Annotated in this window: 107 protein-coding genes, 1 tRNA gene, 1 pseudogene and 1 riboswitch (2 of these 110 cut by a window edge); of the genes and pseudogenes, 45 read left to right on the forward strand and 64 right to left on the reverse strand. The window is 73.9% G+C overall.

Features of this window, described 5'->3' with window-relative positions:
* The 9 genes from ACZ2G1_RS07790 to ACZ2G1_RS07830 all read right to left on the reverse strand — a co-directional run.
* Nucleotides 1-831 carry the start of an ABC transporter ATP-binding protein gene (locus tag ACZ2G1_RS07790; RefSeq protein ID WP_470377659.1) on the reverse strand. The gene continues 1002 nt to the left of window position 1, outside the view, so 831 of the gene's 1833 nt are visible here — the first part of the coding sequence; the start codon lies at nucleotides 829-831; its stop codon lies beyond the left edge, outside the window.
* A complete protein-coding gene (locus tag ACZ2G1_RS07795; RefSeq protein ID WP_035928249.1) occupies nucleotides 828-1448 on the reverse strand; it encodes an ECF transporter S component in 621 nt (206 codons plus the stop codon). The genes ACZ2G1_RS07790 and ACZ2G1_RS07795 overlap by 4 nt, the downstream gene beginning before the upstream one ends.
* Nucleotides 1449-1538: 90 nt before the next feature.
* A riboswitch (TPP riboswitch) is annotated at nucleotides 1539-1658 on the reverse strand.
* Between the two features lie 137 nt (nucleotides 1659-1795).
* Nucleotides 1796-2074, reverse strand: coding sequence for a DUF4235 domain-containing protein (locus ACZ2G1_RS07800; RefSeq protein WP_017832614.1), 279 nt, complete (start codon nucleotides 2072-2074; stop codon nucleotides 1796-1798).
* A 60-nt stretch (nucleotides 2075-2134) separates the two neighbouring features.
* Entirely contained in the window at nucleotides 2135-2593 is a 459-nt protein-coding gene (gene mnhG, locus ACZ2G1_RS07805; RefSeq protein WP_109221894.1) for a monovalent cation/H(+) antiporter subunit G, read from the reverse strand.
* A gap of 5 nt (nucleotides 2594-2598) precedes the next feature.
* The gene (locus tag ACZ2G1_RS07810; RefSeq protein WP_172604427.1) at nucleotides 2599-2868 is read right to left on the reverse strand and encodes an MrpF/PhaF family protein; all 270 of its coding nucleotides are present in this window, start codon (nucleotides 2866-2868) and stop codon (nucleotides 2599-2601) included.
* Entirely contained in the window at nucleotides 2868-3575 is a 708-nt protein-coding gene (locus tag ACZ2G1_RS07815; protein WP_035928246.1) for a Na+/H+ antiporter subunit E, read from the reverse strand. Before ACZ2G1_RS07815 ends, ACZ2G1_RS07810 begins: the two co-directional genes overlap by 1 nt.
* A complete protein-coding gene (locus ACZ2G1_RS07820; RefSeq protein WP_109268220.1) occupies nucleotides 3572-5212 on the reverse strand; it encodes a Na+/H+ antiporter subunit D in 1641 nt (546 codons plus the stop codon). The genes ACZ2G1_RS07815 and ACZ2G1_RS07820 overlap by 4 nt, the downstream gene beginning before the upstream one ends.
* Nucleotides 5209-5703, reverse strand: coding sequence for a Na(+)/H(+) antiporter subunit C (locus ACZ2G1_RS07825; protein ID WP_017832622.1), 495 nt, complete (start codon nucleotides 5701-5703; stop codon nucleotides 5209-5211). Before ACZ2G1_RS07825 ends, ACZ2G1_RS07820 begins: the two co-directional genes overlap by 4 nt.
* Complete coding sequence (locus ACZ2G1_RS07830) at nucleotides 5700-8810, reverse strand: Na+/H+ antiporter subunit A (protein ID WP_470377660.1); 3111 nt, start codon at nucleotides 8808-8810, stop codon at nucleotides 5700-5702. Before ACZ2G1_RS07830 ends, ACZ2G1_RS07825 begins: the two co-directional genes overlap by 4 nt.
* Nucleotides 8811-9075: 265 nt before the next feature.
* Between ACZ2G1_RS07830 and ACZ2G1_RS07835 the strand changes: the two genes are divergently transcribed.
* Nucleotides 9076-10419 carry an MFS transporter gene (locus ACZ2G1_RS07835; protein ID WP_470377661.1) on the forward strand — a complete coding sequence of 448 codons (1344 nt, stop codon included), beginning with the start codon at nucleotides 9076-9078 and terminating at the stop codon, nucleotides 10417-10419.
* A 79-nt stretch (nucleotides 10420-10498) separates the two neighbouring features.
* Here the strand turns inward: ACZ2G1_RS07835 and dcd are convergent, their stop codons facing one another.
* On the reverse strand, nucleotides 10499-11074 hold the full coding sequence (dcd, locus tag ACZ2G1_RS07840; protein ID WP_017832625.1) for a dCTP deaminase: 576 nt from the start codon (nucleotides 11072-11074) through the stop codon (nucleotides 10499-10501).
* 133 nt (nucleotides 11075-11207) lie between these two features.
* Here dcd and ACZ2G1_RS07845 point away from each other — a divergent pair.
* From ACZ2G1_RS07845 to ACZ2G1_RS07875, 7 genes are all read left to right on the forward strand, one after another.
* Nucleotides 11208-11278, forward strand: a tRNA-Gly gene (locus ACZ2G1_RS07845).
* Nucleotides 11279-11442: 164 nt separating this feature from the next.
* The gene (gene panD / locus ACZ2G1_RS07850) at nucleotides 11443-11889 is read left to right on the forward strand and encodes an aspartate 1-decarboxylase (protein ID WP_017832626.1); all 447 of its coding nucleotides are present in this window, start codon (nucleotides 11443-11445) and stop codon (nucleotides 11887-11889) included.
* A 92-nt stretch (nucleotides 11890-11981) separates the two neighbouring features.
* Nucleotides 11982-12908 (forward strand): AEC family transporter, encoded by a 927-nt coding sequence (locus tag ACZ2G1_RS07855; RefSeq protein ID WP_109221685.1) that lies wholly within the window; start codon nucleotides 11982-11984, stop codon nucleotides 12906-12908.
* A gap of 283 nt (nucleotides 12909-13191) precedes the next feature.
* On the forward strand, nucleotides 13192-14514 hold the full coding sequence (locus ACZ2G1_RS07860; protein WP_470377662.1) for an extracellular solute-binding protein: 1323 nt from the start codon (nucleotides 13192-13194) through the stop codon (nucleotides 14512-14514).
* Nucleotides 14511-15503 carry a carbohydrate ABC transporter permease gene (locus ACZ2G1_RS07865; protein WP_095650365.1) on the forward strand — a complete coding sequence of 331 codons (993 nt, stop codon included), beginning with the start codon at nucleotides 14511-14513 and terminating at the stop codon, nucleotides 15501-15503. Before ACZ2G1_RS07860 ends, ACZ2G1_RS07865 begins: the two co-directional genes overlap by 4 nt.
* A gap of 3 nt (nucleotides 15504-15506) precedes the next feature.
* Nucleotides 15507-16340: a carbohydrate ABC transporter permease gene (locus ACZ2G1_RS07870; protein ID WP_095650364.1), complete on the forward strand. Its 834-nt coding sequence runs from the start codon at nucleotides 15507-15509 to the stop codon at nucleotides 16338-16340.
* 51 nt (nucleotides 16341-16391) lie between these two features.
* On the forward strand, nucleotides 16392-17651 hold the full coding sequence (locus tag ACZ2G1_RS07875; RefSeq protein WP_017832631.1) for an ABC transporter ATP-binding protein: 1260 nt from the start codon (nucleotides 16392-16394) through the stop codon (nucleotides 17649-17651).
* A gap of 130 nt (nucleotides 17652-17781) precedes the next feature.
* Here ACZ2G1_RS07875 and ACZ2G1_RS07880 read toward each other — a convergent pair whose 3' ends face one another.
* Complete coding sequence (locus tag ACZ2G1_RS07880; protein WP_470377663.1) at nucleotides 17782-18432, reverse strand: hypothetical protein; 651 nt, start codon at nucleotides 18430-18432, stop codon at nucleotides 17782-17784.
* A gap of 147 nt (nucleotides 18433-18579) precedes the next feature.
* On the opposite strand from ACZ2G1_RS07880, the gene ACZ2G1_RS07885 reads away from it, so the two are divergent.
* Nucleotides 18580-19563 (forward strand): hypothetical protein, encoded by a 984-nt coding sequence (locus ACZ2G1_RS07885; protein WP_470377664.1) that lies wholly within the window; start codon nucleotides 18580-18582, stop codon nucleotides 19561-19563.
* A 6-nt stretch (nucleotides 19564-19569) separates the two neighbouring features.
* On the opposite strand, the gene ACZ2G1_RS07890 is transcribed toward ACZ2G1_RS07885, so the two are convergent.
* The 14 genes from ACZ2G1_RS07890 to ACZ2G1_RS07955 form a co-directional block, all read right to left on the reverse strand.
* A complete protein-coding gene (locus ACZ2G1_RS07890) occupies nucleotides 19570-21462 on the reverse strand; it encodes an NHL domain-containing thioredoxin family protein (RefSeq protein WP_095650362.1) in 1893 nt (630 codons plus the stop codon).
* 77 nt (nucleotides 21463-21539) lie between these two features.
* Nucleotides 21540-23696 carry a bifunctional copper resistance protein CopD/cytochrome c oxidase assembly protein gene (locus tag ACZ2G1_RS07895; RefSeq protein WP_470377665.1) on the reverse strand — a complete coding sequence of 719 codons (2157 nt, stop codon included), beginning with the start codon at nucleotides 23694-23696 and terminating at the stop codon, nucleotides 21540-21542.
* Nucleotides 23697-23803: 107 nt separating this feature from the next.
* Complete coding sequence (locus ACZ2G1_RS07900; RefSeq protein WP_284563342.1) at nucleotides 23804-25072, reverse strand: Dyp-type peroxidase; 1269 nt, start codon at nucleotides 25070-25072, stop codon at nucleotides 23804-23806.
* Nucleotides 25065-25550 (reverse strand): copper chaperone PCu(A)C, encoded by a 486-nt coding sequence (locus ACZ2G1_RS07905; RefSeq protein ID WP_470377666.1) that lies wholly within the window; start codon nucleotides 25548-25550, stop codon nucleotides 25065-25067. Before ACZ2G1_RS07905 ends, ACZ2G1_RS07900 begins: the two co-directional genes overlap by 8 nt.
* Nucleotides 25551-25965: 415 nt before the next feature.
* The gene (locus ACZ2G1_RS07910) at nucleotides 25966-26526 is read right to left on the reverse strand and encodes a copper resistance CopC family protein (RefSeq protein WP_095650358.1); all 561 of its coding nucleotides are present in this window, start codon (nucleotides 26524-26526) and stop codon (nucleotides 25966-25968) included.
* 127 nt (nucleotides 26527-26653) lie between these two features.
* Nucleotides 26654-27328: a hypothetical protein gene (locus ACZ2G1_RS07915; RefSeq protein WP_176337398.1), complete on the reverse strand. Its 675-nt coding sequence runs from the start codon at nucleotides 27326-27328 to the stop codon at nucleotides 26654-26656.
* A gap of 227 nt (nucleotides 27329-27555) precedes the next feature.
* Nucleotides 27556-27840: an HU family DNA-binding protein gene (locus ACZ2G1_RS07920; RefSeq protein WP_031282576.1), complete on the reverse strand. Its 285-nt coding sequence runs from the start codon at nucleotides 27838-27840 to the stop codon at nucleotides 27556-27558.
* A 73-nt stretch (nucleotides 27841-27913) separates the two neighbouring features.
* On the reverse strand, nucleotides 27914-28219 hold the full coding sequence (rpsN, locus tag ACZ2G1_RS07925) for a 30S ribosomal protein S14 (protein WP_017832641.1): 306 nt from the start codon (nucleotides 28217-28219) through the stop codon (nucleotides 27914-27916).
* 4 nt (nucleotides 28220-28223) lie between these two features.
* The gene (gene rpmG / locus ACZ2G1_RS07930; protein ID WP_017832642.1) at nucleotides 28224-28391 is read right to left on the reverse strand and encodes a 50S ribosomal protein L33; all 168 of its coding nucleotides are present in this window, start codon (nucleotides 28389-28391) and stop codon (nucleotides 28224-28226) included.
* A 1-nt stretch (nucleotide 28392) separates the two neighbouring features.
* Nucleotides 28393-28629 (reverse strand): 50S ribosomal protein L28, encoded by a 237-nt coding sequence (gene rpmB, locus ACZ2G1_RS07935; protein WP_017832643.1) that lies wholly within the window; start codon nucleotides 28627-28629, stop codon nucleotides 28393-28395.
* Nucleotides 28630-28954: 325 nt separating this feature from the next.
* Nucleotides 28955-29824 carry an SGNH/GDSL hydrolase family protein gene (locus ACZ2G1_RS07940; protein ID WP_052133007.1) on the reverse strand — a complete coding sequence of 290 codons (870 nt, stop codon included), beginning with the start codon at nucleotides 29822-29824 and terminating at the stop codon, nucleotides 28955-28957.
* 58 nt (nucleotides 29825-29882) lie between these two features.
* Nucleotides 29883-32093 (reverse strand): 4-alpha-glucanotransferase, encoded by a 2211-nt coding sequence (gene malQ, locus ACZ2G1_RS07945; RefSeq protein WP_470377667.1) that lies wholly within the window; start codon nucleotides 32091-32093, stop codon nucleotides 29883-29885.
* Between the two features lie 58 nt (nucleotides 32094-32151).
* Nucleotides 32152-33198: an NAD(P)-dependent alcohol dehydrogenase gene (locus ACZ2G1_RS07950; RefSeq protein ID WP_017832646.1), complete on the reverse strand. Its 1047-nt coding sequence runs from the start codon at nucleotides 33196-33198 to the stop codon at nucleotides 32152-32154.
* 97 nt (nucleotides 33199-33295) lie between these two features.
* Nucleotides 33296-34288, reverse strand: coding sequence for an LLM class flavin-dependent oxidoreductase (locus tag ACZ2G1_RS07955; protein ID WP_095650355.1), 993 nt, complete (start codon nucleotides 34286-34288; stop codon nucleotides 33296-33298).
* A 147-nt stretch (nucleotides 34289-34435) separates the two neighbouring features.
* On the opposite strand from ACZ2G1_RS07955, the gene ACZ2G1_RS07960 reads away from it, so the two are divergent.
* Entirely contained in the window at nucleotides 34436-35152 is a 717-nt protein-coding gene (locus ACZ2G1_RS07960) for an HAD family hydrolase (protein ID WP_017832648.1), read from the forward strand.
* Between the two features lie 18 nt (nucleotides 35153-35170).
* Here ACZ2G1_RS07960 and ACZ2G1_RS07965 read toward each other — a convergent pair whose 3' ends face one another.
* A complete protein-coding gene (locus ACZ2G1_RS07965) occupies nucleotides 35171-36016 on the reverse strand; it encodes an HpcH/HpaI aldolase/citrate lyase family protein (RefSeq protein ID WP_017832649.1) in 846 nt (281 codons plus the stop codon).
* Nucleotides 36017-36138: 122 nt separating this feature from the next.
* Nucleotides 36139-37215: a glutathione S-transferase family protein gene (locus tag ACZ2G1_RS07970; RefSeq protein WP_017832650.1), complete on the reverse strand. Its 1077-nt coding sequence runs from the start codon at nucleotides 37213-37215 to the stop codon at nucleotides 36139-36141.
* Nucleotides 37216-37409: 194 nt separating this feature from the next.
* Here ACZ2G1_RS07970 and ACZ2G1_RS07975 point away from each other — a divergent pair, with 194 nt between their 5' ends.
* Nucleotides 37410-38105, forward strand: a complete 696-nt coding sequence (locus tag ACZ2G1_RS07975; RefSeq protein WP_470377668.1) for a hypothetical protein — start codon at nucleotides 37410-37412, stop codon at nucleotides 38103-38105.
* A gap of 59 nt (nucleotides 38106-38164) precedes the next feature.
* Nucleotides 38165-38647, forward strand: coding sequence for a MarR family winged helix-turn-helix transcriptional regulator (locus ACZ2G1_RS07980; RefSeq protein ID WP_017832652.1), 483 nt, complete (start codon nucleotides 38165-38167; stop codon nucleotides 38645-38647).
* Between the two features lie 400 nt (nucleotides 38648-39047).
* Here ACZ2G1_RS07980 and catA read toward each other — a convergent pair whose 3' ends face one another.
* The gene (gene catA / locus ACZ2G1_RS07985; protein ID WP_035928370.1) at nucleotides 39048-39932 is read right to left on the reverse strand and encodes a catechol 1,2-dioxygenase; all 885 of its coding nucleotides are present in this window, start codon (nucleotides 39930-39932) and stop codon (nucleotides 39048-39050) included.
* A gap of 380 nt (nucleotides 39933-40312) precedes the next feature.
* On the opposite strand from catA, the gene benA reads away from it, so the two are divergent.
* The 5 genes from benA (at nucleotide 40313) to ACZ2G1_RS08010 (ending at nucleotide 47690) form a co-directional block, all read left to right on the forward strand.
* Nucleotides 40313-41695, forward strand: coding sequence for a benzoate 1,2-dioxygenase large subunit (gene benA, locus ACZ2G1_RS07990; RefSeq protein WP_017832654.1), 1383 nt, complete (start codon nucleotides 40313-40315; stop codon nucleotides 41693-41695).
* 38 nt (nucleotides 41696-41733) lie between these two features.
* Nucleotides 41734-42270: a benzoate 1,2-dioxygenase small subunit gene (gene benB, locus ACZ2G1_RS07995; protein WP_017832655.1), complete on the forward strand. Its 537-nt coding sequence runs from the start codon at nucleotides 41734-41736 to the stop codon at nucleotides 42268-42270.
* A gap of 124 nt (nucleotides 42271-42394) precedes the next feature.
* Entirely contained in the window at nucleotides 42395-43969 is a 1575-nt protein-coding gene (gene benC, locus ACZ2G1_RS08000) for a benzoate 1,2-dioxygenase electron transfer component BenC (RefSeq protein WP_035928208.1), read from the forward strand.
* Nucleotides 43969-44796, forward strand: a complete 828-nt coding sequence (locus ACZ2G1_RS08005) for a 1,6-dihydroxycyclohexa-2,4-diene-1-carboxylate dehydrogenase (protein WP_470377669.1) — start codon at nucleotides 43969-43971, stop codon at nucleotides 44794-44796. The genes benC and ACZ2G1_RS08005 overlap by 1 nt, the downstream gene beginning before the upstream one ends.
* Before the next feature lie 62 nt (nucleotides 44797-44858).
* Nucleotides 44859-47690: a helix-turn-helix transcriptional regulator gene (locus ACZ2G1_RS08010; RefSeq protein WP_470377670.1), complete on the forward strand. Its 2832-nt coding sequence runs from the start codon at nucleotides 44859-44861 to the stop codon at nucleotides 47688-47690.
* An 89-nt stretch (nucleotides 47691-47779) separates the two neighbouring features.
* Here ACZ2G1_RS08010 and catC read toward each other — a convergent pair whose 3' ends face one another.
* From catC to ACZ2G1_RS08025, 3 genes are all read right to left on the reverse strand, one after another.
* Nucleotides 47780-48058: a muconolactone Delta-isomerase gene (gene catC, locus ACZ2G1_RS08015; RefSeq protein WP_017832659.1), complete on the reverse strand. Its 279-nt coding sequence runs from the start codon at nucleotides 48056-48058 to the stop codon at nucleotides 47780-47782.
* A 78-nt stretch (nucleotides 48059-48136) separates the two neighbouring features.
* Entirely contained in the window at nucleotides 48137-49240 is a 1104-nt protein-coding gene (locus ACZ2G1_RS08020; RefSeq protein ID WP_035928199.1) for a mandelate racemase/muconate lactonizing enzyme family protein, read from the reverse strand.
* Complete coding sequence (locus ACZ2G1_RS08025) at nucleotides 49237-50172, reverse strand: LysR substrate-binding domain-containing protein (protein WP_470377671.1); 936 nt, start codon at nucleotides 50170-50172, stop codon at nucleotides 49237-49239. Before ACZ2G1_RS08025 ends, ACZ2G1_RS08020 begins: the two co-directional genes overlap by 4 nt.
* A 186-nt stretch (nucleotides 50173-50358) precedes the next feature.
* Here ACZ2G1_RS08025 and ACZ2G1_RS08030 point away from each other — a divergent pair, with 186 nt between their 5' ends.
* On the forward strand, nucleotides 50359-50973 hold the full coding sequence (locus ACZ2G1_RS08030) for a flavin reductase family protein (RefSeq protein ID WP_017832662.1): 615 nt from the start codon (nucleotides 50359-50361) through the stop codon (nucleotides 50971-50973).
* A gap of 10 nt (nucleotides 50974-50983) precedes the next feature.
* Here ACZ2G1_RS08030 and ACZ2G1_RS08035 read toward each other — a convergent pair whose 3' ends face one another.
* On the reverse strand, nucleotides 50984-52690 hold the full coding sequence (locus tag ACZ2G1_RS08035; RefSeq protein WP_470377672.1) for a long-chain-fatty-acid--CoA ligase: 1707 nt from the start codon (nucleotides 52688-52690) through the stop codon (nucleotides 50984-50986).
* Between the two features lie 113 nt (nucleotides 52691-52803).
* Between ACZ2G1_RS08035 and ACZ2G1_RS08040 the strand changes: the two genes are divergently transcribed.
* The 5 genes from ACZ2G1_RS08040 (at nucleotide 52804) to ACZ2G1_RS08060 (ending at nucleotide 57814) form a co-directional block, all read left to right on the forward strand.
* On the forward strand, nucleotides 52804-53772 hold the full coding sequence (locus ACZ2G1_RS08040) for a hypothetical protein (RefSeq protein WP_109221701.1): 969 nt from the start codon (nucleotides 52804-52806) through the stop codon (nucleotides 53770-53772).
* Between the two features lie 136 nt (nucleotides 53773-53908).
* Nucleotides 53909-54625: a LuxR C-terminal-related transcriptional regulator gene (locus ACZ2G1_RS08045; protein WP_017832665.1), complete on the forward strand. Its 717-nt coding sequence runs from the start codon at nucleotides 53909-53911 to the stop codon at nucleotides 54623-54625.
* 33 nt (nucleotides 54626-54658) lie between these two features.
* Nucleotides 54659-55954: a sensor histidine kinase gene (locus ACZ2G1_RS08050; RefSeq protein ID WP_017832666.1), complete on the forward strand. Its 1296-nt coding sequence runs from the start codon at nucleotides 54659-54661 to the stop codon at nucleotides 55952-55954.
* Nucleotides 55951-56964: a hypothetical protein gene (locus tag ACZ2G1_RS08055; protein ID WP_017832667.1), complete on the forward strand. Its 1014-nt coding sequence runs from the start codon at nucleotides 55951-55953 to the stop codon at nucleotides 56962-56964. Before ACZ2G1_RS08050 ends, ACZ2G1_RS08055 begins: the two co-directional genes overlap by 4 nt.
* A 130-nt stretch (nucleotides 56965-57094) precedes the next feature.
* Nucleotides 57095-57814 (forward strand): DNA-3-methyladenine glycosylase I, encoded by a 720-nt coding sequence (locus ACZ2G1_RS08060; protein WP_470377673.1) that lies wholly within the window; start codon nucleotides 57095-57097, stop codon nucleotides 57812-57814.
* Here the strand turns inward: ACZ2G1_RS08060 and ACZ2G1_RS08065 are convergent.
* The 5 genes from ACZ2G1_RS08065 to ACZ2G1_RS08085 all read right to left on the reverse strand — a co-directional run bounded on the left by ACZ2G1_RS08065 (nucleotide 57780) and on the right by ACZ2G1_RS08085 (nucleotide 64517).
* On the reverse strand, nucleotides 57780-59009 hold the full coding sequence (locus ACZ2G1_RS08065; RefSeq protein WP_272026152.1) for an aminotransferase class I/II-fold pyridoxal phosphate-dependent enzyme: 1230 nt from the start codon (nucleotides 59007-59009) through the stop codon (nucleotides 57780-57782). The two genes, ACZ2G1_RS08060 and ACZ2G1_RS08065, sit on opposite strands and share 35 nt — an antisense overlap.
* Nucleotides 59010-59478: 469 nt before the next feature.
* Nucleotides 59479-60927, reverse strand: a complete 1449-nt coding sequence (locus ACZ2G1_RS08070; protein WP_470377674.1) for a dihydrolipoamide acetyltransferase family protein — start codon at nucleotides 60925-60927, stop codon at nucleotides 59479-59481.
* An 82-nt stretch (nucleotides 60928-61009) separates the two neighbouring features.
* Entirely contained in the window at nucleotides 61010-61993 is a 984-nt protein-coding gene (locus tag ACZ2G1_RS08075) for an alpha-ketoacid dehydrogenase subunit beta (RefSeq protein WP_035928182.1), read from the reverse strand.
* Nucleotides 61990-63297 carry a thiamine pyrophosphate-dependent enzyme gene (locus ACZ2G1_RS08080; RefSeq protein WP_081994485.1) on the reverse strand — a complete coding sequence of 436 codons (1308 nt, stop codon included), beginning with the start codon at nucleotides 63295-63297 and terminating at the stop codon, nucleotides 61990-61992. Before ACZ2G1_RS08080 ends, ACZ2G1_RS08075 begins: the two co-directional genes overlap by 4 nt.
* A 56-nt stretch (nucleotides 63298-63353) precedes the next feature.
* On the reverse strand, nucleotides 63354-64517 hold the full coding sequence (locus ACZ2G1_RS08085; protein ID WP_470377675.1) for a histidinol-phosphate transaminase: 1164 nt from the start codon (nucleotides 64515-64517) through the stop codon (nucleotides 63354-63356).
* Nucleotides 64518-64684: 167 nt separating this feature from the next.
* On the opposite strand from ACZ2G1_RS08085, the gene purB reads away from it, so the two are divergent.
* A complete protein-coding gene (gene purB / locus ACZ2G1_RS08090) occupies nucleotides 64685-66112 on the forward strand; it encodes an adenylosuccinate lyase (protein ID WP_035928180.1) in 1428 nt (475 codons plus the stop codon).
* A 132-nt stretch (nucleotides 66113-66244) separates the two neighbouring features.
* On the opposite strand, the gene ACZ2G1_RS08095 is transcribed toward purB, so the two are convergent.
* Entirely contained in the window at nucleotides 66245-66508 is a 264-nt protein-coding gene (locus tag ACZ2G1_RS08095; protein ID WP_017833496.1) for a hypothetical protein, read from the reverse strand.
* Between the two features lie 324 nt (nucleotides 66509-66832).
* Here ACZ2G1_RS08095 and ACZ2G1_RS08100 point away from each other — a divergent pair, with 324 nt between their 5' ends.
* On the forward strand, nucleotides 66833-67540 hold the full coding sequence (locus ACZ2G1_RS08100; RefSeq protein ID WP_035928176.1) for an AfsR/SARP family transcriptional regulator: 708 nt from the start codon (nucleotides 66833-66835) through the stop codon (nucleotides 67538-67540).
* A gap of 127 nt (nucleotides 67541-67667) precedes the next feature.
* Here the strand turns inward: ACZ2G1_RS08100 and ACZ2G1_RS08105 are convergent, their stop codons facing one another.
* The 9 genes and pseudogenes from ACZ2G1_RS08105 to ACZ2G1_RS08145 all read right to left on the reverse strand — a co-directional run bounded on the left by ACZ2G1_RS08105 (nucleotide 67668) and on the right by ACZ2G1_RS08145 (nucleotide 80243).
* A complete protein-coding gene (locus ACZ2G1_RS08105; RefSeq protein ID WP_229588272.1) occupies nucleotides 67668-71735 on the reverse strand; it encodes a Pls/PosA family non-ribosomal peptide synthetase in 4068 nt (1355 codons plus the stop codon).
* A gap of 469 nt (nucleotides 71736-72204) precedes the next feature.
* Complete coding sequence (locus tag ACZ2G1_RS08110; RefSeq protein ID WP_470377676.1) at nucleotides 72205-73524, reverse strand: FAD-dependent oxidoreductase; 1320 nt, start codon at nucleotides 73522-73524, stop codon at nucleotides 72205-72207.
* 64 nt (nucleotides 73525-73588) lie between these two features.
* Nucleotides 73589-73849, reverse strand: a pseudogene (locus ACZ2G1_RS08115) (CoA-disulfide reductase); the annotation flags it as partial.
* Between the two features lie 58 nt (nucleotides 73850-73907).
* A complete protein-coding gene (locus ACZ2G1_RS08120) occupies nucleotides 73908-74825 on the reverse strand; it encodes an FAD:protein FMN transferase (protein WP_470377677.1) in 918 nt (305 codons plus the stop codon).
* Between the two features lie 115 nt (nucleotides 74826-74940).
* Nucleotides 74941-75882, reverse strand: coding sequence for a glycerophosphodiester phosphodiesterase (locus ACZ2G1_RS08125; protein ID WP_426119762.1), 942 nt, complete (start codon nucleotides 75880-75882; stop codon nucleotides 74941-74943).
* 169 nt (nucleotides 75883-76051) lie between these two features.
* Complete coding sequence (locus tag ACZ2G1_RS08130; protein ID WP_109268481.1) at nucleotides 76052-76870, reverse strand: di- and tripeptidase; 819 nt, start codon at nucleotides 76868-76870, stop codon at nucleotides 76052-76054.
* A 105-nt stretch (nucleotides 76871-76975) separates the two neighbouring features.
* Entirely contained in the window at nucleotides 76976-77950 is a 975-nt protein-coding gene (locus ACZ2G1_RS08135; RefSeq protein ID WP_017833489.1) for an acyl-CoA thioesterase, read from the reverse strand.
* Nucleotides 77951-77969: 19 nt separating this feature from the next.
* Nucleotides 77970-79910, reverse strand: coding sequence for a pyruvate kinase (locus ACZ2G1_RS08140; protein ID WP_470377678.1), 1941 nt, complete (start codon nucleotides 79908-79910; stop codon nucleotides 77970-77972).
* 81 nt (nucleotides 79911-79991) lie between these two features.
* Complete coding sequence (locus tag ACZ2G1_RS08145) at nucleotides 79992-80243, reverse strand: hypothetical protein (RefSeq protein ID WP_035928159.1); 252 nt, start codon at nucleotides 80241-80243, stop codon at nucleotides 79992-79994.
* 231 nt (nucleotides 80244-80474) lie between these two features.
* On the opposite strand from ACZ2G1_RS08145, the gene ACZ2G1_RS08150 reads away from it, so the two are divergent.
* Nucleotides 80475-81089: a cyclodeaminase/cyclohydrolase family protein gene (locus ACZ2G1_RS08150; RefSeq protein ID WP_035928155.1), complete on the forward strand. Its 615-nt coding sequence runs from the start codon at nucleotides 80475-80477 to the stop codon at nucleotides 81087-81089.
* Between the two features lie 19 nt (nucleotides 81090-81108).
* Here the strand turns inward: ACZ2G1_RS08150 and ACZ2G1_RS08155 are convergent, their stop codons facing one another.
* The gene (locus ACZ2G1_RS08155; protein WP_035928152.1) at nucleotides 81109-82638 is read right to left on the reverse strand and encodes a DHA2 family efflux MFS transporter permease subunit; all 1530 of its coding nucleotides are present in this window, start codon (nucleotides 82636-82638) and stop codon (nucleotides 81109-81111) included.
* 92 nt (nucleotides 82639-82730) lie between these two features.
* On the opposite strand from ACZ2G1_RS08155, the gene ACZ2G1_RS08160 reads away from it, so the two are divergent.
* Both ACZ2G1_RS08160 and ACZ2G1_RS08165 read left to right on the forward strand, forming a co-directional pair.
* On the forward strand, nucleotides 82731-83501 hold the full coding sequence (locus ACZ2G1_RS08160; RefSeq protein ID WP_290467824.1) for a spermidine synthase: 771 nt from the start codon (nucleotides 82731-82733) through the stop codon (nucleotides 83499-83501).
* An 87-nt stretch (nucleotides 83502-83588) separates the two neighbouring features.
* A complete protein-coding gene (locus tag ACZ2G1_RS08165; protein ID WP_031283030.1) occupies nucleotides 83589-84032 on the forward strand; it encodes a DUF779 domain-containing protein in 444 nt (147 codons plus the stop codon).
* Here ACZ2G1_RS08165 and ACZ2G1_RS08170 read toward each other — a convergent pair.
* The 4 genes from ACZ2G1_RS08170 to ACZ2G1_RS08185 are packed head-to-tail and all read right to left on the reverse strand — an operon-like array spanning nucleotide 84007 to nucleotide 86210.
* Nucleotides 84007-84396, reverse strand: a complete 390-nt coding sequence (locus ACZ2G1_RS08170) for a YqfO family protein (RefSeq protein ID WP_017833482.1) — start codon at nucleotides 84394-84396, stop codon at nucleotides 84007-84009. The two genes, ACZ2G1_RS08165 and ACZ2G1_RS08170, sit on opposite strands and share 26 nt — an antisense overlap.
* A complete protein-coding gene (locus ACZ2G1_RS08175) occupies nucleotides 84386-85351 on the reverse strand; it encodes a cation diffusion facilitator family transporter (RefSeq protein WP_470377679.1) in 966 nt (321 codons plus the stop codon). Before ACZ2G1_RS08175 ends, ACZ2G1_RS08170 begins: the two co-directional genes overlap by 11 nt.
* Before the next feature lie 41 nt (nucleotides 85352-85392).
* A complete protein-coding gene (locus ACZ2G1_RS08180; protein WP_017833480.1) occupies nucleotides 85393-85731 on the reverse strand; it encodes an acylphosphatase in 339 nt (112 codons plus the stop codon).
* Nucleotides 85728-86210, reverse strand: coding sequence for a pyridoxamine 5'-phosphate oxidase family protein (locus ACZ2G1_RS08185; RefSeq protein WP_017833479.1), 483 nt, complete (start codon nucleotides 86208-86210; stop codon nucleotides 85728-85730). The genes ACZ2G1_RS08180 and ACZ2G1_RS08185 overlap by 4 nt, the downstream gene beginning before the upstream one ends.
* 141 nt (nucleotides 86211-86351) lie before the next feature.
* Between ACZ2G1_RS08185 and ACZ2G1_RS08190 the strand changes: the two genes are divergently transcribed.
* Both ACZ2G1_RS08190 and ACZ2G1_RS08195 read left to right on the forward strand, forming a co-directional pair.
* Nucleotides 86352-86891 carry a nuclear transport factor 2 family protein gene (locus ACZ2G1_RS08190; RefSeq protein WP_229587862.1) on the forward strand — a complete coding sequence of 180 codons (540 nt, stop codon included), beginning with the start codon at nucleotides 86352-86354 and terminating at the stop codon, nucleotides 86889-86891.
* Nucleotides 86888-87352 (forward strand): nuclear transport factor 2 family protein, encoded by a 465-nt coding sequence (locus tag ACZ2G1_RS08195; RefSeq protein WP_176337384.1) that lies wholly within the window; start codon nucleotides 86888-86890, stop codon nucleotides 87350-87352. The genes ACZ2G1_RS08190 and ACZ2G1_RS08195 overlap by 4 nt, the downstream gene beginning before the upstream one ends.
* A gap of 104 nt (nucleotides 87353-87456) precedes the next feature.
* Here the strand turns inward: ACZ2G1_RS08195 and ACZ2G1_RS08200 are convergent, their stop codons facing one another.
* Nucleotides 87457-88116 carry an SDR family oxidoreductase gene (locus ACZ2G1_RS08200; protein WP_095650337.1) on the reverse strand — a complete coding sequence of 220 codons (660 nt, stop codon included), beginning with the start codon at nucleotides 88114-88116 and terminating at the stop codon, nucleotides 87457-87459.
* 196 nt (nucleotides 88117-88312) lie between these two features.
* Here ACZ2G1_RS08200 and ACZ2G1_RS08205 point away from each other — a divergent pair, with 196 nt between their 5' ends.
* Nucleotides 88313-88480: a hypothetical protein gene (locus ACZ2G1_RS08205; RefSeq protein ID WP_017833475.1), complete on the forward strand. Its 168-nt coding sequence runs from the start codon at nucleotides 88313-88315 to the stop codon at nucleotides 88478-88480.
* A gap of 33 nt (nucleotides 88481-88513) precedes the next feature.
* Here ACZ2G1_RS08205 and ACZ2G1_RS08210 read toward each other — a convergent pair whose 3' ends face one another.
* From ACZ2G1_RS08210 to ACZ2G1_RS08220, 3 genes are all read right to left on the reverse strand, one after another.
* A complete protein-coding gene (locus ACZ2G1_RS08210; protein WP_017833474.1) occupies nucleotides 88514-88846 on the reverse strand; it encodes a cupin domain-containing protein in 333 nt (110 codons plus the stop codon).
* Nucleotides 88834-89373, reverse strand: a complete 540-nt coding sequence (locus tag ACZ2G1_RS08215; RefSeq protein WP_017833473.1) for a DUF488 domain-containing protein — start codon at nucleotides 89371-89373, stop codon at nucleotides 88834-88836. Before ACZ2G1_RS08215 ends, ACZ2G1_RS08210 begins: the two co-directional genes overlap by 13 nt.
* A gap of 76 nt (nucleotides 89374-89449) precedes the next feature.
* On the reverse strand, nucleotides 89450-89950 hold the full coding sequence (locus ACZ2G1_RS08220; protein ID WP_017833472.1) for a pyridoxamine 5'-phosphate oxidase family protein: 501 nt from the start codon (nucleotides 89948-89950) through the stop codon (nucleotides 89450-89452).
* 136 nt (nucleotides 89951-90086) lie between these two features.
* Here ACZ2G1_RS08220 and ACZ2G1_RS08225 point away from each other — a divergent pair, with 136 nt between their 5' ends.
* Nucleotides 90087-90929 carry an SDR family oxidoreductase gene (locus ACZ2G1_RS08225; RefSeq protein WP_017833471.1) on the forward strand — a complete coding sequence of 281 codons (843 nt, stop codon included), beginning with the start codon at nucleotides 90087-90089 and terminating at the stop codon, nucleotides 90927-90929.
* On the opposite strand, the gene ACZ2G1_RS08230 is transcribed toward ACZ2G1_RS08225, so the two are convergent.
* The 3 genes from ACZ2G1_RS08230 to ACZ2G1_RS08240 are packed head-to-tail and all read right to left on the reverse strand — an operon-like array spanning nucleotide 90887 to nucleotide 93727.
* On the reverse strand, nucleotides 90887-92170 hold the full coding sequence (locus tag ACZ2G1_RS08230) for a cytochrome P450 (protein ID WP_470377680.1): 1284 nt from the start codon (nucleotides 92168-92170) through the stop codon (nucleotides 90887-90889). The genes ACZ2G1_RS08225 and ACZ2G1_RS08230 overlap by 43 nt on opposite strands.
* Before the next feature lie 46 nt (nucleotides 92171-92216).
* Nucleotides 92217-92702 (reverse strand): hypothetical protein, encoded by a 486-nt coding sequence (locus ACZ2G1_RS08235; protein WP_017833469.1) that lies wholly within the window; start codon nucleotides 92700-92702, stop codon nucleotides 92217-92219.
* A gap of 56 nt (nucleotides 92703-92758) precedes the next feature.
* Nucleotides 92759-93727, reverse strand: coding sequence for a DUF5919 domain-containing protein (locus ACZ2G1_RS08240; protein WP_470377681.1), 969 nt, complete (start codon nucleotides 93725-93727; stop codon nucleotides 92759-92761).
* A 289-nt stretch (nucleotides 93728-94016) separates the two neighbouring features.
* On the opposite strand from ACZ2G1_RS08240, the gene ACZ2G1_RS08245 reads away from it, so the two are divergent.
* From ACZ2G1_RS08245 to ACZ2G1_RS08255, 3 genes are all read left to right on the forward strand, one after another.
* Complete coding sequence (locus ACZ2G1_RS08245; protein ID WP_470377682.1) at nucleotides 94017-95114, forward strand: acyltransferase family protein; 1098 nt, start codon at nucleotides 94017-94019, stop codon at nucleotides 95112-95114.
* Nucleotides 95115-95250: 136 nt separating this feature from the next.
* The gene (locus ACZ2G1_RS08250) at nucleotides 95251-96207 is read left to right on the forward strand and encodes an ABC transporter ATP-binding protein (protein ID WP_017833466.1); all 957 of its coding nucleotides are present in this window, start codon (nucleotides 95251-95253) and stop codon (nucleotides 96205-96207) included.
* On the forward strand, nucleotides 96204-97808 hold the full coding sequence (locus ACZ2G1_RS08255) for an ABC transporter permease (protein WP_368827424.1): 1605 nt from the start codon (nucleotides 96204-96206) through the stop codon (nucleotides 97806-97808). Before ACZ2G1_RS08250 ends, ACZ2G1_RS08255 begins: the two co-directional genes overlap by 4 nt.
* A 130-nt stretch (nucleotides 97809-97938) precedes the next feature.
* Here the strand turns inward: ACZ2G1_RS08255 and ACZ2G1_RS08260 are convergent, their stop codons facing one another.
* Both ACZ2G1_RS08260 and ACZ2G1_RS08265 read right to left on the reverse strand, forming a co-directional pair.
* Nucleotides 97939-98481, reverse strand: coding sequence for a type 1 glutamine amidotransferase domain-containing protein (locus ACZ2G1_RS08260; RefSeq protein ID WP_017833464.1), 543 nt, complete (start codon nucleotides 98479-98481; stop codon nucleotides 97939-97941).
* Nucleotides 98482-98613: 132 nt separating this feature from the next.
* Nucleotides 98614-99033 (reverse strand): DUF302 domain-containing protein, encoded by a 420-nt coding sequence (locus ACZ2G1_RS08265; RefSeq protein WP_470377683.1) that lies wholly within the window; start codon nucleotides 99031-99033, stop codon nucleotides 98614-98616.
* Between the two features lie 250 nt (nucleotides 99034-99283).
* Between ACZ2G1_RS08265 and ACZ2G1_RS08270 the strand changes: the two genes are divergently transcribed.
* The 5 genes from ACZ2G1_RS08270 to ACZ2G1_RS08290 all read left to right on the forward strand — a co-directional run bounded on the left by ACZ2G1_RS08270 (nucleotide 99284) and on the right by ACZ2G1_RS08290 (nucleotide 103758).
* Nucleotides 99284-100147: a sulfite exporter TauE/SafE family protein gene (locus tag ACZ2G1_RS08270; protein WP_470377684.1), complete on the forward strand. Its 864-nt coding sequence runs from the start codon at nucleotides 99284-99286 to the stop codon at nucleotides 100145-100147.
* Nucleotides 100148-100239: 92 nt separating this feature from the next.
* Entirely contained in the window at nucleotides 100240-100614 is a 375-nt protein-coding gene (trxA, locus tag ACZ2G1_RS08275) for a thioredoxin (protein WP_115163039.1), read from the forward strand.
* A 130-nt stretch (nucleotides 100615-100744) separates the two neighbouring features.
* On the forward strand, nucleotides 100745-102097 hold the full coding sequence (locus ACZ2G1_RS08280; protein ID WP_272026166.1) for an MBL fold metallo-hydrolase: 1353 nt from the start codon (nucleotides 100745-100747) through the stop codon (nucleotides 102095-102097).
* An 81-nt stretch (nucleotides 102098-102178) separates the two neighbouring features.
* Nucleotides 102179-103249, forward strand: coding sequence for a HoxN/HupN/NixA family nickel/cobalt transporter (locus ACZ2G1_RS08285; protein WP_470377685.1), 1071 nt, complete (start codon nucleotides 102179-102181; stop codon nucleotides 103247-103249).
* 5 nt (nucleotides 103250-103254) lie between these two features.
* Nucleotides 103255-103758, forward strand: a complete 504-nt coding sequence (locus ACZ2G1_RS08290) for a metallophosphoesterase family protein (RefSeq protein ID WP_017833459.1) — start codon at nucleotides 103255-103257, stop codon at nucleotides 103756-103758.
* Between the two features lie 34 nt (nucleotides 103759-103792).
* Here ACZ2G1_RS08290 and ACZ2G1_RS08295 read toward each other — a convergent pair whose 3' ends face one another.
* Both ACZ2G1_RS08295 and ACZ2G1_RS08300 read right to left on the reverse strand, forming a co-directional pair.
* Nucleotides 103793-104362 carry a hypothetical protein gene (locus ACZ2G1_RS08295; RefSeq protein ID WP_144835868.1) on the reverse strand — a complete coding sequence of 190 codons (570 nt, stop codon included), beginning with the start codon at nucleotides 104360-104362 and terminating at the stop codon, nucleotides 103793-103795.
* Between the two features lie 144 nt (nucleotides 104363-104506).
* Nucleotides 104507-104803, reverse strand: a complete 297-nt coding sequence (locus tag ACZ2G1_RS08300; RefSeq protein WP_017833457.1) for a DUF1540 domain-containing protein — start codon at nucleotides 104801-104803, stop codon at nucleotides 104507-104509.
* A gap of 234 nt (nucleotides 104804-105037) precedes the next feature.
* Here ACZ2G1_RS08300 and ACZ2G1_RS08305 point away from each other — a divergent pair, with 234 nt between their 5' ends.
* From ACZ2G1_RS08305 to ACZ2G1_RS08315, 3 genes are read left to right on the forward strand one after another with little or no spacing between them, the layout of a single operon-like run.
* A complete protein-coding gene (locus ACZ2G1_RS08305) occupies nucleotides 105038-105598 on the forward strand; it encodes a carboxymuconolactone decarboxylase family protein (protein ID WP_017833456.1) in 561 nt (186 codons plus the stop codon).
* Nucleotides 105595-106605, forward strand: a complete 1011-nt coding sequence (locus tag ACZ2G1_RS08310) for a pirin family protein (protein ID WP_115163041.1) — start codon at nucleotides 105595-105597, stop codon at nucleotides 106603-106605. Before ACZ2G1_RS08305 ends, ACZ2G1_RS08310 begins: the two co-directional genes overlap by 4 nt.
* Nucleotides 106606-106627: 22 nt before the next feature.
* Nucleotides 106628-106975 carry a GNAT family N-acetyltransferase gene (locus ACZ2G1_RS08315; RefSeq protein WP_109221725.1) on the forward strand — a complete coding sequence of 116 codons (348 nt, stop codon included), beginning with the start codon at nucleotides 106628-106630 and terminating at the stop codon, nucleotides 106973-106975.
* A 63-nt stretch (nucleotides 106976-107038) separates the two neighbouring features.
* Here the strand turns inward: ACZ2G1_RS08315 and ACZ2G1_RS08320 are convergent, their stop codons facing one another.
* A complete protein-coding gene (locus ACZ2G1_RS08320; protein ID WP_017833453.1) occupies nucleotides 107039-107914 on the reverse strand; it encodes a shikimate dehydrogenase in 876 nt (291 codons plus the stop codon).
* Nucleotides 107915-108199: 285 nt separating this feature from the next.
* Between ACZ2G1_RS08320 and ACZ2G1_RS08325 the strand changes: the two genes are divergently transcribed.
* Together ACZ2G1_RS08325 and ACZ2G1_RS08330 are read left to right on the forward strand one after the other, a co-directional pair.
* Entirely contained in the window at nucleotides 108200-108982 is a 783-nt protein-coding gene (locus tag ACZ2G1_RS08325; protein ID WP_095651255.1) for a cyclase family protein, read from the forward strand.
* On the forward strand, nucleotides 108979-110326 hold the 5' portion of the coding sequence (locus ACZ2G1_RS08330) for a thiamine pyrophosphate-binding protein (RefSeq protein ID WP_095651256.1). 371 nt of this gene lie beyond the right edge of the window; 1348 of the gene's 1719 nt are visible here — the first part of the coding sequence; its start codon is at nucleotides 108979-108981; its stop codon lies beyond the right edge, outside the window. The genes ACZ2G1_RS08325 and ACZ2G1_RS08330 overlap by 4 nt, the downstream gene beginning before the upstream one ends.

The following is a 110326-nucleotide window of genomic DNA, read 5'->3' on the forward strand; positions in this document are numbered from 1 at the left end:
ACCGGCACCGGGCCCCGCGGCGGGGCGAGCGGGCGCACGCGTGGCAGGCACTCGGCCGGGCACCCACACCCCCGCGCCGCTGAGCTCGTCGGCCGCGGTGCCGAGCACCCGGCCCGGCGCGCCGTCGTGGGTGATGCTCCCGTCCCGGCCGAGCACGACGACGCGGTCCACGACCTCGGCCCACACGGCGACACGGTGCTCCACGACCACGAGCGTTGCGCCGCTGCGGTCGAGGCAGGACACCACCGCGTCGCGGACCCGCCGCACGCCGGCGGGGTCCAGGTTGGCGGTCGGCTCGTCGAGCAGCAGCACCCCCGGGCTCATGGCCACGGCGCCCGCGAGCGCCAGGCGCTGCTTCTGCCCGCCGGACAGGGCCGCGGTGGAGTGGTCGAGGGGGAGGTCCAGCCCCACGTCGTCGAGCGCCGCGCGCACCCGCGGCCAGATCTGCTCCCGGGGCACCGCGAGGTTCTCGAGGCCGAAGGCGGTGTCGTCCCCGATCCGGGACAGCACCATCTGGGACTCGGGGTCCTGCTGCACGAGCCCGGCCCGGCCGCGCGCCTGCTCCGGCGGCATGCCGTCGAGCAGCAGCTCGCCGGAGGCGGACTGCCCGTCGTCGTCGTGGAGGACTCCCGCCAGGGCGTGCAGGAGGGTGGACTTGCCCGCCCCGCTGGGTCCCAGCAGGAGCACGCGCTCCCCCGGCTCCACCACGAGGTCGAGGCCGCGCAGCGCCGCCGCGTCCCGCCCGGGGTGGTGCCAGCCGAAGCCGCGGGCCTCGACCCGGGCCCCGCGGCCGGCGGGCACCACGGGGCCCGGGGTCGTGAAAGCCGTCATCGCCGCACGGCCCGCCCCGACGCGAGACCCTGCAGCACGCCGGTGGCCGCGAGGGCCCGCACCACGGCCTGCATCAGCAGGCCCGCGAGCACCGCCCCGGAGACGGCCGCCAGGACCACGTAGACCACCTGGTGGCTCAGCGCCCACTCGTAGTTGTAGACGATGTTCTCGTGGACGCCGAGGAAGATCCCGCTCACGGCGCCCGCCACGGCCGCCGCGAGGGCGTCGAACCGGCGGTACCGGAAGGCGGCGAAGGCCAGTTCCGCGCCGATGCCCTGGACGAGACCGGAGAGCACGACCAGCAGACCGAAGTGGGTGCCCAGGAAGCTCTCGATCACGGCGGCGAGCAGCTCGCAGAACAGCGCGGCGCCGGGCTTGCGGATGATCAGCCCGCCGAGCACGCCGGCCACGAGCCAGCCGCCGGCGATCAGCCCTACGGCGGGCGGGTAGGCGACCGCGGCCGTGCCGACCACGGGGTAGAGCAGGTTCGACCACGCCCAGAAGACGACCGCGCACACGGCGGCGAGGACGGCGGCCACGACGATGTCGACGACGCGCCAGGACGACGCGCGGGACGTGCCGGGGCGGCGGGCGGGGCGGTGGGTGGTGGTGTTCACGGTGGGTTCCTCCTGGGCTCAGCGAGCCGTCGGTGCCAGGAGGGGACGGGGTTCCGCGGGCCGCGCCGGTGGCGCGTTCCCGGGGAAGCACCCCTGAGATGCTCGACTCCCTTCGCCGGTGCTAACCGGAGCAGGTTCGAGGGTCTGCGGCGATCCGCACTCTCAGCGCCGCGCCGGTCTCACCGGCGGGGCGCTCCCCTGTCGTTCAGTGGCACCGAGTCTACCCCTCCCCCGCCCGCCCCGTGCACTGCCGGCGCACGGCCGGTGAACGACGCAGGGGCCCGTCCGGCCGGACACCGGTGCGGTGTCCGGCCGGACGGGCCCCTGCGCGAGGTGCTCGCCGGGCCTCAGACCTCGGCCTGGCTCGAGGCCTTGGGGTTCGTCCGCGGCCTGTTCTCCATCTTCGCGATCTGGCGGGAGATGCCGACCTTGATGACGGTGCCCACGAGACCGGTGACGAGCGACCAGATGATGATGCCCGTCCAGGCCTCGTCCGGGTCCGGGTTCTTGGCGGGGGGCGGGTCGCCGGTGATGCGCGTCCACGCCGCGCCGAGCACCTTGTGCGAGAGCGCCACGCCGCCGAGCGAGAGGCCGGTGCCCACGAGTTCGAGGACCTTGGTGTTCATGGAGTGCTGCTCCTTGTCGTCCGAGGAGGACGCGGGTGCGCCCTGTCGATCCTGCCCAGCCTAACGCGTCCCCGGCGATCCGTCAGTCTGCTGTCCGTCCGCCCGCCGGCCGTCCGGGCTCGGCACCGGCGGTCCCGCGGCGACGCCCTCCGCGGAGCCCTCCGCCCCGCCCTCCGCGGCGCGGTTGAGGACCTTCTGCAGGTCGTCCTGGGTCAGCGTGGTCCGGTTCAGGTGCTTGGTGCGGTACGTCGAGCGTCCCACCATGTGCGCCGAGACGGGCACGGTGAGCAGCTGGAAGATCCAGCCGAGGGCGATGAGCGGGATCATGACGGGTTCGCGGTTCTCGAGGGCGACTGCCGTGAGCATGAGGAGCAGCCCGAAGACCTGGGGCTTGGTGCCGGCGTGCATGCGCGTCAGGAGGTCCGGGAAGCGGACCAGGCCGATCCCTGCGGCGAGGGACATGAGCGCGCCGACCACGAGGCACACGGCCGCGGCGGCGTCCAGGACAGTGTCCAGCACGGCGCTCACCGCCCGTGCTCGGCGGTCTGGGTGGCGAAGCGCGCCACCGTCACGGAGCCGATGAACCCGACCAGCGAGACGATCACCATGAGGATCAGGTTGTTGAGGTGGCCGTGGTAGGCCATGTCCACGGCGAGGGCGGCCGCGACGATGGCCAGCAGCACGTCCGTGGCCACCACACGGTCCAGCAGGGAGGGGCCCTTGGCGAGGCGGTAGAGGGTGCCCGCGGCGGCCGCGCTGAGCAGCACGGCCGCGACGGCCACAGCGATCTGCATCACGGGTGGTCCTCCTCGTGGGTGTCGGTGGGGGTGGATCCCGGGGCGTCCGCCGGGGACCCGGTGGGCACCTCGTCCCGGCGGCGGCCCACGATCTGCAGGCTCGCGGTGATCGGCGAGCTGAGCGCGGCGCTGTCCGGCCGGTCCGTGCCGGAGGCCCGTCCGCCGCCCCGCTCGGCCCGCAGGGCGGCGAGCTCCTCCGGGGTGCCCATGATCCGGATCCAGGCCGCCTCCACCCGGAGGGCGGACCGGCGGAAGTCCTCGGCCTCCTGAGCGCTGCGGACGTTGAGCGCGTGGAAGTACAGCGTGCCGGAGGCCCGGTCCACCTCCACCACGAGCGAGCCCGGGATCAGGGTCATGGTGTGGCCGGTGGCCGTCAGGAGCAGGTCGGAGCGCGTGCGCAGCTGGACGCCGACCACGGCGTTGCGCGCGCGCGGGCCCACGAGGATCGCAATGAGCATCACCTCGAAGCTCGCCTTGGCGACCTGCCACACGAACGTCACGGCGAAGAGGGCGAACTGGAACGGGTTGAACCGGCCGGACAGCTGGACGGGCGGCAGGTAGAGCACCCAGGTGACGAGCAGGGCCAGGACCAGTCCGACCAGCAGGTTGCCGGGGCCGAAGTCGCCCCAGAGGGCGCCCCACACCACCACGAGCCACACCAGCAGCGGCAGCTCGACGAGCAGGGAATTCTTGGGGCGGGTCACGGGGCCTCCTCCACGACGGGCCGCGGCGCGGACGCGGGGTCCAGCACGGCCTCGACGTAGCGCTCGGGGCGGACGAGGTTCTCCGCGGCGTTGTCCGCGAGCTGGAACAGCGGCCCGGCGAACACGGTCAGGGCCACCCCCGCGGCGACGAGGGCCGAGGCCCCGCCCAGCATCGAGGGGGACATCAGGCGCACGTCGCCCTTGCCCGCGAAGCGGCCCGCCTGGTCGTCGACGGCACCCGAGGTCAGCAGGAACCGGGAGCCGGCGGGCACCGGGGCCAGCAGGATGGGGTCCGGGTACTCCGCGTCCTCCGGGGCGCGCAGGAACACGCGGTTCCACACCCGGATCATGGCGAGCAGGGTCAGGAGGGACACCGCCACGGAGCCGGCGACGAGGGCGTAGGCCAGCCCGTCGCCCTGGTCCACGCCGGCCTGCAGCAGACCGGTCTTGCCCAGGAAGCCGGAGAACGGCGGGATCCCGCCGAGATTGAGCGCGGGCACGAGGTAGAGCAGCGCGAGCAGCGGCGAGATCTTGGCCATCCCGGCCAGCCGGTCCACGTTGGTGGACCCCCCGCGGCGCTCGATCAGCCCGGCCACGAGGAACAGGCTCGTCTGGATCACGATGTGGTGGGCCACGTAGTAGACCGTGGCGGAGAGCGCCTCCTGGGTGCCCACGGCCACCCCGAAGATCATGTACCCGATGTGGCTGATCAGGGTGAAGGACAGCATGCGCTTGATGTCGATCTGCGCGAGCGCGCCCAGGATGCCGACCACCATGGTGAGCAGCGCGACCCACATCAGGAGGTCGTCGAGCCGCTCCCCGGGGAAGAGCACGGTCTCGGTGCGGATGATCGAGTACACGCCCACCTTGGTCAGCAGGCCGGCGAACACGGCGGTCACGGGCGCGGAGGCGGTCGGGTAGGAGTCCGGGAGCCAGAAGGACAGCGGGAAGACCGCGGCCTTGATGCCGAACGCGATGAGCAGCATCAGGTGCAGCTGCATCTGCGTCCCCACCGGCAGGCCCTCGAGCTTGACCGAGAGATCGGCCATGTTGATGGTGCCCGTGGCCGCGTAGATCATCGCGATGGTGATCAGGAACAGCACGGAGGAGATCACCGAGACCACCACGTAGGTCACGCCGGTGCGGATCCGCTGCACGGTCCCGCCCATCGTCATGAGCACGTAGGACGCGGTCAGCAGGATCTCGAACCCCACGTAGAGGTTGAACAGGTCCCCGGCGAGGAAGGCGTTGGAGACCCCCGCCACGAGGATCAGGAAGGAGGGGTGGAAGATCGAGATCGGCCCCTCCTCGTCGCCGTCGGCCACGCCCTGCCCGCTCGCGTAGACGAGCACGGCGAGGGAGACGACCGTGGAGACCACGAGCATCAGGGACGAGAGCTGGTCCACGACCATGACGATGCCCCAGGGCGCCTCCCAGCCGCCGAGGTGGACGGCCTGCGGGCCGAGGTTCCACGTGGTCCCGAGGATGAGCGCCTCGACCGCGAGGGTGAGCACGAGCGAGCCGATGGCCACGGTCCGCTGGAGGGCGTTGCGCCGCAGGAGCAGGAGGCTCAGGGCCGCCCCGAGGAACGGGATGATGACGGCCAGGGGGGCCAGCTGGGCGAAGTCGACGGTCACCGCCTCCCTCCCCACTCGTCGACGCCGCGCACACCCGGGGTCTCCAGGGACTCACCGGGGTCCTGGGGCCGTGGGGCGTCGTCGAACTCCGTGGTGTCGGCGGGGACGTCGGCGTCGTCCTCCATGTCGTAGGAGGACTGCCGCGCCACGCGCCGGTCCTCGACGTCGTCCTGGATCTCGTCCCGGCGCCCGAGGACCCAGGACCGGTAGATCATGCCCAGCAGGAACGCGGTGACGGCGAGGGAGATCACGATGGCGGTGAGGATGAGGGCCTGGGGCAGCGGGTCGCTGTAGTCCTCCGCGGCGATCGACCCCTCGTACAGGGGCGCGGACCCGGCGGCCCCGCCGGCGTGCAGGATCAGCAGGTTCGTGCCGTTGGTCAGCAGCATCAGCCCGAGCAGCACGCGGGTGAGCGAGCGCTCGAGCAGCAGGTACACGCCCACGGCGTAGAGCACGCCCATCACGACCAGCAGGGTCAGGTTCACGGTCATCGGTGCTCGTTCCCTCCGTCGGTGCGGATCCGGGCGATCGCGGTCGGCGATGTCGCGGAGGCCGCCGCGGTCGCTCCCGCGGGGGCGCCGGCGGACACCTTCCGCTGCCGCGTGACGCGGATGCGCGTGCCGCGTCCAGGGGTGCGCCGCCGCCGGCGGACCGCGTCCTCCTCGATCCGCTGGTCGATCCGGCCGCCGAGCGAGCGCAGGATGTCCAGGATGAGCCCCACCACGATGAGATAGACCGCGATGTCGAAGATCAGGGCGGTCACGAACTTCTCCGCCCCGAAGAGTGGCAGCTCGGCCTCGAAGGTGTAGCTCTGCATCACCGACCCGCCGAAGAACACCGGGGTGACGGCGTAGAGCGCGGCGAGCGCCAGGCCCGTCCCGAGCATCGTGCCCGCGTTGATCGGCGTGGCCAGCTCCAGCTCGTAGCGCCCGCCCGCGAGGTAGCGCACGGTCAGGGCGAGGCCGGCCATGAGACCGCCCGCGAACCCTCCGCCGGGGTCGTTGTGCCCGGCGATCAGCAGGTAGAGGGAGACCATCATGAACGTGTGGAACAGCAGCCGGGTGACGACCTCGAAGACGATCGAGCGCCGCTCGGGGGCCATCGTCCGCCCGGCGAGCAGGTAGGGGTCCTCGAGGTCGTCGTCGCGGCGAGCCAGCCCCACCTCCAGGGGCTCGCCGCCGGGCGAGACGGCCGCGGCGTTGCGCCGCCGGATCACCCGCAGCTGGTCGGTGGTGGGATCGTCCCCGGAGCGGACGATGCGGTCCCCGCGACCCGTGACGAAGATCAGGGAGGCCACCCCGGTGGCGGCGAGCACGAGCACGGAGATCTCCCCGAACGTGTCCCACGCGCGGATGTCCACGAGGATCACGTTGACGACGTTCTGGCCGTCGCCGAGCTCGTAGGCCATGCGGGGCAGCTCCAGGGAGATCGGGTCGGCCGTGCGGGAGGAGATGCTGAAGGCCGCGAGCGCCATCATGAACAGCCCGAAGGTGACCGCGATGGTGCCGCGCAGCAGCCGGCGCCCGGCCGGGTTGCGGTGCCACAGGGGGGCGGGCAGCGAGCGCAGGGCGAGCACGAACGCCACGAGCAGGATGGTCTCGACGAGCGTCTGCGTCAGGGCGAGGTCCGGTGCGCCCTGCAGGGCGAAGATGAGGGCCAGCCCGTAGCCCGTGACCGACACGAGCAGCACCGCGAGGAAGCGCTTGCGGGCCAGGGGCACCAGCAGGGCCGCGACGACCATGGCCGCGCCGGCGATCAGCTGCCCGGGGCCGTCGGAGACCCGCAGCGCCCCCAGGGGCGGGGTCTCCTCCGCGATCAGCGCCACCAGCGGCACGACGATCGCCGTGATCAGGATGACCGAGAGGTAGAACATGAGCGAACCGCGCTGGGTGCGGCCGGTGATCCACACGGCGGCCAAGTCCAGCACGTTGACGACCCGCCGGTAGACGAGCTCGCCCGGGGGCAGGGACGGCAGGGCCCGCTGGAGGTCCGCGACCTGGCTCCGGAAGCGGTGGAGCAGGATCCCGCCCGCGACGATGAGGGCGGAGAGCCCGAGGGCCGGGGTGAACCCGTGCCACAGGGCCAGGTAGAAGTCGTGCTCCACGGCCGGGAACTGGTCGACGTAGGGCTGCAGCATCGCGTCGACCGGCTGGGGCCAGAGGCCGAGGACCACCGTGAGGACGGAGAGCACGAGCGGCGCGGCGAGGAACGCGGGCTCCACCCGCTGCATGTCGCTGACCACGGCCCTGCCGCCGACCCCGGCGTCGAGCTCGGAGAACTCGGCGGACTTGTGGGCGAACCCGCCCCACACGAACCGGGCGCTGTAGGCGAAGGTCAGCACGGAGCCGACCACGAGCCCGGCGAGCACCACGGTCCCCGCCGCGCCCTCGACGTCGTGGGCGAAGGCGGTCAGCACGGCCTCCTTGGCCACGAAGCCGGCCAGCGGGGGCAGCCCGGCCATGGACGCCGCGGCCACGAGCGAGACGGCGAACAGGACGGGCACGCGGCCGGCGAGCCCCGACAGGCGGCGGATGTCCCGGGTGCCCGCCCGGTGGTCGATGATCCCGACCACGAGGAACAGCGTGGCCTTGAACAGCCCGTGCGCGAGGAGCATGGCCATGCCCGCCTGCGCCGTGTCCGCGGAGCCGCGGCCCACGATCACCATGAGGAAGCCGAGCTGGCTGACGGTGCCGTAGGCGAGGATCAGCTTCAGGTCGTACTGCTTCAGGGCCGCCCAGCCGCCGAAGAGCATGGTGCCCAGCCCCAGCACCGCGATGGTCGGCTGCCACAGCGCCGTCTCGGCGAAGCCCGGGGCGAAGCGGGCCACCAGGTAGATGCCGGCCTTGACCATCGCGGCGGCGTGCAGGTACGCGGACACCGGGGTGGGCGCGGCCATCGCGGCCGGCAGCCAGAAGTGCAGCGGGATCAGCGCGGACTTCGTCACGGCGCCGACGAGGAGCAGGAGGACCGCCACGTCCACCACGGTCCCGCGCTGCGCCAGCTCGGGGGCCGCCGCGAGCACCTCGGAGATCCGGTAGGTGCCCGCGGCCTGGCCCAGCATCACGATGCCGACCAGCATGGCCAGGCCGCCGGCGGTGGTGAGCACGAGGGCCTGCAGCGCCGCGCGCCGGGCGGACAGGCGGGTCCGGCTGTAGCTGATGAGCAGGAACGACAGGACGGTGGTGATCTCCCAGAAGACGAACAGCACCAGCATGTCGTCGGCGGTCACCAGGCCGAACATGGCGCCCGCGAAGGCGAGCAGCTGCGCGCCGAAGCCGCCGATGCCGCTCGCGCCGGACTTGAAGTAGCGGGCGCAGTAGAACAGCACCAGGGAGCCCACGCCGAGCACGAGCAGGGACATCGTCCACGAGAGGGCGTCCATGCGCAGCACCAGGTCCAGGCGCAGGGACGGGATCCACTCCCCGCCCTCGGTCCAGCCGCCCTCCGGGCCGTAGACCCGCGGGCCGGAGCCCAGCAGCCACAGGAAGCCGGCGAACGGGACCGCCGCCAGGAGGTAGAAGGCGCTGCGTCCCATCCGTGCGAACAGCAGGGGCGCGACCGCGGCCACCACTGCGTGGAGCAGGAGCACAGCGGTCATCAGGCGCCTCCGGGGGTCGGGGAAGAGATCGGCGGGCGGGCGTCGAGGGGCCCGGACGCGGGCACGGAGGACCTGTGCGAGCACGGGGTGGCCGGGGCGCACCCGGGTGTTCCACCCTATCAAAGGGGTGTTGCCGCTCCCGCTCGCATGTCCTGACAGCACCTGTACGTTCCCGGACGGTTTCCTGGGCGGAACCCGGATTGCCGGGCGGTCCTCCGGCGAGGCCGCCCTCCGCGACGGGCACCGCGGGCCTAGCATGACTGCCATGGACGCCACGCCCCCCGGCCCTCCCGCCCCCGTCCCCTCCCTCCCGGCGACGGCGTTCGTGCCGCGCCGCTCGCACGTGTGGGCCTGGAGCCTGTGGGACGCCGGATCCGCCGCCTTCAACGCCGTGATGACCACGTTCGTGTTCACCGTCTATCTCACGAGCGCCCCCTTCGGCGGGGAGGACCGCGCCTCGGAGGTGCTGGGCTACGGGATCGGGGCCGCCGGCGTGGTGGTGGCCCTGCTGGCCCCCGTGGTGGGCCAGCGCAGCGACGGCGCGGGGCGGCGCAAGCTGTGGCTCGGGATCAACACGATGCTCACGGCGCTGCTCACGGCCCTGTGCTTCCTGGTCCTCCCCGACCAGCCGTACCTCTACCTCGGGGTGGGCCTGCTGGCGCTGGCCAACGTCTTCGACGAGTTCGCGGTGGTCAACTACAACGCGATGCTGCCGGGGATCGCGGGCCGCGAGCACATCGGGCGGGTGAGCGGCCAGGGCTGGGCCATGGGCTACTTCGGCGGGATCGTGGCCCTGACGATCGTGCTGTTCGGGTTCATCACCCCGGGCCTGCTCGGCATCCCCGAGGAGGACGCCCTCAACGTGCGGGCCGTGGCCCTGTTCTCGGGGCTGTGGATCGCGCTGTTCTCGATCCCCGTCCTGCTGGTGGTGCCCGAGATCCGCCCCACCCGCCGGGGACCGCGCCCGTCCGTGGCCCGCTCCTACCGCCAGCTGTGGCAGACCCTGCGGGAGCTGTACCGTGACGCCCCGCAGACGCTGTGGTTCCTGCTCTCCTCCGCCGTGTTCCGGGACGGGCTCAACGCGGTGTTCACCTTCGGCGGCGTCATCGCGGCCGGCACGTTCGGCTTCACCCTGAGCGAGGTCATCGTCTTCGCGATCGTCGGCAACGTGGCGGCCGGGGCGGGCGCCCTCGTGGGCGGGCGGCTCGACGACCGGGTGGGGCCCAAGCGCGTCATCGTGGCGTCGCTCGTCGGCATCCTGCTGGCCGGGACCCCGCTGCTGTTCCTCGAGGGCACGGCGGCGTTCTGGGTCTGCGGGCTGCTGCTGTGCCTGTTCGTGGGCCCCGCGCAGTCCGCCTCCCGCACGTTCCTCGGCCGGCTCACGCGGACCGGAGAGGAGGGCGCCCTGTTCGGCCTCTACGCCACCACGGGCCGGGCCGTGAGCTTCCTGGCGCCCACCCTGTTCGCGGTGTTCGTCTCCGTGCTCGGCGCGCAGCGCTGGGGGATCCTCGGGATCCTCCTGGTGGTCGGCGCCGGCCTGCTCCTGCTGCTGCGCGCGCGCGACCCGAAGACCGCGGCGTCCCCCCACCACGGCGTCGCCGCTTCGTGAGCCGACCGGTTCGTGGGCCCGCCGGTTCACGGGCCGCGGGGCGCCGGCACACCGCCGGGCGCGGCCGGGCCGTGCGGGGTCAGATGCGGGTGCGGGAGAACCCGAGGTGGCTGCGCGAGGCCGTGGGTCCGCGCTGCCCCTGGTACCGGTTGCCGTAGGCGCCGGAGCCGTACGGGTGCTCCGTGGGCGAGGACAGCCGGAAGAAGCACAGCTGGCCCACCTTGGAGCCCGGCCACAGCTTGATCGGCAGCGTGGCCATGTTGGACAGCTCGAGCGTGACGTGCCCCGAGAAGCCCGGGTCGATGAACCCCGCCGTGGAGTGGGTCAGCAGGCCCAGGCGCCCCAGCGAGGACTTCCCCTCGAGACGGGCGGCGATGTCGTCCGGGAGGGTCACCTTCTCGTAGGTGGAGCCGAGCACGAACTCCCCCGGGTGCAGCACGAAGGCCTCCTCGGGGTCGACCTCCACGAGCCGGGTGAGCTCCGGCTGCTCCACGGACGGGTCGATGTGCGCGTACTTGTGGTTGTCGAAGAGCCGGAACCAGCGGTCCAGCCGCACGTCGATGCTGGCGGGCTGGATCAGGGCGGGATCGTAGGGCTCGAGGACGACCCGGCCGCCGTCGAGCTCCCGGCGGATGTCGCGGTCAGAGATCAGCACGGTCTCCAAGGTATCGCACGGCCAGGCGCCGGACCGCGCTGCGCCGCCGCCCCGCGCCCACCCCCGTCCCGGCGGGTGGTGTAGAGTGTGTGCTGTCCTCGTCCGGTGCTCGCGCCGGACGGACCACGGATGCGCGGCTGTAGCTCAATGGTAGAGCGCACGCTTCCCAAGCCTGATACGCGGGTTCGATTCCCGTCAGCCGCTCTCGCACCGAACGCCCCGAGCCCACCCGGCCGGGGCGTTCGTCGTCTCCCGGGACCGCGCGGTAGGATGTCCCCGCGCCCCGTTCCCCGCATCCGCACCGGGGCGACCGCCCGGGTCCTGCGCCCGTCACCCGCACCCCGCTCACGAGGAGCACATCTCCCGTCATGCTGCGCACCATGTTCAAGGCCAAGATCCACCGTGCCGTCGTGACCCAGGCCGACCTCCACTACGTCGGCTCGGTCACCGTCGACCAGGACCTCCTCGACGCCGCCGACATCCTCCCCGGCGAGCTCGTCTCCATCGTGGACGTCACCAACGGCGCGCGGCTGGAGACCTACACGATCGCCGGCGAGCGCGGCTCCGGCGTCGTCGGGATCAACGGGGCGGCCGCCCACCTCGTGCACCCCGGGGACCTCGTCATCCTCATCAGCTACGCGCAGATGGACGACGCCGAGGCCCGCGCCCACGTGCCGTCCGTGGTCCACGTGGACGCGGACAACCGGATCGTCGACCTCGGGTCGGACCCCGCCGAGGCACTGCTCGACGGCGTCGCCCGCCCGCCCCACTCCCGGACGCTGAGCGCCGCCCGCGCCGACCTGCCCGCCGCGTGACCCGCCCCGGCCCGACCGCGGACGGGCCGGTGATGGGATAGAACTGTAGGGGCCCGCGGACGCGGACCCGCAGCAGCGCGAGGGAGGGTCCCGTGACCGGAGTGTTCTCGGGGTTCTTCATCGTCTGGGCCGTCATCCTGACCGGCTACGCCGTGGGCCGGCGGGGCGTGCTGGGCCCCCAGGGGCAGCTCGTGCTGAGCAAGTTCGCCTTCTACGTGGCCAGCCCGCCGCTGCTGTTCCTCACCATCTCCGAGGCGGACATCGCCCAGATCCTCTCCGCGCCGCTGCTGGTGGCCGCCGTGTCCGCCGTGGCCACGACCCTCGTCTACGCCGGGATCGCCCGGTGGGTGCTGCGCCGGGACGCGGCCAGCACCGTGATGGGCGCCCAGGCCGCCTCCCAGGTGAACTCGGCCAACCTCGGCATCCCGATCGCCGTCTTCGTGCTCGGGGACGCGTCCCAGGTGGTCCCCGTCATCCTGTTCCAGCTGGCGCTCAACACCCCCGTCTACCTGACCGTCATGGACACCCTCACCGACGGCCGCCGCCCCAGCCTCGGCAGCGTCCTGGGCAATGTGGTCACCAACCCGATGATCGTGGGCTCCGGGCTGGGCATCCTCTTCGCCGTCACCGGGTGGCGGCTGCCGGAGGTGGTGCACGAGCCCGTGGAGCTGGTGGCGGGGGCCTCCATCCCGGCGATGCTGATGGCCTTCGGCATCTCCCTGGTGGGCGCCTCCCCGCTGCGGCGGGGTGCCGGGCCGCGCCGGGACGTGGTGCTGGCCAGCACGCTCAAGCTGCTGCTCCACCCGGCGCTGGCGTTCCTCTTCGCCCGGTTCGTGCTGGGCCTGGACGGCCACCTCCTCTACGCCGTGGTGGTGATGGCGGCGCTGCCGACCGCCCAGAACATCTACGTGGCGGCCGTGCGCTACGGCCGGGCGGAGCAGCTGTGCCGGGACACCGTGCTCGTCACCACGGTGGTCGCCATGCTGACCATGGCGGTCGTGGCCCTGCTGCTCTCCTGAGCCGCCCAGCCGCGCCCCAGAACCTCCCGGCGCGGAGCCGCACCCGGCGCCGTTCCGGGCGGGAACAGCCGGGCGCACCGGGACACGCCCGGACCCACGGCGGCACACCGATGCAAACCGGCAGGTTACTGGTCTGTGAGGTAGCGCACTCATAGACTGAAGGCTCCGTGCAGGGGTGGTCGACCGGCAGCACCCGCCGCCGACCGTCCCGCCGACCGGGTCCCACAGGATCCCCTCGACGCCCCTCGCGGACCGCCACATCGCCGAAGGGGAGGAACGACCGTTGACCACCACCTCACACCCCCACAGAGCACCGGGCAGGCGGCGGCTCAGCGCCGCCGCGGCCCTCGGTGCCGTGGGTGCCCTGCTCATGACGGGGTGCGGTGACGCCGACGCCGGCGCCACCCCCACCCTGACCTGGTACATCAACCCCGACGCCGGCGGTCAGGCGGAGCTCGCGCAGCAGTGCTCCGAGGAGTCCGGAGGCCGGTACAACATCGAGACCTCGCTGCTCCCGCGCGACGCCGCGTCGCAGCGCGAGCAGCTCGCCCGGCGCCTGGCCGCCGGGGACAGCTCGATGGACATCATGAGCCTGGACCCGCCCTTCATCCCCGAACTGGCCGAGCCGGGCTTCCTGTCCCCCGTGCCGGGGGACGTGGAAGAGGCCACGACCCAGGACGTCCTGGCGGGGCCCCTCGAGGGCGCGAAGTGGAAGGAGGAGCTGGTCTCGGTGCCGTTCTGGGCCAACACCCAGCTGCTGTGGTACCGGGAGTCCGTGGCGGAGGCCGCCGGTCTGAACATGGACGAGCCGGTGACCTGGGACCAGATCATGGACGCCGCGCGGGAGCAGGACAAGTACCTCGGGGTGCAGGGCACGTCGGCCGAGTCGATGACCGTGTGGGTGAACGCCCTCGTGGCGTCCGCGGGAGGCTCGATCGTGGAGAACCCGGAGGCCCCCTCCGACGAGATCTCGATCGGCCTGGACTCCGACGCCGGCCGGAAGGCGGCCGAGATCGTCGGGACCATCGGCCAGGACGGGCTCGGCGGCCCCGGCCTGCCGACCGCCGACGAGAACGCCTCGATGATCCAGTTCCAGTCCGACGACGGCTCCTTCATGGTCAACTGGCCCTTCATCTACGCGGCGACCGCCGCCGCCGTGGAGGGCGGGACGGTCGACCGGTCCGTGTACGAGGACATCGGCTGGGCCCTGTGGCCGCGGGTGGACCCGGACGAGCCCTCCGCTCCTCCGCTGGGCGGGATCAACATCGGCGTGGGCGCCACGTCCGAGCACCAGGAGCTGGCGTGGGAGGCGGTCGAGTGCATCGTCCAGCCCGAGAACCAGGCCTACTACTTCGTGAGCAACGGCAACCCGGCGGCGTCCGAGGCCGCCTACGAGGACCCGGAGGTCCGGGAGGCCTACCCGATGTACGCCACGATCCGCGAGTCCCTGGACAACGCGGCCCCGCGCCCGCAGACGCCGTTCTACAACGAGGTCTCCACCGCCATCCAGCAGGAGTGGACCCCGCCGGCGTCGGTCACCGAGGACACGCCCCGGCTCACCGCCGAGTTCATCGAGTCCGTCCTGAGAGGAGAGCGGCTGCTATGAGCACCGTCGTCAACCCCAACGCCCCCGGCACCGGGCCCCGGGAGGTCTCCCCGGCCCCCGTGACCGGCCGCCGCAGCGCGAAGCCGCTGATGTCCGACCGGGCCCGGTCGGAGCGCAAGCTCGGCTGGATGCTCGCCGGTCCGGCGTTCATCGTGATGCTGCTGGTCACGATGTACCCGATCCTGCAGGCGCTGTGGGACTCCTTCTTCTCGTTCCGGCTCACCGCCCCCGGGGAGAAGGAGTTCGTCTTCCTCGGCAACTACGCCACGGTCCTCACCGACGGGGTGTTCTGGCGGGACCTGTGGATCACGGTGCTCATCACGATCGTCACCGTGGTCGTGGAGCTCGTCCTCGGCTTCGCCCTGGCGCTCGTGATGAACAACGCGATCCGCAGCACCAAGGGGCTGCTGCGCACCGCGATCCTGGTCCCCTACGGCATCATCACCGTGGTCTCCGCGTTCGCCTGGTTCTACGCGTTCGACATCACGACCGGCTACATCAACAACTGGTTCTCCTGGGTCCCGGGCATCGGCCCGGACTTCAACTGGTTCGCGTCCCAGTGGCCGGCCCTGTTCGTGATCATGGCCTCCGAGATCTGGAAGACCACGCCGTTCATCTCGCTCCTGCTGCTCGCCGGCCTGGCCCAGGTGCCGAGCGAGTACACCGAGGCGGCGCGGGTCGACGGCGCCACGTGGTGGCAGCGGATGTCCCGGGTGGTCCTGCCCAACATGAAGGCCGCGATCATGGTGGCCGTGGTGTTCCGCGCCCTGGACGCGTTCCGCATCTTCGACAACATCTTCATCATGACCCAGGGGCAGTACGGCACGGAGACCCTGTCCCTGCTCGCCTACCGCACCTCCATCGGCCGACTGGAGATCGGGCTCGGCTCCGCGATCTCCGTGATCCTGTTCGTCTGCGTGCTGCTGATCGCCTTCGTCGCCATCAAGGTGTTCAAGGTCGACCTCGCCGGCGCCGGGAAGGGAAGGTAACCCATGACCACCAAGCAGAAGGTCGGATGGGGCGTCGTCACGGTCCTGGTCCTCGTCTACGCCCTGTTCCCCGTCGCCTCGATCCTCATGACGTCCTTCAAGACGCCCGCGGACCTGACCTCCGGGAAGTTCCTGCCCACGCAGTGGGTCGGGGAGAACTACTCCTCGATCTTCGTGGGGCAGGCCCGCGAACTGTTCGTGCCCTCCCTGATCAACTCGATCGGCATCTGCCTGATCGCCACGGCCGTGGCCGTGGTGCTCGCCACGCTCTGCGCCTACGCCATCGCCCGGCTGGACTTCCCGGGCAAGAAGATGATCCTGACGGTCGCCCTGGCGGTGTCCATGTTCCCCGTGGTCTCGATCGTGACCCCGCTGTTCAACCTGTGGCGCCAGATCGGGCTGTACGACACCTGGCCCGGCCTGATCATCCCCTACCTCTCGCTCACCCTGCCGATCTCCATCTGGACGCTGACCGCGTTCTTCCAGCAGATCCCGTGGGACCTCGAGCGGGCGGCCCAGGTGGACGGCGCCACCACGTGGCAGGCGTTCCGCAAGGTCATCGTGCCGCTGGCCCTGCCCGGCGTCTTCACCACGGCGATCATCGCGTTCTTCATCGCGTGGAACGACTTCGTCTACGGTATCGGCCTCACCTCCACCGAGGCGGCCCGGCCCGTCCCGGCGGCGCTCGCGTTCTTCACCGGCGCCTCACAGTTCGAGGACCCGGCGGGCGCGATCTCCGCGGCGGCCATCGTCGTCACCATCCCGGTGGTGCTGCTGGTGCTGCTGTTCCAGCGCCAGATCGTCTCCGGCCTCACCCAGGGCGCGGTCAAGGGCTGAGCCCGCGCCACCTCCCGCATCTTCCGAACCGAACGAAGGACTGAGTCCCAGATGGCATCCATCACCCTCAACCACCTCGTCAAGAAGTACGGCGACGGCTTCCCGGCCGTCAACGACGTGTCGATCGACATCGCCGACGGCGAGTTCCTCATCCTCGTGGGGCCCTCCGGCTGCGGCAAGTCCACGCTGCTGCGGATGATCGTGGGCCTCGAGGACATCACCTCCGGGGACCTCCTGATCAACGGCCAGCGGGTCAACGAGAAGGAGCCCCGCGAGCGCAACCTGTCCATGGTGTTCCAGAACTACGCGCTCTACCCGCACCTGACCGTGTACGAGAACATCGCGTTCCCGCTGCGGCTGTCCAAGGGCAAGTTCTCCGACGAGGAGATCGACCGCAAGGTGCGCACGGCGTCCTCGACCCTGGACCTCGACGACCACCTCGAGCGCAAGCCGGCCAACCTCTCCGGCGGTCAGCGCCAGCGCGTGGCGATGGGCCGGGCGATCGTGCGGGACGCCGACGCGTTCCTGTTCGACGAGCCCCTGTCCAACCTGGACGCGAAGCTGCGCGGCCAGATGCGCACCGAGATCGCCCAGCTCCAGCGCCGGATGGGCATCACCTCGGTCTACGTGACCCACGACCAGACGGAGGCCATGACCCTCGGCGACCGCGTGGCGGTGCTCAAGAAGGGCATCCTGCAGCAGATCGCCTCGCCCCGTGAGCTCTACGAGCAGCCGGCGAACCTGTTCGTGGCGGGGTTCATCGGCTCCCCGTCGATGAACTTCCTCCCGGCGCACGTGAAGGGCAGCGTGTTCGACACCCCGCTGGGCGAGATCCCGGTCCCCGAGAAGGCCGCCGGGAAGCTGCCCGCGGACGGGTCGATCGTGCTGCTCGGCCTGCGCCCCGAGCACTTCAACGACGCCAAGTTCGTGGACGAGGCGATCGCCTCCCGCGGCACCGTCTTCGACACCGAGTTCACCCACACGGAGTGGATGGGCAACGAGCAGTACGGCTACATCAACTACCGGCAGGACGACTCGGTCAAGGCGAAGCTCGACGAGCTGGCGCAGGAGCTGGACGGGGACGAGATGCACCCGCAGATCGTCGTCTCCCTCGACGCCACCTCCCGCATCCGCGGGGGGACGAAGGGCAGGATCTGGGTCGACACCCGCCGGATGCACGTCTTCGACCCCGAGACCGGCGCGAACCTGACCCGGGACGAGGAGGCCGGCGCCGAGCTGACCCGCGAGGCCGTCGAGGAGCGCAAGGCCGAGATCGAGCGGGCCCGCCAGGAGCTGGCCGCCGCCGGCTGAGCACAGGGCGCTCCGCCCGGTGCCCGAGGAGCCCGCCGCCCGCTGCCGGGGCGGCGGGCTCCCGCGCGTCCGGGGCGCGGCAGGTGCCGGCGAGCCCAGAGGCGCGGCTGGTACCGGCGAGCCCAGGAACTCAGCCGGTGCCCGGCAGGCCGAGCGAGAACCACCCCACGAGGGCGAGGACGGCGAGCAGACCCGCGGAGGACGCGGCCGAGCGCAGCCGCGGGTGCCGGAGCCCCCAGGGCACGAGCCGGGGCCAGCGGGCCGCGGCCTCCCGCGCCGTCGCGCGCTCGAGATGGGTGCGGGGCGCCCCCAGCGCCACGGCGACGTCCTCGAGGGCGCGGGCGTCCCACACCGCGCCGTCGAGGCCCAGGACCCGGCGGCCCGAGCGGCCCGCCGCCCACAGGTGGGGACGGGCGGCCGAGCGCGGGGCGCCGGCCGCCCGGTGCAGGGCCCCGACCGTGACGACGTGCTCCACCTCCGTGAGCGGCGTCGCGGCGAAGCCCACGGTGCGGGAGCGCAGGACGTGGCTGTCCGTGCGGACGACCAGCACGGGACGCAGCCGGACCCAGCACGCGGCGGCGGCGGCGAGCACGAGCACGAGCACCACCACCGCCACGCCGGGGGCCGGGCGCCGCGCCCAGAGGAACAGCACGAGCACCACGACCACCAGCAGCGGGCCCAGGCAGGAGAGCAGGCGGCGGCCGTAGGAGCCCAGCCGGGGACGCAGCACGGCGCGGACGGGTCCGTACTTCTCGGGGACCTGGCGGACGGAGTCGGCCATGGGGAGTCAGCTCCAGACGGGGGACGATCGGGCGGGGGAAGGGGTGCGGCACGTAGCGTACCCGTCCTGGGGCGGACCGCGCCCCGGACGGGCCCCGCCCGGCCCGGTGCACGCGCAGGCCGGGGGGCGATCGGCTAGCGTGATCGGATGGAGTCCAACGTCCGCGTGCTGAAAGCCCTCGGGGCCTGGCTGTTCCTCGTGCTGCTCGGGGTGGCGGCCGCCGCCGTCACCATCGCCCTGGTGAACAAGTACATGTACGGTCCGGAGACGGACGTGCGGGCCTACCTCGAGGACCTGCGGGACGGGGACGGCGGCGAGGCCCTGGGGCTGCTCAACGCCCGCGTCCCTGAGGCCAACGCGGCGATGCTGGACGGCGACCCGCTCGAGGCCGCGGCCGAGGACCTCGAGGACCTGGAGGTCTCCACCGTCTCGGAGGACGGCGAGCGGGCCGTGGTCCGCGCGGACTACACCCTCGACGGCCAGCCGCACAGCTCCGAGTTCGCCCTCCACCCCGTGGACACCCAGTGGGGCTTCTTCACGGTGTGGGCGTTCGACGAGACCCCCCTGCCCACGGTGACGGTCAGTCTGCCGGGGGCCACCTCGGTCGACGTGAACGGCATGTCCGTGGCCCTGCCGGAGTCCTCCGCGGAGTTCTCCGCCTTCTTCCCGGGCGTCTACACGGCCTCCTACACGTCCGAGCTCGTGGCGGCCGACCCGGTGCGCACCGTGCTGACCGACCCGGGCCAGCAGGCGGAGATCGTCCTGGAGGCCGGGCCGACCGAGGCCCTCGAGCAGGAGGTGGACCGGCAGCTGAAGGAGCACCTGGACGGCTGCGCCGGGCAGGGCAGCCTCTTCCCGTCCGGCTGCCCGTTCTCCTTCGAGTTCGACGGCCGGGTCTCGGGGGACGTGGAGTGGACGATCGAGTCCTATCCGGACCCGGAGATCGTCGTGGGGGCCGAGGGCGGCCGGGGCTGGGCCCTGGAGCCCGCGCAGGGCACCGCGCGGATCGCCTTCGACTCCCTCGACCTGTTCACCGGGGACGTCGAACGGCTCGAGCGCACCGTGCCGTTCGAGGTCGCCGCCGACCTCGACATCGACGGCTCGACGGTGCGGGTCGACCCGCGCGGCTGAGCCCGCTCAGTTGACGCCGCGCAGGTCCAGGACCAGCTCGCTCTCCCCGTCGGCGTCCAGCACGAAGGGGATGCCCCAGTCCTGCTGGTAGAGGTGGCAGGCCGCGTGGTCGGGGATCTCCCCTCCCGGCTCGCCGTCGCACGCCGCGGCGCGCGCGGTGATGTGCAGCACGCCCTCGGTGACGCCGTCCGCCAGCACGAGCTGCCGGCGCAGGCCCTGGGCCGTGCCGGCGCCCTCGGCCAGCGCCTCCTCGGGGGAGGACGAGATCCTCAGCTGCGTCGGGTCCCCCCACCGGTCGTCGAGCTTCTGCCCGGTCGGCGCCGCGAAGCGCACCTCGACCGCGAGCGCGCCCGGGGCGAGCCTGGTGCGGGCCCGCTGGGTCCGCGACGCCCCCTCGTCGACGCGCTGGGCGGCGGCGGGGATCGGCACGCGCACCAGGCGGTGGGCGTTGGCCTCGACGACGACGAGCAGCGGCTCCTCCCCCGAGACGTCCAGCAGCACGTCAGAGGGCTCGGCCAGGCCGCGGGCCAGCGTGGCCACCTGCCGGGTCCGGGGGTCGTAGTGGCGCACGGCGCCGTTGTAGGTGTCCGCCACGGCCACCGAGCCGTCGGGCAGCTGGGCCACGCCGAGGCAGTGCTGCAGGCGGGCCCCGCCGGCGTCGCCGTCGCGGAAGCCGAAGTCGAACAGCCCCTCGCCCACGGCGGTCTCGACCGCGACGGCCCCGTCGTCGTCGAACCGGAGCACGCGCAGGGCGGAGGTCTCCGAGTCGGCGATCCACACGTTGCCCTCGTGGTCCTCCGCGAGCCCCGAGGACTGCGCGAACCACGCCTCGGCGCCGGACCCGTCCTTGAGCCCCTCGTCCCCCGTGCCCGCGAGCACGGCGAGCCGGCCGGTCCGGGGGTCGAACGAGAACAGCTGGTGGGTGCCCGCCATGGCCACCACGAGCCGGTCGGCCCGCGCGGACCACACGACGTCCCACGGGGAGGACAGCGCGACCTCCAGCGGGTCGGCCTCGGGGTCGATGTGGTTCGGCTCCGCCCCCCGCGCGCGCTCCTCGTCGAGCAGCCGCTGCACCCCGCTGCCGGCCACCGTGCGCACCTGCCCCGTGGCGAGGTCCACGCCCCGGAGCCGGTGGTTGACGGAGTCCGCCACGACCACGTCGTAGCCGGCGGCCGCGCGCACCTCCTCGGGCAGCAGCGTGAGCCCCTGGGGCTCGGTGAAGCGCGCGGTCCCCGGGTCGCCGTCCGCGTGACCCTTGCCCGCGCCGATCACCCGCCGGACGGTCTCGAGGTCGTTGTCGAGCTGGACCAGGCGGTGGTGGCCCGTGTCGGAGACCAGGAACGAGCCGTCCGGCAGCGGCAGCACCTTGCCCGGGAAGCGGAGGTCCCCCTCGGGCGCCGGCCGGGGCACGTACGGCCCGTCGCCGCGGTGCAGGGTGCCCCGGGCCTCGTGCTCGGCCACGAGCTCCTCCACTAGGGTGACGAGGCCCTGCACGTGGCCCTCCCCCGAGAGGTGCGCCACGATGTAGCCCTCCGGGTCCACCACCACGAGCGTGGGCCACGCGCGGGCCGTGTAGGCGTCCCAGGTGGTCAGCTCGGGGTCGTCGAGCACGGGGTGGTGGACCTCGTAGCGGTCCACGGCGGCCGCGAGCGCGTCCGGGTCGGCCTCGTGCTCGAACTTCGGGGAGTGCACGCCCACCGTGACGAGGACGTCGGAGAAGCGCTCCTCGAGGGGGCGCAGCTCGTCGAGCACGTGCAGGCAGTTGATGCAGCAGAAGGACCAGAAGTCCAGGACCACGACCTTGCCGCGCAGCGCGGCGAGGTCGAGGTCCCTGCCGCCGGTGTTGAGCCAGGCACGGCCCTGCAGCTCGGAGGCGCGGACGCGGGAGGTGAGGCGCATGGAGGGGGATCCTTTCGGGGCGGAGCAGGACGGGGTGGACCAGGGCGGGACGGGCGGCGGGACGGGCGGGACGGTGCTCAGGGCCGGGCGGCGCGGTCGTCGCGCTCGGCGAGCCCGGCCATCATCTCGTTGTAGGCCTTGAGCTCGGCGTCGTCCGTGCGGTCGGCCTTGCGGTCCGCACGGCGGTTCTCCTTGGTGCCCTCGATCGCCCACATGATCGCGACGACGACGGCGACGACGACGGTGGGGAACTCGCCGATCCCCCACATGAGGGCCCCGCCGAGCTGCTGGTCCTCGATCGCGGTGCGGCCCCAGTCCCGGCCGGTGTTGCCGAACCAGGAGGCCTGCAGCAGGGTGTCGGAGCCCATGAGGGCGACCCCCACGAAGGCGTGGTAGACCATCGTGGCCAGCAGCAGGACCAGGCGCATCATGTGGCCGGGGCGGTACGGGACGGGGTCCGTGCCGATCAGCACCAGCATGAACAGGTACCCGGTGATCAGGAAGTGCACGACCATGAACACGTGGCCCACGTGGTAGTGCAGGGTGAAGTGGAACAGCGGGGTGAAGTAGAAGACCACGATGGAGCCGGCGAAGTTCACGGCCGCGAAGATCGGGTGCGTCACGACCCTGCCGAACCCCGAGTGCACGAGCCGCAGGATCCACTCGCGGGGCCCGCGGGTGCCGTCCGGGCGGGACTCCAGGGCCTTGAGCAGCAGGGTGACCGGCGCGCCCAGGACCAGGAAGATCGGCACGACCATGGTCAGTGCCATGTGCTCGACCATGTGCGCCGAGAACAGGACCCGGCCGTAGACGGCGAACCCGCCCGAGGTGATGAAGAACAGCACCCCGACCCCGGTGAGCCACGAGAGGGTGCGCAGCACGGACCAGGAGTCCCGGCGCCGGCGCACGCGCACGAACGCCCACAGGTAGACGGCCGCGAGGAACACGCAGACCGCGAGCCACAGCCAGTCGACGCGCCACGTGGTGAACCACGAGGCCGCGGTGGGCTCGGGCGGCAGCTCGTACCAGGTGAGGATCAGCGCCGGGGAGGCGTCCGGGGCGATCTCCTCGGGCACCGGCGGGGCGGTCCGGGACAGGGCCACGGCGACGCCCATGACGGCGCTCATCACGAGCAGCTCCCCGAGCACGAGCTGCCACACGGCGCGGCGGGCCGTGAGCCGGCCGGCCTCGAGCGCGGGCACCAGCCACCGGCGGTGCGTGAGGCCCGCCAGGCCCAGGCCCAGCGTGAGGACGAACTTGACCAGCACGAGCCACCCGTAGCCGCTGAAGAGCTGCTCCCAGGAGCCGATGCGCACGGCCGCGTTGACCGTCCCGGAGAGCAGGACGAGGAGGAAGGCGCCGAGGGCGACCGCGGAGAAGCGGCGCAGGACCACGGCCGCGATCGGCACCCGCCGCCGCGGGCCGGCGGACGGACGGCCCCGGGCGGCGCCCTCGGGGAGCGTGCCGGTGCCGGCGTCCGGGGCGCTCAGCTGCGGGGAGAGCCAGGCGAGCACCACGAGCCCTCCCGTCCACAGCCCCGCGCCCAGCAGGTGCAGGCCCAGGGAGTTGACGGCGCCCATGTGGTCGTTGCCGCCGGCGGAGTGCCCGTTGAGGGCCATGGCGACGAGGGCCGCGCAGGACAGGGCCAGGGTGAGCAGCAGCCCGAGCAGCGCCCGGATGCCGAAGACCAGGGTGGTCACGACGGCGGCCACCACGACGATCGCCGCCTGGGCCTGCCCGGTGGGGATGTCCGTGGTGTAGTGCAGCAGCTGCTGGGTGTAGGTCCCGTCCCCGCCCACGGGCACGCCCGCGACGTCGGAGTAGGACAGGACGAGCACGACCACGGCGGCCACGGTCCAGACCACGGCCGCGGCCTCGGCGAGGCGCAGGGCGCGGCGGAACAGCGGGTGCTCGGGGGCCGCGGCGCGGTCCCGGGTGCCCCGGCGGCGCCCGTCGACGGTGGTCGGCACGACGCCCACCGCGAACAGCAGGGCCCCCATGACCACCACCAGCGCGCCGTTGTGCACGAGCTCCGCGGCGGGCAGCCCCCAGCGGACCAGCGCCCCGGGGTCGGCGGCGAGCCGGGCCGCGCCGGAGCCGGTCCACAGCATCGCCGCGATGAGCGCCGCGAGGGCCACGAGGGGCACGGCCGCGAGCCACCAGGGGTCGATCCCCCGGTCGCCCGGCCGGGCGGCGGTGCCGTGGTCGGCGCGCTCGGCCGTCCTCGAACTCATGGTCAGTCTCCTTCATCCGCCCCACGACGACGGGGCGGCCCGTCTCCATTGTCCCTCCCCGAGCGCACCGGCCCGTGCGCGTGTGCCGGATCCCACACGGGCGGTCCTCAGCCCTCGAAGAGCACGTCCCCCACGAACCCTCCCTCCGCGCAGCCCGGGGGCACGGCGAAGACCGCGGACCCGACCGGGGTGGTCCAGGCGTTGAGCATGTCGAGCTCGTCGAGCCGGCGCTGGATCGGGACGAACTGGCGGTCGACGTCCGCGCAGTGCGCCGCGAAGACCATCCCCGCGTCGCTGACCCCTCCGGTGGTCGCGCCCCGGCCCCGGGTGCCCGAGGCGCCCGCCACGGGCAGGTCGTAGTTGTAGACCCGCCGGTGGATCCGCTCGAGGGGGTGCTCCGAGCGGGAGCGGCGCACGTGGGCGTAGTCGGCGATGACGGGGAAGCCCAGCGGCCCCCGCGCGGAGAGGTCCGGCTCGTCGTGCTCGGCGCCGCCCGTCAGCGGGGCGCCGTCGCGCAGGCGCCGCCCGACGGCGTCCTCCCGCGCCGGCGTGTCCGCCTCGTCCCAGGTGTCCAGGTTCATGGCGATCCGGCGGAGGACCAGGGCCGTGCCGTCCGGGACCCACGGCGCGAAGCCGTCCCGGCCGTGGACCACCCGCTCGTACTCCTCGCTGCCGCCCCGGGGGTTGACGGTGCCGTCCACCTGGCCGAAGAGGTTGCGCATGCTCCGCCCGTCCGGGACGGAGCCCACGGTGTGCCGGAAGCCGTCCTGCACCCAGCGCACGGCGGCGAAGGAGCGGGCGGCCTTGAGCAGCACCCGCTGGGCGTGCGAGACCGCGAGGCGGTCGTCGGCGCAGATCTGCAGCAGCAGGTCGCCGTCGCTCCACCGCTCCTCGAGCCGGTCGATCGAGAACGGGGGCAGAGGCCGCAGCCAGGCCGGCGCGCGGTCCGGGGCGACCAGTCCGAGCAGCCGCCGCCCGAAGCCGAGGGTGACCGTGAGCCGCGCTGGGCGCTCGGCGAGCCACGGCTCCTGGTCGGCGACCGGCGCCCGGCCCTGGGTCAGGGCGGCGGCGTCCTCGGAGAGCACCCGCAGCAGGCGCCGCACCGCGTCCCGGGTGGTGTCCCGGTTCAGGTCCAGCGCCACGAAGGCGGCGAACGCCTGCGGCGCGGTCGCCACCCCGGCCTGCCGGGGGCCGTGGAAGGGCTCGACGGCCTGCCCGTGCCCCTGCGGTGCCGCCCGGGCGGTGTCCTGCGGGGCCGCGGCGGGGGCCCCGGCGCGGCGGGCCGACTCCAGGCCCAGGGCGGAGGCGGCGCCGACGCCGGCGGCGCCGCCCGCCACGAGCAGGCGCCGCCGGTCCAGGCCGCGGGCCTCACCCACGGCAGCCCGGCAGGTCCGCCGCCGGCGTGGCCCCGGAGGGCGACCCCGTCCCGCTCGCGTGGCCCCCGGCGTGCCCCTCGCCGTCGTCCGCGTGGTCGTCCTCGCCGGCGTCCTCGCCGGCGTCCTCGTCCTCGCCGTGGCCCGGGGCGTACTCCTCCTGGGCGCCCGCGTAGTCGCGGACGGCCGCCGTGACCGTCTGCTGGGTCCCGTCCTCGAAGCGCAGGACGAGCTCGAGGTCGTCCCCGGCACGGAGCCCGCAGCGCAGGTCCAGGAGCATGAGGTGGTCCGCCCCGGGCTCGAGGGCGTAGGACTCCCCCGGCGCGATGCCGACCGGGTCCTGCATCCGCTGCATGACCGTGCTGCCGGTCTCGGGGTCGAGCACGGTCTCGTGCAGCTCGACCGACCCGGCGACGCCCTCGGCGGACGCGCCGGTGAGCACGACCGGGACGTCGCCCTCGTTGACGAGGGTGCCGAACACCCCGGTCATCCCCCCCGGCGGGGCCCGCCTTCGCCCAGGGCTGCTCCACGGTGAGCGGTTCGTGCGCGGCGGCGCCCCCGGCGTCGTGCGGGGAGGGGGCGCCGGAGGCGGAGGTGGACGCGGCGGACGGTGCCGGCTCCTGGGCGGAGGACGCGCAGCCCGTGAGCGCGAGGGCGCCGAGGGCGAGGACGGTGCCGGTGCGCAGCAGCGCGGCGGGCAGTGAGGTGGGCAGGGAGGTGGGCAGGGAGGTGGGCAGGGAAGTGGGCATGGGTGCTCCTGGGAGTCGATGACGAGGATGCGCGGGGCGGGCACGCGCGGGAGGGTGCACGGCGGCAGCCCCCGGGGGCGCGGCGGCGCCCGGCGGGCTGCGGCCGGGAGGTGCGGACGGTGCGGAAGCGGGGCGGACCCCGGGAGCTCAGCCCTTGCGGCGCCGGCTCGAGACGAGGCTCACCACGCCGAGCACGGCGAGGGCCACGGCCCCGCCCGCGACCGCGACGAGCCAGAGCGGGACGTCCCCGGACGAGGCGCGGTCCGCGGCGTCCTGGGCGCTCGCGGCGGCGTCCTCGACCGCGGCGCTCGGGTCCGCCGAGGGCTCGCCGCCGGAGCCGACGTCGTAGCTGAACGTCCCCTCGATGGGGTGCCCGTCGCCGGAGACCACGCGCCAGACCACGCGGTAGGTCTCGTCCTCCGCGCCGGCCGCGGCCAGGGGCTGGACGACCGTGTTCCCCACCGGCTCGAGCGGGCCCTCCGTCACGGAGCGTCCCTCGGAGTCGGTGACCAGGATCTGGTGGCCGATGTCCATGATCTCGCCGGAGAAGGTGAGCTCGAGCTCCTCCGGCGCGGTGGTCAGGACGGAGTCGGGCTCCGGCGTGACGGCGGTCAGCTCGTCGTGCGCGGCCGCGGGCAGCAGGGGCAGGAGGGTGAGGGCTCCCGCTGCCAGCAGGGCGGCGGTGCGGCGGGTGGTGGACGTGGGCATGGGGTCTCCTCGGAGGGCCGGGCGGCGGTGGGCGGGGCCGCCGGGCCGGGAGGGCCGGCGGCGGGCACGGGCCGTCGGACGTCCTGCCGAGGTCGGTGGCCCGGGCGGCGCCCCGCGGCCGTCCGGCTCAGCCGGCGGGCAGCGTGGCGGGTCCCGGGAGGAGGACCGGCAGCAGGGGTCGACGGCGGGCGCGCGGCGGCCCGCGGTGGGAGCGCACGGGACGCAGGAGCGTCTGGTCGGTCAGCACGTGCGGGCGCCCGGCCCGCACGGCGCGCGGGCGGCCGACGACCACGGGGGCCGGCAGCACCTGCCGCCGGCGGCGCACGCGCAGCCGCAGCGCCTCCAGGAGGACCACGGCCGCGACCTCGCCGTGGCGCATGAGCACGTAGGAGGCCAGTGCGGCGAGCGCGTGGGCGACGAGCATGGCGGTTCCGCCGTGCTCGGCGTGGGACTGGACCTCCAGCACCAGGGCGGGGCCGGGCGCACCCCCCGTGGCGCCGTGCTGCGCGGCGTGGTCCAGGGAGGGGTGGGCGGCGTGGGCGACCGTGCCGGCACCGCCGGAGGCCGCGAACAGGGCGTGCAGCACGGACTGGCTGAGCAGCACGCCCAGCAGCAGGGACGACCGCGAGAGCACCCGGCCGGCCAGGGCCATGCACAGCGGCCCGGACAGGGCCAGCGAGAGGAGCACGAGCACGACGGGCGGGGCCTGCCCGCCGGCGGCCGCGTGGGAGAGAGCGGCGGCGGAGGTGGCGATGGCCGCTCCGGCCCAGCCGCGGGCGAGGCGCCGTGCACGTGGGCTCACGCCGCACCTCCCGTCTGGATCGCCGGCCGCTCGGCCCGGTGGTCCCATTATGCGCGCCGCACCCGGCGCCGGACCAATTGCGGTGCCGGGGGCCGCTCGGCCGGCCGCGTCCGCGGCGCGGCGTGCCCGGCGCGGGGCCCGGGCACGCCGAAGGGGCGGCCCCGGTGCGGGGCCGCCCCTTCGGACGAAGCCATGGGACGGGGTCCGGAACGGACCCGCGGGTGTCCTTACTTCTTGGACACGGCCGCCTTGAGCTTGGAACCAGCGGTCAGCTTGACGCCGTGGCCGGCCGGGATCTCGATGGTCTCGCCGGTCTGCGGGTTGCGACCGGTGCGGGCGGCACGGTCGGTGCGCTCGACGGCCAGCCAGCCCGGGATGGTGATCTTCTCACCGGCGGAGACGGACTCCTCGAAGACCTGGAACATCGCGTCCAGGACGCCGTTCACGGCGGCGTTGGTGGTGCCGGCCTTCTCGGCGACCTCTGCGACGAGTTCACTGCGGTTCTTAGCCATGTTCATGTCCTCCTGGACTTGGGGTCGTGGGGAAGCGCGGCACGGGGGACCGATCGCGCTCCTGCGTCAGAAATTACCAGCTGGACTTGGTGATGCCGGGCAGTTCGCCGCGGTGAGCCATGTCGCGGAACCGGACGCGGGAGATGCCGAACTTCTGGAGGGTGCCGCGGGGGCGGCCGTCGATCTGGTCCCGGTTGCGCAGCCGGACCGGGGAGGCGTCCCGGGGCAGCTTCTGCAGGCCCAGGCGGGCCTCCTCGCGGGCCTCGTCGGTGGCGTTCTCGTCGACGAGGGTCTTCTTGAGCTCGGCACGCTTCGCGGCGTAGCGCTCGACGACGACCTTGCGCTGCTCGTTCTTGGCGATCTTGGACTTCTTGGCCATGGATTCAGCGCTCCTCGCGGAAATCGACGTGCTTGCGGACGACCGGGTCGTACTTCTTGAGCACCATGCGGTCCGGGTCGTTGCGGCGGTTCTTGCGGGTCACGTAGGTGAAACCGGTGCCGGCGGTGGACTTCAGCTTGATGATGGGACGAACGTCCTTGTCCTTGGCCATGCTAGATCTTCTCCCCACGTGCGAGAATGTCGGTCACGACGGAATCGATGCCACGGGCGTCGATGACCTTGATGCCCTTGGCGCTGACGTTGAGCGTCACGCTGCGGCGCAGCGACGGCACCCAGTACCGCTTCTTCTGGATGTTCGGGTCGAACCGGCGCTTGGTACGGCGGTGCGAGTGCGAAATGCTGTGCCCAAAGCCCGGCTGAGCTCCGGTCACCTGGCAGTGCGCTGCCATAGTGTTCTCCTCCAATGTTGACGAAATGACGGCACGCAGTGGGTGCCGCAGTTGATCACTCAGCTGCGGCAACGGGCGTCCCGCCACCTTCAGAATTGCCACCGTTCGCCAACCGGGCCCTCTCGTAAGGCCCGCGGCCGGAACCGGCGAAGGCCTCGCCACGATGAAGACGGTGAAGATCAAGGTGCCGGAAGGTGGACTCCACCACACGACAGCCTTGAAGTCTAGGCCCGGACGGACTTCCCCGCAACCTGACGTCAGGTGTGACCAGCTTCGGGTCAGTCTACCGGCTCCCCGGACCCCCGCAAACCGGGGGACTCCGTGCTCAGCCGCACCGGGCGGGGGCCGACGGCTCCGCGGGGGCCGCGGGACCGGCGGGGAGCACCGGGCGCGGGAGCAGCGTCGTGTACCCGGGGTGGCGGGCGGCGACCGCGTCCCCGGAGGAGGTCCCGCGCAGCCGCCGCCCGACCCAGGGCAGCAGGTACTCGCGGGCCCAGAGGAGGTCCTCCTTCAGCACCCCCGGGCTCGCCGTGACCGGCAGCCGGTCGGTGGGCGGCAGCTCCAGGGCGTGCTCCACGCCCAGCAGCTCGAGCACCCGGGCGGCCACGCGGGTGTGCCCCGCGGTCGACATGTGCAGCCGGTCCACCGCCCAGTAGCGCCAGTCCTGCAGGGTGCGCATCCGCCAGTAGTCGAGGACCAGGCACCCGTGCCGGTCGGCGATCTCCCGGACGTGCTCGTTGTAGAGCGCCTGCCGGGGGCGGGTCCAGGACGTGGGGGCGTCCCGGCCGGGGTCGAAGGCCGTGAACAGCACCACCTGGGCGCCGGAGCCCCGCAGCCGGGCGACCGCCTGCTCGTAGACCCCCATGAGGGCGTCCACGTCCGCACGGGGGCGCAACAGGTCGTTGCCCCCGGCGTAGAGGCTCACCAGGGTCGGCTCCAGGGCCAGGCACGCCTCGAGCTGCTCCTCGACGATCCCGCGGAGCAGCCGCCCCCGGACCGCGAGGTTCGCGTAGCGGGTGTCCGGGTGGGCCGCGGTCAGCTGCTCGGCCACGAGGTCGGCCCAGCCGCGCACCCCGTTGGGGCGGGCGGGGTCGGGGTCGCCCACGCCCTCGGTCATGGAGTCGCCGAGGGCCACGTAGCGGATGGGCGGTGCGAGCGGCACGGCGGCCGGGCGGGGCGTCGTCGGCTCCGTCATGCGGTGCTTCCTCCGTTCGGGGCAGGGGGGTGCTGCGGGCGGGGCCGCGGGGGCGCGGTCAGGGCGCCGTGCGGTCGGTGTGCTCGGGCTGCCCCGGCTCCCCCACGGACCGGAGGCGGGAGCGGTTGCCGAGCGCCTCGTTGACGGCGCGCACCAGGGAGTTCGCCCGCGCGTTGTCCGGCAGCTGCTCGATCAGCACCGGGTTGCCCGCGGAGTCGGCCAGGGGCACGCGCCAGTTCGGGTACTCGTCCCCCGTGCCCGGCTGGTTCTGCATCCGGCGCTCGCCGACGGCGTCCACGAGGGAGACGTTGAACAGCAGCGCCGGGGACTGGGCGAGGTAGCGGTGCAGCGCCTCGACCAGGCCCTGCTCGTCCGTGGCGTCCCCGTCGGGGAGCAGCCCGTCCGCGGCGACGGCCGCGAAGAACGTGTCGAGCTGCCGGCGGGCCTCGGCCCGCTCCTCCTCCACGGGCCGGGCCAGCAGGCCCAGCTCCTGGCGCACGTCCACCTGCACGCCCTCCAGGAATCCCGCCGTGGGCGGGAAGTCGTGGGTGCTGACCGAGGCCATGCTCAGCTCCCGGTACTGCGCCGGGGAGAGCGGCTCGTCGCCGTCCACCTCGAACCACAGGATCGAGGTGCCCAGCACGCCGCGCTCCGCGAGGTACTCCCGCACCCACGGCTCGAGGGTGCCCAGGTCCTCCCCGACCACCACCGCCCCGGCGAGCTCCGCCTCGAGCGCGAGGATGCCGACCATCGCCTCGTGGTCGTAGTAGACGTAGGCGCCCTCCGAGGCCTCCTGGCCGTCCGGGATCCACCACAGCCGGAACAGGCCCAGGACGTGGTCCACCCGGATGCCGCCGGCGTGCCGGAAGATCGTGCGCAGCATGTCCCGCCAGGGCAGGTAGCCGGCCTCGGCCAGGCGCTCCGGGTGCCACGGGGGCTGGGACCAGTTCTGGCCCTTCTGGTTGTACATGTCCGCGGGCGCGCCCACGCTGACGCCCAGGGCCAGCACGTCCTGGAGCGTCCACGCGTCGGCGCCCTGCTTGTGCACGCCCACGGCGAGGTCGTGGATCACGCCGATGTCCATCCCGGCCAGGTGCGCCGCGCGCTGGGCGGCCTCGAGCTGCTCGTCCAGCAGCCACTGCATCCACACGTGGAAGTCGATCCGGTCGGACAGCCGGGTCCGCGCCTCCACCGCGTACGGGGCGTCGGGGCGCGCCGCGGCGTCGTCCCACTCGGGGGCGTCCTCGCCGAGCTCCTCCCGCAGCGCGCACCACAGGCCGAAGTCCTGCAGGCCCTGCCCGCCCTCGGCCACGAAGCGGCGCAGCTGCTGCTGGCGGTGCGGGGAGCGGCGGACGGTGAACAGGAGCTCGAGGCTCTTCAGCTTGGCCGCGTACGCCCTGTCCCGGTCGATGGTGCTGGTGTCGAGGTTGTCCTTGCGCTGGATGGCGGCCAGCGTGTTGACCACCTCGAGGTCGCCCGGGCGCAGGTAGGCGTACTCGGGGACCTCGGCGATGCGCAGGTAGAGGGGGTTGAAGAAGCGGCGGCTGGTCGGCAGGTACGGCGAGGGCTCCACCGGCGGTGCGGGCTCGGCGGCGTGCAGCGGGTTGACCAGCAGGTAGTCCGCCCCCTGCTCGCCCGAGATCGCGGCAAGGCTCGCGAGGTCCGAGGCGTCGCCCACGCCCCACGAGCGCCCGGAGGTCACCGAGTAGATCTGCGCCATGTAGCCCCAGCGGTGCCGGCCGTGCAGCCGGTCGGTGCTGGCGAGGTGCCGCGGGGTCACGGCCAGCGGCGTCGTGACCGCGCGTCCGCCGTCGACCTCGGGGCACTCGGCGCGGACCTCGTACCAGCCCACGGCGAGGCCCTCGGGCACCTCGAAGGTGGCCTGGCCGGTGAGGACGCCGTCCACGTCCCGCGGGGAGCGCCAGTTGTCGACCTGGGGGGCGGTGGTCCGGGCGCCGCCCTCCGCCACGAGGGTCACGCGGACGGTGGAGCCGTGCGGGACGTGCACGGCGAAGCGGGTGCGCTCCCCCGCGACGGCGACGACCACGGGCGGCAGGACCCGCCGCCAGGGCGCCAGCTCCCGCTGGGCGAGGCACGCCTCGATCGCAGCGTCGTCCCCGGCGTCCGCGCCCAGCGCGTCGAGCACGGCGCGCAGCGTCGGCTCCGGGACCTCCCGCTCCTGTCCGTCGAACCCGGAGTAGGTCGTGGAGACCCGGTAGGCCTCGGCGAGCCGGCGCAGCGCGCCGTCGGTGGTGGTGGTGTGGGCCATGGACCCCACTCTAACCACCGGCGCGGCCGGAGCCGCAGGCTGCTGATGATCCGGGCGGCTACGCCAGGGTGCGGGCGACGTCGACGACGAAGCGGTACCGCACGTCCGAGGCGACCACCCGGTCGTAGGCGGCGTCGACGTCGTCGGCGCCGATCAGCTCGATCTCGGCCTCCACGCCGTGCTCGGCGCAGAAGTCCAGCATCTCCTGCGTCTGCGGGATCCCGCCGACCATCGACCCGGTGAGCACGCGCTGGGGGCCGATCAGGGCGCCCGGGCGGACGCTGTACGGCTCGGTGGGCAGCCCCACGGAGCACAGCACGCCGTCGACCCGCAGCAGGGACAGGTACTGCTCGACCGGCAGGTCCGCGGAGACGGTGTTGAGGATCAGGTCGAAGCGGCCCTTGTTGCGCTCGAAGGTCTCGGGGTCCTTCGTGGCCCAGTAGTCGGTCGCGCCGAAGGCCAGGCCGTCCTCCTGCTTGGACAGGCTCTGGCTCAGGACGGTGACCTCGGCGCCCATGGCGGCGGCGATCTTCACGGCGACGTGGCCGAGCCCGCCCATGCCCAGGACGGCCACCCGCCGGCCCGGTCCGGCGCCCCAGCGCCTGAACGGGGCGTACGTGGTGATCCCGGCGCACAGCAGCGGGGCGGCCCGGGCGGGGTCGAGCGCCTCGGGGACGCGCAGGACGAACCGCTCGTCGACCACGATCCCGCCGCTGTAGCCGCCCCGGGTGGGGGTGCCGTCGGCCTGGGGCGTGTTGTAGGTGGCGGTCACGCCCTCCGTGCAGAACTGCTCCTGGCCGCCGGTGCAGTACTCGCAGCGGCCGCAGGAGTCGACGAAGCAGCCGACGCCCACCGTGTCGCCGGGGGCGAAGCCGGTCACGGACTCCCCGACCGCGCGGACGCGGCCGACGATCTCGTGCCCCGGGGTGACGGGGTAGTGCGTGCCGCCCCACTCGTCGCGCGCGACGTGGATGTCGGAGTGGCAGATGCCGGCGAAGTGGATGTCGATCTCGACATCACCCGGGCCGACCGGGCGACGCTCGATCGTGGTGCGGCGGAAGCCCGAGTCGGCGGAGACGGCCTCGAGGGCGGGGACGGTGGTCATGGGGTGCTCCTGTCGTGGTGCGGATGACGCCCGGCGGGGGTCGCCGGGCGGTGGTCGTGGGGTCCGGGGGCGTGCGGCCGGCGCCGGGACGGTGCGCTCACCAGGCGTGGGCGACGAGCTCGTAGGACCGGGCGCGCACCTCGGGGTCGTGGGCGTAGCTGTTGAGCATCAGCTCGTCGGCCCGGGTGAGCTCGACGATCTGCTCGAGATCGGCGACCACCCGCTCGGGCGTGCCGACCGCCGAGACGGCGAGGTGCTCCTGCACCATGCCCGCCTCCGCCGCGGTGAGCTCCACGCGCTCGACGGGCGGCTGGAGCGGCCGGCGGTCGTTGCGGGCGATCCCGCGCACCAGCAGCTGGTGGGTGCTGAACTGGCGCCGCGCCTCCTCGTCGGTGTCGGCGGCGAGGATGTTCGCCGCGACCATCACGTGCGGGCGCTCGACCGTGGCGGTCGGGGCCTGCGCGTCGAAGCGCTGCCGGTACAGGGCGATGGCGTCCATGATCCTGGCCGGGGCGAAGTGGGAGGCGAACGCGTAGGGCAGGCCGAGCCGGGCGGCGACCTCCGCGCCGCCCGTCGACGAGCCGAGGATCCACAGGGGAACGTCAGTGTCCCGGGCCACGGGCGCCCGGACGACCTCCTGCTCCTGCCCGCCGAACAGCCGCACCAGACGGCGCACGTCGGCCTCGAAGGTGTCGTGGCCGGCGTGGCCCCGCCGCAGCTCCAGGGCGGTGCGCATGTCGGTGCCGGGCGCCCGGCCCAGGCCCAGCTCCACGCGGCCGGGGTAGAGGTTGGCGAGCGTGCCGAAGGCCTCGGCCACGGTCAGCGGCACGTGGTTGGGCAGCATGATCCCGCCGGAGCCCACGCTGAGGCGCTCCGTGGCGGCGAGCGCCTGCCCGACGAGCACCGCCGTGGCGGAGGACGCGAACGCCTCCGTGTTGTGGTGCTCGGCGTACCACAGGCGCCGGTAGCCGGAGGCGTCGAGCCGGCGGGCGAGGTCCAGCGCCTCGCGGAGGGCGTCCGCGGTGGAGCGGCCCTCCGAGAGGGGCACGAGGTCGAGGGCGGACAGCGGGACGCGGGGCGTGGCGGGCAAGGGCGGGGCTTCTTCCGTCGGGGATGGCACGAAGGGGTTCGGTGGCGGCAACACCCCCGGCCGGGGTGCTTATTCCGGGCGTCCTCCCGGGCGTTGTCCTGCTCACACCCCCGCCCCGGACGGCGCCCGGTGGGGCACCATGGGAGCATGACGTCCTTCCCCGCCCCCACGCCGTCGCCGCCCACGTCCTCCCCCGAGCTGCCGGCGCCCGCCCCCGGGTGGGCCCCGGCGTGCGTGGTCTTCGACTGCGACGGCATCCTCATGGACACGGAGGCGAACTGGGCCCGGGTCCAGCGCGCCGTCTCGGAGCGCTACGGGCTCGAGTTCACCGAGGCGATGGAGCGCCGGATGATGGGCTGGTCCGCGGCGGACGTCGCCACGGCGATCGCCGAGGCCGCCCGGGCCGACCGCGCCGCGGTCCACGCAGACGTGCTGCGCACCGAGGAGGAGACGCTGACCGGGCACATCGTGCCCCTGCCGGGCGCGCTCGAGACGGTGCGCGCGTTCGCCGAGCGACTGCCCGTGGCCGTGGCCAGCAACTCCACGAGCACGATCCTCGGCGTGAAGCTGGAGGAGGCCGGCTTCGCCCCCCACCTCAGCACCTGGGTCTCCTCCGAGGACGTGCCGCGCGGCAAGCCGGCCCCGGACATCTACACCGAGGCGGTGCGGCGGCTGGGCTTCGCCCCGGGTGAGGCCCTGGCCGTGGAGGACTCCGTGGTGGGCGCGACCTCGGCCGTGGCGGCGGGACTGGTGGTCGTGGCCGTGCCGTCCGTCCCGGACGGGGACCCCGTGCCCGCCCACCACCGGGCCGCGACGCTGACGGACCCCGTGTTCCGGGAGCTCATGACCCGCTGGCTGGGCTGAGCCGGGCGCCCGGAGCGCTCAGCGGTTCCAGAGACCGTAGGTCTGCGCCAGCTCGGAGACCTTGCGGGCCCGGGCCAGGCGGGGCAGATAGCTGCCGTCGCCCACCACGTGCCCGGAGTCGTGCTGCGTGATGAGCTCGCGGGCCCAGGTGATCTCCTGCTCGCTCGGAGCGAGGTGGCGGTTGATCCCGTCGGTCTGCTGCGGGTCCAGGCACAGCTTGCCCGTCATGCCCATGGACTGTGTCACGGCGCACGCCTCGGCGAGGCCCTCCTCGGAGGCGCCCAGGGTCGGCCCGTCGATGGGACCGGGCAGCTCCCCCACCCGGGAGGCCACCACGAGGCTCGAGCGCGCGAACGCGAGCGCCAGGGGGTCCGCGCTGACGCCGGTGTCCCGGCGGAAGTCGCCGACCCCGAAGGCGAGCCGGAACACGCCCGGGGCGCGGGCGATGTCGTTGGCGTTCATGATCCCCACCGCCGACTCGATGAGCGCCACCACGGGGGTGCCGGCCGGGGCCATCATGGCCGTCTTGGTGATGTGGTCGGGGTGCTCCGTCTTGGCCAGCATGATCCCGCGCAGGTGGCCGACCCGGCTGAGCGCGGCGAGGTCCTGCTCCCAGTACGGCGTGGTGATGTCGTTGATCCGCACCCATGCGCTCGCCCCGGCCTCGAAGGCCTCGACGACGTTCTGCCGGGCCTGGTCCTTGCCCTCGGCGGGAATGGCGTCCTCGATGTCGAAGACCACGGAGTCCGCCTCGGAGGCGAGGGCCGCGGGGAAGACGGACGGGTCGGCGGCCGAGGTGAGCAGCCAGGAGCGGGACAGGCGGGCGGGCAGCGCGGCGGCGCGCTGGTTGCGGTAGGGGGCCACGTGAGGGTCCTTTCCGGGATGAGGTCAGCGGGGACGGGAGACCCCTGGGCACCCGTCCCCGTGAACGGGCCCGGGCCGTAGGAGCTGTCCAGTCTAGGCCGCGCGCCGATCCGGCGGAACGCTCAGACGGTCAGGGGCGTGTGACGTCCGTCAACCCGCTCCTCCGGTCGGACGGGGCCCGGCGCGGTCCCCGCCCCGAAGGGCGAGCCGCCGAGGGCCTCCCGGCCGTGCGCGGACACCCAGTTGGCCAGGTCCGGGCCCACGGGCACGATCTGGTTCGGGTTGATGTCCTCGTGGACCACGAAGTAGTGCTGCTTGATCTGCTCGAAGTCCACGGTGTCGCCGAAGCCCGGCGTCTGGAAGAGGTCCCGGGCGTAGCCCCACAGGTGGGGCATCTCGGTGAGCTTGTTGCGCGAGCACTTGAAGTGCGAGTGATAGACCGGGTCGAAGCGCACCAGGGTGGTGAACAGCCGCACGTCCGCCTCGGTGATGTGCTCCCCCATGAGGTAGCGGCGGGTCGAGAGGCGGTCCTCGAGCCAGTCCATGGCGACCCACAGCCGCTCGTAGGCCTTCTCGTGGGCGCGCTGGGAGCCGGCGAAGCCGCACCGGTAGACCCCGTTGTTGACCTCGGTGTAGACCCGTTGCATGACCTCGCGCATCTCGTCCTCGAGATCGGCCGGCCAGAGGTCGGGGGCGCCCTCGCGGTGGAAGGCGCCCCACTCCTTGGCGAGGTCCTCCGTGATCTGCGGGAAGTCGTTGGTCACCACCTGGCCGCTCGCGATCTCCACGACCGCCGGCACGGTGATGCCCCGCGGGTAGTCGGGGTAGCGGGCGAAGTACGCCTCCTGGAGCCGCTCGATGCCCAGCACCGGGTCCCTGCCGTCCGCGTCGAGGTCGAAGGTCCACGACCGGACGTCGTGGACGGGACCGGGCAGCCCCACGGAGAGGGCGTCCTCGAGCCCCAGGAGCCGTCGCACGATGAGGGTGCGGTTGGCCCAGGGGCAGGCCCGCGCGGCGACGAGCCGGTAGCGGCCGGCCTCGACGGGCCAGGCCCGCGCCCCCTCGGGCACGTCGGCGCGCGCCGGGTCGCGGACGATACGGTCCTCGATGTAGGCGGTGTCCCGGGTGAACTCCTCGCCGGGATGCACGTAGGCGCCGGCGGTGCTGTGCTCGGACCGCTGGGTGCTGCGCTGTGACATGGTGGCTCCTCGCGGTGCGGCGGGACGGGGCGCCACCGGCCGGGACGACGGTCGGCGGCGGGACGGCCGCACCTCCCGCCCCTCGGTTTTGATGATATGTCAATCACAGAGAGGGCGCCAGCGGGAGCTCCCGTCGGAGGCGAGGTCTACAGTGGAGGCGTCCGGCACCCTCACACCACGGAAACAGCCCGCCCATGAGTACCCACGGCAACGAGCCCGAGTACGGCCAGCGCCTTCCCCCGCAGCACGTCCCGCCCCGGACCGCGCCCCGGGGGGCCCGCGGGCCTGCGACCTCGCCCCGGGCCGCCCGGCGGATGGCGCGCGGGCTCTCCTTCACCCTCGTCCTGCTGGGCCTCCTGCTCGGCGGCGGACTCGCCGCCCTGGGCCACGCGTGGGGGTGGGCGGTCGGAGCGCTGCTCGGGCTGCCCGGGCTCGCGGGCTTCGTCGTCGTCCAGGCCCAGCTGCACCCGGCCCTCCGGGACGCCTCGGTGCCCCCGCTGCGGAGCCGCTCGAAGCTGTGGCTCGTCCCCGCCGCCCTGCTGCTGCTGGGCCTCCTGCCCCTCGCCGGGGTGTTCGCTGTCCAGCCGCTGCTGGCGGGCACCACGGGTGCGCACCTGGCCGACGAGTACGCCAGCGTCCTGGTCGTCTCGGGGATGACGCTGGTCGTCGCGGCCGGCCTGGGCTTCGGACTCGTCGCCATGGCCTCGTTCACCCCGGTCGACGACGACGACTCCCCGCTGCGCCCCACCGGCTACGCCGAGCGGCTCCGGCGGCCCGCGCGCGGGCCCGGCGACCTCTACGACTCGGAGTGGATCCACCGCCGCCCGGCACGGTACGGCCGCGACGCCGGCGACCGCCCGGACCCGCCGGAGGACCCTGTCGGCGGTTGACATTTGTTGACACGTCAATTTATAGTGGGGGTTTTCCCGCGCCACGAGAGGACCGCCGCATGAGCCACCCGGAGACCGATGAGGTCAACTGGCTGTCCGACGAGGAGCAGCGCGTCTGGCGCGGCTTCCTGGCCCTGAGCCGCGGCATGCAGACCGCGGTGGACCGCCAGCTGTCCCGGGACAGCGCGCTGTCCGGCTCGGAGTACGAGGTCCTCGTCCAGCTGTCCGAGAGCAGCACCGGCGTGATCCGCTCCCGCGACCTGCTCCACGAGCTCGGCTGGGAGCGCAGCCGCCTCTCCCACCTGCTCTCCCGCATGGCCCGGCGCGGGCTGCTCGAACGGCTGCCGTGCGACAGCGACGCCCGCGGCCTCGACGTGCGGATCACCCCGGAGGGGCGGCGTGCCATCGAGGCCTCCGCCCCCGGCCACCTGGAGCTCGTGCGGGCGGCGCTGATCGACCACCTGACCCGGGAGGAGATGGACGCGCTGCTCTCCGTCTCCGGCAAGGTGCTCCCCCGGCTCGAGGAGCTGGGGCTGTGCTGACGCCGGGCGCCTGAGCCGCCCACCGGCCGAGGCCGTCCGCGGCCCGGAACCGCCCCGCGCAGGGGACAGGCCCTGCCGCATGGGGGGATCGGCAGGGCCTGTCAGGCATCCCGATCGGGGGAATGGGACACCAGTCGCCGGCAGGAACCATCCGGAGGCAGATGGGGGGATCACCTCCGGGCCATCGCCGACGACAGATTTACCTTAGACCCAGTGATCTGCATGAGCAAGCCGCCTGTGCGTTTTGTGTCCTCGACGGCCGCGGCGGCCCGGGAGGCGACTTCGGGCGCGCTCGGCGCCGTGGCCGGACGGCCCGGCCGGGACACAGGAGCACCCCCGCGGGCCGAGGCCTGCGGGGGTGCTCCTGTGCGCCGCGGGCGGTGCGCCCGCGGCCGGCGTCCTACTTGGTCTGGCCCTCCTTGGCGAGGACGTAGTCGTAGACGACCTCTTCGCCCGCGCCGCCGTCGGTGCGCGGCTTCGGGTCCAGCATCAGCTCGGGCTTGACCGCCGAGGCGATGTCGTCCGCGTTGTGCGGGTCGCCGGGGAAGTACAGCTGCTGGGTGACCAGCTGGTGGCCCGGGGCCGAGACCTTGATGTGGATGTGCGCCGGGCGCCAGGCGTGCCAGCCGGCCGCACCGATGAGCTGCCCGCAGGCCCCGTCGGTGGGGATCTGGTACGGGGCCGGGCGCTTGGTGTTGATCTCGAAGTACCCGTTCTCGTCGGCCTTCACCGTGCCGCGGAAGAGCCACTCGGGCAGCTCCGGGGCGTACTGGGAGTAGAAGCCGTTGGCGTCGGCGTGCCAGATCTCCACCTGGGCGCCCTGCAGCGGGTTGCCGTCGGTGTCGGTGAACCGGCCCTTGAACAGCAGCGGGGTGCCGGGCTCGTCCTCGCGCATCTGCAGGGTCGCGGGAGTGGGCAGCACCGGGGAGTCCGGCACGTAGTAGGGGCCCTCGATGGTGCCGACGGCGCCGGGGCGCTCCTGGGAGTTGACGTCCTCGATGGTGTGCTCCAGCCACACGTCCAGGAACAGCGGCCACTCCCCGTCGGTGCCGACCTTGATCAGCCACGCCTTCAGCGCGTTGTACTCCTCGTAGGTGACCTGGTGCTCGACCGCGATGTCGTTGATCGCCTTGATCGCCGCACCGGCCAGCAGGGACACCCGCTCCTTCGGCACGTCCAGCTTCGCCAGCTTGCCCGAGGCGGTGAACCGCTCGGTCGCCTTGGACCCGGCCTCGACCGCGGTGCCCTCGTTCTCCTTGCGCGTTGCCGCGTGGGTCTCCGTCATGGTGTGCTCCACATTCCTCGTTGAACGGTGATCAGGGACGCCCCTCGTGCCCGCCGCTCCCGACGCGGCTCGCGGCCGCCGGCTCGGGCCCTCCGGCTGTGACACCGGACACGTCGACGTCTCCACCAGCCTAGGGGTGCGATCAGGACGCGACAAATATCAATTAGGCGTCTTTTCTGCACCCAATAAGGCATAAACACCCCCTGGGTTAGTCCTAGGGGTTTGCCTGATGTGAGCGGAGTCACGGCGCACCAGACTGGCTCCGTACCGTCCGGCAGGAGCCGGTCGCAGACTTCGGCCCGCACGTCCCGAGCAGACGTCCCGCCCAGACATCCCGAGCAAGCAGCCCGACCAGGCAGCCCGACCAGAAGGAGCACGTCATGACCGAGAACCTGACCCACGTCCGCGAGGTCCTCTCCGACGCCGTGGTGGACGACCGCGAGAACGGGCTCATCCGGGCCAAGCGGGAGATCTTCACCGACCAGGAGATCTTCGAGCTGGAGATGAAGTACATCTTCGAGGGCAACTGGGTGTACCTGGCCCACGAGTCGCAGATCCCCAACGTGGGCGACTACTTCACCACCTACATCGGCCGCACCCCGGTGGTCATCACCCGTGACAAGGAGGAGAAGCTGAACTGCATCGTCAACGCGTGCTCCCACCGCGGTGCGATGCTCTGCCGGCGCAAGACGGACAACCGCACCACCTTCACCTGCCCCTTCCACGGCTGGACGTTCAAGAACTCCGGCGAGCTGCTCAAGGTCAAGGACGGCCGCAACGGCGGCTACCCGGAGAACTTCAACAAGGAGGGCTCGCACGACCTGACCAAGGTCGCCCGCTTCGACTCCTACCGCGGCTTCCTGTTCGGTTCCCTCAACCCGGACGTGCTGCCCCTCGAGGAGCACCTGGGCGACGCCACCACGGTGATCGACTCGATCGTGGACCAGTCCCCCGAGGGCCTCGAGGTGCTGCGCGGCGCCTCGACCTACACCTACGACGGCAACTGGAAGGTCCAGGCGGAGAACGGCGCCGACGGCTACCACGTGACCTCGGTGCACTGGAACTACGCCGCGACCACGGCCCGCCGCACCGCCGGCGACTCCGCCAACAAGACCAAGGCCATGGACGCCGGCAAGTGGGGCAAGGTCAAGGGCGGGTTCTACTCCTACGAGCACGGCCACCTGCTGCTGTGGCAGGAGTGGACCAACCCGCAGGACCGCCCGCTGTGGGACCGCCGCGAGGAGCTCGTCGACAAGTACGGCGAGGAGATGGCGAACTTCATGATCAACATCTCGCGCAACCTGTGCCTGTACCCGAACGTGTACATCATGGACCAGTTCTCCTCGCAGATCCGCCACTTCCGGCCGATCTCCGCGGACCAGACCGAGGTCACCATCTACTGCATCGCCCCCAGAGGCGAGTCCCAGGAGAACCGCTCCAAGCGCATCCGCCAGTACGAGGACTTCTTCAACGCGACGGGCATGGCGACCCCGGACGACCTCGAGGAGTTCCGCTCCTGCAACAAGACCTACTGGGCCACCTCCGCCCCGTGGAACGACATGTCCCGCGGCGCCGCGCACGAGATCCAGGGCCCGGACGAGCAGGCCCAGGCCCTCGGCATGACCAAGGTCATCGCCTCCGGTGTGCGCACCGAGGACGAGGGCCTGTACCCCGTCCAGCACGGCTTCTGGAAGGACGTCATGGACAAGGGTCTGGCCGCGGAGGAGCGCGCCGCCGCGCAGTCCGCTCCCGTGACCGCCTGACCCGGACTCCCCGAACCACAGAAAGAGTGCAGAACACCATGACCAACCTGCTGAACCCCCTGGCGGCGCTGAAGACCGCCGAGGAGATCGCGACCCTCGAGACCGTGCGCGCGTTCCTCTACAAGGAGGCACGCCTGCTGGACGACCGGCAGTTCGACGAGTGGCTCGAGTGCTACCACCCGGACTCCGAGTTCTGGATGCCGTCCTGGGACGACGACGACCGGCTGACCGAGGACCCCCAGAACGAGATCTCCCTGATCTACTACGACAACCGCGGCGGCATCGAGGACCGCGTGTTCCGCATCAAGACGGACCGCTCCTCCGCCACGTCCCTGCCGGACCCCCGCACCGGGCACAACATCACCGACGTGGAGGTCCTCGAGCACGACGGCGACCGGGTGCAGGTCCGCTTCAACTGGTTCACGCTGTACTTCCGCTACAACACGACGGACACGTACTTCGGCACCAGCTTCTACACGATCGACCTCTCGGGCGACGAGCCGCTGATCCTGAAGAAGAAGGTCGTCCTGAAGAACGACTACATCCACCACGTCGTGGACGTCTACATGATCTGACGCCGGCCGTGGCCGGTCCCGCGCCGGGGCCGGCCACGACAGACCGTCGGTACCCCGTGCTCACCGAGCACCCCCGCACTTCCCACGGGCCGCGACGACGCGGCCCCCCACCCAGGAGGAAATCATGGGCCACCAGGTAGCCCTCAGCTTCGAGGACGGCGTCACGAAGGTCGTCAAGGTCGGCGACTACGAGACCGTCCTCGACGCCGCCTACAAGGCGCGCATCAACATTCCCGCGGACTGCCGGGACGGCGCCTGCGGCACCTGCAAGGCCTTCTGCGACTCCGGCTCCTTCGACCCCGGGGACTTCATCGACGACGCCATGACCGAGGAGGAGCTCGAGAAGGGCTACCTGCTGACCTGCCAGGCCGTCCCCGAGTCCGACATGGCCATCCAGATCCCGGCGACCGCCGAGTCCGCGAAGACCTCCGCGGCCACGTACACCTCCACGCTCCAGGAGCTGGACAAGCACTCCGAGACGACGATCTCCTTCACCCTCGACGTCGAGAAGCGGGAGGACCTCGCGTTCCTGCCCGGCCAGTACGTCAACATCAAGGTGCCCGGCACCGACGCCGAGCGCTCCTACTCCTTCAGCAGCGGCCCCGAGGTGGAGGGCGCGGCCTTCATGGTCCGCATCACCCCGCAGGGCGCGATGTCCGAGTACCTGCGCGACCGCGCCCAGGTCGGCGACACCGTCGAGTTCAGCGGCCCCTACGGCTCGTTCTTCCTGCGCGAGCCCAAGCGCCCCCTGCTGCTGCTCGCCGGGGGCACCGGCCTGGCCCCGCTCCTGTCGATCCTCGAGAAGCTCGCCGAGAACCCGCCCAGCACCCCCGTGCACCTCATCTACGGTGTGACCCGCGAGGCCGACATCGTGGGCCTCGACCGGCTCCGCGCCTACGAGGCGAAGCTGCCGCACTTCACCTGGGACCACATCGCCTCCGAGGAGGGCACCTCCGCCCCCCACACCGGCTACGTCACCCAGATCATCGAGCCGGCCCACCTCAACGACGGCGACGTCGACATCTACCTGTGCGGCCCGCCCCCCATGGTCAACGCCGTCTCCGCGTGGCTGGACCGCGAGGGGATCGAGCCCGCCAACTTCTACTTCGAGCGCTTCGCGCCGAAGGAGACCACCGGCGGCGACGCCGAGACCGGCGCGCCGCCCTCCCCCGAGACGATCGCCGCCGAGGGGGACACCATGACCCGCTCCGAGGCGCTCTCCTCGCTGGAGACCGGCCGGCTGGAGTTCCGCAAGGAGGACAGCTTCGCCCACCTCGACGCCCGCATGGGCCTCGAGCTCGCCGTCACCGAGCTCGTGATGGGCCGGCTGACCGAGGAGCAGCTGGAGCAGTTCCGGCGCCTCGCCGAGGCCACCACGCGCTCCGTGGGCGCGGGCACCGTGCAGGACCCCGAGGAGTACGTGCGGACCAACGAGGAGTACCACGAGTACCTCTTCATGGTCTGCGACAACCCCACGCTGCTGGAGTCCTACCGCCGGCTCGACGTGCGCGAGCAGATGGCCGCGACCTTCGAGCGGGGCACGGAGATCTTCGCCCGGGTCGCCCAGGACCACCTGGACGTCGTCGAGGCCTTCGAGCGCAACGACAAGGAGCGCGCCCGCGAGGTCATCATGGCCCACGCCCGCGACGCCAAGCAGACCATGTCCACGGCGATCGACGCCAAGGAGGCCGGCCGCTGATGGGCGCACCGTACGCGGGACAGTTCCTCACCCCGGGCCGCTTCGCCGGCAGGGTGGCGGTCGTGACCGGCGCCGCGCAGGGCATCGGGCAGAAGGTGGCCGAGCGGATCGGCGCCGAGGGCGGCGCCGTCGTCCTCGTGGACCGCGCCGAGCTGGTGCACGACGTCGCCCGGGGCATCGTCCGCGCCGCCGAGGCCTCGGGCTCGGGCGGTGCCGCCACGTCCGTGACCGCCGACCTCGAGACCTGGGCCGGGGCCCAGCAGGCCGTCGAGGCCGCGCTCGCGGCCCACGGCCGGGTGGACGTGCTCGTCAACAACGTGGGCGGCACCATCTGGGCCCGCCCCTACGAGGAGTACGACGAGGAGAAGATCGAGAAGGAGATCCGCCGCTCGCTCTTCCCCACCCTGTGGTCCTGCCGCGCGGTGCTCCCGGCCATGCTCGAGCAGGGCTCGGGCACGATCGTCAACGTCTCCTCGGTGGCCACCCGCGGCATGCACCGGGTGCCCTACGCCGCGGCGAAGGGCGGGGTGAACGCGCTGACCCAGTCCCTGGCCATGGAGGTCGCCGGCCGCGGGATCCGCGTGGTCGCCACCGCCCCCGGCGGCACGGAGGCCCCGCCCCGCAGGGTCAAGCGCGGCCCCGAGGCCGAGAGCGCCCAGGAGCGGGCCTGGTACCAGGTGATCGTCGGCCAGACCGTGGACTCCTCGTTCGTGAAGCGCTACGGCACGCTCGACGAGCAGGCCGCGCCCATCGTGTTCCTCGCCTCCGACGAGGCCTCCTACGTCACCGGCAGCGTCCTGCCGGTCGCCGGCGGGGACCTCGGCTGAGCCGTCTCCGGGCGGACGCCCGCCGCCGTGGCCGCGCCCCCTCCACGGGTAGACTCGCGGCCATGACGGCGGGCCTGCAGCACGGAGAACCCGGCGAGGAGCTCCCGCTGGTCGGGCGGGCGGCCGCGCTCGAGGAGCTCCTCGAGGTCCTGCGGACCGTGCGCAAGGGCCACGTCCGCACCGTGGTGCTCGAGGGCCCGCTGGGCTCGGGCAAGACGGCCCTGCTCGAGCTGTTCCTCGACCACTGCCGCTCCGCCGCGCGCGGCGTCCGCGTGCTCAGCGCCACCGGCGACGAGTGGGAGTCCCAGCTCGCCCTGGCCGGGTACAGCCAGCTCATGCTCGCCACGCCCCTGCGCTCCTCCCGGGGCTTCGACGGCGAGCCCGCGCCGCCCTCGGCCCCGGTCGCGGAGCTGAGCCCCGCGCAGGCCGTGAACTACGCCGCCACCCTGAGCACCCACCTCGAGAGCCTGCAGACCCGCGGCAGCGTGGTGGTCACCGTCGACGACGCCCACCGGCTGGACGATCAGACCCTGCGGATCCTGGTGTTCGTGATGCGCCGGCTGCACGGCAAGCGCGTCATGTTCGTGCTGACCCTCGACCCGGCGCAGGCGTGGCACGTCCCGGCAGGGGTGCTCGACTTCCTCACCGGCCACCAGGTCCAGCGCCTCCCCCTCGAGCCCCTCGGGGCGGAGGAGGTCCGGGCCGCGGCCCGGCAGTTCTTCGGCCTCGACCTCGGCGCGACCGCCGCGCACCGGCTCGTCCGGCACACCGGCGGGCTCCCCCAGCAGGTGCTCGAGCTGCTGCGCGAGCTGCCCGAGGACACCTGGCACTCCTGGTTCGCGGACCTGCCGGCGAGCTCCCGGGTGCGCGCCCGCGTGCACAGCGTCCTCACCGGGGCCTCGCCCGGCCTGATCCGCACGGCCGAGGCCGTCTCCGTGCTGGGGCGCAGCGCGGGCCTGTCCGAGGTGGCCCACGTCAGCGGGGTGGACGCCCTGATGGACGCTCTCGACGAGGGCCACCGCGCCGGGCTGCTGGACCTCTCCGTGGACCAGGCCCGCTCGGTCGTGCAGTTCTTCGAGCCGGGCGCCGCGGAGGCCGTCTACGGGCTGATCGTGCCGAGCCGGCGGATCGCGCTGCACCGGCGGTCCGCGACCGTGGTGCAGGAGGAGGGCGAGCGGCTCGGCCACCGCGTCTCGGCCACCCCGGGGCCCGACGAGCCGCTGGCCGTGGAGCTCGAGGCCTTCGCCGCGCGGCAGGCGACGGTGGGCGCCTGGCAGGACGTCGCCACGGCGCTGTTCTCGGCGTCCCGGCTCTCCGCGGACACGCGCGCCCGCAACGACCGTCTGCTCCGGGCCGTGGACGCCCTGGTCGGCTCGGGCAACATCGCCCAGGCCGGCATGTGGGCGGCCGCCGTGGACGCCATGCCGTCCTCCCCGCTGCGCTCGTCGGTGCTCGGCTACCTCTCCACGGTGTCCGGGCAGAACCGCAGCGCGCAGACCCAGCTCGAGATGGCCTGGCGCACGAGCAACCGGCAGCGGGACCCCGCGGCCGCCGCGCAGATCGCCCAGCGCTTCGTGCTGCACGGCGTGGCCTCCTGGGACGGACCCGTCATCACCCGGTGGGCGGAGACCGCGATGTCCCTCACCGCCCCCGGCACCCCCGCCCACATCGAGTCCGAGGCGATCTACGGCCTGGGCCTCTTCGCCCAGGGGCGGCTGCGGGAGGCCGAGGCCTCCTACGAGCGCGCCTTCGAGCACGCGGCGGAGAACGCCCAGAAGCAGCGCGTTCAGATGGGCGCCGGGTGGCTCGCGCTGCGCGCCGACGACGTCGAGACGGCGCTCGTCAACTTCCAGGCGGCCGCCCCCACCGAGTACCGGGGCGGGTCCCTGCGGATCTCCCTGTGGGCGGAGGCCTGGCTGGCCCGCACCCAGCTGGTCCTGGGCGACTGGGACGCCGCGGCGGCCACCGTCTCCCGCGCCTCGGTGCGCCTCGAGACCTCGCAGATGCCGCTCATCCGCCCGCTCCTGTACTGGACCGCCGCGGAGCTGTGGTCGATGCGCGGGGACTGGGACCGGGCCCGCCACTACGTCTCCCAGGCCGCCGTGCAGCCGGGCACCTACCGGGCCATGCAGGTCCCGGCCAGTCTCGCGCGGGCCCGCTTCCACGAGGCCCGCGCCGACTACGAGAGCGCGCTGGGGGTGTTGCAGCCGCTGACGGACCTCGACCCGTGGACCGACGAGCGGGTCTCCTTCTGGCCGTGGCAGGACACCTACGTCAACGCCCTCGTGATGACCGACCGGCTCGAGGACGCGGACGCGTTCCTCACCGCGTTCGAGCGCGTGCGCCGCGAGCGGCGGATCCCCTCCGACGACGCCCGCATCTCCTGGGCCCGGGGCCGGATCCTCGCCGCGCAGGGGGACCCGGACACGGCGCGGGAGCACTTCGAGGCGGCCCTGGGCCACCTGCGCGGGCTCAACCGCCCGTACCTGCGCGCCCGGATCAGCTTCGCCTTCGGGCAGAGCATGCGCCGTGCGGGCAAGCGGCGCCTGGCGTCCACCGTGCTGCGGACCGCGCGGGACCTCTACGACTCGCTGGGCGCCGCCACGTACGTGGAGCGCTGCGACCGCGAGCTGAAGGCCACCGGTCTCGACGTCGGGAACCTGCCGGACCCCTCCGACCCGGTGCTCGCCGCCGTGGGCCGCACCGCCGTGCAGCTCACCGCCCAGGAGCAGGCGGTGGCGGAGCTGGTCTCGGGCGGGGCCACCAACAAGGAGACCGCGCGGGCCCTGTTCCTCGCGGAGAAGACCGTCCAGTACCACCTGACGCGCATCTACGGGAAGCTGGGGATCCGCTCCCGCAGCGAGCTCGCCGCCCGCTACCGCTCCACCGACTGACCGTCCCCGGACGACCGCGAGGTGGCGGACGACGGCGACAGCCGGTGGCCGGGTCGCCGTCGTCCGCCATCTCGCGGGGCGGGCCGGTGCTACTTCACGTCGGAGGGGTGCTTGGCCAGGGGCACCACGGTGATGTCCATGTAGGGGAACAGCGGCAGGTTCTGCAGGATGTCGTGCAGCTCGTCGTGGGAGTCGACGTCGAAGACCGAGTAGTTGGCGTACTCGCCCACCACGCGCCAGATCTCGGGCCACTTCCCGGAGCGCTGCAGCTCCTGCGAGTAGGCCTTCTCGGTGGCCTTGATCTCCGCGGCCTCCTCGGCGGGCATGTCGGTGGGGAGGTCGATGTCCATGTGGACCAGGTACTTCACGGTGCGTCCTTCCGTCGGGATGGGTTCTCGGGCTGAGATCTCGGGCTGGGTTCCCGGGCCGGGTCTACCGGGCCGGGTCTACCGGTCGGTGCGGTAGCGGGTGAGCTTGTCCTCGTCCACGGCGGTGCCCACCCCGGGCACGTCCGGCACGCGGATCCGGCCGTCGGCGATGACCACGGGCTCGGCGAGGAGGTCGTCGGACATGTCCAGGAAGTTGGACAGCTCCCCGGCCCGCTTCGAGGTGTGGGCCAGGGCCGCGCCGAAGACCACGGAGGCGATCGTGCCGACCTGGGTGTCGATCTGGTTGCCCACGTAGACGTCCACCCCCATGCCCTCGGCCATGCCCACGATCTTCGCGGCCTCGGTGAAGCCGGAGCGGGCGGTCTTCACCGCCAGCAGGTTCGCCCCGCCGGTGAGGATCTCCTTTGCGGCCTCCCCCAGGTTCGGGGCGGACTCGTCGGCGGCGATGGGGATCGTCGAGCGCTCCACCAGGCGGCGGCGGCCGAGCACCTCGCGGGCGTCGTCGGGCTCCTCGAGGAACTGCAGGCCCAGGTCGGCCGTGCGGCGCAGCACCTCCATGGCCTCGTTGGCGGACCAGCCGCGGTTGGCGTCCATGTAGAGCTCGGCGTCCTCGCCCAGGCCCTCGCGCAGCACGGCCGCGGCCTCGACGTCGAGGCCGATCGGGTGCCGGCCGGTCTTGAGCTTGAACGTGGTGATGCCGTAGGTCTCGCGGAACCGAAGGGCGAGGTCCAGCAGCTCCTGGGCCGGCTTGAAGCCCAGCATGTGGGAGACCCGCATGGAGTCGGTGAACCCGCCCAGCAGTCTGGTCACCGGCTGCCCGAGGAACTGGCCGATGACGTCCCACAGGGCGATGTCCACGGCGCCCTTGGCGGTCTGGTTGTGGACGGTGCGGGCCAGCACGGCCTGGACCTTCTCGCGGTCGAGGACGTCCAGGCCCACCAGCTGCGGGGCGAAGAGGTCCTCGACGACGGCCACGATGGACTTCTGGGTCTCGCCGTAGGTGTAGGGCCGCGGCGGGGTGTCGGCGGTGCCCACGATCCCGTCGTCGGTGGTGATCCGCACCAGCACGTGGTCCGCCTCGTGGACGGCGCCCGAGGCGAAGTGCAGCGGGTGGACGTAGGGGATCGAGTAGGGGATCGCCTCGACGGTCGCGATCTTCATGGGCGGGCGGGCCTTTCCTGGGCGGGCGGGACGGGCGTGCCGCCGGGGGACCCGGGGGCGGCCTGGACGTCGACGACGAGGTCGATGAAGTTGTGCAGGAGCGCGGAGCGGTCCTCGCGCCGCCACGCGACGGCGAGCTCGATCTGCGGCGAGTGCTCGATGTCGCGGTAGACGACGCCCTCGAGCTGGAAGGCGCGCACCCCGGCGGGCACCACGGCCACCCCGCCGCCGGCGGCCACGAAGGACATCAGCGTGGACGTCTCCCCCGCCACCTGGGCGATCCGCGGCTGGAAGCCGGCCTGGCGGCAGAGGTCCGCGGCGGTGCGGTAGAGCACGGAGTCGGGCGGGTAGGTGATGAACTCCTGGTCCTGCAGCTCGTGCACGGCCACGGGCAGGTCCACGGCGAGGGCGCTGAAGGAGGGCAGCGCCACCACGAGCGGCTCGCGGGCGACCACCCGGTACTCGACGTCCGCAGAGGCCACGGGCGGGCGCAGGAGGGCGGCGTCGAGGGTGTGCTCCCGCAGCCCCTCCTCCATGGCGGGGGTCAGCATCTCGCCGTGCAGCGCCATGGACAGCCCGGGCATCGTCTCCTTCGCCCGCCGCACGACCTGCGGCATCACCCCGTAGGTGGCCGAGCCGGAGAAGCCGACCCGCAGCACACCCGTGGCCCCCTGCCCCACCTGGTAGACGTCGGCCTTGAGGGCCTCGATCTCGTTGATGATCCGCCGCCCCCGGTCCAGGAGCACCTGGCCGGCGGCGGTGAGGTCCACCCGCCGGGTGGTCCGGTCCAGCAGCCGCACGCCGAGCTGCTCCTCGAGCTGGCGGATCTGCTGGGACAGCGGCGGCTGGGCCATGTGCAGGCGCTTGGCGGCGCGGCCGAAGTGGCGCTCCTCGGCCACGGCGATGAAGTAGTTGAGCTGCCGGATCTCCATCGTGGCACCTGGCCCTTCCGCTCGGTCGGAGGGGTCGTCGTCGACCGCCACCCGTCATATTGATCCACAGAGTACACCCAAAATGCTCCATTAGGACATCCGTGGCCCCTAATCGACTCCGCTGCCGCCGTGCGCCCCGGGGCCGCGCCCTGTGCCCGCGGCCCGTCGAGGTGGTGCAATGGGCCCATGCGCACCGACATCACCGCCGACCGGCACGGCTCCTTCGCCCGGGCGGTCAAGTCCCTCGTGGTCCCCCGCCCCATCGCGTGGGTCAGCTCCCGCTCGGCCGCAGGCGTCGACAACCTGGCCCCGCACTCGTTCTTCACGGTCGCCTCGGAGAACCCCACGATCGTCCAGTTCGTCTCGGTCGGCGAGAAGGACAGCCTCCGCAACATCCGGCAGACCGGGGAGTTCGTGGTCAGCTTCGCGCCCGAGGGGCTGTTCGAGCGGATCAACGCGACCAGCACCGACTACCCTCCCGAGATCAGCGAGTTCGACGCCGTGGGCCTCACCCGTGAGCCCTCGCTCACCGTGGCCGTCCCCCGCGTGGCCGAGTCCCCCGCCGCCATCGAGTGCCGGCTGCACACGGACCCCATCCCCGTGGGCAACTGCTTCCTTGTCCTCGGCGAGGTCACGCACGTGGTCGTGGACGAGGAGGACATGGACGAGCGGGGCCCGGTCGTGCGGACGCTGCGCCCGATCGCGCGGCTGGGGCGCGACGAGTGGGGCGAGCTGGGCCGGATCCGGTCGATCCGGCGGGTCCCCTACCGGGACGTCGCCCCGGAGGCGGACCTGCCCTGAGCCCCCGGGCTCAGAGCCGCACGCCCGTGCGCCGCAGCTGCTCGCGGACCTCCCGGCGCTGGATCTTGCCGAGCATCGTGCGCGGGAGCTCCTCCACGGCCACGATCCGCCGGGGGACCTTGTAGCGGGCCAGGCCCGCCCAGCAGTGCTCGCGCAGGGCCGCCTCGTCGAGCTCGGCGCCCGGCACGAGGGTCACGGCGGCGACGACCACCTCGCTGCCGCTGGGGTCGGCGAGCCCCACCACCGCGGCGTCCGCCACGGCGCGGTGCCGGCGCAGCATGTCCTCGACCTCGCTGGGGGCCACGTTGAACCCTCCGGTGATCACGACCTCCTTGAGCCGGTCGACCACCTGCAGGAACCCGTCCTCGTCGACGGTGACGATGTCGCCGGTGCGCAGCCACCCGTCGTCCGTGAGCGTCCGGGCGGTCTCGTCGGGGCGCTTCCAGTACCCCTGGAAGACCTGCGGGCCCCGCACCCAGAGCTCCCCGGGGTGTTCCGGGGGGACGTCCTCGAGGGTGTCCGGGTCGACGAGCCGGATGTCGGTGGACGGGAACGGGATCCCGATGGAGCCCGCCCGGCGGGAGTCGTTGAGCGGGTTGCAGGCCACCAGCGGGGAGCACTCGGTCAGTCCGTAGCCCTCGATCAGGATCCCCCCGGTGGCCCGCTCCCACTGCTCCACGAGCGGGACCGGCAGGCTCATGGCCCCGGAGACGGCCACCGGGATGCCGCGCAGGTCCACGCCCTGCTCCGGTGCGGCGTCGAGGAGCTTCTGGTACACCGGCGGCACCGCGGGCAGCACCGTGGGGCGGGCGCGCTTCATCGCCCCGAGGATCAGGTCCGCGCGCACGGTCGGGAAGAGCACGAGCCGCGCGCCGAGGGACATCGCGAACGTCACGCCCAGGGTCAGGCCGAAGGCGTGGAAGAGCGGCAGCACGCCGTGCACCACCTCGCGCTCGCCGGAGCCGAGCCAGTGCCGGCCCATGAGGGCGTTGGACTCGAGGTTGCGGTGCGAGAGCATCGCCCCCTTGGGCAGCCCGGTGGTGCCGGAGGTGTACTGCAGCAGCGCGAGGTCGTGCGCGGCGGGCCGCGGGTGCTCCGCGGCGATCGGGGCGGAGGCCAGCAGCTCCCGCCAGGGGATCGTGCCCGGGGCGGGGCCGGTGAGCTGCGCGCGGGAGGCGCGTGCGCCCGGCAGCGGCAGGCGCAAGGCCAGCCGCTTCGCCCGCGGCATCGCGGCGGTGATGTCCACGGACACGACCGCGTCGACCCGCAGGTCCGCGGGCAGGGAGCGCACCCGCTCGGCCGCCCGGTCCCAGACGATCGCCACGCGCGCCCCGTGGTCCTCGAACTGGTGGCGCAGCTCCGGGGCCGTGTAGAGCGGGTTGTGCTCGACGACGACGGCCCCCAGGCGCAGCACCGCGTAGAACGCCACGACGTGCTGCGGGCAGTTGGGCAGGACGATCGCGACCCGGTCGCCGCGGCCCACGCCCAGCCGGCGCAGGCCCTCGGCCGCGCGGTCGACCTGCCGGCCCAGGGCGGCGTAGGAGGTCGTGGCCCCGAAGAACTCGAGCGCGGTGCTCGCACCGTGGCGGGCGACGGAGCGCTCGAGCATGTGCACCAGGGACGTCTCCGGCAGGTCCAGGTCCGCGGGGACGCCCGGGTCGTAGCTGGCGGTCCAGGGGCGGGCACGCAGGAACTCGCGGACGGTGTCGACAGGCATGGTCCCGACCCTACTCGGCGGCGGCACCCGGCCGCCCGGCCACGGCGACACCCCGTGCAGGACGGGACGGCTCACCGGGCCCGGTCCGGGAACCGGCCGTAGACTCCGGTGCCATGACGCCCTCCTCGACCCCCGGCTCGCCCTCCCCCGACGACCCGACGCCCTGGTCGGACACCGGTCCGCACGACTCCCCGGACGCCACCCGGCCGCTGCCCCCGGTCAGCCGGTTCGCCGCCCCGGCCGGCGGCGGCTCGCCGCACGACGCCCCCGAGGGGGGCGCCGGGAGCGGCGGGACCGAGGACTGGTCCTGGTACGACGACGAGGACGACCAGCACACCCGGCCGCTGCCGGCGGTGACCGCCCAGCGCCCGGTGCCGGAGGACCCGCGGCCGCGCACGGACCCGACGCCCGCGGTCGGGGCCCCCGGCGCCGCGGCCGGCTACGGCCCCGCGCCCGGCTACGGCGCCGGACCCGACGGCCCGTTCTCCGGCGACCCGTCCTCCGGCGTCCCGGTCGACGCCGCGACCCGTCTCGCCCGGCAGCGGGAGGAGTTCGGGGGCCTCCAGCTGGTGCCCGGCTTCTTCGGCTGGCTCAGCGCCATGGCCCTGTCCTGGCTGCTCCTGGCCCTGGCGGGCCTGACCGCGGCCGCGCTGGGGCTGCGCCTCGTGGACGGGGTCGGCGGCGTGGTGGACGACCTCGCCGCCGGGTCCGCGGCGGCCTGGACGGGAGCGGCCGCCCTCGGCCTGGTCGAGTTCATCGCGTTCCTGGGCGGCGGCTACGCCGCGGGCCGGATGGCGCGGTTCTCCGGGGCACGGCAGGGCGTGTCCGTGTGGCTGTGGTCCCTGTTCGGCCGCTCCGTGGCCACCGTCGCGGGACTGGTGTGGGCCGACACCGTCGGCCTGGCGCCCGTGGGCGTCTCGGCCCAGGCGCTGATCGGCGACCTGCTGGTCCCGGGCCTGCTCGCGGTCCTCGCCGTGCTCGCCGTCGACCTGCTCGCGGCGGTGCTCGGCGGGCTGTGGGGCGTCCGCTACCACCGCAGGGTCGATCGCTGGGGGGACGGACCGGAGGACCGGGCCCGGTAACTTTGCGTCCCGGCACCGTGTCGGGTTCGCATCCGACCACCAAAGGGGGGACAATCGGAGCACCTCGGTGAGATCCGTCACCCCCACGCGGAAATCTGCGGACCGGCCCACCGAGCAGCACCCGGAGGAAACACCCATGCCGTCCACCCTTGTCGCCGTCGTCGATGACCACGAGGTCGTCCGGGAGGGCGTCCGCCTCGTCTCCATGACCTCGCAGGCGGACGTGAAGCTCGTCGGATCGGCCTCCAGCGTCCCCGGACTCCTCGACCAGCTGGGCCGGGACCCCGAGAACCCCGCCCTCACCGCCCAGGGCGCCAAGCGGATCGAGTGCGAGGTCGTGCTCCTGGACCTGTCCCTCGACGACATGTCCCGACCCGCCACCAACGTGGAGCTGCTGCGCGCCGCCGGCATGAAGGTGCTCATCTTCAGCATCGGCGAGAACGCCGCGCTGATCCGCGAGGCGCTGCGGGCCGGCGCGCTGGGCCTGGTGCGCAAGTCGGACCCGCTCGAGCACGCGATCGAGGAGGCCCGCAACATCGCCGAGGGCAAGCCCGTGATCACCAAGGAGCTCGCCGCCGCGATCGACGGGGACGTGGAGTTCTCCCGGGCCAGCCTCTCCCCGCGGGAGCAGGAGACCCTGCGGCTCTACGCCTCCGGCTTCGCCCAGGTCCAGGTCGCACGCCGGATGGGCATCAAGCAGAGCGCCGTCAAGACCAACATCGACCGCATCCGGGAGAAGTACGCGCGCGTCGGACGCCCGGCGCCCACCAAGATCGACCTGCGCATCCGGGCGATCGAGGACGGCCTGGTCGAGCCCACGGCGGACATCACCACGGCGGAGAAGCATCTGTGATCCGCCCCACGCCCCGGTGAGGGCCGCCGCTCCGTGAGCCACGCCGCGCACCGGCCCCCGCTCGCCTACCGGAAGGTCCCCGCCCGGCGGCGCCGCAGCAGCCTCCTGGTGCCGACCTCGCCGCAGGAGCTGGGGATGAACTCCTACCGCATCCACCTGCTCGCGAACATCTGCCACGGGCTGGTCGTCGTCGCGCTGTTCCTGGAGGCCCTCACCATCGTCGAGGACCAGCTGCGCGCCTTCGAACGGTGGCACCTGGTGTTCCTGCTGGCCCTCCTGGTCAACGGCGGCGCGATGCTCCTCCAGGGCGCCAGGCGGCAGGTGCGGATGTGGCCGGTGCTCGCGGCCCCGGTGCTCGTGGCCCTCACCGTCCTGACCCTCCCGCTCGCCTGGACGGGCGCCGCTCCGCCGCAGGACCCGTGGGTGGAGCCGTTCATCCTGCTCGCGGCCGCCGCCACCGTGGTCGCGTGGAGCATCGAGCTGGCAGTCGCGTACCTGGCGTCCGTCACGGTCTTCTACGTCCTGGTCATGGTGCGCACCACGGAGTCGGCGGACGTGATGGGCGTGCTGTTCGACGCCACGAGCCGGATCGCGTTCGGCGTGGTCCTCGTGGTGCTGATCAGCCTGGTCTACAAGGGCGGGCAGAACGCGGACCAGGTGTACGCGGCCGCGATCGCGCAGGAGCTGCAGCTGAACCGCTCGCGCTCGCAGGCCGAGGAGCAGGAGCGGCTGGACCGCCTCATCCACGACAACGTCATGGCCGCCCTGCTGGACGCCGGACGGGCCCCGGGCCCCGTCCAGCGGCGCACCCGGGAGCTGGCCCAGCGGGCCCTCGAGGTCCTCGCCTTCGAGGAGCGCCGCGCCGAGGGCAAGGGCACCACCATGGTGCACACCTTGCTCGACGACCTCCTCGAGTCCCTGTCCCCGTGGCGCAACCGGGTGCGCTTCAACAGCATCACCCCCTACATCAGGCCCCCCGGCCAGCCGCGCCCGCTCATCCCCGTGGAGACGGCGCAGGCGCTCGTGCAGGCGGTCACCGAGGCGGTCTCCAACAGCGCCCGCCACGCCGGCACCGAGGTCACCTTCGTGACCATGGACGGCGGCGTGTGCCCGCCCACCCCCCTCAACCCCGAGGGCTTCTTCCTTCGCTTCCAGGTGGTGGACCGCGGCCGCGGCTTCCAGGTCCGCAGCATCGACTCCCGGCGGCTCGGGGTGCGCGTGTCCATCCTGGGCAACGTGCGCCACGTGGGCGGCGCGGTGGACGTCGACAGCGCACCGGGACGCGGCACCCGCGTCACGATCCTCTGGCCCCGGGACGCGCAGCCGTGATCTCCCGCACCCTCTTCCATCCCCTGAGCCTGGTCGCCGCCACGGTGTTCTTCCTGATCCCCGTGGTGCTCGGGATCCTGCAGACGCCCAGCATGGACAAGCCGGACCTCATGCAGGCCGCGCTCGTGACCTACGTGGTCGCGGTGGCGCTGGTCGTCTACCCGTACCGGCAGCGCCGGCTGCCCGATCTGCCCGCGGCCCTGGGCGTGCTCCTCATGCTGGTGTCGATCCAGCGCTCCTACGACGCCCTGAACCCCCAGGCGGAGCTGTTCGGCGGGCAGTGGTTCACCCTGGGCTTCGACGGCTTCCTCGTGGTCCTGGGCATCCGGCGCCGCGCGGGGTGGGGCTGGGCCACGCTCGTCATCGCGGTCGCCGTGTCCATGACGTGGGGCGCCCGCTCCGCCCTGGGCCTCTGGGACGCGGCGCTGACGAACGCCGCGGCGGCGGCCCTGCTGCTCGCGAGCCAGCTCATCGCCCGGGAGTACGACCGGGCCTCCGCCGCGTTCGCCGAGGCCCGGGACATGGTGATCTCGGCGCGCTCCCACGACGAGGCGGAGCAGGACACGGTCAACGCCTCCGTGCAGCGCGTGCACGAGGTGCGCCGCCTCGCGGGCGGGCTGCTCGAGCGGATCGCGCACGACCCCTCCCCCGTCTCCGAGTACGAGATCGAACAGTTCCGCCTCACCGAGGCGCAGCTGCGGGACTCCATCCGGGGCCGGTCGATCGCCACCCCCTACCTGCTCGAGGTCACGCGGGCGGCGCGGGCCCGGGGCGTGCTGGTGGACATCCTGGACGAGCGCGGCAGGCCCCTGCCCACGGCGGTGCTGCGCGCGGCCACCCGCCAGGCCATGGAGGTGCTCAACGCCGCGACCTCGGGGTCGGTCACGATCCGCGCCTTCCCGGAGGGAGAGCCCGCCGCGGTGTTCATCGTCCACGACGGCAACGCCGGGGACGAGGAGCCCGTGGCCATCGAGATCGCCGACGGCACCGGTGCGGTCTCCCGGTTCTGACCGGCTCCACCGCCCGCGGTGCGGGCACCCGCACTGCACCCGGTCGTCCGGCGCCCCGGACACCGGCGGCACCGTCCACAGGGAGCCGCGTCCCTGCGGTCCGCCGGCCCGGCGTTCCTACCGTGGCCCCATGGACACCGCCTCCGCCGGGCACGGCCCGCACCCCGCCGTCGACCGCTCCCGCGGCACCCACGACCGCCCCGGCGACCGCCCGCCCGACACCGCCCTCCGGGACGGTGGCGTCCGCTCCCCCTACGACGCCTTCCGCGCCGTGCTCTGCGGGGACGGCCTGCGCCGCTGCCCCTGGGCGCCCACGGGCCCGGCCGCCCTCGAGGAGCACGACCGGCGCTGGGGCGCACGGCCCGCGGACTCCTCCGGCTGGTTCGAGGCCCTCGGCCTGGAGATCTTCCAGGCGGGCCTGGCCCGCTGGAGCATCGCCCAGCGGCGGGAGGGCCTGCGCCGGGCGCTGCGGGACTTCGTCCCCGAGGAGATCGCCCGGATGACCGAGGACGACGTCGACGAGCTGCTCCTGGATCCCGCGGTCATCCGCAACCGGGTCAAGATCGAGGCCGTGGTGCACAACGCGCGCGCCTGCCGCGGACTCGGTCCCGAGGACTGGGCGGAGCACGTCCGGGATCTCCGTCCGGCCGCCGCCGAGCCGCCCCTGACCGTCCTGGAGGAGTCGCGCCGCTCCCCCGAGGGGGACCGGCTGGCCGCCCGGCTCAAGGAGCAGGGACTCGTGTTCGTGGGGCGCACCACCGCGCACCGGTTCCTGCTCCGCACCGGGGTGCTCCCCGGGCACCTGGCCGGGTGCTTCAGGGACGGGACTGGAACCGGAGGATCCGGGTGAGGGCCTCCTCCACCCGGTCGGGCCCCGCGGCGAAGGACAGCCGCACTGCGCGGTGGCCGCGTGCGGCGTCGAAGTCCAGGCCCGGGACGACCGCGACGGCCTCCGCCTCCAGCAGCCGCCGGCACCACTCCAGGGAGCTGCCGTGCCGCTCGAGCTGCTCCCCGAGGTCGGCGTAGAGGTAGAACGCCCCGTCCGCCGGCGCGACCTCGCCCCACCGGAGCGCCGGGAGCGCGTCCAGGAGCAGGCTCCGGGAGCGCGCGAACTGCTCGACCGCCCGGTCCGCCTCGGCGTAGGCGTCCGGGGTGAAGGCCTCCACGGCGGCGTGCTGCGCGGCGGCGGGCGGGCAGAGGCTCAGGTTGCCGGCCAGCGCGTCGACCGCGGCCGAGAGGTCCCGGGGCAGCAGGGCCCACCCCAGCCGCCAGCCCGTCATCCCCCAGTACTTGGAGAAGGAGGAGATCACCACGGCGTCGCGGTCGTGCTCCCACGCGCTGGTGCCCCGGTACGGTCCGCCGTCGCGGGGCGCGCCGCCCTCCGGGGCGGTGTGCACGATCCCGTGGTAGATCTCGTCGCTGATCAGGCGCGTCCCGTGCTCGGCGCACCACCGGGCCAGCGCCGCCAGCTCCCCGGGCTCCAGCACGGTGCCGGTCGGGTTCGCCGGGCCCGCCACCACCAGTCCCTGCAGGGGCCCGTGCTCGGCGACCGCGGCGTCGAGCATCCCGGGCGTGGGCTGGAAGCGGGTCGCCGCCCCGCAGTCGAGCTCGACCACCTCGGCGCCCAGGGCGGCCAGGGTGTTGCGGTAGGCGGGGTAGCCCGGCCGGCACACCGCCACCCGGTCCCCCGCGTCGAACGCCGCCAGGAAGGTGAGCACGAGCGCCCCGGAGGCCCCCGTGGTGATCGCGACGTCCTCGGGACGGACGTCGAGCCCGTACCACCGGGCGTAGTGGCCGGCCACCGCCCGGCGCAGCGGCTCGATCCCGAGGGCGGGGGTGTAGCCCAGCCCCTCGTTGCGGGCGTGCACCCGGGCGGCCGCCCGCGCGACGGGACCCGGGGCGCCGCCGGAGGGCTCCCCCGCGCAGAGGGAGACGACGTCCCGGCCGGCGGCGCGCAGGCGCTCGACGTCGGCGAGGATCTCCATCACCCGGAACGGCGGCACCGCCGAGCGTGCGGAGGGACGGGGCGGCAGGTGCGCAGGCATGCGCCCAGCCTACGGCCGCCGCGGTCCGGCGCGATCGCGGTCATGCCCCGTCATGCGCACATCGGGGGACAGACTTTTGTCCAGACCTCCGCAATACTGGACCCAGTCCTGGACGTCAGGAGGCCGCACTGAGGCGGTCCTCCGGGCGTGGGGGGACAGGTCTCCGGCAGCAGTGCCGGGGGCCGACGGGCAGGTTGCCACCGCGGCCGGCGTCGCACGAGTGATCCATCGTGAATGAGATGTGTGATTGTGTCTGGGGGGATTTCAATCACGGGTCCACAGGAGATGGGGCGCCGGGCACGGGACGCAACCGCCCAGTTCCACGTCGGTGCGGCGTCGGGCCACGGCCCGGCGGGGAGAGCCGTGAGACGTGGCGGCACGCGCGTCGACGACGCAGCACACGGCCCCGCACCGATCGGTGCGGGGCCGTTGCCGTGCCGCTCGTGCCGCGGACCGCACGGGCCGGGGCTCACTCCAGCAGCAGCGCCGGCTCCTCGAGGATCCGGGCCACGTCCGCGGTGAAGCGGGCCGCGAGGTCCCCGTCGACCACGCGGTGGTCGAAGGACCCGCCCAGCGTGGTGACCCAGCGGGGCACCACGGCGCCGTCCACGACCCACGGCTTCTGCTTGATGCTCCCGAACGCGATGATCGCCACCTCGCCGGGATTGATGATCGGCGTGCCGGTGTCGAGGCCCAGGGCCCCGATGTTGGTCACGGTCAGGGTGCCGCCCTGCATGTCGGCCGGCTGCGTGCGCCCCGCCCGAGCGGTCCGGGAGAGCTCGTCGAGGGCCACGGCCAGCTCGCGCAGCGAGAGGTCCTGGGCGTCCTTGACGTTGGGCACCATCAGACCCCGCGGGGTGGCCGCGGCGATGCCCAGGTTGACGAAGTGCTTGACGAGGATCTCCTCGTCCGTCCACGTCGCGTTGACCATCGGGTTGCGGGCCGCGGCCCACACGACGGCCTTCGCGAGCACGAGCAGGGGCGTGACCTTGACGCCCTCGTAGTCCGGGGCGGCCTTGAGCCGCTGGACGAACTCCATGGTGCGCGTGGCGTCGACCTCCACGAAGACCGAGGCGTGCGGGGCGCTGAAGGCGCTGCGCACCATGTTCTGCGCCGTGGCCTTCCGCACGCCCTTGACGGGGATCCGCTCGATCCGCTCCTCCGGGGCCGCGGGCCGGCGCCGGTCCACGGCCTCGCCGAGCCGCGCCACGTGGGCGAGCAGGTCCTGCTTGGTGATCTGTCCGGCGGCGCCCGTGGCGGGGACGTCGGCGAGGTCGACGCCCAGGTCCCGTGCGGCCTTCCGGACGGGGGGCTTCGCGAGCGCCGGGCGGCGCGGGACGACCTCGACGGCCGGGGGCACGTCGCCGCGCCCGGGCCGGCGCCAGACGCCTCTGTCCTCGGCCAGCCGGGCGGCGCGCCCGGCGATGCCCTGGGCCGCCGTGCCGATCCCACCGCCGAGCCCGGCGCCCAGCGGGCCCCGGGACAGCTTCTCCGTCCAGCCCGCGGGCCGGGCCGACTCCGGCTCGGCCTCCGGCGCCGTCGGCGGGACCGCCCGGCGGCGCCGGCGCACGGGGTCGGCCTTGGGCCCGGAGCCGACGAGCGGCCGGTCCGCACCGGGCTCCCCGCCCTCCCCCAGGATCCCGGGGACGCCGGAGGCCGGGGCGGGCTCCGCCGACTCGCCCGGGGAGCCCACGGCGATGATGGGGGCGCCGACCTCGACCGTGCTGCCCTCGGCGGCCAGCAGGTCCAGGACGGTGCCGGCGTACGGGGACGGCAGCTCGACCACGGACTTCGCGGTCTCGATCTCGACGAGCACCTGGTTGACCGTGACGGTCTCCCCCGGTGCGACCTTCCACGCGAGGATCTCCGCCTCGGTCAGGCCCTCGCCGACGTCGGGCAGGTTGAAGATCTGGGGCATGTCAGTACTTCCTCTCTCGCGCGCGGCCCCCGGGCCGGCGGCGGTGCCGCCGGCCCGGGGGCCGGCGACCGGGTCGGCGGGGTCAGTAGGCGAAGGACCGGTCCAGGGCCTCGAGGATGCGGTCGAGGTCAGGCACGTACTGGTCCTCGACGGCGGCCACCGGGTACGGCAGGTGGTAGGCGCCCACCCGCAGCACCGGTGCCTCCAGGGAGTAGAACGCCCGCTCGGTGAGGCGGGCGGCGATCTCCCCGCCGAGGCCGCCGAAGGTCGGGGCCTCGTGGGCGACGACGAGGCGGCCCGTCCGGCGCACGGAGTCCTCGAGGGTGTCGAAGTCGATCGGCGACAGCGAGCGCAGGTCGATCACCTCGACGCTGCGCCCGTCCTCCTCCGCCGCCTGCGCCGCGGCGAGCGCGACCGGCACGAGGGGGCCCCAGGCCACCACGGTGGCGTCCTCGCCGTGGCGGACGACCTGCGCGGAGAACGGGTCGGCGGTCGGGCGCTCGACGTCCACCGCGCCCTTGAGCCAGTACCGCCGCTTGGGCTCGAAGACGATGACGGGGTCCTCGCACGCGATGGCCTGCTGGGTCATCCAGTAGGCGTCCTGGGCGTTGGACGGCGTGACGATGCGCAGCCCCGCCGTGTGCGCGAACAGCGCCTCGGGGGACTCCGAGTGGTGCTCCACGGAGCCGATGACCCCGCCGTACGGGATGCGGATCGTCACGGGGACGGTGACGTCCCCGTTGGTGCGGTTGCGCATCTTGGCCAGCTGCGTGGTGATCTGGTTGAACGCCGGGAAGGAGAAGCCGTCGAACTGGATCTCGCACACGGGCCGGTAGCCGCGCAGGGCGAGCCCGATGGCGGTGCCCACGATCCCGGCCTCCCCCAGCGGGGTGTCCATCACCCGGTGGGCGCCGAAGTCCGCCTTGAGCCCCTCGGTGACGCGGTAGACGCCGCCGAGGGAGCCGATGTCCTCGCCCATGAGCAGCACCCGGGGGTTCTCCTCCATGGCCCGGCGCAGGCCCGCGTTGACCGCCTTCGCGATCGTCAGGTCCGGTGCGGTGCTCATGCGAGGTCCTCCTGGGTGCCGGCGGTCTGCGGGTCGGGGGCCCCGGCCACGGGGTCGGCCGCCACGGTCAGCCCCGCGGCCTGCGTGCCCCGGTCCGGTCCGGCGGGGCCCGGCCCGGCGTCGTCGTCGGTGTCGGTGTCGGTGTCGGCGAAGCCCGCCTGGTAGGCCGCGTACCAGGCGCGCTCCTCCTCCACGAGGGCGTGCGGCTCGGCGTAGGGCCGGTCGAAGAAGTCCTCGAACGCGGGCGGGTCCATGGCCAGCACGAGGGCGCGGGCCTGGTCGGCGAACGCCTGGGCGTCGGCCGCGACGTCGGCGAAGAAGTCGTCGCCGGTGCCGTGGGCCTCGCGCAGGTGCGCCTCGAGACGGAGCAGCGGGTCGAGCTCGCTCCAGTGCTGCTCGTCCTCCCGCAGGCGGTACTTGGTGGGGTCGTCCGCGGTGGTGTGGGCCCCGAGCCGGTAGGTCTCGGCCTCCACGAGCACCGGGCCCTGGCCGGCGCGGGCCTTCTCGAGCGCGTACCGCGAGGCCGCCAGCACCGCGAGCACGTCGTTGCCGTCCACGCGGATCCCCTCGAAGCCGTACCCCGCGGCGCGCTCGGCCAGGGGCACGCGGGACTGGGTGCGGAACGGCACCGAGATGGCCCACTGGTTGTTCTGCACGAAGAAGACCACCGGGGCGTCGTAGGACGCGGCGAAGACCATGCCCTCGTGGACCTCGCCCTGGGTGGAGGTGCCGTCCCCGAAGTAGACGACCGCGGCCGCCGGCTCGGCCTCCCGGCCCTCCGCCTCGGCCGTCCGCCGGTCCAGGTCGATGCCCATGGCGTAGCCCACGGCGTGCGGGACCTGGCAGCCGAGCACGATGGAGTAGACGTTCATGTGGTGCCGGCTGGGCCGCCAGCCCCCGGCGCTGTGCCCGCGGAACACGGTGAGCAGCTCGGCGGGCTCGACGCCCCGCTCGATGGCCACGGCGTGCTCCCGGTAGGTCGGGAACACGTGGTCGGCCGGGCGCAGCGCACGGGCGGAGCCCACCTGGGCTGCCTCCTGCCCGCGCATCGGCGCCCACAGCACCAGCTGCCCCTGCCGCTGGAGGTTGGTCGCCTCCTCGTCGAAGCGGCGGGCCAGCGCCATCGAGCGGTACAGCCCGCGCAGCTGCTCGGCGTCGACGTCGCGCACGTACGGGGACAGGACCGGGTCCTCGCTCAGCCGGCCGTCCCGGTCGAGGAGCCGCACCAGGCGCGTGCGCACCTCCGGCGTCGGCACGGTGCGGGCCGGCACGGGGGCGGCCGGGGACGATGGGGCGGCATCCATGGGCGGGACGTCCTTTCGGGTTGCTCGGGAGGGAGCCGGGCCGGCGCGGCCGCGGATCAGAGCACGGGCGAGTGGGGGAACTGCGCGCACAGCTCCAGGAACCGGGTGTTGGCCTCCGGCTCCCCGATGGTCACGCGCACGCCCTCGTCGCCGAAGCGGCGCACGGACAGGGCGTGGGCGTCGCACAGCTCGGCGAAGCCCCCGCTGTGCTCGCCCAGGTTCAGCCACACGAAGTTCGCCTGCGTCTGCGGGTACGGCCAGCCGAGCCCGTCGAGCCCGGCGAGGACCCGCTCCCGCTCGTCGACGACCCGCTGGACGCGCTCGGCCACCTGGTCGTAGTGGCGCACGGACGCGATCGCCGCGCGCTGGGCGAGGTCGGTCACGGAGAACGCGGGGGACGCCTGGCGCAGGTACTGGGTGATCTCCTGGCGGGCCACGGAGTAGCCGATCCGGAGCCCGGCCAGACCGTGGGCCTTGGAGAACGTCCGCAGCACGACGACGTTGGGGTGCCGGCGGTACAGGTCGACGCCGTCGACGAGGTCGTCGCGGCGCTGGAACTCCTGGTACGCCTCGTCGATCACCACGACCACGTCGCGCGGCACGGCGGCGAGGAACTCCTCGACCTGCGCGGTGGTGAGGCTGGGGCCCGTCGGATTGTTCGGCGTGCACAGCAGCACGACCTTCGTCCGGGCGGTGACCGCGGCGGCCATGGCCTCGAGGTCGTGGGAGCCGTCGCGGCGGTTCGGGACCGGGACGCCCAGCCCGCCGGAGAGCCCGATGCTGATCGGGTAGGCCTCGAAGGAGCGCCAGGCGTGCACCACCTCGTCCGGGGTGCCGTCCTCGCCGGCGCCCACGAAGGCGCCGAGCAGCTGGTTGAGCGCGCCGAGGCTGCCGGCGCCGGTGACGATGTCCTCGGCGGGAACGCCGAGGAACTCGCCGAGCACCTCCCGCAGCTCCGCGGAGGTCGTCTCGGGGTAGCGGTGCACCGCATCCCAGCCGGCGAGGACCTCCTTGACGGCGGGCACGGGCCCGAACGGGTTCTCGTTGGAGGACAGCTTGTAGGACACGAGCCCGTCCACCACGACCGGGGGCTTGCCGGCCGCGTAGCGGGGAAGTCGGGACAGAGCCGGGCGCGGCCGGACCGCCGGGGTGGTGGCGGTGGCCGGGCCCGAGGCCGGGGCGGTGCCGGCCAGGGTGCGGGTAGCGTCGCTGGTACTCATGGAGGTCATGCTATCCCCGCACCCCCGGGGTTCCCCCGGTCGATGACGCCCCTCCGGACGACCCGCTGCTTTTCGGGGCGAAAGCTACAACCGGGTTCCGCGAAAGTTGGCGGCGGACGACAATTCGTCCGCCCGGGAGCGCGCGGGGGCCGTGGAAGAATGTGCCCATGCCCAACACCGATCGCATCCTGTCCTCAGGGCGCGCGGCGCTCGCCGCCGCCGTCCCGCCCGTCGCGCTGGGGCCCCTCGACGGCCGCTACCAGCCCGTGGTCGCGCCCCTGGTCGACCACCTCTCCGAGGCCGCCCTCAACCGCAACCGCGTGCACGTGGAGGTCGAGTGGTTCCTGCACCTCGCCGAGCGGTCGGTGCTGCCGGGGCTGGCGCCCCTGACCGAGGAGCAGACCGCGGGGCTGCGCCGGATCGTCACGGACTTCGACACGGACTCGGTCGCGGAGCTCGCGGAGATCGAGGCCGTGACGGTCCACGACGTCAAGGCCGTGGAGTACTACATCGGCCGCCGGCTGCCCGCCCTGGGACTGGAGCACCTGGTCCCCCTCGTGCACTTCGGCTGCACCTCCGAGGACATCAACAACCTGGCGTGGGCCCTGGGAGTCAAGGACGCCACGACCGACGTGTGGCTGCCCGCGGCCCGGGCGCTCGTGGCCGACGTCGCGGCGCTGGCCGGGTCCGCGGCGGAGACCCCCATGCTCTCCCGCACCCACGGCCAGCCCGCCACGCCCACCACGCTGGGCAAGGAGATGGCGGTGGTCGCCCACCGCCTGGGCCGCCAGCTGTCCCGGATCGAGCGCACCGAGTACCTGGGGAAGATCAACGGCGCCACGGGCACCTACGCCGCCCACTACGCGTCCGTCCCGGACGCGGACTGGACGGAGGTCTCGCGCGAGTTCGTGGAGGGCCTGGGCCTGTCCTGGAACCCGCTGACCACCCAGATCGAGTCCCACGACTGGCAGGCCGAGCTCTACGCCGACCTCGCCCGGTTCAACCGGATCCTGCACAACTTCTGCACCGACGTCTGGTCCTACATCTCGATCGGCTACTTCCAGCAGATCCCGGTGGAGGGCGCCACCGGCTCCTCCACCATGCCGCACAAGGTCAACCCCATCCGCTTCGAGAACGCCGAGGCGAACCTCGAGCTCTCCAACGCCCTGCTGGACGCCCTCGGCGCCACGCTCGTGACGTCCCGGTGGCAGCGCGACCTCACCGACTCCTCGTCCCAGCGCAACATCGGCGTGGCCTTCGGGCACTCCCTGCTCGCGGTCTCCAACGTGAGCAAGGGCCTGGCCCGCCTCGACGTGGCGGAGGCGGTCCTGGCCGCCGATCTCGACGCGAACTGGGAGGTCCTCGCGGAGGCGGTCCAGATGGTCATGCGCGCCGAGGCGATCGCCGGCGTCGAGGGCATGGACAACCCCTACGAGCGCCTCAAGGACCTGACCCGCGGCCGCCGGGTGGACGCCGCCCGGCTCCAGGAGTTCGTGGCGGGCCTGGGCCTGTCCCCGGCCGCGGAGCAGCGGCTGTCCGGGCTGACCCCGGCCACCTACACGGGCATCGCGGCGGACCTCGTGCGCTTCCTGTGAGCCCGCGCCCCGCGTGACGACGGGGTGCCCGGGCACGGGGCGCCGGGACGCGCCCGGGCACCCCGTGCCGCGCGGATCGGCCCGTGCGGACCAGTCCGTGCGGACCAGTCCGTGCGGATCAGTCCGTGCGGATCAGACGGACGGGAGGTCGTGCAGGTTGTTGCACACGGTGTCCTCCGGGGCGGCCCACAGCCGCTTCTCGCACCCGGCGGACACCACGCGGACCCGCAGCTGCCCCGACGACCCCGGGACGTAGTAGAGGTGGACCTCGCTCTCGATGTCCCGGATGATCCGGGTGGTCGACCGCGGGGACCACACCTCCGCGGGATTGCACAGGGCGACGATGTTCCCGAGGGGGTCCGTGCGGACGCCCGTGACGGGTCGCTGGTCGGTCATCGGTAGAACTCCTGAGCTCGTGCCCCGGCCGGCACCGCCGGTCCGGGGATCAGTCGTATACCACGGTGCGGTCCTGCGCACCACCCTCCACCGGGGTCGTGTGCCGGCCGCCTGGGTTTTCGTTTGCTTTTGACGCACTCCGGGCGTTCGCTTTTGACTCACGGGGCGTTGCCCGGGATCATCGGTGCCTGAACCCTCTCTCGCGGCGGACCTGGATCCTGGTCCGCGGGACCGGAGAGGACGGTGCTCGGACCACGGCCTTCGGGGGAAGGCAGGCTCCGGGCGCACCGGGGACAGTGATCATGACAGTGGGGGATCATGACAATGGATGGGGAACACTCGATCAGGCTGCGGCTTCTCGGCAACGTCGAGGTCGAGCTCGACGGCACCGTGCTGGCCCTGGGCCACCGGCAGCAGCGCCTGCTGGCCGCGCTCGCCGTCCTCGGTCCCAAGCCGCGCCGGTTCCTCGGCGAGCTGCTGTGGCCCGACCGGACCGCGGAGCGCGCGATGGGCAGCCTGCGCACCACCGTCTTCAACATCTCGCGCCAGGTGCCCGGAGCCGTCGGGGCCCGCGGCAACAACATCGCCCTGGCCGAAACGGTCACCGTGGACCTGCACGAGCTGCGCGCGTCCCTGGACCGGGCGGCCACCGCCACGGCGCCCGTGACGGAGGACCCCTGGTTCCTGTCCCCCGACGGCGCCCAGCTTCTGCCCGGCTGGTACGACGGCTGGGTGATGGCCGAGCAGGACCGGCTGCGGACCCTGTACGTCAACGCCGTGGAGCACCTCGCCCGGCTCTCCCTGGAGCACCGCGACTTCTACCGGGCCCACGTGCTCGCCGACAACGTCCGGGCCCTGGACCCGCTGCGGGAGAGCGCGGTCCGCGTGTCGATCGAGGCGGACCTGGGTCTCGGCAACAACGCCCCGGCCCTGCAGACGTTCCGCAGCTTCTGCAGCACGATGGCCGACGAGCTCGGAGCGCCGCCCTCCCCCCAGATCACCCAGCTGATGGGCCACATGCGCAGCGCCTGACGCGCTCCCGCACGGAGCCGTCCCGCCCTGAGCCGTCCCGGCCGGTGCGTGCCCGGCGGCGGGGCAACGGCGTCCCCGCGACCCGCTGCCGGGTCGCGGGGACGTCCACTGGGCGGTCATGGCCGGGTCATCGTCCCGAGGTCAGGGCGGCCGTGGCCGACCGCACCGGGATGCCGCGCCAGGCGGTGTGGGGCAGCAGCTGCTCGCCCTTCATCACCAGCGACAGGGCGTCCACCGAGGCACCCGCGCCGACCGTCGTGTCGTAGAGCACGATCGAGCGCGCACCGACGGAGGCCCCGGGCAGGATCTCCACGTGGGACATCTTCATCACGCGGTCCTCGAAGAGGTGCGTCTGCAGCGACACGTCCGTCGAGACGGCGGCGTCGTCGCCGATGTGGACGAGGTCGAACTCGGTCAGGTAGGTGGTGCCGATGTACGTCCGCCGGCCGATCTGCGCGCCGAACAGGCGCAGGACCGGGCCGATCAGGGGCGTGCCCACGAGACCGCCGATGAGGGCGGGGACCGCCGCGGACTCGTACACGCCGGTGACGAACTCGCTGCGCCGGACGAAGTTGTCCCACAGCGGCTCGACGCGCTGGCGGTACCGGCCCACGATCGCCCACTTCAGGACGACGACGGCGAGGACCACGGTCAGGCCGGTGGCCAGCGCGACGAGGGGCAGCACGGCCACGAAGCCGAGCAGCGTCAGCTCGGGCACCAGGGCGACCGAGGCGAGCAGGCCCAGGTAGCCGATCAGCCCGATCAGCGCCGGCGGGACCGTGATGCGCAGCGCCTCGATGACGAGGCGGGCCGCCACCTTGCCGCGCGAGGGCCGGAAGGTGAGGCTCTCGTCGTAGTTGCCGCTGTCCTGCCGGCGGGGCAGGAACATGGCGGGCGAGCCCAGCCAGGACGTGCCGTCCGGCACGTCGGCCGGGGGCACCGAGGCGACGCCCACCAGGGAGCCCTCGCCCATCCGGGTGCCCGAGGGCACGAACGCGGCGTTGCCCACGAACGAGCGGTCGCCCACCACGGTGCGCTCCATGTACAGGTGACCGTGGTGGTAGACGGCGCTGCCCACGCTGGCCATGTCCGCGACGAAGCTTCCCTCGCCGAGGGTGAGGAGGTCCGGGTCGATGTGGCCGACCGTGGAGACCTCGGAGCGAGGGCCGACCTTGGCGCCCAGGGCGCGCAGCCAGGGGACCGTGTACATCGTGGCGTACAGGGCGTTGGTGCTCTCCAGGCTGGTGGAGAGCAGCTGGTCCGCCATCCACTTGCGCACGCCGAGCCCGCTGCGCACGGGGTGGATGCCGGTGGGCGTGCGGCGCAGGACGATCTTCCGGCCGCCCGCGACCACGGCGCAGACCGTGAGCACGTAGACGACACCGACCGCCGGGGTGAGGGCGAGCCCCACGGGGAGGCCGAACTCCAGGGCCGCGGCCCAGATCATCAGGAAGGACGGGAGCACCAGGACGAAGGGCATCAGCTCGAGGACCAGCCAGCCCAGGAGCAGGCCGGCCGCCAGCGGGGCGGGCCAGCGGCCGCTGGGCAGCGGGCGCCGCTCCATCCGCTCGAGCAGCTCGTCGTCCCCGTCACCGGGCCGGGCCGGGGAGCCCAGCCAGTGCTCGCCGGCGGGGATCGTCTGGTTGCGGGAGGCCAGGGACTGCTCGGCCAGGCGGGCACCGTCCTCGATCCGGGTGCCCGGCTGCAGGAGGGCGTTGGCCCCCACGAACGCGTCGTCGCCGATGTGCACCGGCGCGATGGTCACCCACCCCTCCTCGACCTGGGCGGTCTGCACGGAGGAGTTGTAGCCGATGCTGGCGCGGGCGCCGACGGTGACGAGCGAGGGCAGGCCGATGGCGGCGGTGCCCACGTGGGCGTCCGGACCGATCCTGGCGCCCAGCAGGCGCAGGTAGACGGCGGCCATCGGGGTGCCGGTCAGGAGGTTGAGCGGCGAGAGCCGGGTCAGCCCGTCGATGCACCAGAGCAGGTAGTACTGCCGGCCCCAGAGGGCGTGGTGCCCCGGTCTGACGAAGCGTCCCAGCACGCGGGAGCCGAGGAACGGCAGGAGGACGCGGGCGAGCACCGAGACCAGGACGCCCACCAGGAGCATGTCCCACATCAGGGCGTAGCTGAACTGACCGCCGTAGGAGTACAGGACCGCGGCGAGCGGGGAGCCGACGAGCATGGCCGCCAGGACCATCGTCGTCACCTGCGCGAGGCCGCACAGCGCCACGCGGCCGCTGGTGTGGTGCAGCGGCGCGGGGCGGTCGTCCGGGGCGGCCGCGGCGGGGACGTACGCCGGGGCGGCGTCCAGGTGGCGCGCCAGGTCCCGGACGGTCGGGTAGGTGTAGATGTCCGCGATGGAGATGTCCTGGTCCGGGTGCGCGCGGCGCAGCTCGGACGTGGCGGTCGCGGCGAGCAGCGAGTGCCCGCCGAGCTCCATGAAGAAGTCCGCCTCCACGGAGAGCTGGTCCTCGGGGATGCGGAAGACCTTGGACCACACCTCCGTGATCCCCCACTCGGCGTCCGTCGCAGGCGGGACCAGCCCCATCGTGGTGACGAAGCGGGGCGTGCTGGGGTCCGGCAGGTTCTTCCGGTCCACCTTGCCGCTGACCATCATCGGCATCGCGGGCAGGATCTCGTAGAAGGACGGCACCATGTACGGCGGCAGCGCCGCGACCACGGAGTCGTGGAGCAGCTCGAAGAGGGCGCGCTCGTCGCGCACCGGGGCGCGCAGGGTGAGGAACGCCGCGACGTCGTCGCCGCCGGAGGTGAGCTTCACGGCGGCGTCCGCCACCGCGTCCTCCCGGCGCAGCACGTTCTCGATCTCCTGCAGGTCCGCGCGGTGACCGCGGATCTTCACCTCGCTGTCGGCGCGGCCGAGGTACTCGATCTCGCCGTCGGGCATGAACCGGCCCAGGTCGCCGGTGCGGTAGATCCGTCCGGCCCGGGGCCCGTCCGGGTGGGGGCGGAAGCGCTCCTCGGTGACGTGCGGCAGGTTGACGTAGCCGCGGGCCACGCCGGGGCCGGCGATGCAGATCTCGCCCGGCTCGCCGTCGGCGACCTCGTTCATCTCCTCGTCGAGGATCCGCACCTCGTAGGTGGGCAGGGGCTTGCCGATGGTCACGGGCCGCCCGGGGGCGAGCTCGCCCCACGTGGCGGTCACGGTGCCCTCGGTGGGGCCGTAGGTGTTGAGCATCCGGCGCTCGGGGGTGGACCACCGCTCCACGAGGTCGGCGGGGCAGGCCTCGCCGCCCACCAGGATGCTGCGGATGCGGGGCAGGTCGTGCTCGAGGGTGGCCAGGACGGTCGGCACGCAGTAGAGCACGGAGATCTCCATGCGCTGCAGGAACTCGGCGAGCCCCTGTCCCAGGCGGGCGTCGTCGGTGGGGCCGGCCACCAGGGAGGCGCCCACGGCCCAGGTCGGCCAGATCTCCTCGATGGAGAAGTCGAACGCGATGGTCATGCCCTGGTAGACGCGGTCCTCGGAGCGGACGTCGTAGACCTCGGGCACGATCTCGATGAAGTTGCAGATGCTCGAGTGCGCGACCTCGACGCCCTTGGGGCGGCCGGTCGAGCCCGAGGTGTAGATGATGTAGCACGTGGGGTCGCCCTCGTGGCGGACGACCGGGCGGTGCGCGGGCGCCTCCCCGAGCCGCTCGCCGATCCGGCCGACGTCGACGACGTCGGCGGGCGCGTCCTCGACCAGGGCCACGAACTCGGCGGAGGTCAGCATGAGGGACAGGTCGGAGTCCTCGGCGATGAACTGCACGCGGTCCGCGGGCAGATTCGGGTCGATCGGGACGAAGGTGGCGCCCGTCTTGAGGATCGCCAGGAGGGACGCGTAGAGCATCGTGGAGCGCTGGAGCAGGATCCCGACGCGGTCGCCCGCGCTCAGGCCGTAGCCGGTGATCAGGTGGGCCAGGCGGTTGGCGAGCTCGTCGAGCTCCGCGTAGGTGTAGGCCCGGCCGTCGGCGTGCAGCGCCTGGGCGTCGGGGGTCAGGTCGCAGCTGCGCTCGAAGAAGTGGTGCAGCCGGGTGGGCTTGGTCTCCGTGCTCCGGACGCCCCGGGTCGAGGGCTCCGTCCACGGAGCTGCTCCGGCGGGGCCTCCCTTCGCGGCGGCCTCGTCCCACAGCACTCGCTCTGCCGCCGCAGCCTCCTCGCGGCGGTGAGAGCGATGTGGCACTGAGGTCATGTCCAACTCCTTTCGATGCACGTAACACCGGTGTTACCGGCACGTCCGTTCTACGGAGCGGGGCGTTATGGCCTCCTCACGGATCCGTCACCGCGGCGTTATTCCTCCGTTATCGATGCGTTCGCCGGTGGAGCTGCCAGGGGCGATGCCGACCGCCCGATCGGTTTCCAGTGGTAAAGATCACAGCCCGCATCTCGCTCTGCGAGACGTTTTCGACTGCAATCGTGCGGTTCTCGGGGCGGGGGTCGACGGTCGGGGACGCTCCCCCGGCGCGCGCCGGGCGCCGGGAGGTGGGTGGCCGGTCGCCCGTCCCGGCCACAGCTCCGGGGACAGGAGAATTCCCCCTGTTACCTTTCGTGAACGAGCGTCGGGCCGTTCCGGCACGCACGAGGCCCCCGCACGGGAACAGGACCGTCTCGTCCCTGTTCCCGTGCGGGGGCCTCGTGCTGCGCCGCGCCCCGGGTGCCGCTCAGCCGGCCGGGGAGCCCCGGTCCTCGTCGTCGCCGGAGGGCGTCGCCGCGGCGCCGTCCGGCCGGGCCGCCCAGGTGAGGTAGCCGCCGTCGAGGTTGACGACGTCCCGTCCGTGCTGCGCCAGGACCCGGGCCGCGAGGTAGCCGCGCAGGCCGGCCTGGCAGTGCACCACGAGCTCGCCCTCCGGCAGCTCGTCGAGGCGGTCCCGCAGCTGGTCCAGCTCGATGTTGATCCCGCCGGGGATCGGCATCGCCGTGTGCTCGCCCGGGGTGCGGACGTCCAGCAGGGTGGCGCCCGAGGCGAGGCGGTCGTCGAGCTCGTGCCACTGGACGGTCTCGACGAGCCCGTCCCGGTGGTTGCGGTCGATGTAGCCGAGCATGTTCACGGGGTCCTTGGCGGAGCCGTAGAGCGGGGAGTAGGCCAGCTCGAGCTCGGCGAGATCGGCGGCCGCGATGCCTCCGGTGATGGCCGTGGCGAGGACGTCGATGCGCTTGTCCACGCCCGCCCCGCCCACGCCCTGGGCGCCGAGGATCGCGTCGTCCTCCGGGTCCACGAGCAGCTTGAGGGTCATCCCCTCCGCCCCGGGGTAGTAGCCGGCGTGGTTCGCGGGGTGCGTGTGGATCGCGCGGTAGGACCGGCCCGCGGCGCGCAGCCGCTTCTCGTTCCAACCCGTGGCCGCGGCCGTGAGGCCGAAGACGCCGACCACGGAGGTGCCCAGCACCGGCCGGTCGGAGACGTCCATGCCGGCGATCACGTCGGCGACGAGCCGGCCCTGGAGATTGGCCGTGTTGGCCAGCGCGACGAGCGTGGCGGACCCGTCGAGGGCGTCGCGCTTCTCCACGGCGTCCCCCACGGCGTAGACGTCCGGGTCGGAGGTGCGGAGGTGCTCGTCGACGACGATGCCGCCGCGCGCCCCGACCTCCAGCCCCGCGGCCCGGGCCAGCGTGCTGTCGGGGCGGACGCCGACCGCGGCGAGGACCACGTCGGCCGGCAGCTCGGTGCCGTCGTCGAGCGTCACGGTGCGCTCCCCCACCTCGGTGACCGTGGTCCCCAGCCGCAGGTCGAGCCCGCGCTCGCGCATCAGGGTGTGCACGGGCTCGACCATCTCCGGGTCGAGCGGGGCCATGACCTGGGGGGGGAGGGGGGCGGCCTCGACGAGGGAGACCTGCAGGCCGCGGTGGACGAGCTGCTCGGCGACCTCGAGGCCGACGTAGCCGCCGCCGACGACCACGGCGGAGCGGGCGCCCTCGACCGCGGCCACGACCGCGTCGGTGTTCTCGATGTCGCGCAGGACCAGGGCGCGCTCGATGCCGGGCACGGGCGGGCGGACGGGGACGGCCCCCGGGGGAGAGGACGAGGACGTCGTAGCCCCGCTCCTCCTCCCGGCCGGAGGCGAGGTCCCGGACGCGCAGCACGTGCCGGTCCCGGTCGACGCCGACGACCTCGTGCCCCACCCGGACGTCGAGGCCGAACCGGGCGCCCAGGGACTGCGGGGTCTGCAGCAGCAGCGCGGAGCGCTCCTCGATGACGCCGCCCACGTGGTAGGGCAGGCCGCAGTTGGCGAAGGACACGTGGCCGCTGCGTTCGTACACCGTGATCTCGGCGTCCTCCAGCAGGCGGCGCAGACGGGTGGCCGCGGACATTCCGCCGGCGACGCCGCCCACGATGACGATTCTCGTGCGGTCATGCTACCGGCGCCGCTCAGGCCGCCGCGCGGCCCGCCCGCTCCGGCCAGCCCGGTGTCCTGAGCCTGCGCCGGAGGGTGCTGCCGGGCCGGGAACCGGTGAACTCGCCGTCGGCCCCGCACGCCGCGAGCCAGCCGGGCGCGTCCCGTCCCAGCACGTGCGCGGCGCGGGCGTAGGCCTGGGCCTCCACCGCGCTCTGCGCGGCGACCACGACCCGGTCCCACGGGCTCGCCGCGGCGGCGCCGGTCTCCGGGTTGACCAGGACGCTCCCGGGGCTCTCCACCACCGCGAGTCCCCGCCGGCCGCGCTCGACGAGGGCCGCCCGCACCCCGGGCTCCACGCCGGCCCGGGGTGCGGCGGTCCGGGGGTCCGCGCTCCGTGCCGCCGGGGCGGCGCCCACGAGGGCGGCGGCCGCGGCGGTCGGCCCGCCCACGGTGCACGCCGCGCCGACCTCGGCGACCAGCGCAACGCCGGGGTGCGTCTCCGTGAAGACCCGGACGATGCGGTCCGCCGCCCACGCGTCGGCGACCGGCGCGAGGTCCAGGACCGTGCCGCGGCCCATGCGCAGCCGCCGGGTGGCCACGTCCAGGTCGAGGCTCCCGATCCCGGGCGCCGGGTGCGGCTCGAGCCCGTCCAGGGCCCGCCAGGCCGCCCCGCCGGTGGTGGGATCGGTGAGCCCGCTCGTGAGGCGGGCGGAGAGCAGGGCCGCCGCGACGATCCCGGCGAGCACGGGCCCGAGGACGACGTCGACGTCCTCGTGCTCGGCGAACCGGTTCAGCAGGGACAGCTCCGAGTCGATGCGCTCGGGCGCGACGGCGCGGGCGACCTCGCGGCGCACGTGCTCGGCGAGCCGGACGGCCTCGGCCTGGAGGTCCGGGGCGGGGGCGCGCGCGGCGCCGGCGTCCGGGGCGCGGGGCGGGATCGGGGTGGGCATGACCGTCTCCTGGTGGTGGGGGGAGAGGCGGACAACGGTGACGTGCGGGGGGACACGGACAGCTGCTGTCGAGCATACGCGCGCCGGGCCCGGCCGGCGGTGACGTGACCCCCCGTTACCCGACCGCCGTGCTCGCGCACCGGGACCGGCCCGTGACGGCCGCCGGGCCGCCGGCCGGGACGCCGAGCGGGGCCCCGGAGGGCGCCCGCACCCAGCGCAGCACGTCGGCCGGGCGGTTCGTGGTGAGCTGCTGGACGCCGAGCGCGCGGCACAGGTCCACGTCCCGTGCGGTGTCGACCGTCCAGACCCGCAGCACGCGTCCCTCCGCCCGCCACTGCCGCACGAGGTCGGGGCGGGCCCGGACGAAGTCCAGCCCCGGGCCCACCAGGTCCACGAGGCCCGCCGAGATCACGGGCAGCGCCGGCGGCACCACGAACCGCATCCCGGCGTGGAGCACCGCCGCGGCCGTGCGGCCCACGCGCAGGCTGTCCCCGACCGTGCGGCGGGTGGTCGTCCCGACCAGCTGGCACACGTGCCGGGCGGGCACCGTCTCCAGGAAGTGCCGGACGGCGTCGGGGTGGAAGCTCATCAGCGAGACCGTGACGTCGTCCAGCCGCCCGGTCTCGGGATCCCAGCCCTCCCGCATCAGCAGACCGAGGACCTCCTCCTCGAGCCGGTGGCCGAACGGGCTGGGGTGCTTCGTCTCCACGGCCAGGCCCACGGGCCGGCCCGCTCCCCGCAGCAGGTCCAGCAGCTCGGGCAGGGTGAGCAGCTGACGGCCCGGCGCCCCGTGGCCCGGCGGGATGCGCACGCCCTTCCAGGAGGTCCAGTCGAGGCGGCGCAGCTCGGCGAGCGTGCGGGCGGAGACGGGGCCCCGGCCGTCGCTCGTGCGGCCCAGCTGGGCGTCGTGGTGCAGGACGAGGTGGCCGTCGCGGCTGAGGTGGACGTCGCACTCCACCCCGTCGGCGCCGTCCAGCAGCGCCTGCACGTAGGCGGCCCGGGTGTGCTCGGGGAGGTCCGCGCTGGCCCCCCGGTGCGCATAGACGATCGGCCGCACGGCGCTCCCTCGGCTGTCGGTCGGGGCGCGGTGGGCCCCGCTCGTGCACCAGGCTAGGCAGACGCGGTGAACGCGGGGCCACGCCCCGGCGGACCTGTCGTGAACGACGACGACGCCCCGCCGGGCGCGGGGCGTCGTCGAGCGGCAGCGCGGGAGCGCGGCGCGGGGTCTACTGCTCCCCGGTGATCTCGCCGCGGGCCGCGGCGGCCGTGTCGGCCTTCCGGCCCCGCCTGCCCTTCCGGGACGTGCCGTCGTCGAACCGGGGGGCCCGCTCCTCGGGCCCGAGCTCGGCCGGGAACGTGGTGGGCAGCGGCCCGAACGCCTCGTGCGTCGCGGCGATGACCTGCTTGGACATGGCCAGGTTCGCTCCCCCGCCGACGATCGCGCCCACGCCGAACGGCAGGGCGCGGCCGAACACGGCGCCGGTCTGCTTGAGCAGGAAGCGCTTGACGAACATGTTGCGGATGATCCTGCTGACGTCGAAGGTCTTCGAGTCGTCCTTGCCCATCATCAGGCCCCAGGAGGACATCATGCCGCGGCCCTTGGTGCCGCTGGCCAGGATCTGGTTCATGACCTGGCGGCCGTCCTCGCCGAGCATCAGGGCCATGACCATGGTGCGGGTCTTCTCCGGGTCCTCCGTGTGCACGCCGTGCAGCTCGGCGATCGCCTGGGCGTACAGGGCGGTGGCCTCGAGGTAGCCGACCACCGCGAAGGAGGACAGGCCGAGGGACGCGACGGTGCCGATGCCGGGGACCACCGCGGTGGCGCCGACGGCCCCGCCGCCCATGGTCACGGACCGGACGTAGATCTTCTCGAGCCGCCTGGCGATCTGCTCGGGCGTCTCGTCGGGATGGTCGGCGCGCTCCTTCTTCACGAAGCCCAGGACCACGGGCCGCTGCACGCGCAGCACGGTGTCGAGGAGCTTGTTCATGGCGGGCTTGGGCTTGCCCTCGTCGTCGAACGCGTTGTTCAGGGGATTCAGGTCCATGGCGTGCTCTCCTTGTGGGGTGCCGGGACGGTGGGTCTCGGCCCACTATATGCACAGCAGGCTGATCGGGTTCCGGGATTCGCCGACGGCTGAGGAGGGGTGCGGTCAGCTCCCGGGCAGCCGGGAGACGGACGGGTCGACCTGCTGGAAGGAGTCCGGGAACTCGGCGCGCAGCCGGACCAGCTCCCGGGCGAAGGCGTCCAGGTCCCGGTCCTCCTGGCTGACCGGCTGCCACTGCCGGGCGGGCAGGGCGTGGCCCTGGTCGTCGAGGGCGACCATGACCATGAGGCAGTTGGTGGTCAGGGCGAGCTCGCCGGTCGCGGGGTCCCCCGACCAGCAGTTCACGGAGATGTGCAGGCCGCGGGCCGCGGTGTGGATGAGCCGCGCCCGGACCTCCACGAGGTGGCCGATGTGCATGGGCCGGTAGAACCGGACGCCCCCGGCGTAGACGGCGATGACCGGCCGGCCCGCCCACCGGGCCCCGCACACGTACGCGGCCTCGTCGATCCAGCGCATGGCCGTGCCCCCGTGCACCTTCCCGCCCCAGTTGATGTCCGTGGGCGCGGCGAGGAAGCGCAGCACGGTCTCCTCGGCGGTGCCCTCGTCCGTGTACCGCTGCTCCGCCATCAGCTCCTCGATGCTGTTGCGCAGCTCGATCCGCCGCTGCGTGACGGCCGACTGCTGGCGCTCGTGCTCCGTCTCGGGCGCCCACTGCGGGACGGGGGTGGGGCGGCCGTCCCCGTCCACGGCCACCATGATGATCAGGCACGTGTCCTTGAGGGTCACCCCGTGCTCGCGGGGGTCCGCGGAGGCGACCTCCACCCGGATGTGCATCGAGGACCGTCCGGTGTGCACGATCTTCGCGGAGACCTCCACCATGTCCCCCACGCACACCGGGCGGTCGAAGTGGATGTTGCCCACGTACGCCGTCACGCAGTAGGCCCGGGACCAGCCCACGGCGCACGCGTAGGCGGCCTTGTCGATCCACTCGAGGACGCGCCCGCCGTCCACGGTGCCGGTGCGCCCGGCGTCGGTCGGGGCGGCGAGGAAGCGGAGAACGGCGGTGTCGCGTGCGGCCATGCCCCCAGTGTGGCACGGGTCACCCCGTGGTCCGCCCCGCGGCCCACCCGACCGCTCGCCCGCTCACTCGACGACGGGCGCCCACGCGTTGAGCCGGCGGAGCATGTCCGGACTTCTTGCGGGTGTGCCCCTCCATCCGCACGAGGATGTCGTCGAGGGCCTCGATCGCGTCCACCACGAACGGTCCCTTGTTGAGCATCACGCACTCGGCGCGCTGGCCCATCGCCGCGTCCGTGACCTCGGCCCGGGAGGGCAGGCCCTTCTTGGCGAGGGACTCCAGGACCTGGGTGGCCCAGACCACGGGCACGTGCCCGGCCTCGCACAGCCACAGGATCTCCTCCTGCACCTCGGCCATCCGCTCGAACCCGGCCTCGACCGCGAGGTCCCCGCGCGCGATCATGACGCCCACGTCCTGCCACCGCATGGCCTCCAGCAGCATCGCGGGCAGGGACTCGAAGCCGCCCACGGTCTCGATCTTGAGGGTGACGTCCAGGGCGGTGTTGCCGATCCGCTCGAGCTCCCGCAGCAGGTCGGTCACGTCCTCCCGCGAGCGCACGAAGGACATGTTGACGATGTCGGCGTGCTCGGCCACGAACGGCAGGTGCGTGCGGTCCTCGTCGGTGAGCGAGGAGATGCGCAGGTCCGTCTCGGGCAGGTTGATGCCCTTCCCCGCTTTGAGCTTGGTGCCGTCGGGGCCCGCCTGCAGCACCTCCAGCACGATCTCGTCGGGCCCCACGGAGGTGATCCGGCAGCGGATCCTCCCGTCGTCGATCCAGGCCGGCTGCCCCTCCCGGGCGTCCGTGAACACCTCGGGCAGGGAGCAGCCGATCCGGAAGGGGCTCTCGGACCGGACCGGGGCGGGTGCGAGGTCCCGGGTCAGCACCACGGTGTCCCCCGCGCGCACGCGCAGGGACTGCTCGACGGCGGGCAGCTCGCCGAGCACGCCCTCCGTGCCGTCCTCGGCCCGCACGGCCAGGCCCGTGGCGAAGTACACGGTCTTGGCGCACTCGACGAGCACGCCGGGCCCGGTGGCCTCGATCACCCGCAGGGTCCGTCCGGAGCCGCGCGCGTCCTTGAGCCGCAGCCGCTCCCCCGGGGTGCGGGCCGCGGTCCAGGCGGCGCCGGCCACGGGGACGGCCGGGGCGTCGTCGTCGACCGCCGGGTCCGCCTCGCCCAGCCAGAGGCGGGCCGGGGCGGTCACCCGGCCGCCGCTGTCCCGGGTGGGCTTGATCTTCTCGACCTGCGGACCGGGCTCGATCGGCCCGGTGCGCAGCTTGGGCCCCGCGAGGTCCATGGCCACGCGGACCTCGCGGCCGAGCGCCTGCCCGGCCGCCCGGACGTGCCCGATCATGGCCGCCCACTGCTCGGGGCCGTCGTGCGCGCAGTTGATCCGGGCCACGTCCATGCCGGCGCGGACCATGTCCTGGACGAGCCGGGGGTCCGCGGCGGCCTCCGAGGGGAAGGTGACCATGATCCGGGTGCTGCGCCCCTCCCGGCCCGGGCCGAGCAGGGCCGCGGTGTTACGGCGCAGCACCTCCGCACCGGGCTCGCCGGGCTCGTCGGGGCCGGGCGCCCCGACGTCCTCCTCCGGTCGGCCGGCGAGCACGCGGAGGGTCTCCAGCACGGCGCCGAGGTGGCTCATGACCCCGGCCTCCATCCGCCCCAGGGAGGACACGCCCAGGCCGCTGAGGTCCCGCTGCAGGTCCCGCACGTCCTGGCTGCGCACGGCCACGTAGTCCACGAGGTTGAGCGCGGACCCGCGGTGGCGGGGGTTCACGCGCTCGAGCTGCGGCACGGCCGTCCGGCGGGCCCGGAGCACCACGTCGACGAGCGCCGCGACCCGGTCGTGCAGCCGCGCGGCGCACTCCTGCCGGGCGGTCGCCGCCATGCCGTGCTCCCTCCCGCGGTCCCGGCCGGGTGCTGCCCCGCCGCGACCGCCGTCGACCTGCTGACTCCCCATGATCCTCCTCGTCCGCCCGGCTGTCAGCGCCGACCGTACCCGCCCCGGGCGAACAGCGGCTGAACACGAGGCGACGGGGCCTCAGGCGGGGCGGGCGAACGGGGAGCGGCGCAGGCGGTAGCCGTGGACGGGGATCAGCCGGCGGGAGCCGGTGCCGGCCTCCAGGATCCAGAGCAGCCGCAGGTGGGGGGCGCACTGGCCCACCGTGCCGACGTGGCGGAGGTGGCCCTGCTCCCACACCTCGATCCGGTCGCCGGGGCGGATCCGTGCGGGGTCCTGGACCCAGGTGTCATCGGCGGTCGCGTCGACGGTCGTCGCTCGGAGGGTCGTCATGGCGGCACGTCCTCTCGGGGGTCGGCGTCCGGGGAGGGGGCCCTCGGACACCTCCAGGATCGTCCGCGGATGTGGCCGGCACGTTTCCGTGCGATGGACGGGCCGTGCATTCGTCCCGCGGGGGCTGTGAGACTCACCACGGGGACCGGCGGAGGGCTAGGCTCGTGCGGACGCCACCGCCTGCGCGCGCCCCGCGGCGGGCTGCAGGTCCCGCCACCGGAAGGAGCCGCTGTGATCAGCTCGGAGAACGTCAGGGCCTACGTGGAGCGCATGGCCTCGGACGAGCCCGCCCCCGGCGGCGGCGCCGCGGGCGCCCTGCAGGCCGCGCTGGGCGCGGCCCTGATCGCGATGTCCGCCCGCTACTCCACGGCGTCCGAGCACGCGGACCGTGCCCGGCGCGCGGCCGACCGGGCCGAGGAGCTGATCCCGCGCGCGCTGGGCCTGGCGGACGCCGACGCCGAGGCCTTCGGCGCGCTCTCGGCCGCCTACACCCTGCCGAAGGACACCGCCGAGGAGAAGGCGGAGCGCTCACGGGCCGTCCAGGAGGCCACGGCCGGCGCCGCGCGTCCCCCACGGGAGCTGATCGGCGTGGGCACCGAGGTGGTCGGGCTCGCGCGCGAGCTGACCGGCTGGTGCAACCCCAACGTCCTCAGCGACGTGGCGGCGGCCTCCGAGGCGGCCCGGGCCGCGGTGGCCACGGCCATGGTGACGCTCGAGATCAACGTCCGCGCCCTCAAGGACGCCGCGACCCGGGAGGAGCTGCGTGCGGGGCTGGCCGAGGGCGAGCGGGCCGTCGAGGACGCCGCGGAGCTCACGCGGCTGATCCGCGAGCGCGTCCGGGGCTGAGGACCGGGCCCGCGGGGCCTCAGTCCTCCGCGCCCGCGGCGCTCTCCGTGCCCGCCGTGCCCGCGGGGCGGCGCACCCCGAAGGAGCCGACGACGGCGAGCAGCGAGATGATCCCGCCGCACAGGAAGGCGCTCCGCACGCCCGCCTCGGTGGCCTCCGGAGCCGAGGCCCCGGAGGCCGCCGCGCCGGCGGCGGAGAGGGTCAGCACGGTGACGAACAGGGCCGTGCCCGCCGCGCCCGCCACCTGCTGCAGGGTGCCCACCATGGCGGAGCCGTGCGAGTACAGCCGTGTCGGCAGGGCGCCCAGGCCCGCGGTGAACAGCGGGGTGAACATCAGGGCCAGACCCGTGCTGAGCACCACGTGGGCGAGCAGCACCATCGGGACGGGCGTGGCCCCCGTGGTGGAGGCGAGGTACCACAGGGACGCGCTCAGCAGGATCGAGCCCGGCACGAGCAGCACGGTGGGGCCCGATCGGTCGTAGACCCGGCCCACGAAGGGTGCCAGCAGTCCCATGACGAGCCCGCCGGGCAGCAGCAGCAGGCCCGTGCCCAGGGGGTCGAGGCCGTGCACGGTCTGCAGGTAGATGGGCAGGACGATCAGCGTGCCGAAGAGGGCCATCATGCTGACGGCGAGCACCGCCGTGGACATCGTGAACACCCGGGACCGGAAGGTGCGCAGGTCCAGCAGGGCGCGGTCCGCGCGCTGCAGCCGCGTCTGGCGCCGCACGAACACGGCCAGCGCTGCCACGCCCAGCACGAGCGGCACCCACGCCGGGAGCGCGGCGTCCCCGCCCTCGCCGAGCGTGCTCAGGCCGTAGACCAGGCCGCCGAAGCCCAGGGCCGAGAGCACCACCGAGACCACGTCCAGCGGCGCCGGACGGGGCTCGGTGACGTTCTGCATCCGCCACGCGCCGAGCAGCAGGGAGCCCACCGCGATCGGCAGCACCAGGATGAACATCCACCGCCACTCGAGCACGCTGAGGATGACGCCCGAGATGGTGGGCCCCACAGCCGGGGCCACCGAGATGACGATCGAGATGTTGCCCATGACCCGCCCGCGCCCGGCCGGCGGCACCAGGGTCAGCACCGTGGTCATCAGCAGCGGCATCATGATGGCCGTGCCGCCGGCCTGCACCACCCGCCCCGCGAGCAGCGTCCCGAACCCGGGCGCGGCCGCGCAGACGAGGGTGCCGAGGCTGAACAGGGTCATGGCGGTCAGGAACACGGGCCGGGTGTGCAGGCGCTGGAGCAGGAACCCCGTCACCGGGATGACCACGGCCATGGTCAGCATGTAGGCGGTGGTGAGCCACTGGCCGGCGACCGCCGTGACCGAGAGGTCGGCCATGAGGCGGGGCAGCGCCACGCCCATGATCGTCTCGTTGAGGATCACCACGAACGTGGAGACCAGCAGCAGCCCGATGACCAGGCGGTTGCGGGCGGAGTGGTCGGTGTCCGCGACGACGGCCGGGGGGCCGGTGTCCGGGAGCCCGGTGGCGGGCGCGGGGGCGGGGACGGGAGGGGTCTCGGACACGGGGACGTCGGGTGCCATGGGCGGGGGATCCTTCGGGACGCAGCAGTGATTCACCGGTAGAGCCGTCCCGGCCCCCGCTTCATTCCCGTCCGGGAAGTGACAATGGGCTCATGCGCAGATACCTCAAGGACGCCGGCGTGCACGCCGAGATCACCCCGGACGGCTTCACCGAGGGCGGGTTCGTGCTCTCCATCGGCGGGGCCGAGCAGTCCCACGTGGACCTCGCCCGCCCCGGGGAGATCTTCTACGAGTACCTGCGGCGGATCGGCGGCGTCGTCGACGTGGTGGCGGCGCCGGGTGCGCCGGTCACCGCGGTCCACCTGGGCGCCGGGGCCCTGACGCTCGCCCGGTACGTGGCCGCGACCCGGCCCGGCTCCGCGCAGGTGGCCGTGGAGCTGGAGCGGGAGCTGCCCGCGTTCGTGCTCGAGGCGCTGCCCCTGCCCGCGGGGGCGGACGTGCGCGTCGTGATCGACGACGCCCGGGCGGCCCTGCCGGACGTCGTCGCCCCCGGGACCGCGGACCTCGTGGTCCTCGACGTCTTCTCGGGCCGGGACGCTCCCGCCCACCTCACGGAGCCGTCCTTCTACGCCGAGGCCGCCGGGCTGCTGGCGCCCGGCGGGGTGCTGGTCGTCAACGTGGGCGACGATCCCGGGCTGGGGTTCTTCGCCGGGCAGGCGCGGGCGATGCGGGAGGCGCTGGCGGACGTGTGGTGCCTGGCCGAGGAGCGGCTGCTCACGGGGCGCTACCCGGGCAACCTGGTCCTCGTGGGCGGGCGCCGGGCCCTGCCCCGGGAGTGGGCGGACGCCTTCGCCGCCGCCGGACCGCACCCGGCGGGCGTGCTGGACGGCCTCGGCCTGGAGGAACTGCTCCACCGCCTGTAGCGTGGATCACACCACCGAGCCGAGGAGCGTGCTGTGAGCACCGCCGAGAACACCGCAGAGAGCACCGCCACGAACACCACCGCGAACATCCCCGGGAACACCGCCGGGGACACCGCCGGGGACACCGCCGTCCTGGAGTCCGTCCCCGCCGTCGAGGGCGAGACGTTCTCCCGGGTGGCCCTGACGCCGGCCGCCGTGGAGCTGCTCGGGACGCTGCGGGGGATCCACGGGCGGCTGATGTTCCACCAGTCCGGCGGGTGCTGCGACGGCTCCGCGCCCATGTGCTACCCGGCCGGGGACTTCCTCACCGGCCCGGCGGACGTGCTGCTGGGCGTATTCACGCTGCCCGGTGACCCGGCCACGGCCGAGCTCGAGTTCTGGATGTCCCGCGAGCAGTTCGAGTACTGGAAGCACACCCTCCTCACGGTGGACGTGGTGGAGGGCCGCGGCTCCGGGTTCTCGGTGGAGGCGCCGGAGGGCAAGCGCTTCCTGATCCGCTCGGTGCTCATGCAGGATCCGGCCGGCTCCTGAGCCGGCCCTGCTCGTCGAAGGACGGGCCCCGGTCGTGGACCGGGAAGGTGGTGAAGGCCGGGACCTCGTAGGGGTGGGCCCCGGCCATCGCCCGCAGCACGCGCTCGCGCTCGGCGGCCGGATACAGCGTCTCGATGCGGACCTCGTCGACCTCCTGGGGCCGGCCGACCTCCCCGATCACGGGGTGCGCCCCCGGCAGCGGCGTGAACCGCCCGGTGCCGCGGCTCACGAACGCGGTGTGGGAGTAGTTCCCGGCCCGTCCCGCCCCGGCCTCGCCCAGGGCCTGCAGGACCTGCTCGGCGTGGGTGGCGGGGACGAAGACGACCAGGCAGTGCTGCTCGCCGCTCGGGGGCTCAGTGCTCATGGGGGGCGCAGACCTCCGGTTCGTCGTGGTCGGCGGGCTCCAGCTGGATCGTGGAGTGCTGGACGGACACGGGGAAGTGCTCGGCCACGCACTGCTGGATCCGGCCCAGCGCCTCCGCGGAGCCGCCGGAGTAGAAGTACTCCTCCTCGAGCACCACGTGGGCGGTGAGCACGGGCAGGTCCGAGGAGATCCGGGTCGCGTGCAGGTCGTGGACCTCCACCACGTGCGGGAGCTCGAGGATGTGCCCGCGGACCTCGTCCATGTCGAGCCCGGGGGGCACGCTCTCCATGAGCACGGACAGGGACTCCACGAGCAGCCGGACGGTGCGGGGCACGATGAGCGCCCCGATGAGCAGCGCCACCACGGCGTCCGCCTGCACCCAGCCGGTGAGGGTGATGACCACGGCCGCGACGATCACGGCGACCGAGCCCAGTGCGTCGTTGAGCACCTCGAGCATCGCCGCGCGCAGGTTCAGGTTCGAGCGCCGGCCCCCGAAGAGCACGGCCATCGCCACGAGGTTGCCGGCCAGGCCCAGGGCGCCGAAGACCAGCATCTCGGCCGAGGCCACCGGGTGCGGCTCGAGGAACCGGCGCACGCCCTCCACGAGGACGAACAGCCCGACGGCCAGCAGCACCCCGGCCTGCAGGGCCGCGGCCACGATCTCCGCGCGGCGCCAGCCCCACGTGCGCCGGGCGCTGGGCGGGCGCAGGGTCAGCTGCGCGGCGATCAGCGCGAGCAGCAGCCCGCCCGCGTCCGTGAGCACGTGGGCGGTGTCGATGAGGAGCGCCAGGGAGCCCGTCCACAGGGCTCCGACCAGCTGGACGACGAACAGCGCCGCGGTGATCCCGAAGGCGGTGGCGATCCGCCACCGGTCGGTCCCGGGGCCGGCGTGCGAGTGCCCGGGCCCGTGGTCGTGCTCCGCGCGTCCGCGGTCCCCGGCGTGGTCGTGAGCCATGCCCCCATCGTAGAACGCGGGCGGGGGCGCGGCGTCGCGGCTCAGCCGGTGACGAACCCGCGGAACTCCCCGGTGGCGGGGCCGTAGTGGGAGTCCACCTTCATCACGGCGCCGGGCGTGCCGCCGCCGTTGAGGGCCTTGAGCAGGTCCCGCACGGCGTGCCGGGGGCCCTCGGCGATCACCCCCACGGTGCCGTCCGCGTTGTTCACCGCCGAGCCGTGCAGGCCCAGCCGCTCCGCGTGGCGCGCGGTCCACCAGCGGAACCCGACGCCCTGCACGGAGCCGTGCACCACGGCGGTCAGGCGCAGGACCTCCTCGAGGTCCAGCCGTTCGGGGTCCCGCCCGGCGGTGGCTCCCTGGTGGATCGGGGGCAGGCTCACAGGTCCACCACCGTGGACTGGCCGGGGTCGATCTGCTCCCCGGTGGCGCGGGCCCTGGCCCAGCGCAGCGCGGTGGCGACCGTCCCGGGGCTGCGCCAGTGCTCGGCGGTCTCCGTGCGCACGCGCAGCACCACGAGCCCGGGTGTGGCGGGCCCGTCCGGGTAGTACGCCTTCAGCGCGTCGGACCACAGCCCCTCGAGCACCTGCCGGTCCTCGACCACCTCGGCGGCGCCGGAGATCGAGACCCATTCGTGGTCCCCCACGAACGCGACGTTGACGGCGTCGTTGGCCGCCACGTCCCGGACCGAGGAGGTGTCCCGGCTGGTGAAGAAGTTGAGGTCCTCCCCCGGGGCCACGTCGACCACGGTCATCGGGCGGCTGACGAGCTTGCCGGTGGCCTCGCGGGTGCTGAGCATGCCGACGCGGGTGCGGTTCACGAACTCGACGATGTGCTGGATGTCATCCTGGTGGGTGCTCATGTGGTCAGATTAGGGAACGACCGGGCCTCGTGGCACGGCCGGGCCCGGGAATTCATCATGGGCGGAACCGCTTGTCGTGCGCCGGCGCGCCGGAACGGCCCGGCCGGCCCGCGAGAAGGACGAGAGGACGAGAGCAGGACCATGGACGACACACAGGTCTCGGAGCAGACCGCGGAGAGCACGACGGAGAGCACCACCGGGGCGCTCAGCGCCCAGGACCGGATCGAGATCGCCGAGATCCTGAGCTTCTCCTCGCACCTGCTGGACAACCGCCAGTGGGACATGTTCGGGGAGGTGTTCGTGCCGGGAGTCCGCCTCAGCGCACCGCAGGGGGAGTTCGACGGCCCGGCGGGCGTGCGGCGCTTCGTCGAGTCCGTCGATCTCGCCCGCTTCCCCGCCACGCACACCCTGAACTCGATCGTGGAGGCCGTGGACGCGGACACCGCCGTGTGCTGGTCCAGGATGCTGCTGCTGACGTGGGACCGGAGGGTGGCCTGCGGCGACTACATCGACACGTTCCGGCGCACCGCCGACGGGTGGCGGATCGAGCGGCGCACCGTGGCGCCCCGCAACGACTCCGCCTCCGCGGCGCTCGCCGAGGGCGGCTACGCGCCGGCCCCGCACGCCTACGCGATGTTCGACGACGCCGTGCTCGCGGCCGCCGACCGGGCCCGCCGGTGAGCCCCGCACCGGGCGCGGGGTGGGACCGGGTGCCCGCCGCCGACGCGCTCGAGATCGGCACCGTCCTGAGCCGGTGCGCCCGGGTGGTGGACGCCCGCGCCTGGCCGGACCTGGACCGGGTGTTCACCGGGGACGCCGTCGTCGTCTCCCCGGGCGGGACCGCGCGCGGGCCCGCGGAGATCGCCGAGCGGACCCTGGCCGAGACCCGGGACCCCCACCTGGTCACCGACACGGTGCTGCGCCGGCTCGCCCCGGACCGGGTGCGGGCCTGGAGCAAGTGGCTGGTGGTGTGCGCCGACGGGACCGCGCTGGGCGGGGACCAGCTGGACCTGTTCGTGCGCACCCCGGACGGCTGGCGGATCGCCGAGCGCCGCATCGCCGCCCTGGACGCGCCCGGCCCCGGCACGACCGGGCCCGGCGCGACCGCACGCGTCCTGGGGACGGCCGACTTCCTGGCCTAGGAACCCTGCGCCGTTCCTGGTCAGGGGCCCTGCGGCGAGGGGCGGCCGCCGCGCCCGGGGTCCCGGTGCGCGGCGGCCGCCCCTCGTGCGGTGCGCTCAGGCGGTCACGGCTGCACCTCGAGCGCCTCGGTGATGAGCGTGTGGCCGTCGGAGAACTCGATGGTCTTCCCGATGGTCGAGGGGTCGTCCAGCACGGCCGCGACCACGAGCGCCACGTTGGCCCGCGAGGTCCGGTGCTCGCCGTCCCGCTCGCCCGCGGACACGTCGATCCTGCCGGTCGCCTCGTCCTCGGTGAGGGCGCCGGGGCCCACGACCGTCCAGTCGAGCGAGGAGGCGCGCAGGTGGTCGTCGGCGTCGGCCTTGGCCTGGGCATAGGCGTGGAAGGGGTCGTCCTCGGGGACGCCGTGGTCCTGGCCGGCGCCGAAGTAGGAGACCATGACGAAGCGCTTGGCGCCGGCCATCACGGCCGCGTCCATCGCGCGGATCGCCGCGTCCCGGTCCACGGCGTAGGTGCGCTCGGGGCTGCCGCCGCCGGCGCCGGCGCTCCACACGACGGCGTCCTGGCCCTCGAGCAGGTCCGCGAGCTGGGCGACCGACAGCTGCTCCACGTCGGCCACCACGGGGGACGCGCCGGTGTTCTCGACGTCGTCCGTGTGGTCGGGGTTGCGGAAGATGCTCGTGACGTCGTTGCCGCCGGTCTTGAGCAGCTGGGCGAGAACGAGGGCGACCTTGCCGTGGCCGCCGATGATGGCTGTGCGGGACATGGATGTGCTCCTTGGGGTGGTGAGGGGACGTGGTGTTCTCCCCCGACGCTAGCCCCCTCCCGGCCGCAGGTACACGGCTCACGCGGAGGGCGAAACCGGGAATGCGCCCGGCCCCGGCGTCCGGCGCCGGCGTCCGGCGCCGCGGACGCCTCGGGTAGCCTCGACGGGACCCCTGTTCCCGACCGGAGGCTGCCCCGTGCTGATCTTCCAGCTCCTGCTGACCGCGATCGCCCTCGTCCTGCTGGTCGTCGCCCTGATCGACGGCGCATGGACGCTCGCGCTCATCGCCGCCATGATGCTGATGATCGCGGTGTCCGGCGTGTTCATCGCCTACCGCCGGGAGAAGCACCTGGGCCGGCGCTGAGCGCCCCCGCTCCTCCCCCGGGCCGCTGCGGGGCTACTCGGCGGCGTCCTCGATGCCGGTCACGGCGGTGAGGATGAACACCGAGTCCTCCAGGGCCACCACGGAGTGCCGCTCCGCGGGGATCACGTGCAGGTGTCCGGCCCCGAGCACCAGGTCCTCGCTCGAGGAGACCCGGATCCGCCCGTGCAGCACCTGCAGGCTCCCGGCGTAGGGGGCGTTGTGCTCCGCGAGCACCGCCCCCTCCTTGAGGGCCAGGAGGGTCTGGCGCAGCACCTTCTGGTGCAGGAGCTGCTCGGCGCTGCGCCCGTGCGGGGCGTGGCGTGCCTCGTTCAGGTGCTGCAGGGCGATCTCGTTCAGGTGCTGCATGGTTCTCCTCCTGGGTAGGTGATCCGGTCTCCGTCGACCACGGCGAAGTCCCGCAGCGTCGCGGGGGTCAGCTTGCCGGGGCCCATGATGTGCTGCACGTCGTGCCCGCGCACCAGCAGGGCCTCGGCCACGAGCGAGCGGTGGCAGCGCCACCAGACGGCCTCCGCGCACATGATCGCGACCACGCGGTCCTCGGCCAGGCGCTCGAGCCCGGCCAGCGCGGCCCGGAACTCGTCGGTCAGCATGTGGTCGGCGTAGCCGCGGAAGGACTCGTTGCGCCAGGCGGTGTTGACCGAGTCCTTCGAGGTGGGGCGCAGCCCGCCAAGGCCCTTGCAGTAGCTGTGCCCGATGCCGGCCTCCGCGAGCGTGCCCGGCAGCGCGTCGAGGTCGAACTGCGGGTTCTTCCGCGAGCGCGGCACCGTGCGGATGTCGACGAGCTGCTGCACCCCGGACTCCCGCAGCAGCGCCACGAACTCCTCGGCGGAGCGGGTGGAGTGGCCCACGGTGTAGACGGTGTGCGCGGTCATGTCCCCACCCTACTGACCGGGCACGGAGGCCTCCCCGTCCCGACACGGCCCGCTCCGCGGGAGCCGGCCCGGGCCGTCACGACCCGCCGGAGCCGGCCTCGGTCCAGCGGGCGGACCCGCCCGGGGTCCGGCGGCCGACGGCCGCCCGGGAGTTCCACGCCTCGTGGTCGGCCATGGTGAAGCGCCGGCCTGTCACGGCGGTCGGGACGATGCGGACGAACTGGTCCTTCATCCCCTCCTGCCACGGGAACAGGGGCAGCTGCAGGGCCTCCATCAGGGCGTGGCCCGGCCGGACGCTCTCGGCGCCGCCCTTGACGATCACGCTCCACGCCGTGGCGGTCGCCGGGTCGTGCCCGTCGATCTCGAGGGCCACCGCCAGGCCCCCGAGCGCGCCGCTCACCTTCGTGCCCAGGCCCGAGCGGAACACGATCGTCCCGCGGTCGACCACGTAGTTGATCGGGAAGATCTCCGGCGCCCCGTCCACCACGACGGCCAGCCGGGCGACGCCGTCCGCCCGCAGCCGGTCCCAGCAGTCCTCGGGGGCGAGCTCCTCCACGTCCTTGCGGTACCACTCCACCGTCGGCCCCTTCCGTGCTCCTCGGCCGCCCGGGGGTGCCCGGCCGCCACCTCCAACCTACGGTGCCGCCGCCGCCGGGGGAACAGGACCGGCCCGCGCTGCGGCGCCCGGTCCGGGACGTGGGAGAATCGGGGCCATGAGCGTGGTGATCGCGGGATGCGGAGACCTGGGCACGGAGATCGGGCTGCGGCTGGCCGGGCAGGGGCACGAGGTGCTGGGCCTGCGCCGCCGTGCGGAGCTGCTGCCGCCGCCCCTGACCGGGATCGCGGTGGACCTGAGCACCGAGGTGCCCGAGCTGCCGGGCGACGTCGAGCTGCTGGTCGTGGCCACCGCCGCGGACGGGCGGACGCCGGAGGCCTACCGGGCGGCCTACGTCGACGGCCTGCGCCACCTGTTCGACGGGCTGCGCGCCGCCGGGGCCCTGCCCCGGCGCGCCCTGCTGGTCTCCTCGACCGCCGTGTGCGGGGACGCCGACGGCGGGGAGGTCACCGAGGACACCCCGCCGGACCCCTCGACCCCGACCGCGCGCATCCTGCTGGAGGCCGAGGAGCTGTTCCACGAGCAGTTCCCGCACGGCACGGTCCTGCGGCTGTCCGGGATCTACGGGCCGGGCCGGACGCGGCTGATCGACAAGGTGCGCTCCGGGGACGGTGCCGCCGGGGCGGCCTGGACCAACCGCATCCACCGCGACGACGCGGCGGCGGCGGCCGTGCACCTGCTGACCATGGATGCGCAGCCGCTCACGCTGTACCTGGGCACGGACGACGAGCCCGTGCCCGAGCTCGAGGTCCTCGAGTTCCTGGCGCAGGAGCTCGGCGTCCCCCGGCCCGAGGACGTCCCGGAGGCGGACGCGCCGCGCCGGGGCTCGAAGCGGCTGTCCAACCGGCGGCTGCGGGAGTCCGGCGTCGAGCTGCGCCACCCCACGTACCGGGAGGGCTACCGGGCGGTGCTCGCCGGGGAGGGCGTGCGCCACCCCTGACCGGCGCCGACCCGCAGGACGACGTCGCGCACCTCGTAGGCGGCGATCAGCTCGACCCACGAGACCCGCGGCGGGTGCGCGAACTCCAGGGGCAGCCGCAGCAGGCGCTGCAGGAAGACGTCGGTCTCCTGAATCGCGAGGAACCCGCCCGGGCACCGGTGGGCGCCGTCCCCGAAGGACATCGCCTCGGGCCGGATCCCGCGCGGCCGGGACCGTTCCGGGCACAGCTGCCGGGCGTCCTCCCCCAGGGCCTGCTCGTCGGTGTTCGCCTGGCGGACGTAGAGGTCGAGCAGCGCCCCGGCGGGCACCTCGTGGCGCTCGTCCCCGTCCTCCAGGACCAGCTCCCGCGTGGTCCGGCGGTAGAGGTGGCCCACCACCGGTTCCAGGCGCAGGATCTCGTGCAGGATCCCGTGCCGGGCCGGCTCGTCGGCCGCGAGGTACTCCTCCCGCAGCCGGTCGTCCTCCAGCAGGTGCCAGGCGGCCACCGCGATGAACTCGCGGGTGGTGGCCATGCCGGCGGCCGCGTAGGTGAGGCACTCCACGAGGATCTCCCGGTCCGTGTAGTCCTCCGCGAGCAGGTGGGACACGACGTCCTCCTGCGGCTGACGGCGCCGGGCCCGGATGGCCGGGCGCACGTCCCGGAGCTGGAAGGCGGTCATCGCCCACATCGGCCGCAGGGCCCCGGCGACGGCGCCCAGACGAGCGGGGAGCCGGCGCCGCGGGGAACCGGCGGAGCCGGTCACGGGGCCGCTGAAGAAGCGCTCCAGGCGCCGGGACATCCCGTCGATGTCCGAGTTCGTCAGCCCCACCACCTGGGCGGCGACCTCCACGGAGTAGCGCAGCGTGATCGCGGACAGCTCGGCCCCGCCGTCCTGCCGGATCCGCTCGACCAGCTCGTCGGCGCGCTCCTCCATCAGGGCCCGGTAGCGGCGGCTCACCGCGGCCGGGGTGAAGAACCTCGCGGTGGCGGTGCGCTGGCGCCGGTGCTCCGGACCGTCCGCGTAGAGCACGGGCGGGTGGTCGCCGGTCAGGCCCTGCCGGGCGGTCTCCGCGCTGAAGCCGGCCTGGACCGTGCCGTCGGCCTCCCGCAGCACCTGGCGGACCATCGGCAGGGAGCGGACGTGCCAGACGCCGTCGAGCACCTCCACCCGCGGCACGCTGCGCTCGCCGGGCGGGGCGGTCCGGCGCCGGTCGCCGTGCGGGACGGGGCAGCGGGTCTCGGGGCGGGCGTCGTCGCTCATGGGCTCATGCTAGTCCCGGGGTCGGACCGGTCCGGCGTGGACCGTCTCAGTTCCGCTCCGCCTGGTCGTTCTCGATCTGCGCGGTGGCGGGCAGCACCTGGGAGGACGAGGGCCCGTCCAGCACGACCAGCAGCACGCGCAGGTCGGCCCCGGAGAGGTAGGCGCCCACCAGGCGGTGGTTGGAGTCGAGTACCACGAGGAAGCCCTCGGTCCGGTACGCCGGGACGGTGAGCTGGACCGGCCCCGACTCCTCCGCGAACTCCTGGCGCATGTGGTCGATCTTGCCCTGCCGGTCCTCCGGCCACTGCTTCGCGGCCGCCTCGGCGAGGGTCAGCGGCCGGTGCTGCGGGTGCGACCACTCGCCCGGGTTGCCCTCGGGGTCCACGTGCCACACCGTGTAGAGGTCGGCGAGCTCCTCCCGGGACGAGATCACGAGGTCCTCGATCCGGGAGTTCTCGTCGTCCACCGCACCCCAGTCGAGCCAGGCCCGGATGTCGTCGCCGAACAGGGTCTTGAAGTCCGAAACGTCCATGCCGTCATCTCAGCAGACTTGTGCGCTCACCGCCACAGTGACGCCGGGCCGGACGCTCAGGAGCCCTCGGAGCTCCCCCGGGCCGGGCGCGCCGCCGCCTCGGGCCGGACGTTGAACGCCGAGGCGGAGCGGTCGGCGGGCTCGGTCGGGAACACCGTGTGCCCCTCCGCCCACTTGTGCCGCGCGTAGGAGTGCAGCCGGTCCGCGAACGGCCCGTCCCGCCACTCCAGGTAGGGCATGTCCTGGCTCGCGTCGAGCAGGAAGTAGCTGCTGAACGCCCGGATCACCTGCGGCGCGCCCTGGCCCGCCGCCGGCTCCTCCGCCGCGGCAGGATCCCCGAGCACCAGGAAGATCGGGGCTCCGGGCAGGCCGTCGTAGACCCGCACCTCCAGGCGTTCGGCCACCACGGGGTCGAGCTCGCCGAGGGCCCGGAGCTGGTGGACCAGCGTGTCGAAGCTGCGCCGCAGGTCCATGGGCGAGAGACCGTAGTGGTGGCGGATCTCGCGGAGCCGGGACGCGAGCGCGGGCGACTTCGGGTCGAGGACCAGCAGCCGGACGCGGACCCCGGCGTCGAGCGCCTTGTGGATCGCGTCCAGGTCGCCGGCCAGGGTCAGCGGGAAGGTGTCCATCCACCACAGCTCCTGGCCGGGGCGCACGCCCCGGAGCACGTCGACCGCGTCGAGCTCCTCGCGGACCCCCACGAGGCCGAGCCGGTCGTCGCGGGCCGCCGTCGGCGCGGGGACCGGGGGACGCTGCGCCTCGACGGGCCCGGAGCCGTGCCAGCGCGCCAGCCCGGCGTCCAGGAGCAGCCCCACACCGCCCACGGTGAGCAGGACGGCCCCGGCGTCGAGGAGCACCTCCGACCACGCCCGTCCGGCCACCAGGGCGACGACGACGAGCGCCGCGCCGAGGCCGGCCAGCACGACCGGCGCCGTGACCGGGCGCCGCTGCGGCACGGTGCGTGCGGCGGCGCGCCACCCGTCACCCCCGGCCCGGTCCTGGGTAGCACTGCGGATCTCCAGCACGGGACTCCCCCTCCTCGAGCGGCTCTGCTCCCACCCTGGCACGGCTCCTGAACTGGGCGTTAGCACCCCGGGCACCGGGGCTTTTTGTGACAGCCGGTGCGCCGCGCCCGTCCGGCGCTCCGTCCCCACTTCTGCGGCACCGCACCCCACCATGCGTTTGCATATCTAAACTCGGAGTCGGGCGGGTGGGGAACGGCGTCACGACCGCTTCCCCGCCCCGGGGACCGCCCCCACGCCCAGCAGCTGACCGCACCGGCCGCGCTGCCCCCTCCTGCGGAAGGCACCTCTCTTGACCACGACACTCCGGGACCGCCTCGGCGACCGTCACAACCGCCTCAACGCCCTCCGCCTGGGTCTGGCGTCCCTGGTGATCGTCGGGCACACCTGGCCGCTGACCGGCGCGGACGGCCCGAGCCTCGAGGTCCTGTCCGACGTGGCCGTCAACGGCTTCTTCGTGCTCAGCGGCTACCTCATCGCGGAGAGCAGGGTGCGGACCACGCTGGTGCCCTACCTCTGGCGGCGGTTCCTGCGCATCTACCCGGCCTTCCTGGTGAGCCTGCTCTTGGTGGCCGCCGTCTTCGCGCCGCTCGCGGCCGCGCTCGAGGGCACGTCGCTCGACGTGGCCTCCGCCGCCGGCTTCGTGCTGAACAACGCCGACCTGCGAATCTCGCAGTGGGGCATCGACGGGACCCTGGTCCGGGTACCGGCCCCGGACTCCTGGAACGGCTCGCTCTGGACGCTGTTCCACGAGGCCCTCGCCTACCTGCTGATCGGGCTCGTCCTCAGCCTCGCCGTCGCGGCGCGGCACGCCCGGTGGGTGCTGCCGGGGCTGTTCCTCGTCGTGCTCGTCCTGCGCCCCCTGGTCGAGGGCCCGCTGGAGGTCACGAGCCACCTCTGGCTCAACGGCGCCCGGCTGGTGGGCTACTTCCTGGCGGGCGCGGCGGTCTGGGCCTGGGCGGGGACGTGGCGGCCCACCTGGGTGCACGTCGCGGGGGCGGGCGTCGTCTACGCCGTGCTCACGGACCAGGGCTGGGCGGACCTGTACGGGCAGCTGCCGCTCGCCGTGCTGCTCCTCGGCCTCGGCGCCGCCCCGTCCCGGAACTGGACCACCCGCACCGACCTCTCCTACGGCGTCTACATCTACGCGTACCCGGTGCAGCAGCTCCTCGTGCTGCTCGGCACGGCGTCGTGGGGCGTCGCCGTCAACTCCCTGCTCGTCGTCCTGCTGACGCTGCCCCTGGCGCTGCTGTCGTGGACGCTTGTCGAGAAGCCCGCCCTGCGGGCCAAGGCGTGGCTCGACCCCCGCGACCGGCCCGACCGGCGGGTCCCCTCCGCCGGCGCGCAGAACCCCTCGCCCGCGGCCGTGGAGGGACGCCGTCCGGAGTGACCGCGCCGGCTCCCGCCCCCGCCGCCCGGCCGGCGCGCCCGGGACCCCCGGGCCGCCTTGTCCGGCACCGGGGCGGTGCCTACCGTGAGGAGCAGGCGGGCGCGACGCCGCCGGCCCCGACCCGTCAGGAGCACCCATGGACACCCCGGTGATCGAGGCCCGCGGGCTCGTCAAGACCTTCGGCCCCACCGCGGCCCTGGACGGCTTCGACCTCACCGTGGCGCCGGGGCAGGTCGCGGGCTTCCTCGGTCCCAACGGCTCGGGGAAGTCCACGGCGATCCGGGTGCTGCTGGGCCTGCTCCGGGCGGACGCGGGCACGGCCACCGTCCTCGGCCTGGACGCCTGGCGGGACGCCGTGCAGATCCACCGCCGCACCGCCTACGTCCCCGGGGACACGAACCTGTGGCCCAACCTGACCGGGGGCGAGATCGTGGACCTGCTCACCGGCATCCGCGGCGGACGGCGGCGGCGCCGCCGCCGCGACGAGCTCGTCGAGCGCTTCGAGCTCGACCCCACGAAGAAGGCCCGCAGCTACTCCAAGGGCAACCGGCAGAAGGTGGCCCTGGTCGCCGCCCTGAGCGCCGAGGCGGAGCTGTACGTCCTGGACGAGCCGACCTCCGGGCTGGACCCCCTCATGGAGGCCGTGTTCACGGACGAGGTGCGCCGGCTGAGCGGGCAGGGCAGCACGGTCCTGCTCTCGAGCCACATCCTGGCGGAGGTCGAGAAGCTGTGCGACACCGTGACCATCATCCGCGCCGGACGGGACGTGGAGAGCGGCACCCTCGCCCAGCTGCGCCACCTGACCCGCTCCGCCGTCACGGCCACGACCTCCGCCGGACCCGGCCGCCTGGGTGGGCTGCCGGGCGTGCACCACCTCGTGCACGAGGACGGGAGGCTGGGCTTCGACGTCGACGACGCCCGGGTCCCCGAGGTGCTCCGGGCGCTCGCGGACCTGGGCGTGCAGAACCTGACCGTCACCCCGCCCTCGCTCGAGGAGCTCTTCCTGCGCCACTACGGCGACCGCCCGGCCGAGCCCGCCGCCCCGGGCGGGACCGGGCGCGGCGCCGGCCGGGACGTGCGGGCGCCCCGATGAGGACCGCCGAGCCGTGGGCCGCGACCGGCCGGCTGTTCCGGCTCAACCTGCGCCTGGACCGGGTCCGGATCCTCGTGTGGGTGCTCGCGCTCACCGGCACCGTGTCCGCGACGGTGCTCGCCCTCGAGGAGACGTTCCCGGACGGCGAGGCCCGCCAGGCCCGGGCGGCCCTGCTGGACAACCCGTCCGCCGTGATGATGACCGGCCCGGCCTTCGGCGCGGACGACTACACGCTGGGCGCCATGACGGTCAACGAGCTGAGCCTGTCGGTGCTCGTGGCGACGGCGATCATGAGCATCCTGCTCGCGAGCCGGCACGTGCGGGCCGAGGAGGAGTCCGGGCGGCTCGAGGTCGTCCGTGCGCTGCCGGTGGGCCGCTTCGCCCCGGCGGCGGCCGCCCTGGGTGCGGTCGCCGTGGCGGACGCGGCGGTCGGCGCCGGGATCACCGCCGGGCTCTTCGCGGCGGGCCTGGGCGGGGTCGACGCCGTGGCGTGGGGCGTGGCCACGGCGCTCACCGGCCTGGTCTTCGGGGCCGTGGCGGCCGTGACCGCCCAGCTCACCGAGCACGCACGGGCCGCCTCCGGCACGGCGATGGCCGTGCTCGGCGCGGCCTTCCTGGTGCGCGGGATCGGGGACGTCGTCGAGCCCACCGGCTCGTGGCTGTCCTGGTTCTCGCCGATCGCCTGGGCCCAGCAGACCCGGCTCTACGTGGACCTGCGCTGGTGGCCGCTGGCGCTCTCGGCGGCACTCACGGCGGCGCTGCTGGTGGCGGCCGTGCTGCTGGCCCAGCGGCGGGACCTGGGCGCCGGGCTGCGGCCGGCACGCCCCGGGCCCGCGGCGGCCGGGGCGGGCCTGCTCTCCGCGACCGGGCTGGCGCGACGGCTGCTGCGCGGCACGTTCCTGGGGTGGACCGCCGGGCTCGTCCTCTTCGGTTTGGCCTTCGGCTCGCTGGCCGACTCGCTGGAGGACAGCATCGCGGACATCCCGTCGATCACCGACTGGCTCGTGATGGACCTCGACGCCCTCACCGAGTCCTTCGCCGCCGCGACGCTGTCCTACCTCGCGCTCGGGGTGGTCGCGTTCGCCGTCTCGGGCGTGCTGCGCCTGCGCTCCGAGGAGGAGTCCGGCCGCACGGCCCTGCTCCTCTCGACGGGCCTCGACCGGGTGCGCTGGGTGCTCGGCTGGCTCGCCGTGGTCGTGGTGGAGGCCCTCCTGGCCCTGCTGCTGGCCGGGGCCGCGCTGGGCGCCGGGGTCACCGCCACCACCGGGGACCTGCGCTGGACCGGCGAGCTCGCCCTGGCGGCCCTGGCCTACGCCCCGGCCGTGCTCGTGGTGGCGGGGGTCGCCGCCGCCCTGGTGGGACTCGTCCCGCGGTTCGCCGCGCTGAGCTGGGCCGTGGTCGCGTACGTGGTCTTCGTCTCGTGGTTCGGCCTGCTGCTCGACCTGCCGGAGGCGGCGATGAACCTCTCCCCCGTGCAGCTGACGCCGCTCGTGCCCTCCGAGGACTGGGAGGCCGCTCCGCTGCTGGGTCTCGCCGCGCTGGCGCTCGCCCTCCTGGCCGCGGCCGCCGCCGGGTTCCGCCGCCGGGACCTCGTGGCCTGAGCCGCGGGGCCGGCACCGACGCAGGGGCGCTCCCGGACGGCCGTCGCTTCCGACGGTCGTCCGGGAGCGCCCCCGCGGTACCCGCGGAACCGGGCGGTTCCGCGGCGGGCCGGTCGCCCGGCGGCGCTGATCAACCGGCGAAGAGCGTGAGAGCCTCCCGGTTGAAGGCCTCGAGGTCACCGGGGTTGCGGGAGGTGACGAGGCGTCCGTCGACGACGACCTCCTCGTCCACCCAGTCCGCCCCGGCGTTCTTCAGGTCCGTGGCCAGGGAGGTGTAGGACGTGAGCCGCTTGCCCTGCGCGAGCCCGGCCTCGATGAGGATCCACGGGGCGTGGCAGATGGCCGCGATCGGCTTGCCCGCGGCGTCGAACTCCTTGACCAGGCGCAGGGCGTCCTGGTCCGTGCGCACGGTGTCCGCGTTGAGGGTGCCCCCGGGCAGGACCAGCGCGTCGAAGTCCTCGGCCTTCGCCGCGGCGAGGGTGCCGTCGACGTCGTAGCTGCCGGCGCGGTCCCAGTCCCCCTGCATCGCCGTGATGGTGCCCTCCTCCGGGGACAGGAGCACGGGGGTGCCGCCGGCCTCCTGGACGGCCTTCCACGGCTCGGTGAGCTCGGGCTCCTCGACGCCGTTCGTGGCGATGAACGCGATCTTCTTGCCGGTGATGTCGGTGGTCATGGACTGCCTCCTGGGTGCGGTGGATCTGTGGATGGGGTGGATCTGTGGATGGGGTGGATCTGTCCGTTCGGTGGACCTGCGGCTCCGGTGGAGCCGCCGGTCCGGCGGAACCGTGCCGGGTCGCCGCGGCCGCTACTGCGACCGGAGTCCGCCGAGGACGTCGAGCGCCGCCCGCAGCCGGACGCCGGCGTCGTCGGCGACCTCCTGCACGGCGGGGCTGCCGCTGAGCTGGACCATGGTCTGCGGGTCGATGGCCTCGACCGTGGAGGAGCCGGCGTCCGCGCCGCGGCGCACCACCACGTTGCAGGGCAGGAGCGCGCCGAGCTGGGGCTCCGCGGTCAGGGCCTTGCTGGCGAGCCCGGGGTTGCAGGCGCCGAGGATGACGTAGTCGCCCACGCCCTCGGCGGCCTCGGCGCCGAGCTTCTTCTCGAAGGTGGCGCGCACGTCGATCTCGGTGAGGATGCCGAAGCCCTCCTCGGCCAGGGCGGCCCGCGTCCGCTCGACCGCCTCCGCGTAGGGCAGCGGGACAACGACGGCGTTGGTGCAGCTCATGCTTGCGCTCCTTCTCGGTCCGGGCTCCTGCTCAGGACTCCACTGTTGGCACGCGGGGCGCGGAAAGGGAAGTGCGGGACGGCCGGGTTCTCGCTGGGCGATACCGGCGCCCGGCCTCGATACCCCCGGGGGTAGTTGAATACCCCGGGGGGTATCTGCCATACTCGGAACGAACGCCGGGCGGAGCACCCGGCACCCCTCCACGGCCTGACCACCCGCCCCGGCCGGCGGGAAGCAAAGGACACGCACCATGACCGTCCCCCTCGTACTGACCCTCCTGCTGTCGGTGCTGATCGGGCTCTCGCTCGGTCTGCTCGGCGGCGGCGGATCCATCCTCACCGTCCCGATCCTCACCTACGTCGCCGGGCTGGACCCCAAGGAGGCCATCGCGGCCTCCCTGTTCGTCGTCGGGGTGACGTCGGCCGTCAGCGCCGTCAACCACGCCCGCAACCGGCGCGTGAAGTGGCGCACCGGGCTCGTCTTCGGCGCGGCCGGCATGGCCGGGGCCTTCCTGGGCGGCCTGGCCGGCGGCTACATCCCCGGCACCGTGCTGATGGTCGCCTTCGCCCTGATGATGGTCGCGACCTCCCTGGCCATGATCCGCGGCCGCAAGAACAGCACCGCGACACCCCACGACGGTGAGCTGCCGGTCGGCAAGGTCGTCGCCGAGGGCCTGGTCGTGGGCCTGGTCACCGGCCTGGTGGGGGCCGGCGGCGGGTTCCTCGTCGTCCCGGCCCTGGCCCTGCTGGGCGGGCTGTCCATGCCCGTGGCCGTGGGCACCTCCCTGGTGGTCATCGCGATGAAGTCCTTCGCCGGGCTCGCCGGCTACCTCACCACGGTCTCCCTGGACTGGGCCCTGGTGGGTGCGGTGACCGTCGCCGCGGTCGCCGGCTCGTTCGCCGGGGCGCGGCTGGCCGGGCGCATCCCCGAGGCCGCACTGCGCAAGGGCTTCGGCATCTTCGTCCTGGTCATGGGCGTCTTCGTCCTGGTCCAGGAGCTGCCCGGCGCGGCCGGGATCGCCGTCGGGATCACTGCCGCTGTCGCGGCCCTGGCCGCCACGGTCTGCTGGTTCGCGGTCCCGAGGTGCCCGCTGCGCACGCCCCTCACGGCCTGACCCTCGCCCTCTTCTTCCCACCGTTTCCGCACACCGTCCGCTACGACCGATTCCGAGATCACCGACCGAGAACCCCGACCAAGGAGGTCCCCATGGCCACCATCGACATCACCGAAGCCGACTTCGCCCCCACCATCGAGTCCAACGACATCGTCCTCGTGGACTTCTGGGCGAGCTGGTGCGGCCCCTGCCGCATGTTCGCCCCGACCTACGAGGCCGCCTCCGCCAAGCACCCGGACGTCGTCTTCGCCAAGGTCGACACCGAGGCCGAGCAGCGGCTCTCCGCCGCCGCCGGCATCAGCTCCATCCCCACCCTGATGGCCTTCCGCGAGGGCGTGCTCGTGTTCTCCCAGCCGGGCGCCCTGCCCGCCGCCGGGCTCGAGCAGGTCATCCCCGCGGTCAAGGGCCTCGACATGGCCGAGGTCCACGCCGAGCTCGCCCGGCAGCGGGCCGGGCAGCAGGCCTGAGCCGCGGCGCAGGTCCCCGGCACGTCGCTTCCGCCGTGGCCCCGCCCCTGGAACACTCCCGTAACAACCCGCCGATACCGTCACCACGCCCCACGGCGCGCCGCGGGGCACCACCAAGGAGGAACGCACCATGGACGTCACCCTCATCGACACCCCCCAGCTCGGGGACCGCAGCTACCTCGTGCACGACGGGCAGGTGGCGCTGGTCATCGACGCCCAGCGCGACATCGACCGCCTCGAGGCCGCCGTGGAGCAGGCCGGGGTGAAGGTCACCCACGTGGCCGAGACGCACATCCACAACGACTACCTGACCGGCGGCTGCCTCTACGCCCGGAAGCACGGCGCGGCCTACCTCGTCAACGCCGCCGACGACGTCTCCTTCGAGCGCACCCCGATCGCCGACGGGGAGACCGTCCGGGTCGGCGAGCTCACCGTCAAGGCCGTGGCCACCCCCGGCCACACCCACCACCACCTGTCCTTCGTGGTGGAGCACGGCGAGGAGCAGGCCGTGTTCTCCGGCGGCAGCGTCCTCTACGGCTCCGTGGGCCGCACCGACCTGCTGGGCCGCGAGCACATGGTGGGCCTGACCCACGACCAGTACGCCTCCGCCCGCCGCCTCGCGGCCGAGGCGCAGGAGCAGGCCGCCCTGTACCCGACCCACGGGTTCGGCTCCTTCTGCTCCTCCGGCCCCGCCACCGGCGCGGACGAGTCCACCCTCGGCGAGCAGATCAGGACGAACCACGTCTACACCGATCCGGACGAGGAGCACTTCGTCGCCGAGCTCATCAGCAACCTCACGGCGTACCCGAACTACTACGTGCACATGGGCCCGGCCAACGCCGCCGGCCCCACCGAGCCGGACCTGTCCGTGCCCGACTCCCTGGACCCCGAGGAGCTGCGGTCCCGCCTGGAGGCCGGGGAGTGGGTGGTGGACCTGCGCCACCGGGTGGCCTACTCCGCCGAGCACCTGAAGGGCACGATCAGCTTCGAGTACGGCGACGGCTCCAGCTTCACCGCGTTCCTGGGCTGGATCTTCCCCTACGACCGGCAGCTGACCCTCGTGGGGTCGCGTGCGGACGTCGAGAACGCGATCCGGGACCTGTCGCGGATCGGCATCGACTCCCCCGACGCGGCGCTGGGCGAGGACCCGGAGAAGCTCGCCCCCGGGGCGGCCCGCTCCTCCTACCCGCGCGTCGACTGGAAGGGCATGCTCGAGGGGCGACCCGAGGACGAGACCGTCCTGGACGTCCGCCGGGTGGACGAGTACGAGCAGTCGCACCTCCCGGGCGCGGTCAACATCCCGCTGCACGAGCTGCTGCCCCAAATGGACGAGGTGCCCGCGGGCCGGCTGTGGGTGCACTGCGGCTCCGGCTACCGCTCGGGCGTGGCTGCGTCACTGCTCGAGCGCGCGGGCAAGGACCCGGTGCACATCGACGCCCTGTTCGCCGAGGCCGAGGAGGCCGGCGTGCCGCTCGAGAACTGACGCCGCCGCGGGGGCCGGTGCGCGCCCCCGGCCCCCGCGGCCCCTCCCCGAAGCCCGCCCCAGCCCAGCGAAAGGCCCGCCGTGAGCACCTCCCGCACCGTCCCCCCGTCCGTCGCCGGACGGCGCAGCGTCACCGTCATCGGCGCCGCGGTCGTCCTCCTGCACGTCGCGGGCTGGGGCGCGCTGCTCGCCCTCGCCCTGGGCACCGACACCCCCCAGGGGGGAACGGGACTGTTCGTGGGACTCGCCCTCAGCGCCTACGCCCTGGGCGTCCGGCACGCCTTCGACGCCGACCACATCGCCGCGATCGACAACGCGACGCGCTCGCTGATGGCGCGGGGCCGGGCGTCCGCGGCCACCGGCTTCTGGTTCGCCCTGGGCCACTCCTCGGTGGTCCTCGTCTCCGTGCTGCTGCTGGCCCTCGGCCTGGAGGCCTTCGCCGGCGGCCTCGCGGACGAGGGCTCCGGGCTGCGGCAGGCCGCGGGGATCTGGGGCGGCACCGTCTCCGGGCTGTTCCTCGTCACCGCCGGGGTGCTCAACCTCGCCGTGCTGCTCCGGCTTCGCCGGGCCCGCCGCACGGCGCGCACCGGCGCCCTGGACGCCGCCGAGCTGGACGCCCACCTCGCCGACCGGGGCGTGCTGCACCGCGTGCTGCACCCCGTGACCCGCATGGTGGACCGCCCGGCCAGGATGTACCCCGTCGGCCTCCTCTTCGGCCTCGGCCTCGACACGGCGGCCTCCATCGGGCTGTTCGTCATGGCCGGCGGGCTCGCCCCCGAGCTGCCCTGGTACGCGGTGCTCGTGCTGCCCGTGCTCTTCACCGCGGGCATGACGATGTTCGACAGCGCCGACGGCATCCTGATGAACCGGGTCTACGGCTGGGCCTCGGTGGACGCCCGCCGCCGGCTGAACTACAACGTCACGGTGACCACCGTCTCCGTCGTCATCGCCTTCGTGATCGGCGGGACGAGTCTGCTGTCCGTGCTCGCCGAGCTCCTGCAGCCGACCGGCGGCGCGCTCGCCCTCGTCGCGGCGATCGACCTCAACTTCCTCGGCATGGCCGTGATCGTGTTCTTCGGCGTCGTCTGGCTGGGCTCGAAGGGCCTGGACCGGATCCGCCGCGACGGACGACCGGTCCCTGTGCGAGGCTGATCGTCATGGTCCGACTCCTCCTGCTCGCCGACACGCACGTCCCCAAGCGCGCCCGCGACCTGCCCGCCGCGGTGTGGCGGGCCGTCGACGACGCCGAGGTGGTGCTGCACGCGGGCGACTGGATCGACCTCGCGACCCTCGACCGGCTCGAGGAGCGGGCCGCCCGCCTCGTGGGGGTCTGGGGGAACAACGACGGCCCGGAGCTGCGCGAACGGCTGCCCGAGGTGGCCCGCGAGACGCTCGGGGGCGTGCGCTTCGGGATGGTCCACGAGACCGGTGCCGCCGCCGGGCGGGAGGCCCGGATGGACCGGGCGTTCCCCGGCCTCGACGTCCTGGTCTTCGGCCACAGCCACATCCCGTGGGACAGCACCACCCCGGCGGGCCTGCGGCTGCTCAACCCCGGCTCCCCCACGGACCGGCGGCGCCAGCCGCACTGCACCTATCTGACGGCGGTCGCCGACGGCGGGCGGCTCACCGACGTGGAGCTCGTCCGCCTCCCGCCGCGCTGACGCCCCGCGGCACCGGCGCCGCCGGGCCGAGCGCTCAGAGCAGGCCCCGCAGCTGGTAGTAGCGCCGGCCCACCACGGTCCCGTTGACCCGGACGGCGGCCCACACCAGCACGAGCAGCAGCGCCACCAGCACGGCCGGGACGGGCACGAAGAGCGCCCACACCACCAGCGCCATGCCCGGGACGGCCAGCAGGATCGGCCAGGCGTACTGCACCATCTCCACCGCCATGTAGTCCTGCATCTCCCGCAGGACCGGGTCCCGCGGGACGGCGCCGCGGCGCACCGAGGTCCGCAGCCCCTTGCTCGCCCGGGCGCGGGCGTCCATGAGGTCGTTGCGGGGCGCGTCGTCCGCCCGGGTGAGCGAGAGGATGATGCCGCTGACCAGCAGGGCCGCCCCGCCCACCACGAGTCCCCACTGCACCGGGCTGAGCAGCCCCCTCTCGCCCAGGAGGAGCGCGGCCGCGATGCCGCCCAGCAGCCCGACCACCAGGCTCGCCACGACGGCCAGCACGATCCGGCGGGCCCAGACCGCGTCGAGCTCCCCGAGCCGGGGGATCTGCACGTGCGGGTGGTCGGCCCCGCTGAGCCGGATCTCCTCGTCCATGGCGCACCGTCCTCTCGTCGCCCCGTGCTGCTGCGCGGGCCCCTCCATTGTCCCGCGGCCCGGGCGCGCTGGCACGTCCGCCCCCGGGACAGACAGAAACCCCGGCCCCGGTCAGGTGCCCGGGGCCGGGGCTGCCGACGGTCCTCAGGCGGCCTGGTAGGTCAGGCAGTCGGCCTCGTCGGCGCCGGCGCCGATCTTCACGTCGTGAGCCGTGCACATGAGGTGCTCGTTGTGCACGCACTCGCCGCGCTGGCAGGCACCGACCTCGGCGTGGACGGTGGGCAGGCCGCCGTCGGGGCCCAGCGAGATGAACGTGCCGCAGTGCGCGTGGCCGGAGGACCCGGTCACGGTGATCGCGTGGGCCGTGCACTCGTGGTCGTGGTTGAACGAGCACTGCCCCACGGTGCAGTCGGAGACGGGAACGAACTCGGTGGTGGCCATGACTTCTCCTCCGGGAGGATCTCCGGGCCGGAGCCTGCTGCCCCGGCCTGAACAAGCTCTTCCAGGATGCGCCTCACGAGGGGCGATGGATAGCGCATTTTTTCGTGCCCCAATGTCCGCGGAGCGGCCGACGGGGCCCCGCGGCGCCGCCCTTGACGGGGCACCGCCGGGGGGTATTCGCTGGACGCACGGCGGTGCCGCCCGGCGGCGCCGCGACGACCCCGAGGAGACCCCATGAGCGCCGGCGACCACTTCTACCTCGACAAGGCGGATCCCGGCAGCTGGCGGGCGCTCAACGGCCTGGCGCGCAAGGTCGCCGCCGCGGCCGAGGACGCCGGGCTGTCCCGGGCGCTCGTGGAGCTGCTCAACATCAGGGTCTCCCAGCTCAACGGGTGTGCCTACTGCCTCGACCTGCACACCGGCTACGCCGTGGAGGCCGGGGTGAGCGCGCAGAAGCTGGCGGTGCTCCCCGCCTGGCGCGAGACGGAGCTCTTCGACGACCTGGAGCGGGCCGCGCTGGCCATCGGGGAGTCCGTGGCCCTGCTGCCCGACGAGGAGACCCGGCTGGCGGAGCTGGCGGTGGCCCGGGCGGAGCTGACCGACGAGCAGTACTCGGCGCTGCAGTGGACGGCGGTGGCGATCAACGCCTTCAACCGGGTCTCCGTCCTCTCCCGCCACCGGGTCCGCCCCCGTGCGGCCGCGCCGGAGGGACATCCCCCGGGAGAACGGGCCGCGGACGAGCCGGCACCGGACGCCCCGCGCACCCCGTCGACCGTCGCGGGGGGCACGGCGTGACCAACCTGGACGTGGACCCGCAGGAGCTGCTGTGCTCCGAGGCCGTCGGGGCCGGCGCGCAGCTGCTGACCCCGCGCGAGGTGCCCCTGGGCGGGCCCCGCGCGATGACCGTGCGCCGCACCCTGCCCCAGCGGCAGCGCAGCCTCATCGGGGCGTGGTGCTTCGTCGACCACTACGGCCCCGACCTGGTCTCGGAGTCCGGGGGCATGCGGGTGGCACGGCACCCGCACACCGGCCTGGCCACCGTGAGCCTGCTGTTCACCGGCGGGATCGCCCACCGGGACTCGGCCGGCTACGACGCGATCGTCCGGCCCGGCGAGGTCAACCTGATGGTCGCCGGACGGGGGATCTCCCACCAGGAGTTCTCCACCCCCGGCACCACGCTGCTGCACGGGGTCCAGCTCTGGTACGCCCTGCCGGAGGCGACCCGCCACATGGCACCCACCTTCGAGCACCACGCTCCCGAGCCGGTGGTCGGGGAGGGCACGGAGCTGCGCGTCTTCCTCGGCTCCCTGGCCGGCAGCACCTCCCCGGTGGACACCTTCACCCCGCCGCTGCTGGCCGCAGAGGCCACCCTGCGGCCCGGCGCCCGGCTGGAGCTGGAGCTGGACCCGGCCCTCGAGCACGGCGTGCTGCTCGACACCGGCGACCTGGCGCTCAACGGCGCCCCCGTGCCGGTGGACCACCTCGCCTACCTCCCGGTCGGGCAGGGTCCCGTGGTGCTGGAGGCCGGCCTGAGCCCGGTCCGGCTGCTGCTCATCGGCGGCGAGCCGCTGGGCGAGCAGATCGTGATGTGGTGGAACTTCGTCGGCCGCAGCCACGAGGAGGTCGTCGCCCACCGCGCCGCCTGGCAGGCGGAGATCGACGCCGAACCGGCCCCCGCGCCGGCCTCCGGCAGCTACGAGGACGGGGCGCCGTACCCGCGCTTCGGCCCCTACCCGGCGGAGCAGCCCGCCCCGCTGCCGGCCCCGCCGCTGCCCACCGTCCAGCTGCGGCCCCGCGGCTGAGCCCGTCCCCCAGGAGACCACCATGGACACCTCCGCCGTCACGGTGCGGAACAACCCCGGCCGGCAGCGCTACGAGCTCCTCGACGGGGAGACCGTCATCGGCTCGGCCCACTGGGTGCCCTTCAAGGGCCCCGGCGGGCCACAGCGGATCTTCTACCACACCACCGTGGACGACGCCTACGGCGGGCAGGGCCTGGCCTCGAGACTGGCCCGGGAAGCCCTGGACGACACCGCCGGGGCCGGGCTGACGGTCGTCCCGGTGTGCCCCTACATCAAGAAGTGGCTGCACAGCCACCCCGACCACCAGCAGTACGCCGTGGCCGTGCGGCCCGAGCACCTCGCCGCCGTCCCGCGGCACGAGCAGCAGTGAGCCCGTCACCCGGGCCGGAGCCCGGGGGCGCCGGCCCGCGGCGGCCGGGACGGGAGCCCGGGCTCAGCCCCGCTGGGCCGCGATGAGATCGAGGAAGTGGGCGCGCATCCGGGCCCGGTCGGGCTCCACGCCGGTGATGAGCCGGAACGCGTCCACCGCCTGGCCGACCGCCATGTGGCCGCCGTCGAGCACCTGGCACCCCCGGGCCCGGGCCGCGGCGACGAGCTCGGTCTCCACCGGCAGGTAGACCACGTCGGCCACCCACTGCCGGGCCTCCAGCAGGCCGGGGTCCACGGGGGTGCCGGGGTGGTGGTGCATGCCCACCGGGGTGGCGTTGACCAGCCCGTCGGCCGCGCGCACCAGCTCCGGCAGCGTCTCGGCGGTGGCGGCCGCGACCTGCTGCCCGGGGAAGAGCTCGGCCATGGCGGCGGCCCGCTCGCCCGCCCGGGCGGGGTCCACGTCGAACAGGTGCAGGGTCTGCACGCCGGCGCTCAGCAGCGCGGAGGCCACGGCGGAGCCGGCGCCGCCGGTGCCGACCTGGACCACGCGGTCCTTGGCCGCGCCGGGGAGCACGGCCCGGAACCCCGCGGCGAAGCCGGACACGTCGGTGTTGTGGCCGACGAACCGGCCGTCGCGGATCACCACCGTGTTGACGGCCCTCAGCGCGGCCGCCTCCGGGGCGACCTCGTCGAGGTGGTCCAGGACCAGCTGCTTGCACGGGTGCGTGATGTTGAAGGCGTTGAACCCGAGGTCCCGCCCGGCCCGCAGCAGCTCCCCCACGTCCTCGCCCGGGCGGCCGATCACCTCGAGGTCCACCGGACGGTACAGGTAGTGCAGCCCGTGGTTCCGCGCCTCGGTCTCGTGCATCGGCGGGGTGAGGCTGCGGGTGATCCCGTCGCCGATCAGGCCCACGAGGTAGGACTCGGAGGTGGTGCTCATGGTGGGCTCCTTGCGGGGTGCGGTCAGGACGCGGCCGCGCAGACCGCTCTCGGCGCAGCACCGGTGCCGGTGGCGCGGAGGGCATCGCGAGCCGTTGGGACGCCCATCACAGTACACCGGGAGGACGCGCAGGACCCGCTCTGCACTCACTGTGTGAACACGGATGCCACAGTGTGGAAGTGATTCCCACCGCGGGGGCGCCGGGCCCGCGCCGGGGCACAATGGGCGGCGAGGCAAGTGCCACGGCCCCGCCGACGGGGCCCACGAACTGCGGAGGGTGACGTCATGAGCGTGCTGGGCGAACTGGGGGCGGCGCTGGCCGCCGGGACCGTGGAGATCGTGGACCTGACCACCCCGCTGGACCGGGACACCCCGATCCTGCGGCTGCCGGAACCGTTCGCCAACACGGTGGGCCTGTCCATGACCCCGGTGAGCGCCTACGACGAGGCCGGGCCCGGCTGGGCGTGGAACGACCTGACCCTGGGCGAGCACGCCGGCACGCACCTGGACGCGCCCGTGCACTGGATCACCGGCCGGGACGGGAGGTCGGTGGACCGGATCGAACCGGCGCGGCTCGTCGGGCCGGCCGCCGTCCTGGACCTCACCGCCGAGGCGGAGGCGGACGCGGACGCCCTGCTGGAGCCCGAGCACCTCGAGCGGTGGGAGGCCGAGCACGGGCGCTTCCCCGAGAACTGCTGGGTGCTCCTGCGCACCGGCTGGTCCGCCCGCGCGGACGACCCCGAGCGCTTCCTCAACGCCGACGCGGACGGCCTGCACGCCCCGGGGCCGTCGGTGGCCGCCGCCGAGTGGCTCGCCGCCCACCCGCACGTGAGCGGTTTCGGCGTGGAGACCGTCGGCATCGACGCGGGCATCGCCGGCGGCTTCGACCCGCCCTTCCCCGCCCACCACCACCTGCTGGGCCACGACAAGTACGGGCTGACCTCCCTGCGCCGCCTCGACCGGCTGCCGGTCCTCGGGGCGCAGCTCGTGGTCGCGCCCCTGCCGGTCGTGGGCGGCACGGGCAGCCCCGCCCGGGTGCTCGCCCTCGTCGAGCGGGCCGGGGCGTGACCGGCACGGTCGCCCAGCTCGTGGGCCGTGCGCTCGCGGAGCTGGGCGTGGGGCACGCGTTCGGCGTGGTGGGCAGCGGGAACTTCCACCTCACCAACGCGCTCATCGCGGCGGGCGTGCCCTTCACGGCCGCCCGGCACGAGAACGGCGCCGCGACCATGGCCGACGCCTGGGCCCGCACCAGCGGGCGCGTCGCCGTGGTCACCACGCACCAGGGCTGCGGGCTGACCAACGCGACCACCGGCATCGGCGAGGCCGCGAAGTCCCGCACCCCGCTGATCGTGCTCACCGCCGACACCCAGGCCGCGGCCGTGCACTCCAACTTCCGGATCGACCAGGACGCCCTCGCCCGGGCGGTGGGGGCGGTGGCCGAGCGGGTGCACTCCCCCGCGAGCGCCGCGGCCGACGTCGCCCGGGCCGTCCGGCGCGCCCGCAACGACCGCCGCACCGTGGTGCTCAGCGTCCCGCTCGACGTCCAGGCGTCCCCCGCCCCCGAGGGCGCCGTGGTGCCCGCGCTCCCGCCCGCGCCGCGCGTACGCCCGGACGAGGACACCGCCGAGCGCCTGGCGGGGATGCTGGCCGCCGCGCGCCGGCCGGTGTTCGTGGCGGGACGCGGCGCCCGGGGGGCCCGCGCCGAGCTGACCGCCCTCGCCGAGCGCTCGGGGGCGCTGCTGGCGACGTCGGCGGTGGCCAAGGGCCTGTTCGCCGGCGAGGACTTCGACCTCGGCATCTCCGGGGGCTTCTCCTCGCCGGCGACCGCGGAGCTGATCGGGGCGGCCGACCTCGTGGTGGCGTGGGGCTGCGCCCTGACCATGTGGACCACCCGGCACGGGCGCCTCCTGGGCCCCGAGGCCGCGGTGGTGCAGGTGGACCTCGAGGAGTCCGCCCTGGGCGCGCACCGGCCGGTGGACCGGCCGCTGGACCTCGGGGTCGTGGGCGACTGCGCGCTCACCGCCCGGGACGTCCTCGCCGCGCTGGAGCACGACGTCCTGCGGACGGGCGGCACCGCAGGAGAGGGCGCCGCCGGGCCGGGAGCCGCCGCCCCGGCGTCGTCGTCCTGGCGCACGCCCGAGCTGGCCGCGCGGATCGCCCGGGAGGCCCGGTGGCGGGACGTCGCGTTCGAGGACCTTTCCACGGCGGAGCGGATCGACCCGCGGGTGCTGTCCCGCGAGCTGGACGCGATGCTGCCGGCCGAGCGGGTCGTGGCCGTCGACAGCGGCAACTTCATGGGCTACCCCAGCCAGTACCTCTCCGTGCCGGACGAGCGCGGGTTCTGCTTCACCCAGGCCTTCCAGTCCGTGGGCCTGGGCCTGGCCACGGCCATCGGCGCCGCGCTGGCGCAGC

It is taken from the genome of Kocuria sp. KKT182 (genome assembly GCF_055635395.1).

Bases quoted from the DNA above. Each gene is read 5' to 3' on its own strand.
- ACZ2G1_RS07800 (WP_017832614.1), bottom strand. From the start codon at position 2,074: ATGAACACCAAGGTCCTCGAACTCGTGGGCACCGGCCTCTCGCTCGGC.
- ACZ2G1_RS07810 (WP_172604427.1), bottom strand. From the start codon at position 2,868: ATGCAGATCGCTGTGGCCGTCGCGGCCGTGCTGCTCAGCGCGGCCGCC.
- ACZ2G1_RS07825 (WP_017832622.1), bottom strand. From the start codon at position 5,703: ATGACCGTGAACCTGACCCTGCTGGTCGTGATGGGCGTGCTCTACGCC.
- ACZ2G1_RS07830 (WP_470377660.1), bottom strand. From the start codon at position 8,810: ATGACCGCTGTGCTCCTGCTCCACGCAGTGGTGGCCGCGGTCGCGCCC.
- ACZ2G1_RS07835 (WP_470377661.1), top strand. From the start codon at position 9,076: ATGGACGCCACGCCCCCCGGCCCTCCCGCCCCCGTCCCCTCCCTCCCG.
- panD (WP_017832626.1), top strand. From the start codon at position 11,443: ATGCTGCGCACCATGTTCAAGGCCAAGATCCACCGTGCCGTCGTGACC.
- ACZ2G1_RS07865 (WP_095650365.1), top strand. From the start codon at position 14,511: ATGAGCACCGTCGTCAACCCCAACGCCCCCGGCACCGGGCCCCGGGAG.
- ACZ2G1_RS07870 (WP_095650364.1), top strand. From the start codon at position 15,507: ATGACCACCAAGCAGAAGGTCGGATGGGGCGTCGTCACGGTCCTGGTC.
- ACZ2G1_RS07875 (WP_017832631.1), top strand. From the start codon at position 16,392: ATGGCATCCATCACCCTCAACCACCTCGTCAAGAAGTACGGCGACGGC.
- ACZ2G1_RS07880 (WP_470377663.1), bottom strand. From the start codon at position 18,432: ATGGCCGACTCCGTCCGCCAGGTCCCCGAGAAGTACGGACCCGTCCGC.
- ACZ2G1_RS07885 (WP_470377664.1), top strand. From the start codon at position 18,580: ATGGAGTCCAACGTCCGCGTGCTGAAAGCCCTCGGGGCCTGGCTGTTC.
- ACZ2G1_RS07890 (WP_095650362.1), bottom strand. From the start codon at position 21,462: ATGCGCCTCACCTCCCGCGTCCGCGCCTCCGAGCTGCAGGGCCGTGCC.
- ACZ2G1_RS07895 (WP_470377665.1), bottom strand. From the start codon at position 23,696: ATGAGTTCGAGGACGGCCGAGCGCGCCGACCACGGCACCGCCGCCCGG.
- ACZ2G1_RS07910 (WP_095650358.1), bottom strand. From the start codon at position 26,526: ATGCCCACGTCCACCACCCGCCGCACCGCCGCCCTGCTGGCAGCGGGA.
- ACZ2G1_RS07920 (WP_031282576.1), bottom strand. From the start codon at position 27,840: ATGGCTAAGAACCGCAGTGAACTCGTCGCAGAGGTCGCCGAGAAGGCC.
- rpsN (WP_017832641.1), bottom strand. From the start codon at position 28,219: ATGGCCAAGAAGTCCAAGATCGCCAAGAACGAGCAGCGCAAGGTCGTC.
- rpmG (WP_017832642.1), bottom strand. From the start codon at position 28,391: ATGGCCAAGGACAAGGACGTTCGTCCCATCATCAAGCTGAAGTCCACC.
- rpmB (WP_017832643.1), bottom strand. From the start codon at position 28,629: ATGGCAGCGCACTGCCAGGTGACCGGAGCTCAGCCGGGCTTTGGGCAC.
- ACZ2G1_RS07940 (WP_052133007.1), bottom strand. From the start codon at position 29,824: ATGACGGAGCCGACGACGCCCCGCCCGGCCGCCGTGCCGCTCGCACCG.
- malQ (WP_470377667.1), bottom strand. From the start codon at position 32,093: ATGGCCCACACCACCACCACCGACGGCGCGCTGCGCCGGCTCGCCGAG.
- ACZ2G1_RS07950 (WP_017832646.1), bottom strand. From the start codon at position 33,198: ATGACCACCGTCCCCGCCCTCGAGGCCGTCTCCGCCGACTCGGGCTTC.
- ACZ2G1_RS07960 (WP_017832648.1), top strand. From the start codon at position 34,436: ATGACGTCCTTCCCCGCCCCCACGCCGTCGCCGCCCACGTCCTCCCCC.
- ACZ2G1_RS07970 (WP_017832650.1), bottom strand. From the start codon at position 37,215: ATGTCACAGCGCAGCACCCAGCGGTCCGAGCACAGCACCGCCGGCGCC.
- ACZ2G1_RS07975 (WP_470377668.1), top strand. From the start codon at position 37,410: ATGAGTACCCACGGCAACGAGCCCGAGTACGGCCAGCGCCTTCCCCCG.
- ACZ2G1_RS07980 (WP_017832652.1), top strand. From the start codon at position 38,165: ATGAGCCACCCGGAGACCGATGAGGTCAACTGGCTGTCCGACGAGGAG.
- catA (WP_035928370.1), bottom strand. From the start codon at position 39,932: ATGACGGAGACCCACGCGGCAACGCGCAAGGAGAACGAGGGCACCGCG.
- benA (WP_017832654.1), top strand. From the start codon at position 40,313: ATGACCGAGAACCTGACCCACGTCCGCGAGGTCCTCTCCGACGCCGTG.
- benB (WP_017832655.1), top strand. From the start codon at position 41,734: ATGACCAACCTGCTGAACCCCCTGGCGGCGCTGAAGACCGCCGAGGAG.
- benC (WP_035928208.1), top strand. From the start codon at position 42,395: ATGGGCCACCAGGTAGCCCTCAGCTTCGAGGACGGCGTCACGAAGGTC.
- ACZ2G1_RS08005 (WP_470377669.1), top strand. From the start codon at position 43,969: ATGGGCGCACCGTACGCGGGACAGTTCCTCACCCCGGGCCGCTTCGCC.
- ACZ2G1_RS08010 (WP_470377670.1), top strand. From the start codon at position 44,859: ATGACGGCGGGCCTGCAGCACGGAGAACCCGGCGAGGAGCTCCCGCTG.
- ACZ2G1_RS08020 (WP_035928199.1), bottom strand. From the start codon at position 49,240: ATGAAGATCGCGACCGTCGAGGCGATCCCCTACTCGATCCCCTACGTC.
- ACZ2G1_RS08025 (WP_470377671.1), bottom strand. From the start codon at position 50,172: ATGGAGATCCGGCAGCTCAACTACTTCATCGCCGTGGCCGAGGAGCGC.
- ACZ2G1_RS08030 (WP_017832662.1), top strand. From the start codon at position 50,359: ATGCGCACCGACATCACCGCCGACCGGCACGGCTCCTTCGCCCGGGCG.
- ACZ2G1_RS08035 (WP_470377672.1), bottom strand. From the start codon at position 52,690: ATGCCTGTCGACACCGTCCGCGAGTTCCTGCGTGCCCGCCCCTGGACC.
- ACZ2G1_RS08040 (WP_109221701.1), top strand. From the start codon at position 52,804: ATGACGCCCTCCTCGACCCCCGGCTCGCCCTCCCCCGACGACCCGACG.
- ACZ2G1_RS08045 (WP_017832665.1), top strand. From the start codon at position 53,909: ATGCCGTCCACCCTTGTCGCCGTCGTCGATGACCACGAGGTCGTCCGG.
- ACZ2G1_RS08060 (WP_470377673.1), top strand. From the start codon at position 57,095: ATGGACACCGCCTCCGCCGGGCACGGCCCGCACCCCGCCGTCGACCGC.
- ACZ2G1_RS08065 (WP_272026152.1), bottom strand. From the start codon at position 59,009: ATGCCTGCGCACCTGCCGCCCCGTCCCTCCGCACGCTCGGCGGTGCCG.
- ACZ2G1_RS08070 (WP_470377674.1), bottom strand. From the start codon at position 60,927: ATGCCCCAGATCTTCAACCTGCCCGACGTCGGCGAGGGCCTGACCGAG.
- ACZ2G1_RS08075 (WP_035928182.1), bottom strand. From the start codon at position 61,993: ATGAGCACCGCACCGGACCTGACGATCGCGAAGGCGGTCAACGCGGGC.
- ACZ2G1_RS08080 (WP_081994485.1), bottom strand. From the start codon at position 63,297: ATGGATGCCGCCCCATCGTCCCCGGCCGCCCCCGTGCCGGCCCGCACC.
- ACZ2G1_RS08085 (WP_470377675.1), bottom strand. From the start codon at position 64,517: ATGAGTACCAGCGACGCTACCCGCACCCTGGCCGGCACCGCCCCGGCC.
- purB (WP_035928180.1), top strand. From the start codon at position 64,685: ATGCCCAACACCGATCGCATCCTGTCCTCAGGGCGCGCGGCGCTCGCC.
- ACZ2G1_RS08095 (WP_017833496.1), bottom strand. From the start codon at position 66,508: ATGACCGACCAGCGACCCGTCACGGGCGTCCGCACGGACCCCCTCGGG.
- ACZ2G1_RS08100 (WP_035928176.1), top strand. From the start codon at position 66,833: ATGGATGGGGAACACTCGATCAGGCTGCGGCTTCTCGGCAACGTCGAG.
- ACZ2G1_RS08105 (WP_229588272.1), bottom strand. From the start codon at position 71,735: ATGACCTCAGTGCCACATCGCTCTCACCGCCGCGAGGAGGCTGCGGCG.
- ACZ2G1_RS08120 (WP_470377677.1), bottom strand. From the start codon at position 74,825: ATGCCCACCCCGATCCCGCCCCGCGCCCCGGACGCCGGCGCCGCGCGC.
- ACZ2G1_RS08130 (WP_109268481.1), bottom strand. From the start codon at position 76,870: ATGGACCTGAATCCCCTGAACAACGCGTTCGACGACGAGGGCAAGCCC.
- ACZ2G1_RS08135 (WP_017833489.1), bottom strand. From the start codon at position 77,950: ATGGCCGCACGCGACACCGCCGTTCTCCGCTTCCTCGCCGCCCCGACC.
- ACZ2G1_RS08140 (WP_470377678.1), bottom strand. From the start codon at position 79,910: ATGGGGAGTCAGCAGGTCGACGGCGGTCGCGGCGGGGCAGCACCCGGC.
- ACZ2G1_RS08145 (WP_035928159.1), bottom strand. From the start codon at position 80,243: ATGACGACCCTCCGAGCGACGACCGTCGACGCGACCGCCGATGACACC.
- ACZ2G1_RS08155 (WP_035928152.1), bottom strand. From the start codon at position 82,638: ATGGCACCCGACGTCCCCGTGTCCGAGACCCCTCCCGTCCCCGCCCCC.
- ACZ2G1_RS08160 (WP_290467824.1), top strand. From the start codon at position 82,731: ATGCGCAGATACCTCAAGGACGCCGGCGTGCACGCCGAGATCACCCCG.
- ACZ2G1_RS08170 (WP_017833482.1), bottom strand. From the start codon at position 84,396: ATGAGCACTGAGCCCCCGAGCGGCGAGCAGCACTGCCTGGTCGTCTTC.
- ACZ2G1_RS08175 (WP_470377679.1), bottom strand. From the start codon at position 85,351: ATGGCTCACGACCACGCCGGGGACCGCGGACGCGCGGAGCACGACCAC.
- ACZ2G1_RS08185 (WP_017833479.1), bottom strand. From the start codon at position 86,210: ATGAGCACCCACCAGGATGACATCCAGCACATCGTCGAGTTCGTGAAC.
- ACZ2G1_RS08190 (WP_229587862.1), top strand. From the start codon at position 86,352: ATGGACGACACACAGGTCTCGGAGCAGACCGCGGAGAGCACGACGGAG.
- ACZ2G1_RS08200 (WP_095650337.1), bottom strand. From the start codon at position 88,116: ATGTCCCGCACAGCCATCATCGGCGGCCACGGCAAGGTCGCCCTCGTT.
- ACZ2G1_RS08210 (WP_017833474.1), bottom strand. From the start codon at position 88,846: ATGCAGCACCTGAACGAGATCGCCCTGCAGCACCTGAACGAGGCACGC.
- ACZ2G1_RS08215 (WP_017833473.1), bottom strand. From the start codon at position 89,373: ATGACCGCGCACACCGTCTACACCGTGGGCCACTCCACCCGCTCCGCC.
- ACZ2G1_RS08225 (WP_017833471.1), top strand. From the start codon at position 90,087: ATGAGCGTGGTGATCGCGGGATGCGGAGACCTGGGCACGGAGATCGGG.
- ACZ2G1_RS08230 (WP_470377680.1), bottom strand. From the start codon at position 92,170: ATGAGCGACGACGCCCGCCCCGAGACCCGCTGCCCCGTCCCGCACGGC.
- ACZ2G1_RS08235 (WP_017833469.1), bottom strand. From the start codon at position 92,702: ATGGACGTTTCGGACTTCAAGACCCTGTTCGGCGACGACATCCGGGCC.
- ACZ2G1_RS08250 (WP_017833466.1), top strand. From the start codon at position 95,251: ATGGACACCCCGGTGATCGAGGCCCGCGGGCTCGTCAAGACCTTCGGC.
- ACZ2G1_RS08255 (WP_368827424.1), top strand. From the start codon at position 96,204: ATGAGGACCGCCGAGCCGTGGGCCGCGACCGGCCGGCTGTTCCGGCTC.
- ACZ2G1_RS08260 (WP_017833464.1), bottom strand. From the start codon at position 98,481: ATGACCACCGACATCACCGGCAAGAAGATCGCGTTCATCGCCACGAAC.
- ACZ2G1_RS08265 (WP_470377683.1), bottom strand. From the start codon at position 99,033: ATGAGCTGCACCAACGCCGTCGTTGTCCCGCTGCCCTACGCGGAGGCG.
- ACZ2G1_RS08270 (WP_470377684.1), top strand. From the start codon at position 99,284: ATGACCGTCCCCCTCGTACTGACCCTCCTGCTGTCGGTGCTGATCGGG.
- trxA (WP_115163039.1), top strand. From the start codon at position 100,240: ATGGCCACCATCGACATCACCGAAGCCGACTTCGCCCCCACCATCGAG.
- ACZ2G1_RS08280 (WP_272026166.1), top strand. From the start codon at position 100,745: ATGGACGTCACCCTCATCGACACCCCCCAGCTCGGGGACCGCAGCTAC.
- ACZ2G1_RS08290 (WP_017833459.1), top strand. From the start codon at position 103,255: ATGGTCCGACTCCTCCTGCTCGCCGACACGCACGTCCCCAAGCGCGCC.
- ACZ2G1_RS08295 (WP_144835868.1), bottom strand. From the start codon at position 104,362: ATGGACGAGGAGATCCGGCTCAGCGGGGCCGACCACCCGCACGTGCAG.
- ACZ2G1_RS08300 (WP_017833457.1), bottom strand. From the start codon at position 104,803: ATGGCCACCACCGAGTTCGTTCCCGTCTCCGACTGCACCGTGGGGCAG.
- ACZ2G1_RS08305 (WP_017833456.1), top strand. From the start codon at position 105,038: ATGAGCGCCGGCGACCACTTCTACCTCGACAAGGCGGATCCCGGCAGC.
- ACZ2G1_RS08315 (WP_109221725.1), top strand. From the start codon at position 106,628: ATGGACACCTCCGCCGTCACGGTGCGGAACAACCCCGGCCGGCAGCGC.
- ACZ2G1_RS08320 (WP_017833453.1), bottom strand. From the start codon at position 107,914: ATGAGCACCACCTCCGAGTCCTACCTCGTGGGCCTGATCGGCGACGGG.
- ACZ2G1_RS08325 (WP_095651255.1), top strand. From the start codon at position 108,200: ATGAGCGTGCTGGGCGAACTGGGGGCGGCGCTGGCCGCCGGGACCGTG.